The organism is Marinobacter sp. MBR-105 (genome assembly GCF_053628895.1).
Window position 1 is genome coordinate 173,015 of record NZ_JBRJHG010000004.1, and the last position, 91,897, is coordinate 264,911.

At 58.4% G+C, this 91,897-nt stretch carries 87 protein-coding genes, 1 tRNA gene, 2 rRNA genes, 1 other RNA gene and 1 pseudogene (1 of these 92 only partly in view); 20 read left to right on the top strand and 72 right to left on the bottom strand.

What is annotated here, in order from left to right:
• The 8 genes from alr to rnr form a co-directional block, all read right to left on the bottom strand.
• A protein-coding gene (gene alr, locus ACSSVV_RS06790) for an alanine racemase (RefSeq protein ID WP_454105768.1) crosses the window boundary here: on the bottom strand, positions 1-435 show its beginning. It extends 639 nt beyond the left edge of the window; only the first 435 of its 1,074 coding nucleotides appear in the window; its start codon is at positions 433-435; its stop codon lies beyond the left edge, outside the window.
• Entirely contained in the window at positions 435-1,841 is a 1,407-nt protein-coding gene (dnaB, locus tag ACSSVV_RS06795) for a replicative DNA helicase (protein WP_023011458.1), read from the bottom strand. The genes alr and dnaB overlap by 1 nt, the downstream gene beginning before the upstream one ends.
• A 149-nt stretch (positions 1,842-1,990) precedes the next feature.
• Complete coding sequence (gene rplI, locus ACSSVV_RS06800; protein ID WP_011785846.1) at positions 1,991-2,437, bottom strand: 50S ribosomal protein L9; 447 nt, start codon at positions 2,435-2,437, stop codon at positions 1,991-1,993.
• Positions 2,438-2,457: 20 nt separating this feature from the next.
• A complete protein-coding gene (locus tag ACSSVV_RS06805; RefSeq protein ID WP_023011457.1) occupies positions 2,458-3,321 on the bottom strand; it encodes a hypothetical protein in 864 nt (287 codons plus the stop codon).
• A gap of 25 nt (positions 3,322-3,346) precedes the next feature.
• On the bottom strand, positions 3,347-3,577 hold the full coding sequence (gene rpsR, locus ACSSVV_RS06810) for a 30S ribosomal protein S18 (RefSeq protein ID WP_011785848.1): 231 nt from the start codon (positions 3,575-3,577) through the stop codon (positions 3,347-3,349).
• A gap of 24 nt (positions 3,578-3,601) precedes the next feature.
• On the bottom strand, positions 3,602-4,015 hold the full coding sequence (rpsF, locus tag ACSSVV_RS06815; protein ID WP_011785849.1) for a 30S ribosomal protein S6: 414 nt from the start codon (positions 4,013-4,015) through the stop codon (positions 3,602-3,604).
• 245 nt (positions 4,016-4,260) lie between these two features.
• The gene (gene rlmB / locus ACSSVV_RS06820; RefSeq protein WP_023011456.1) at positions 4,261-4,998 is read right to left on the bottom strand and encodes a 23S rRNA (guanosine(2251)-2'-O)-methyltransferase RlmB; all 738 of its coding nucleotides are present in this window, start codon (positions 4,996-4,998) and stop codon (positions 4,261-4,263) included.
• A gap of 25 nt (positions 4,999-5,023) precedes the next feature.
• Complete coding sequence (rnr, locus tag ACSSVV_RS06825; protein ID WP_011785851.1) at positions 5,024-7,471, bottom strand: ribonuclease R; 2,448 nt, start codon at positions 7,469-7,471, stop codon at positions 5,024-5,026.
• 273 nt (positions 7,472-7,744) lie between these two features.
• On the opposite strand from rnr, the gene ACSSVV_RS06830 reads away from it, so the two are divergent.
• A tRNA-Leu gene (locus ACSSVV_RS06830) sits at positions 7,745-7,831 on the top strand.
• 149 nt (positions 7,832-7,980) lie between these two features.
• Here ACSSVV_RS06830 and ACSSVV_RS06835 read toward each other — a convergent pair.
• The 4 genes from ACSSVV_RS06835 to mpl form a co-directional block, all read right to left on the bottom strand.
• Positions 7,981-9,915 carry a hypothetical protein gene (locus ACSSVV_RS06835; RefSeq protein ID WP_031211455.1) on the bottom strand — a complete coding sequence of 645 codons (1,935 nt, stop codon included), beginning with the start codon at positions 9,913-9,915 and terminating at the stop codon, positions 7,981-7,983.
• 146 nt (positions 9,916-10,061) lie between these two features.
• Positions 10,062-11,201, bottom strand: coding sequence for an acyl-CoA dehydrogenase family protein (locus ACSSVV_RS06840; RefSeq protein ID WP_454105769.1), 1,140 nt, complete (start codon positions 11,199-11,201; stop codon positions 10,062-10,064).
• Positions 11,202-11,323: 122 nt separating this feature from the next.
• Positions 11,324-11,947 (bottom strand): flavin prenyltransferase UbiX, encoded by a 624-nt coding sequence (locus ACSSVV_RS06845; RefSeq protein WP_014420676.1) that lies wholly within the window; start codon positions 11,945-11,947, stop codon positions 11,324-11,326.
• Entirely contained in the window at positions 11,940-13,334 is a 1,395-nt protein-coding gene (gene mpl / locus ACSSVV_RS06850) for a UDP-N-acetylmuramate:L-alanyl-gamma-D-glutamyl-meso-diaminopimelate ligase (protein WP_454105770.1), read from the bottom strand. Before mpl ends, ACSSVV_RS06845 begins: the two co-directional genes overlap by 8 nt.
• 144 nt (positions 13,335-13,478) lie before the next feature.
• Here mpl and ACSSVV_RS06855 point away from each other — a divergent pair, with 144 nt between their 5' ends.
• Complete coding sequence (locus ACSSVV_RS06855; protein WP_011785862.1) at positions 13,479-14,741, top strand: 6-phosphofructokinase; 1,263 nt, start codon at positions 13,479-13,481, stop codon at positions 14,739-14,741.
• Between the two features lie 72 nt (positions 14,742-14,813).
• On the opposite strand, the gene ACSSVV_RS06860 is transcribed toward ACSSVV_RS06855, so the two are convergent.
• Together ACSSVV_RS06860 and ACSSVV_RS06865 are read right to left on the bottom strand one after the other, a co-directional pair.
• Positions 14,814-15,068 carry a GrxA family glutaredoxin gene (locus ACSSVV_RS06860; RefSeq protein WP_011785863.1) on the bottom strand — a complete coding sequence of 85 codons (255 nt, stop codon included), beginning with the start codon at positions 15,066-15,068 and terminating at the stop codon, positions 14,814-14,816.
• 154 nt (positions 15,069-15,222) lie between these two features.
• Positions 15,223-17,349 carry a methyl-accepting chemotaxis protein gene (locus ACSSVV_RS06865; RefSeq protein ID WP_454105771.1) on the bottom strand — a complete coding sequence of 709 codons (2,127 nt, stop codon included), beginning with the start codon at positions 17,347-17,349 and terminating at the stop codon, positions 15,223-15,225.
• Between the two features lie 58 nt (positions 17,350-17,407).
• Between ACSSVV_RS06865 and ACSSVV_RS06870 the strand changes: the two genes are divergently transcribed.
• Positions 17,408-17,833: a YqaA family protein gene (locus ACSSVV_RS06870; protein WP_014420673.1), complete on the top strand. Its 426-nt coding sequence runs from the start codon at positions 17,408-17,410 to the stop codon at positions 17,831-17,833.
• Here the strand turns inward: ACSSVV_RS06870 and ACSSVV_RS06875 are convergent.
• Complete coding sequence (locus ACSSVV_RS06875; RefSeq protein ID WP_014420672.1) at positions 17,830-19,236, bottom strand: ABC1 kinase family protein; 1,407 nt, start codon at positions 19,234-19,236, stop codon at positions 17,830-17,832. The two genes, ACSSVV_RS06870 and ACSSVV_RS06875, sit on opposite strands and share 4 nt — an antisense overlap.
• Positions 19,237-19,489: 253 nt before the next feature.
• Between ACSSVV_RS06875 and ACSSVV_RS06880 the strand changes: the two genes are divergently transcribed.
• On the top strand, positions 19,490-20,584 hold the full coding sequence (locus ACSSVV_RS06880; protein ID WP_454105772.1) for a GGDEF domain-containing protein: 1,095 nt from the start codon (positions 19,490-19,492) through the stop codon (positions 20,582-20,584).
• Here ACSSVV_RS06880 and lipB read toward each other — a convergent pair.
• The 10 genes from lipB to ACSSVV_RS06930 all read right to left on the bottom strand — a co-directional run bounded on the left by lipB (position 20,572) and on the right by ACSSVV_RS06930 (position 29,620).
• Complete coding sequence (lipB, locus tag ACSSVV_RS06885) at positions 20,572-21,210, bottom strand: lipoyl(octanoyl) transferase LipB (protein WP_011785867.1); 639 nt, start codon at positions 21,208-21,210, stop codon at positions 20,572-20,574. The two genes, ACSSVV_RS06880 and lipB, sit on opposite strands and share 13 nt — an antisense overlap.
• Before the next feature lie 2 nt (positions 21,211-21,212).
• Positions 21,213-21,491 (bottom strand): HP0495 family protein, encoded by a 279-nt coding sequence (locus ACSSVV_RS06890; RefSeq protein WP_370228928.1) that lies wholly within the window; start codon positions 21,489-21,491, stop codon positions 21,213-21,215.
• Positions 21,492-21,523: 32 nt separating this feature from the next.
• On the bottom strand, positions 21,524-22,687 hold the full coding sequence (locus tag ACSSVV_RS06895; protein WP_023008893.1) for a D-alanyl-D-alanine carboxypeptidase family protein: 1,164 nt from the start codon (positions 22,685-22,687) through the stop codon (positions 21,524-21,526).
• A 57-nt stretch (positions 22,688-22,744) separates the two neighbouring features.
• The gene (locus ACSSVV_RS06900) at positions 22,745-23,632 is read right to left on the bottom strand and encodes a septal ring lytic transglycosylase RlpA family protein (RefSeq protein WP_014420666.1); all 888 of its coding nucleotides are present in this window, start codon (positions 23,630-23,632) and stop codon (positions 22,745-22,747) included.
• 110 nt (positions 23,633-23,742) lie between these two features.
• Positions 23,743-24,885, bottom strand: a complete 1,143-nt coding sequence (gene rodA, locus ACSSVV_RS06905; protein ID WP_023008894.1) for a rod shape-determining protein RodA — start codon at positions 24,883-24,885, stop codon at positions 23,743-23,745.
• A complete protein-coding gene (gene mrdA, locus ACSSVV_RS06910) occupies positions 24,885-26,783 on the bottom strand; it encodes a penicillin-binding protein 2 (RefSeq protein ID WP_454105773.1) in 1,899 nt (632 codons plus the stop codon). Before mrdA ends, rodA begins: the two co-directional genes overlap by 1 nt.
• Before the next feature lie 8 nt (positions 26,784-26,791).
• Positions 26,792-27,262: a 23S rRNA (pseudouridine(1915)-N(3))-methyltransferase RlmH gene (gene rlmH / locus ACSSVV_RS06915; protein ID WP_011785873.1), complete on the bottom strand. Its 471-nt coding sequence runs from the start codon at positions 27,260-27,262 to the stop codon at positions 26,792-26,794.
• Positions 27,263-27,264: 2 nt separating this feature from the next.
• Complete coding sequence (rsfS, locus tag ACSSVV_RS06920; RefSeq protein ID WP_011785874.1) at positions 27,265-27,615, bottom strand: ribosome silencing factor; 351 nt, start codon at positions 27,613-27,615, stop codon at positions 27,265-27,267.
• 93 nt (positions 27,616-27,708) lie between these two features.
• Positions 27,709-28,359, bottom strand: coding sequence for a nicotinate-nucleotide adenylyltransferase (nadD, locus tag ACSSVV_RS06925; protein WP_022991968.1), 651 nt, complete (start codon positions 28,357-28,359; stop codon positions 27,709-27,711).
• A gap of 4 nt (positions 28,360-28,363) precedes the next feature.
• On the bottom strand, positions 28,364-29,620 hold the full coding sequence (locus ACSSVV_RS06930; RefSeq protein WP_022991969.1) for a glutamate-5-semialdehyde dehydrogenase: 1,257 nt from the start codon (positions 29,618-29,620) through the stop codon (positions 28,364-28,366).
• 136 nt (positions 29,621-29,756) lie between these two features.
• On the opposite strand from ACSSVV_RS06930, the gene ACSSVV_RS06935 reads away from it, so the two are divergent.
• The 3 genes from ACSSVV_RS06935 to ACSSVV_RS06945 are packed head-to-tail and all read left to right on the top strand — an operon-like array spanning position 29,757 to position 33,222.
• Positions 29,757-30,779 carry a GGDEF domain-containing protein gene (locus ACSSVV_RS06935; protein WP_022991970.1) on the top strand — a complete coding sequence of 341 codons (1,023 nt, stop codon included), beginning with the start codon at positions 29,757-29,759 and terminating at the stop codon, positions 30,777-30,779.
• Positions 30,776-31,774, top strand: a complete 999-nt coding sequence (locus ACSSVV_RS06940) for a GGDEF domain-containing protein (RefSeq protein ID WP_023011448.1) — start codon at positions 30,776-30,778, stop codon at positions 31,772-31,774. Before ACSSVV_RS06935 ends, ACSSVV_RS06940 begins: the two co-directional genes overlap by 4 nt.
• Positions 31,771-33,222: a bifunctional DedA family/phosphatase PAP2 family protein gene (locus tag ACSSVV_RS06945; RefSeq protein ID WP_023011447.1), complete on the top strand. Its 1,452-nt coding sequence runs from the start codon at positions 31,771-31,773 to the stop codon at positions 33,220-33,222. Before ACSSVV_RS06940 ends, ACSSVV_RS06945 begins: the two co-directional genes overlap by 4 nt.
• A gap of 3 nt (positions 33,223-33,225) precedes the next feature.
• On the opposite strand, the gene ACSSVV_RS06950 is transcribed toward ACSSVV_RS06945, so the two are convergent.
• Both ACSSVV_RS06950 and ACSSVV_RS06955 read right to left on the bottom strand, forming a co-directional pair.
• Complete coding sequence (locus ACSSVV_RS06950) at positions 33,226-33,807, bottom strand: LON peptidase substrate-binding domain-containing protein (protein ID WP_023011446.1); 582 nt, start codon at positions 33,805-33,807, stop codon at positions 33,226-33,228.
• Between the two features lie 44 nt (positions 33,808-33,851).
• Positions 33,852-35,105, bottom strand: a complete 1,254-nt coding sequence (locus tag ACSSVV_RS06955) for an HDOD domain-containing protein (RefSeq protein WP_014420656.1) — start codon at positions 35,103-35,105, stop codon at positions 33,852-33,854.
• 153 nt (positions 35,106-35,258) lie between these two features.
• Here ACSSVV_RS06955 and ilvD point away from each other — a divergent pair, with 153 nt between their 5' ends.
• Complete coding sequence (ilvD, locus tag ACSSVV_RS06960; RefSeq protein ID WP_454105774.1) at positions 35,259-37,094, top strand: dihydroxy-acid dehydratase; 1,836 nt, start codon at positions 35,259-35,261, stop codon at positions 37,092-37,094.
• Positions 37,095-37,160: 66 nt separating this feature from the next.
• On the opposite strand, the gene ACSSVV_RS06965 is transcribed toward ilvD, so the two are convergent.
• Positions 37,161-37,571, bottom strand: coding sequence for a peptidoglycan-binding domain-containing protein (locus ACSSVV_RS06965; protein WP_011785883.1), 411 nt, complete (start codon positions 37,569-37,571; stop codon positions 37,161-37,163).
• A 107-nt stretch (positions 37,572-37,678) separates the two neighbouring features.
• Complete coding sequence (locus ACSSVV_RS06970) at positions 37,679-38,770, bottom strand: AI-2E family transporter (RefSeq protein WP_011785884.1); 1,092 nt, start codon at positions 38,768-38,770, stop codon at positions 37,679-37,681.
• Positions 38,771-38,900: 130 nt separating this feature from the next.
• Here ACSSVV_RS06970 and ACSSVV_RS06975 point away from each other — a divergent pair, with 130 nt between their 5' ends.
• From ACSSVV_RS06975 to ACSSVV_RS06985, 3 genes are all read left to right on the top strand, one after another.
• Positions 38,901-39,251 carry a hypothetical protein gene (locus ACSSVV_RS06975; RefSeq protein WP_011785885.1) on the top strand — a complete coding sequence of 117 codons (351 nt, stop codon included), beginning with the start codon at positions 38,901-38,903 and terminating at the stop codon, positions 39,249-39,251.
• Positions 39,252-39,349: 98 nt separating this feature from the next.
• Positions 39,350-39,598 (top strand): hypothetical protein, encoded by a 249-nt coding sequence (locus ACSSVV_RS06980; protein ID WP_011785886.1) that lies wholly within the window; start codon positions 39,350-39,352, stop codon positions 39,596-39,598.
• 122 nt (positions 39,599-39,720) lie between these two features.
• Positions 39,721-40,620 carry a haloalkane dehalogenase gene (locus ACSSVV_RS06985; protein ID WP_011785887.1) on the top strand — a complete coding sequence of 300 codons (900 nt, stop codon included), beginning with the start codon at positions 39,721-39,723 and terminating at the stop codon, positions 40,618-40,620.
• Between the two features lie 18 nt (positions 40,621-40,638).
• Here the strand turns inward: ACSSVV_RS06985 and ACSSVV_RS06990 are convergent, their stop codons facing one another.
• The gene (locus tag ACSSVV_RS06990; RefSeq protein ID WP_023011443.1) at positions 40,639-41,427 is read right to left on the bottom strand and encodes an acyl-CoA thioesterase; all 789 of its coding nucleotides are present in this window, start codon (positions 41,425-41,427) and stop codon (positions 40,639-40,641) included.
• Between the two features lie 198 nt (positions 41,428-41,625).
• Here ACSSVV_RS06990 and ACSSVV_RS06995 point away from each other — a divergent pair, with 198 nt between their 5' ends.
• Positions 41,626-43,152 (top strand): DEAD/DEAH box helicase, encoded by a 1,527-nt coding sequence (locus ACSSVV_RS06995; protein WP_022991977.1) that lies wholly within the window; start codon positions 41,626-41,628, stop codon positions 43,150-43,152.
• A gap of 19 nt (positions 43,153-43,171) precedes the next feature.
• On the opposite strand, the gene ACSSVV_RS07000 is transcribed toward ACSSVV_RS06995, so the two are convergent.
• The 4 genes from ACSSVV_RS07000 to ACSSVV_RS07015 are packed head-to-tail and all read right to left on the bottom strand — an operon-like array spanning position 43,172 to position 46,134.
• Positions 43,172-43,687: a dihydrofolate reductase gene (locus ACSSVV_RS07000; protein WP_014420650.1), complete on the bottom strand. Its 516-nt coding sequence runs from the start codon at positions 43,685-43,687 to the stop codon at positions 43,172-43,174.
• 14 nt (positions 43,688-43,701) lie between these two features.
• Positions 43,702-44,541: a thymidylate synthase gene (locus tag ACSSVV_RS07005; RefSeq protein ID WP_022991978.1), complete on the bottom strand. Its 840-nt coding sequence runs from the start codon at positions 44,539-44,541 to the stop codon at positions 43,702-43,704.
• Complete coding sequence (lgt, locus tag ACSSVV_RS07010; RefSeq protein ID WP_011785892.1) at positions 44,538-45,326, bottom strand: prolipoprotein diacylglyceryl transferase; 789 nt, start codon at positions 45,324-45,326, stop codon at positions 44,538-44,540. The genes ACSSVV_RS07005 and lgt overlap by 4 nt, the downstream gene beginning before the upstream one ends.
• Positions 45,327-45,336: 10 nt before the next feature.
• A complete protein-coding gene (locus tag ACSSVV_RS07015; protein ID WP_023011441.1) occupies positions 45,337-46,134 on the bottom strand; it encodes a sulfite exporter TauE/SafE family protein in 798 nt (265 codons plus the stop codon).
• A gap of 92 nt (positions 46,135-46,226) precedes the next feature.
• Here ACSSVV_RS07015 and ACSSVV_RS07020 point away from each other — a divergent pair, with 92 nt between their 5' ends.
• The 4 genes from ACSSVV_RS07020 (at position 46,227) to dxs (ending at position 50,264) form a co-directional block, all read left to right on the top strand.
• Complete coding sequence (locus ACSSVV_RS07020; RefSeq protein ID WP_014420647.1) at positions 46,227-47,000, top strand: NRDE family protein; 774 nt, start codon at positions 46,227-46,229, stop codon at positions 46,998-47,000.
• A gap of 58 nt (positions 47,001-47,058) precedes the next feature.
• On the top strand, positions 47,059-47,316 hold the full coding sequence (locus tag ACSSVV_RS07025; RefSeq protein ID WP_011785895.1) for an exodeoxyribonuclease VII small subunit: 258 nt from the start codon (positions 47,059-47,061) through the stop codon (positions 47,314-47,316).
• On the top strand, positions 47,316-48,212 hold the full coding sequence (gene ispA / locus ACSSVV_RS07030; protein WP_011785896.1) for a (2E,6E)-farnesyl diphosphate synthase: 897 nt from the start codon (positions 47,316-47,318) through the stop codon (positions 48,210-48,212). Before ACSSVV_RS07025 ends, ispA begins: the two co-directional genes overlap by 1 nt.
• Before the next feature lie 120 nt (positions 48,213-48,332).
• Positions 48,333-50,264 (top strand): 1-deoxy-D-xylulose-5-phosphate synthase, encoded by a 1,932-nt coding sequence (dxs, locus tag ACSSVV_RS07035; protein WP_369612310.1) that lies wholly within the window; start codon positions 48,333-48,335, stop codon positions 50,262-50,264.
• Between the two features lie 43 nt (positions 50,265-50,307).
• Here the strand turns inward: dxs and ribA are convergent, their stop codons facing one another.
• The 6 genes from ribA to ACSSVV_RS07065 form a co-directional block, all read right to left on the bottom strand.
• On the bottom strand, positions 50,308-50,919 hold the full coding sequence (ribA, locus tag ACSSVV_RS07040; protein ID WP_014420644.1) for a GTP cyclohydrolase II: 612 nt from the start codon (positions 50,917-50,919) through the stop codon (positions 50,308-50,310).
• 132 nt (positions 50,920-51,051) lie between these two features.
• Entirely contained in the window at positions 51,052-51,534 is a 483-nt protein-coding gene (gene moaC, locus ACSSVV_RS07045; RefSeq protein WP_011785899.1) for a cyclic pyranopterin monophosphate synthase MoaC, read from the bottom strand.
• 87 nt (positions 51,535-51,621) lie between these two features.
• Entirely contained in the window at positions 51,622-52,611 is a 990-nt protein-coding gene (locus tag ACSSVV_RS07050; protein ID WP_011785900.1) for a Nudix family hydrolase, read from the bottom strand.
• Positions 52,592-53,809, bottom strand: a complete 1,218-nt coding sequence (argJ, locus tag ACSSVV_RS07055; protein WP_011785901.1) for a bifunctional glutamate N-acetyltransferase/amino-acid acetyltransferase ArgJ — start codon at positions 53,807-53,809, stop codon at positions 52,592-52,594. The genes ACSSVV_RS07050 and argJ overlap by 20 nt, the downstream gene beginning before the upstream one ends.
• A gap of 101 nt (positions 53,810-53,910) precedes the next feature.
• Entirely contained in the window at positions 53,911-56,649 is a 2,739-nt protein-coding gene (gene secA / locus ACSSVV_RS07060; protein WP_011785902.1) for a preprotein translocase subunit SecA, read from the bottom strand.
• Between the two features lie 89 nt (positions 56,650-56,738).
• On the bottom strand, positions 56,739-57,677 hold the full coding sequence (locus tag ACSSVV_RS07065) for a M23 family metallopeptidase (protein WP_014420640.1): 939 nt from the start codon (positions 57,675-57,677) through the stop codon (positions 56,739-56,741).
• 231 nt (positions 57,678-57,908) lie between these two features.
• Between ACSSVV_RS07065 and ACSSVV_RS07070 the strand changes: the two genes are divergently transcribed.
• Positions 57,909-58,358, top strand: a complete 450-nt coding sequence (locus tag ACSSVV_RS07070; protein ID WP_011785904.1) for a DUF721 domain-containing protein — start codon at positions 57,909-57,911, stop codon at positions 58,356-58,358.
• Between the two features lie 11 nt (positions 58,359-58,369).
• On the opposite strand, the gene lpxC is transcribed toward ACSSVV_RS07070, so the two are convergent.
• The 18 genes and pseudogenes from lpxC to rsmI form a co-directional block, all read right to left on the bottom strand.
• Positions 58,370-59,284, bottom strand: coding sequence for a UDP-3-O-acyl-N-acetylglucosamine deacetylase (gene lpxC / locus ACSSVV_RS07075; protein WP_011785905.1), 915 nt, complete (start codon positions 59,282-59,284; stop codon positions 58,370-58,372).
• 378 nt (positions 59,285-59,662) lie between these two features.
• Positions 59,663-60,652 (bottom strand): annotated as a pseudogene (gene ftsZ, locus ACSSVV_RS07080) (cell division protein FtsZ); the annotation flags it as partial.
• Positions 60,653-60,752: 100 nt separating this feature from the next.
• Positions 60,753-61,988: a cell division protein FtsA gene (ftsA, locus tag ACSSVV_RS07085; protein WP_011785907.1), complete on the bottom strand. Its 1,236-nt coding sequence runs from the start codon at positions 61,986-61,988 to the stop codon at positions 60,753-60,755.
• Positions 61,989-62,024: 36 nt separating this feature from the next.
• A complete protein-coding gene (locus ACSSVV_RS07090) occupies positions 62,025-62,864 on the bottom strand; it encodes a cell division protein FtsQ/DivIB (protein WP_011785908.1) in 840 nt (279 codons plus the stop codon).
• Entirely contained in the window at positions 62,857-63,834 is a 978-nt protein-coding gene (locus tag ACSSVV_RS07095; RefSeq protein ID WP_454105775.1) for a D-alanine--D-alanine ligase, read from the bottom strand. The genes ACSSVV_RS07090 and ACSSVV_RS07095 overlap by 8 nt, the downstream gene beginning before the upstream one ends.
• Positions 63,827-65,272, bottom strand: coding sequence for a UDP-N-acetylmuramate--L-alanine ligase (gene murC, locus ACSSVV_RS07100; protein ID WP_011785910.1), 1,446 nt, complete (start codon positions 65,270-65,272; stop codon positions 63,827-63,829). Before murC ends, ACSSVV_RS07095 begins: the two co-directional genes overlap by 8 nt.
• Positions 65,265-66,356, bottom strand: a complete 1,092-nt coding sequence (gene murG / locus ACSSVV_RS07105; protein WP_011785911.1) for an undecaprenyldiphospho-muramoylpentapeptide beta-N-acetylglucosaminyltransferase — start codon at positions 66,354-66,356, stop codon at positions 65,265-65,267. The genes murC and murG overlap by 8 nt, the downstream gene beginning before the upstream one ends.
• A complete protein-coding gene (ftsW, locus tag ACSSVV_RS07110) occupies positions 66,349-67,548 on the bottom strand; it encodes a putative lipid II flippase FtsW (RefSeq protein ID WP_011785912.1) in 1,200 nt (399 codons plus the stop codon). Before ftsW ends, murG begins: the two co-directional genes overlap by 8 nt.
• Positions 67,548-68,888 (bottom strand): UDP-N-acetylmuramoyl-L-alanine--D-glutamate ligase, encoded by a 1,341-nt coding sequence (gene murD / locus ACSSVV_RS07115; RefSeq protein WP_011785913.1) that lies wholly within the window; start codon positions 68,886-68,888, stop codon positions 67,548-67,550. Before murD ends, ftsW begins: the two co-directional genes overlap by 1 nt.
• 15 nt (positions 68,889-68,903) lie before the next feature.
• Positions 68,904-69,989 carry a phospho-N-acetylmuramoyl-pentapeptide-transferase gene (gene mraY / locus ACSSVV_RS07120; RefSeq protein WP_011785914.1) on the bottom strand — a complete coding sequence of 362 codons (1,086 nt, stop codon included), beginning with the start codon at positions 69,987-69,989 and terminating at the stop codon, positions 68,904-68,906.
• Positions 69,974-71,371: a UDP-N-acetylmuramoyl-tripeptide--D-alanyl-D-alanine ligase gene (locus ACSSVV_RS07125; RefSeq protein ID WP_141067992.1), complete on the bottom strand. Its 1,398-nt coding sequence runs from the start codon at positions 71,369-71,371 to the stop codon at positions 69,974-69,976. Before ACSSVV_RS07125 ends, mraY begins: the two co-directional genes overlap by 16 nt.
• Positions 71,368-72,852 carry a UDP-N-acetylmuramoyl-L-alanyl-D-glutamate--2,6-diaminopimelate ligase gene (locus ACSSVV_RS07130; protein WP_454105776.1) on the bottom strand — a complete coding sequence of 495 codons (1,485 nt, stop codon included), beginning with the start codon at positions 72,850-72,852 and terminating at the stop codon, positions 71,368-71,370. The genes ACSSVV_RS07125 and ACSSVV_RS07130 overlap by 4 nt, the downstream gene beginning before the upstream one ends.
• Positions 72,853-72,855: 3 nt before the next feature.
• Positions 72,856-74,598, bottom strand: coding sequence for a peptidoglycan D,D-transpeptidase FtsI family protein (locus ACSSVV_RS07135; protein ID WP_023008922.1), 1,743 nt, complete (start codon positions 74,596-74,598; stop codon positions 72,856-72,858).
• A 30-nt stretch (positions 74,599-74,628) separates the two neighbouring features.
• A complete protein-coding gene (ftsL, locus tag ACSSVV_RS07140) occupies positions 74,629-75,033 on the bottom strand; it encodes a cell division protein FtsL (RefSeq protein WP_014420629.1) in 405 nt (134 codons plus the stop codon).
• 26 nt (positions 75,034-75,059) lie between these two features.
• Positions 75,060-76,019, bottom strand: coding sequence for a 16S rRNA (cytosine(1402)-N(4))-methyltransferase RsmH (gene rsmH / locus ACSSVV_RS07145; RefSeq protein ID WP_011785919.1), 960 nt, complete (start codon positions 76,017-76,019; stop codon positions 75,060-75,062).
• The gene (gene mraZ, locus ACSSVV_RS07150; RefSeq protein WP_011785920.1) at positions 76,016-76,468 is read right to left on the bottom strand and encodes a division/cell wall cluster transcriptional repressor MraZ; all 453 of its coding nucleotides are present in this window, start codon (positions 76,466-76,468) and stop codon (positions 76,016-76,018) included. Before mraZ ends, rsmH begins: the two co-directional genes overlap by 4 nt.
• A gap of 310 nt (positions 76,469-76,778) precedes the next feature.
• Positions 76,779-77,129: RNase P RNA component class A (gene rnpB, locus ACSSVV_RS07155), an RNA gene on the bottom strand.
• Between the two features lie 38 nt (positions 77,130-77,167).
• Positions 77,168-78,031, bottom strand: coding sequence for a 16S rRNA (cytidine(1402)-2'-O)-methyltransferase (gene rsmI / locus ACSSVV_RS07160; RefSeq protein ID WP_454105777.1), 864 nt, complete (start codon positions 78,029-78,031; stop codon positions 77,168-77,170).
• Positions 78,032-78,175: 144 nt separating this feature from the next.
• On the opposite strand from rsmI, the gene ACSSVV_RS07165 reads away from it, so the two are divergent.
• The 3 genes from ACSSVV_RS07165 to ACSSVV_RS07175 are packed head-to-tail and all read left to right on the top strand — an operon-like array spanning position 78,176 to position 81,007.
• Complete coding sequence (locus ACSSVV_RS07165) at positions 78,176-80,029, top strand: penicillin-binding protein activator (protein WP_011785922.1); 1,854 nt, start codon at positions 78,176-78,178, stop codon at positions 80,027-80,029.
• A 6-nt stretch (positions 80,030-80,035) separates the two neighbouring features.
• Positions 80,036-80,407, top strand: coding sequence for a YraN family protein (locus ACSSVV_RS07170; RefSeq protein WP_454105778.1), 372 nt, complete (start codon positions 80,036-80,038; stop codon positions 80,405-80,407).
• 9 nt (positions 80,408-80,416) lie between these two features.
• A complete protein-coding gene (locus tag ACSSVV_RS07175) occupies positions 80,417-81,007 on the top strand; it encodes a D-sedoheptulose-7-phosphate isomerase (RefSeq protein WP_011785924.1) in 591 nt (196 codons plus the stop codon).
• Positions 81,008-81,036: 29 nt separating this feature from the next.
• Here the strand turns inward: ACSSVV_RS07175 and ACSSVV_RS07180 are convergent, their stop codons facing one another.
• The 14 genes from ACSSVV_RS07180 to ACSSVV_RS07245 all read right to left on the bottom strand — a co-directional run.
• Positions 81,037-81,441 (bottom strand): ClpXP protease specificity-enhancing factor, encoded by a 405-nt coding sequence (locus tag ACSSVV_RS07180; protein ID WP_206769525.1) that lies wholly within the window; start codon positions 81,439-81,441, stop codon positions 81,037-81,039.
• Positions 81,442-81,498: 57 nt separating this feature from the next.
• On the bottom strand, positions 81,499-82,128 hold the full coding sequence (locus ACSSVV_RS07185; RefSeq protein WP_011785926.1) for a glutathione S-transferase N-terminal domain-containing protein: 630 nt from the start codon (positions 82,126-82,128) through the stop codon (positions 81,499-81,501).
• A gap of 104 nt (positions 82,129-82,232) precedes the next feature.
• A complete protein-coding gene (locus ACSSVV_RS07190) occupies positions 82,233-82,988 on the bottom strand; it encodes a cytochrome c1 (RefSeq protein WP_454105779.1) in 756 nt (251 codons plus the stop codon).
• Positions 82,988-84,220, bottom strand: a complete 1,233-nt coding sequence (locus ACSSVV_RS07195; protein ID WP_014420622.1) for a cytochrome b — start codon at positions 84,218-84,220, stop codon at positions 82,988-82,990. The genes ACSSVV_RS07190 and ACSSVV_RS07195 overlap by 1 nt, the downstream gene beginning before the upstream one ends.
• Complete coding sequence (gene petA, locus ACSSVV_RS07200; RefSeq protein WP_014420621.1) at positions 84,220-84,813, bottom strand: ubiquinol-cytochrome c reductase iron-sulfur subunit; 594 nt, start codon at positions 84,811-84,813, stop codon at positions 84,220-84,222. The genes ACSSVV_RS07195 and petA overlap by 1 nt, the downstream gene beginning before the upstream one ends.
• A 238-nt stretch (positions 84,814-85,051) precedes the next feature.
• Positions 85,052-85,444, bottom strand: a complete 393-nt coding sequence (gene rpsI, locus ACSSVV_RS07205; protein WP_011785930.1) for a 30S ribosomal protein S9 — start codon at positions 85,442-85,444, stop codon at positions 85,052-85,054.
• A gap of 12 nt (positions 85,445-85,456) precedes the next feature.
• Positions 85,457-85,885 carry a 50S ribosomal protein L13 gene (gene rplM, locus ACSSVV_RS07210; protein WP_011785931.1) on the bottom strand — a complete coding sequence of 143 codons (429 nt, stop codon included), beginning with the start codon at positions 85,883-85,885 and terminating at the stop codon, positions 85,457-85,459.
• A gap of 202 nt (positions 85,886-86,087) precedes the next feature.
• A complete protein-coding gene (locus tag ACSSVV_RS07215) occupies positions 86,088-86,879 on the bottom strand; it encodes a TatD family hydrolase (RefSeq protein WP_454105780.1) in 792 nt (263 codons plus the stop codon).
• Positions 86,880-86,902: 23 nt separating this feature from the next.
• Positions 86,903-88,483: a peptide chain release factor 3 gene (gene prfC / locus ACSSVV_RS07220; protein WP_014420619.1), complete on the bottom strand. Its 1,581-nt coding sequence runs from the start codon at positions 88,481-88,483 to the stop codon at positions 86,903-86,905.
• Between the two features lie 61 nt (positions 88,484-88,544).
• Positions 88,545-89,027, bottom strand: coding sequence for a ribosomal protein S18-alanine N-acetyltransferase (gene rimI / locus ACSSVV_RS07225; RefSeq protein ID WP_454105781.1), 483 nt, complete (start codon positions 89,025-89,027; stop codon positions 88,545-88,547).
• On the bottom strand, positions 89,024-89,842 hold the full coding sequence (locus ACSSVV_RS07230) for a hypothetical protein (RefSeq protein ID WP_454105782.1): 819 nt from the start codon (positions 89,840-89,842) through the stop codon (positions 89,024-89,026). The genes rimI and ACSSVV_RS07230 overlap by 4 nt, the downstream gene beginning before the upstream one ends.
• A gap of 30 nt (positions 89,843-89,872) precedes the next feature.
• A complete protein-coding gene (locus ACSSVV_RS07235; protein ID WP_011785936.1) occupies positions 89,873-91,423 on the bottom strand; it encodes a 2-isopropylmalate synthase in 1,551 nt (516 codons plus the stop codon).
• 116 nt (positions 91,424-91,539) lie between these two features.
• Positions 91,540-91,654 (bottom strand): 5S ribosomal RNA (gene rrf, locus ACSSVV_RS07240).
• An 83-nt stretch (positions 91,655-91,737) separates the two neighbouring features.
• A 23S ribosomal RNA gene (locus ACSSVV_RS07245) occupies positions 91,738-91,897 on the bottom strand; the annotation flags it as partial.

Sequence of the window (91,897 nt, forward strand, 5' to 3'; positions counted from 1 at the left end):
TTCCTCAAGCCCGGCCATCACCTCCGGCAGCTCTTCGGGCCGGAAGCCCAGACGGTTCATACCAGTATTGACCTTGATCCAGAATCTGGGAGAACGCCCCGCACCGAGCCACGATAACTGTTGCTGACAGTGGAGCACCGGTTCAAAACCCGACCGCTCACATTCGGCCAGATCATCCTTTTGATGGGTGCCCTGCAGCAGCACCACGCTGTGCCGATGGCCGGCACCGCGAATGGCTATGGCTTCCTCGATACAGGCCACCGCAAACCGGCTGGTCTCCGGAGCCAGAGCATCAGCAACCGAGCGAATGCCATGGCCATAGCCATCGGCTTTGACCACCGCCATGGCATAGGCGGTTCCGGCCAGTTCCCGGGCCCGGCGGAAATTGTGTTTCAGGGCGTCAAGATCAATGCGGGCAACGGTGGGGCGTGGCATTAATAATCCCCACCGTAATCGCTGTAATCGCCGTGCGCCAGGTCTTCGAATTTGGTGTATTTACCGATGAACGCGAGACGGATGGTACCGATCGGGCCATTCCGCTGCTTACCGATGATGATCTCGGCAATGCCTTTATCCGGCGTATCTTCGTTGTAGACCTCGTCCCGGTATACGAACATGATCACGTCGGCATCCTGCTCGATCGCACCGGATTCCCGCAGGTCCGAGTTGACCGGGCGTTTGTTGGGTCGCTGCTCCAGACTCCGGTTCAACTGGGACAGCGCCACAACCGGGCAGCCCAGCTCTTTGGCAATACCCTTGAGTGAGCGTGAGATTTCGGAAATCTCGGCAGTACGGCCTTCGGTGTTACCCGGCACCCGCATCAACTGCAGATAGTCGACCATGATCAGGCCAATCTTGCCGCCGTTCTCCCGGGCCACCCGACGGGCCCTGGAGCGCATTTCGGTCGGGCTCAGCCCCGGAGTGTCATCGATATAAAGCGGCTTATCCTTCAACAGACTGACGGCAGAGGTAAGCCGGGGCCAGTCATCCTCTTCCAGCTTGCCGCCCCTCACTTTGGTCTGATCAATGCGACCAAGCGACGACAGCATACGCATGGCCAGCGCATCTGCGGGCATCTCCATACTGAACACCAGTATCGGGGTGCCGGTGCTGATCAGGGCGTTCTCAACAATGTTCATGGCAAAGGTGGTCTTACCCATAGAGGGCCGCCCCGCCACAATGATCAAGTCGGCCGGCTGCATACCGGAGGTCTGGTCGTCCAGATCCCGGAATCCGGTGGTCAAACCGGTCGTCTGCTCGCCAGACTCAAACAGCTCTTCAATGCGGCTGAGTGTGGTGGCCAGAATGGGGTTAATGGCCTTGGGGCCAGAGCCCTCTTTGGTACGCGCCTCGGCAATCTGGAACACACTGCGCTCGGCTTCGTCCAGGATATCGTTACTTTTCCGCCCCTGCGGGTTGAAGGCGGAATCGGAGATCTTGCCGGACACCTCCACCAACTGCCGCAGAATGGAGCGTTCACGAACAATGTCAGCATAGGCCCGAATGTTGGCGGCGCCGGGTGTTTTCTCGGCCAGTTCAGCCAGATAAGACAGGCCACCGGCATCCTCGATATCGCCGGTCCGTTCCAGAAACTCGGCCAGGGTAACCACATCCAGCGGCTCACTCTCGCTGGCCAGGCGCTCCACGGCGCCGAAAATCAGGCGATGGTCCTGCCGGTAAAAATCAGCCGCTGAAATAATTTCGGCGATCTCGTCAAACCGACGGTTGTCCAGCATCAGGCCGCCGAGCACCGCCTGTTCAGCCTCGACCGAATGCGGCGGGACCTTGATGCGACTGGTTTCCGGATCAATAGAAGCAGGTTTCAGAGTGGGATTGGCCATAGACACCGACATCAGGGAAATGAACAAACGAGATGACAAGAATACCAGAAAGCAACGGGCCCGAAACCGTCTCCGGCTCGGGCCCGTTTTTCAGCACAGAAACCTGCGGCTTCAGTGCTGGTTGAATCGACCTGTCACTGGGCTACCGATTACTCGGCAACAACCGCCAGCTTGATGGTCACTTCAACGTCTGTGTGCAGCTGCAGTTCGATGTCGTACTCGCCAGTCACCCGGATCGGGCCTTCCGGCAGACGAACTTCGCTCTTCTCGACTTCAGTACCACCGGTAGACACTGCGTCGGCAATGTCACGAACACCGATAGAACCGAACAGCTTGCCTTCTTCACCGGCCTTGGAGGTGATGGTGAAGGAAGCGCCTTCCAGAGCTTCGGCACGGGCCTGGGCAGCAGCCAGCTTCTCAGCAGCAGCTTTTTCCAGCTCAGCGCGACGCTCTTCAAACGCCTTTACGTTTGCTTCCGTAGCAGGAACGGCCTTGCCGTACGGCAGCAGGAAATTACGACCGTAACCGGCCTTAACCTTTACCTTGTCACCCAGGGAGCCAAGGTTTGCGACTTTCTCGAGCAGAATAACTTCCATCTCGTTAACCTCTTCGTGCTTTATTCAGCCGGACCGGCGGGTATACGCCCCCGGATATCCAGCCAGCTATCCACAAAAGCCAGAACCACTAACAGCATCAACAGATTGGGACCCAGCAGAACCAGAGCAACGTAAAACATTGCCAGCCAGTTTCCGCTCCACTGCTTTCGAGCAAACACACCGTGCACCAGAGCCAACCCGGCCAGAACCAGCGGGGTGCCCGCAGCCCAGGCCAGCAGTATGGCATTCAGCCCAAGAATCGGGCCGACCACCATGGTGATGGCGCACACTACGGCTACCGCCGGCGATAACCTGAGGCCATGGAATTCCTTGCGGAATCCACCGGGGTTATACAACCCCGCCTGCCACGACCTTGCCAGCATCGTCATACCGATGGCGGTGGCAAAGTAGGTACCGGCCATGCTGGCGTTCATGGTGTCCCGGATAACCTGTTCCAGTTCACCACCCAGCGCACGGGCCATTTCAGTGTTGTACTGCTCGTAAACCTCGACACCAGCCTGAACCAGATCGTTCAGCAGCGCCGGATACATCATAGGCAACATCAGCCCGGTCAGTATCGCCAGAAAGGCACCGGACAACAGCGCTCTTTCCCAGGACAACGTCGTCCGGATAATGGATGCCATCAGCATCACCTGCAGCAGCACCGCCAGCGCCGTGGGATCCTGGCCGTAAACGGCCCACCCGATCGCCGGAATCAAAGCCCAGAGGCCAATATTGAGCCCCTGGCGAATGCCCAGTCGAAGAACGACCAGGCCAGTTACCGCTGCGCCAATCCAGAACAGTAAGGGTACTGCGGTGGTAACCGCTGCAACCCCGCCAGCCTGCAGGGGACCGCGCATTACATACTGTGCCAGTGCACGCATGGTCCCGGGTCCTGTCCGTTAAAACTTAGTGGTCGTGACCGTCCGTATACGGCAGCAGTGCCAGGTAGCGGGCACGCTTGATAGCGGTAGCCAGCTGACGCTGATAACGTGCTTTGGTGCCGGTGATGCGGCTGGGCACGATTTTGCCGGTTTCAGTGATGTAGCCTTTCAGGGTGTCCAGATCCTTGTAATCGATCTCTTTAACACCTTCTGCCGTGAAGCGGCAGAACTTACGACGTCTGAAAAAACGAGCCATAACGTAACTCCTAACTCCGGTTAATTACTCTTCTTCGTCCTGGGATGCGCTCTGACGCTCTTCAGAGTCAGCTGAACGACGTGGACGATCGTCTCCGCCGGAACGACGGTCCTCACGGGACTCAGCGGCTTTCATCGGAGACAGGTCGGTAACGGCCTCGTCGCGACGCAGAATCAGGTCACGGATGATGGCGTCGTTAAACCGGAAGTTGTGAGTCAGCTCGTCCATCGCGGCCTGTGAACATTCGATGTTCATCAGCACGTAGTGAGCCTTGTGGATCTTGTTGATCGGGTAAGCCAGGTGACGACGGCCCCAATCTTCCAGGCGATGTACCTTGCCGCCATCTTCAGTGATGACGCTGGTATAACGCTCGATCATCGCGGGCACCTGCTCGCTCTGATCCGGATGTACCATGAAAACGATTTCGTAGTGACGCATGAGTTCTCCCTACGGTTTAAACAGCTTTCTTCTCCTGCTGGCCATACCAGTGGTTGTGGCCGGAGCGTGAAAGCAAGGAGGTGACAGCAATTGCTGCCGGTTTCTTTTTTGCTTTATCAATAAGGCTTTACAAGAAAGGCTTGATCAAAAGCGAAGCTCCTTATTGCCATGAAACAGGCAATAAAAAACCACCCCTTGAAAAAGGGGTGACGTATTCTAGGCCCGCAGGCCTGTTTGTGCAAGGTTTAACCGAGGCGCTGGCGCAGCGCCTCGTAAAGACAGACACCGGTCGCCACAGACACATTCAGACTGTCGACGTGGCCGAGCATCGGGATGTTGATCAACTGGTCACAATGTTCACGGGTCAGCCGGCGCATACCTTTACCTTCGGCGCCCATCACCAGAGCAACCGGCCCCTTGAAATCAGCCTGATACAAGGTGGCATCCGCCTCACCGGCCGTACCAATCAACCACACGCCCTGGTCCTTCAACTCCCGAAGGAAACGGGCGAGATTGGTCACCCGGACAAACGGTACCGTTTCTGCCGCCCCACAGGCGACCTTTCGGGCAACCGGTGTCAACGAGGCAGATTTATCCTTGGGCACAATCACGGCCTGCACTCCCGCCGCATCGGCGGTACGCATGCACGCACCCAGATTATGGGGATCCGTCACGCCATCCAGCACCAGAAGGAATGGCGACTTGTCGCTGGCGGCCAACTGGGCAAGAAGATCATCCTCGGTCCACTCCCGGCTTTCCGCAACGGCAGCAACAACACCCTGGTGGACACCCGACACCCGCTCATCCAACTCTTTCCGGTGCACCACTTTCCAGGGCACCCCCAGACCGTCAAGGGCATCGGTAACCGACTTCACCCGCTTGTCCTGACGACCGGTCTGAATCCAGACCCTTTGCAACCGCTCCGGCTCTCTTTTCAGCACGGCATCTACGGCATGCCAGCCGAATACATATTCCTGAGACACTGACAATCAATTCCTGCGTAACGTGTTATTTGCGACTCTTGCGCTTACGGCCCGAGCCTGACGGTTTACCTTTGGCCGATTTGGACCGGGCCTCCCGGGCAGCCTCTGCTGCCAGCTTTTCCTTGGCGCTGGCCGGCTTACCGGTTTTTCGCCCTTTACCGGAGCGATCACCCTTGCCCTTGCCCCGCGGCTCGCGCTTGGACACTTCCAGCGCATCGCGGTCTGCCTTCCGGCGCCTGGGGGTACTTACCAGCTCAAGATCGATTTTGCGGTCTTCCAGATCGACACGCACCACGCGGACACGCACTTCGTCACCCAGACGGAAGCTGACCGCCGTGCGCTCACCAATCAGACGATGCTTGACGGCATCGTGATGGAAGTAGTCACCACTGAGCGTGGAGACGTGTACCAGACCTTCGATGTAGATATCGGACAACTCAACAAAGAAGCCAAACGGCACCACCGCGCCGATAATGCCATCGTACTCCTCGCCCACGTGATCGCGCAGGAACTCGCACTTGAGCCAGGCCATGACATCCCGTGTGGCATCGTCGGCCCGGCGTTCGGTCATGGAGCAATGCTCACCCAACTGCTCCATACGGGCATAATCGTAGGGATACTCAGCCAATTCGGGATCGTGCACCTTCGGGGACACCAGATCTTTGGTTGCCTCGGGATTATGGATCCGGGACTTGATGGCCCGATGCACAATCAGGTCCGGGTAACGTCGAATTGGCGACGTGAAGTGGGTATAACTGGCGAAGCCAAGACCAAAATGCCCGGCTTCCTCAGGACTGTACACAGCCTGGCTCAGAGAGCGCAGCATCACCATCTGGATGACATTGGCATCCGGGCGGTCGGCCACCTGACCCAGCAAGGCCTGGTAATCTGCCGATGACGGCTTGTCGCCGCCGCCCAGCTGCAATCCCAGCTCACCCAGGAACAGGCGCAGATTGCTCAGACGCTCTTCCGAAGGCCCGTCGTGCACCCGGTAAAGCGCCGGAATCTTGTGCTTCTTGAGGAAGCGGGCCGTCGCCACATTGGCGCACAGCATGCACTCTTCGACAATCTTGTGGGCATCGTTCCGGTGCACCGGAACAATTTCCTCAATCTTGCGCTGGGCATCGAAAACAATCTTGGTTTCCGTGGTCTCGAAATCAATGGCCCCACGCTCGGTGCGAGCCTTTCGCAACAACTTGTAGAGGTCATACAGGTTGTGCAGATGCGGCAGCAGATCCGCATAGTGGGCGCTGAGTTTGTAGCCCTGCTCCGTATCCGGATGCTCCAGCATGGCACTGACCTTGTTGTAGGTCAGCCGGGCATGGCTGCGCATTACGGCCTGATAGAAGGTGTAGCCGCTGATGTTACCGGCGGCACTGATGGTCATGTCGGCCACCATGCACAGACGGTCGACATCCGGGTTCAGGGAACACAGGCCATTGGAGAGCTTCTCCGGCAGCATGGGCACCACGTGGTCCGGAAAATACACCGAGTTACCGCGCTGAATGGCCTCTTCATCCAGTGGCGACCCCGGGCGGACATAATGGGAGACATCAGCGATGGCCACCACCAACCGATAGCCACCACGGGGACGAGGCTCGCAGTAAATGGCATCATCGAAGTCACGAGCGCTCTCGTCGTCGATGGTCACCAGGCGCATGTTGCGGATATCCACCCGGTTTGCCTTGTCTTTCTCTGCCACTTCCGCGGGAATCGAGGCGGCCTGTTCACCGACCGCGGGCGGCCAGCTATGCGGGATTTCGTAGGAACGAATGGCCACATCGATTTCCATTCCCGGCGCCATGTGCTCGCCCAGAATCTCGATAACCTGGCCGGTGGGCTGGGTTCGAATCGTCGGCTGACGAATGATTTCCACCACAACATACTGGCCGTGAACCGCCTTACCCGCCTGCTCATCCGGAACCAGTATCTCGTGATTGATCCGGGCGTTCTCCGGCACCACAAAAGCGATGCCGCTTTCTTTAAAGAACCGACCGACAATCTGGGAAGTACGATGCTCCAGCACTTCCACAATCTTGCCTTCCCGGCGCCCACGATCATCCACCTGATCCACCCGGGCGGCCACCCGGTCACCGTGGAACACCTGGCGCATCTGCCGGGCGGTCAGAAACAGATCGGAGCCACCATCATCGGGGATCAGAAACCCGAAACCATCACGATGTCCAACCACACGCCCGGTGACCAGATCCGCTTCTTCTATCGGCAGAAACGCATCACGGCGGTTACAGATCAACTGTCCATCACGGCACATCGCAATCAGACGACGGCGCAACGCTTCAATCCCTTCCGCGGACGTCTGCCCGAGTTCCTGACACAGGGTCTCGTGCGTGGCCGGCGCGCCCCGCTCTTTCAGATGTTGGAGAATGTACTCCCGACTCTGGATGGGGTTGTCATATTTCTGGGCCTCACGCTGGGCATGAGGGTCACTTTGTTTGTTCTTCCTGGAAACCATTCGGATCCTTTCTGTCTCACCGCAAACCGTGCGGCATCATTCATGTTTGATGCAGTATAACGTTGGGATGGGAATGCTGCCTAACAAGGGCGCCAATATAGGCACAAATACCCTGAAATCGTCAGACTCTGCCGCCGAAACTTTTTTGAAAAAAATGTTTGACAGCACCTGAACGAATCATTAAAGTACGCGCCATCGGTTGAGGGGCAACTCCTCACAACTGGCAGAAACGCTAGGTTTTCAATAAACTATACGCGAATCTGCAAATCACCTGCCGAGGTGGTGAAATTGGTAGACACGCTAGCTTCAGGTGCTAGTGGGGGCAACCCCGTGGAGGTTCAAGTCCTCTCCTCGGCACCATTTTCTTCCCCAGAAAATGGCCTAAGAAATTAAAAATCCCGAAAAAATCAGCAGCATCTGACGTCGAACTCGCCGTATTTACGCCGAGCATTTTGTGCTGTCTGGAAGGACGACAGACAGAACATCCATCGCCCTTTCCGCAAACCGCCTTACTCCGACAGCCTGTCCAACAGATAGTCCGAGAGGCTCTGGTACTCGTACTCCACTGTGGAATACGCCCGGCCCGGCCGGTCGAGAGGACCGTCACCGCAATCGGATGTGGCGACGAAATCGACCAGATACGCCGTCTTGAGCAGGTTCGGACGCTGCATATCCAGCTCTTCGCTGTTCAGTGCGTCGTAAAACAGCTGCCACTGGAACGCCCCGTTCGCAGAATCCACTTCTGGCCTATTTGCGGTCGCCCGATCCAGGAACGGGAACCGGAGCAAGCGGGCAAAAGAGACGCCATTACGCTCATCAATATCGTATTCATAGGCACCAGCCCCGAAAAGATCGGAAGCGGCAACGTCACTGGTAAATGAGAAGGGAAACAGCCGGGTCGCATACTGGCCGTTGCGCTCGGTATCGTTAGGCGCAACACCCTGGGGCGCGCAGGAGGCTCCACCACCTGCAAACTCAACGGCTGCTTCCAGGCCACCGCCCGCGGTCAGCCGATACCCACTGACCAGATCCCGTTGCGACTGCTCGCCATCCAGAATGTCCGCTGGCGAATTGGCCTCCTCTAATGTCAGCACGCGATCATCAGCTCTGCCGGGCACGGATTCCAGCAGAGTCCCGGTCTGCTCATCCCAAACCCAGCTGATGTCACTGATACCATCCAGCTCGGTTCCCCCTGGCGTTACCCCGAGCGTCTGCTCGTGACACGTAGTGACGGTATCGAGACTGGCCGTGCCATTCTCCCACGCAAACTCCAGACGCTCGTGCACGCCCTCCTCGTCGTACCAGACGGCACTTTGGGGCGAAAGGGAGGAAGATGGCAGCCACTGAGTCTTCAGATTGGTCATATAGCCATCGGCCTGAAACAGGCGGGCCATCTCTGGCAACGAGATACCCATGCAGCCCCGGCTGGATACGGCCAGCAGCCTGCCACCTTCACTGTATTCAAAAGACAGCTCAGCCGAGGCACCGAGATCAGAGGTATTGGTAGGCAGTACGTCTGATCGGGTTGGCCGTGCCGAAATCCGCTGACTCACCAGAAGCCTGGGATTGCTTACTTCCACATCAACATCCGGCAGTACCAGCGTATCGGTATCCACATTGCCGTAGTTGCCACCGGACACAGCGGCATCGACAATGGCAATAACCTCATCAACGTTCTGCACCACCGAATAACCAAGCAGGTACACCCCGTCACGCGGTAACAGACTGGCTTCGCTGCCGTCACTGCCATTCCCTGCCAGGTAATCGTTGTAGCCATCAGGAATCTGGCTGGCCATGAACCGCGCCAGCGCCCGGGCATAGGCGTGAGCGCGGTCGTCATTGGCAAGGATATAGTCCTTCCACAGATTGATACCGTCCAGATCCGCAAAGCGGTTATCCGGAATCGGATTTTCAGTATTCCACTGCCCGGCCAGGCTCCGGAAACGGGCCAGCGTAGTCAGGGGGGTAATATTGGTTACGCCGGGGCTGGCTGACATCAAAAACGCCCGGCTGACCGGCTCATCGCCGTAGCTACGCTCCTCCAGTGTCTGGCCGGGAATCGCGAGGGCATAAAGCGGATAATCCCTGGGGTCCAGGTTTGCGCCGATCGATGGCGGAACATCCAGTGCGGAAACGTCCATGGAAAACCGCCCGCCGGGACCGCTCATCACGGTTGGCTCGCCGTCCTCGAGTATGTGGGTATTACCGCTGTCCAGCTCAATCTCCACCGGCCCTGCGGTGTACTGGCCATTGTCGTCAAGATCCAGCCAGACCCGGGCATTGTTGAGGTATCCGTCGATCACACGCCCCTGGTAGGGCGCCCGCTCGCTGTAGGTAACACCATCGAACTCCCGGCCATCAACCGGCAGCTCATCGGATTCATCGCCACAGCCGGCGATCGCAAGTGACAGCAGAGGAACGGTAACACTGATCAGACGTTTCATCGCGGCAACCATTTATCCTTGTTAGAGGTTGTGCCGCTACTTTAGGAGATGTGCCGCCGGGAGACCTTGACAGGCTTGGCAAATTGTAAAGTTTAGTAACGAGCAGGCCCCGGAATGTGCCGGGGCCTGCAAATCGGGGCAATTCGTCAGAACGACCGCGCCACGATTTCTTTCATGATTTCGTTGGTACCGGCGTAGATCCGCTGCACGCGCGAATCGGCCCACGCCCGGGCAATCGGGTACTCCCACATGTAGCCATAGCCACCGTGCAGCTGAACGCATTCGTCCATCACCTTGCATTGAAGGTCGGTGGTGTGCTGCTTGAGCATGGCCGCCGTCGGGATATCCAGCTTCTTGTCGAGGTGCAGCTCCAGGCAGCGGTCTGTAAAGACACGGGCTGCCGTGATTTCGGCTTTCAGCTCGGCCAGCTTGAAACGAGTGTTCTGGAACGCGATGACCGGTTTACCGAAGGCTTTGCGTTCTTTCACGTAATCCAGGGTCCACTGCCAGGCGGCCTCGGCGGCAGCGACGGCGGTCAGGGCCACCTGAAGCCGCTCTGCCGGCAACTCCTGCATCAACTGGAAGAATCCCTGTCCTTCCATGCTGCCCAACAGATTATCTGCCGGAACTTTTACGTCCTGGAAGAACAACTCAGAGGTATCCTGGGCCTTCATGCCCACCTTGTTCAGATTCTGGCCCTTTTCAAAGCCCTCCCAGGCGGTTTCGACCAGCAACAAGCTGGTGCCCTTGGCACCTTCTTTGGGGTCAGTCTTGGCAACAACAATCACCAGATCCGCTAGCTGACCGTTGGTGATAAAGGTTTTTGAGCCATTCAGAATGTAATGGTCACCCTGGCGGATGGCCGTGGTTTTCACGCCCTGAAGATCGGAACCTGCCCCAGGCTCGGTCATGGCGATGGCAGTGATCATTTCACCTGATGCCATTTTGGGAAGATACTTCTGCTTCTGCTCTTCCGAGCCGTAGTTCAGGATATAGGGCGCCACGATATCGGAGTGCAGCCCCCAGCCAATGCCGGACAATCCGGCCTGGGAGATTTCTTCCATGATCACCGCCGAGTAACGGAAATCGGCCCCCACACCGCCGTACTCTTCCGGCAGCATGGGGCATAGGAACCCCAGCTCGCCCGCTTTTTTCCAGAGCTCCCGGCTGACCTGGCCATCCTTTTCCCATTGGTCGTGATACGGAGCGGCTTCCTGTTCCAGGAATTTGCGAACGGAGTCCCGGAAGCCTTCAAGATCGGCATCGAACAGAGTACGTGGAATCATTGCTGAACCTCGGTGAACGGGTTGGTTTATCGTTGTGTTCAGCAAGTCTGTGGCGGGGCGGGGTTTCGCTCAATGGTGAAAACCATCAATCGCTTTGGCCAAAACCATCGCCCCGGAACGGGTCAGTCGGCTTTCTTCTCGCCCCAGCGGGGTACCAGGGTCTGCGGAAAATCCAGGTGGTCGAGAATCCGGGCAACCATGAAATCGACCAGATCATCCACCGACTGCGGGTTGTGATAGAACCCGGGGCTCGCCGGCATCATCACCGCACCCATGCGGGTAAGCCTGAGCATGTTTTCCAGGTGCACCTCAGAATAGGGCGTCTCCCGTAACACCAGAATCAGCTTGCGGCGCTCCTTCAGGGCCACATCGCCGGCGCGCTCGATCAGGTTATTGCTGGCCCCGGTCGCCAGGGCCGAGAGCGTACCAGTGCTGCAGGGGCATATCACCAGCGGCGCCTTCTCGCCGGAACCGGAAGCCGGTGGAGAAAACCACTCCTCCCGGCCAAAGACCTGCACCTGACCGGGCTGCGCACCGGCGAAGTCCGACAAGGCCTCTGCCATGGCAGGCGTAGAACCCGGCAGCCGAAAATCGGTTTCAGTCGCGATCACCACCTGGGCCGCCTTACTGATCATCACGTTCACACGGCAACCGTTGGCTACCAGGCACTGCAACAGACGAAGCCCGTACTGGGCTCCCGACGCGCCGGTAAACGCCAGATTAACAACCGGTGATTGTTCAGCCACGACGCTTCTCCAGTTCCGCCACCAGTTTCCGATGAATGCCGCCAAAACCGCCATTACTCATGATTACGATATGACAGGTCTCTGGCAGTCCCTCCAGGGCCTTCTCAATCAGCTCCTCCACCGACGCCTCCACCCTGTGATGATCCAGCTCACCATGTTCCGCCTGCCAGCTCCCCACCAGTTCCGGCAACCAGTCCATATCACTGAGATTACCCCAAAGCACCCGATCTGCCCGTGCGGCACTCGGGATCAGCGTCTGCTTGTGCACACCCTGCTTCATGGTATTGGAGCGGGGTTCGATAATGGCCAGGATTGGCTCATCTCCCACCCGATTGCGCAATCCCTCCAGGGTAGACGCAATCGCGGTTGGATGATGGGCAAAGTCGTCGTATACGCGCACACCGCCGATTTCGCCCACCAGCTCCATTCTGCGCTTCACTCCAGAGAACCGGCACAACGCCGCCACCGCATGGTCAGGCGTAACGCCCACATGACGGGCAGCGGCAATCGCCGACAGGGCATTACGCACATTGTGCAAACCGGTCAGCCCCCATTTCAGGATCGCAACCGGCTGCTCATGGTGGATAACCATGAAGCGGCTGCCATCCTCAGCCAGAAGCTCAGCCCGCCAGTCCGCCGTGCGGCTGATCTCGCTGCCGATGGCGGTATCCTGCACCGGGCTCCAGCACCCCATCTCCAGGGCATTATCCAGATGCCGATCCCGAGCCGGACGAACGATCAGGCCTTGGGATGGCACAGTGCGCACCAGATGATGAAACTGGCGTTCAATGGCTTCGACATTATCGAAAATGTCCGCGTGATCGAATTCCAGGTTGTTGAGAATCAGGGTATTGGGTCGGTAATGTATAAACTTGGAGCGCTTGTCAAAGAACGCGCTGTCGTACTCATCCGCCTCGATCACAAAGAAATCACTGCTGCCCAGCCGGGCAGACACCGGAAAGTCCTGGGGCACACCGCCTATAAGGTAACCGGCATCAAAGCCGGCCTGGTCGAGAATCCACAGCAACATGGCCGTTGTGGTGGTTTTGCCATGGGTACCGGCTACGGCCATCACCCAACGGTGGCGCAGGACCTCCCGGGCAAGCCATTCAGGGCCAGACATATAATCAATGCGCCGGTTGAGCACTGCTTCCACTTCCGGGTTACCCCGGGACATGGCATTTCCGATCAGCACCAGATCCGGTTTCGGCTCCAGGTTCTCGGGCCGGTAACCTTCTGTCAACGCAATGCCCTGGGCCTCCAGCTGAGTACTCATGGGAGGGTAAACGCCCTGGTCCGAACCGGTCACCTTATGCCCCAGCTCCCGGGCGATCACCGCCAGACTGCCCATGAACGTGCCGCAAATGCCCAGAATATGTATATGCATTAAGGTTGTGCCTCCGGTTTGAAACCTGCCAAGCCTCTACCATACTTTCTGCGCGGTCAAGAGCCGGCATATGCTCATGAAAAACCGCGGTGTTTGGCGTATCATCTGCGCCATCGTTGAACCAGCAGGAGGCTTCAGCCCGAGATGGCTATCAAGAACGCATTTTATGCCCAGTCTGGCGGGGTCACCGCCGTTATCAATGCCAGTGCTTGCGGTGTTATCCAGACCGCACGCAAACATCCGGACCAGATCGGCAAGGTCTATGCCGGCCGCAACGGCATCATCGGTGCTTTGAAAGAAGAGCTGATTGATACCAGTCTGGAATCTGACGACGCCATCCAGGCCCTCATCCACACGCCCGGCGGGGCTTTTGGTTCCTGCCGCTACAAGCTCAAGAACATTTCCGAGAACCAGCGCGAATACGAGCGCCTGATTGAAGTGTTCCGGGCCCACGACATCGGTTACTTCTTCTACAACGGCGGCGGCGATTCCCAGGATACCGCCTATAAGGTCTCCCAACTGGCCGATCGTATGGGTTACCCGATCACCTGCATTGGCGTGCCCAAAACGGTCGACAACGACCTTCCCTTCACCGACTGCTGTCCCGGCTTTGGTTCCGTGGCCAAGTACATTGCCACATCCACCCTCGAAGCCAGCCTGGATATCAAATCCATGTGTGAAACCTCCACCAAGGTCTTCATTCTGGAAGTGATGGGTCGCCACGCCGGCTGGATTGCTGCCGCTGGCGGACTGGCCGGACAGAGCGAAGGCGAGCCGCCTCACGTCATCCTGTTCCCGGAAATTCCCTTCAACCGGGAGAAATTCCTGGAGCGAGTAGATCAGTGCGTGAGGGATTACGGTTACTGCGTGGTGGTGGCGTCTGAAGGCGCCCAATACGAAGACGGCCGCTTCGTTGCCGATGCCGGCGCCAAGGATGCCTTCGGCCACACCCAGCTTGGTGGTGTTGCCCCGGCCCTGGCCAATATGGTGAAACAGGCCCTGGGCCACAAATACCACTGGGCAGTGGCAGACTATCTGCAGCGTGCAGCCAGGCACATTGCCTCGGCCACTGATGTGGAGCAGGCTTACGCGGTTGGCAAGGCTGCGGTGGAAATGGCCCTGGCAGGCAAACAGGCTCTGATGCCCACCATCGTGCGGGATCAGGCCAAGCCTTATCGCTGGTCAATCGGCGAGGCCAACCTCAGCGAGGTCGCCAACCAGGAAAAGAAAATGCCGATCCATTACATCACAGACAACGGCTTTGGCATCACTCAGGATTGCCGGGATTACCTGCAGCCGCTGATCGCCGGCGAAAGCTTCCCGCCGTTTGACGACGGTCTGCCCAGGGTGGCCAAGCTGAAGAACCAGCTGGTGGAGAAGAAACTGAGGACCGAGTTCGAACTCTGATCCTGCCCTGCAGCCCTACAAAAAAGCCCGGCCAAAATTGCCGGGCTTTTTTACGCTACAAACGGCTGCGACCTAACTGGCCGTTTGCGCCTCATGGCGGCGCACATACGCCGAGAAATCGTCGAAACCACCCACATACTCGGAACCCACCAGAATCTGGGGCACCGTGTAGACCGGATGGCCGATACGGTCGGCAATGTCCTGTTTGCTCATGCCTTTCTCGATCATGTCCACCCACACGTAGGGGATGTTTCTGGATTCACACAGGTCCCTTGCACGAACGCAAAAACCACAGCTTGAACGGCCATAAATCGTGACCTGCTCCATACATACCTCCTGACTCAAAGGGTAGCGAGTGGCTGGCACTCTTCGCATCTATAATGTCGCAATGATGGCATGACGAGCACCAATTGAAAATTGATCCTCGCCATGATCGTGATAGTAGCTGACGATACCGATATCGCCCGAGGAAGGGCCAGCCTCAGGTTTTCAGGCGGCCCAGTTCGCGGTCGAGCACCTGGACCTGGCCATCGAGTGCATCGCCACTCTGCCGGACCCGTTGCGCCAATTCCCGCAGGTCGTTGGCCGCATCGCCAATGTGGGTCAGGTTCCGGTTAATTTCCTCGCTCACCGAGCTCTGCTCCTCAGCGGCGGTGGCCACCTGGGTCACATGCTCAACAATCGTGGCAATACGCTCAACCACTGTGGCCAGCGAGTGACTGGCTTCCCGGGTACCCTCTACCGCGCTGGTGGCCCGCTCGACACCGGTTCCAATGACCGTTACCGCACCGTCCACGTCTCCTTTCAGGCGCTCGATCATGCCACTGATTTCATCCGTAGATTCGCGGGTTCGGGACGCCAGTGTGCGCACTTCATCGGCCACCACCGCAAAGCCACGCCCCTGCTCTCCGGCCCGGGCAGCCTCGATAGCCGCATTCAGTGCCAGCAGATTGGTCTGCTCGGCAATGCCACGGATCACTTCCAGAATCCGGTTAATTTCCTCACTGCGCTGGGCCACGTGACCAATAGCCGAGCTGGCCTGATCCATATCGCCGGCCAGTGCATCCACGCCCCGCAACGCCGTACCCAGAGTATCCTGGGTAAATTTAATGCCATCCCGCGCAGCCCGGGCATTATCCGCTGCCTCGCCAGCAAAGCCGGCCACTTCCCCGGCCGCCGCCGACATTTCATTCATGGCGGTCACCACACTGTCGATATCCTGGTGCTGGCGGGCTGTCTGTTCATCGGTATCCCGTGCAATGGCGCCCACATCCGAGGCCTGCCCCCGCACTTGGGCATTCACGTCTTTGAGGTCGTTGATCATTTCCCTCAGGCGGGCCAGGAAGGCATTAAAGCCGCCAGCAAGGTCAATCAGCTCGGCATGAGTGTCAATATCCAGTTCACGGGTAAGATCGCCCTCGGCACTGGCCAGATTGCGCATGCGCTTCCGGATTTCGTCCAGCGGCCGGGTAACCGAACGCACCAGCAACACCAATACGGCAATCGCAAGCACGACCACCACAATGCCCACCACGGTTTGGCGGGTGGCCGTGCTGGTTACTTCGTCTGACAGCAACGCCGTTATTTCATTCACACTGGCCAGGGCGATATCGCGCGGCAATTCAATCAACAGCGACCATTCAGCGCCCGGTAACGCGACCTTGACGGGATACGACACGGCGAGAATCTCACCGTTGTCGAAGCTGCCACCGTTGCGGTGCAACGCCGTAAATTCGCCAGCCAGATCCGGCAGTGCTTCCCGCAGTGGCCGGCCCAGATGCTCCTGATAATGACTGGAAGCAGCAATCAGGCCTTTCTCGCTCAATAATGTGACCCGTGACTGGCCGTCAAAGAGTTCCTCGCTGACACCGGCAATGGTCGACTGCAGCGTCGACAGGTTGATGTCGGAACCGACCACCCCGGCAAACTCGCCGTCACTGATCACCGGCACCACCAGGCTGGTCATCAGCTCGGAGTAGCCCTCTTCAATCTCATACTCATAGGGCTCCATCAGGCAGGGCTTTAGAGAATCGCGGGAACACAGATACCATTCGGCTTCACGGATCCCGAACTCATTGCGTTTGTCCAGGTATTTGGTGGCAGGGTCTTCGGTTCTGCTGAACACCACATTGCCGGCCGGGTCCCGATAGTAGTAGATCTCAAGGGTACCCTCATCACTGCTGTGTTCTTCCACGCCGCCGGTAAAGTAAATGTCCTGGCCGTCGTAACCATCCGGCTCAAACTGGGCGTAAATCGAACTCAGATGCTTCTGTTCCTCGAGCACAGCCCCAATGTTTTCCTGAAGGTCGCGCCGGCTGATCCTTCCGGAGCTGTCCGCTTCGATATTTCGGGTAATCAGGCTGCGAACCACTTCAGGCGTCTGGTAGGCGGTTTCGAATACCCCGGTCACCAGCTCACCGTATTTCCCTGCGGTCGCACTAAGCTGATCCATTACAATACGTTGCACCGTGCCCCGGGTTTCCCGGGTCAGCCGCTCCTCCATGGAACCGAGGGAGAGCTGGGCGGTGATAACAATACTCACACCCATGGTTAGCAGCAGTGCAATCACCAGGGCGTAGAGTTTTACGCGCAGAGAGAGTTGTTTCATGTACATCGAAACCTTTTTCTGTGAGGCTTAACCAACATCCTAGAGCATGGAGGCGTTTTTGGCCTACCTGACCCTGTTCCTGACATCTTTTGCCGCGGCAACGCTGCTGCCCGCGTATTCGGAAATACTGCTCGGCACCCTGGTCAGCCAGAATTATCCCCTGTTCTGGTTGTGGTTCTGGGCAACCATGGGAAATACTCTGGGGTCAGTGGTTAATGGGCTTATCGGCCGGCAAGTGGATCGCTTTAAGCACAAACGCTGGTTTCCCGTCAGTGAACTTCAACTACACAAGGCACGAAACCGGTTCAATCGATATGGTCAGTGGTCGCTCCTGCTGGGCTGGTTGCCCATTGGCGGCGATGCACTGACTCTGGTGGGCGGCATTATGCGAGTCCCCTGGCTGAATTTTATTGTTCTGGTGGGGATTGGTAAGGGACTGCGCTATGCCTTCGTCATCTGGGTGGTGCTGACCGCGTCTGGCTAGGCAGCACCGCTCCCATAGAGGTATTTTCTCAACAAGTCCTCGCCGTTGAACTCGGAGTGCAACACCGCAATGAACGTGTAAACCCCGATTAGTTTTCGATTGAGGAACACGAATTCCTTGGGGGGTACACGAAAATAGCGGCTGATGGCAGACCTGGCGGCCTGCTTGGCCACTCTCGAGGGCAAATCGCTCTGTTTCCAGCGGTACTGGCCATGGCTGTTGACGGCATAATCCGGCCACTGACTGCGATCCTTCGCCAGGGGTTCCAGTACTGACATACAGACCTTGCCAAACTTGTCCAGCACCTCCGCCGGCCAGTCCCGGCTCATGAATCTGAGCTTGATTCCGCCCTCAACAACCTGCTCCAGATCTTCCTCATAGGAAGCCCTGATCATCTGGATGACCGGCTTCAGAAAGTCAGACGAGTAACTCTGCACGGCGCCAAAATCCAGCAGGACAATCCGGTCAGTTTCCGAATCACCACCCTGTTCGCCCGCAATACGAATCCGGTAGTTGCCGAAATTCGGGTCGGTCTGGATCTCACCCCATTCAAATAGTTCCCGGAAAAATAATTCCAGGGCTGCCTGGCCCAGGGCACTGCGTCGCTCCAGTGGCAATTCACGAACCGCCACTGAACTGACCGAATGGCCGTGCTCATAGGTCGAGGCAATAATATGATCCGTTGAAAATTCTGCCAGCACTCTTGGCACCACAAAGCGTGGATCATGGCTAAGCATCTGGCGGAACTTTTCGGTGGTACGGGCCTCCAGCCGGTAATCCACCTCCCGGTGCATCATTTCCCGGACTTCTTCCAGCCAGTCGTTGAATTCAGGGCCGAAGCTGACCAGCCGCGCCACTTTCAGCAGATGAGCCACAGCGTTCAGATCACTGTCGACGGCATCGGCAACACCCGGGTATTGCACTTTGAGCACAAGCTCCAACCCGTCGCTACGGCGTACCGCACGATGAACCTGGCCAAGTGAGGCAGCTCCTATAGGCTCCGGGTCAATATCGAGTTCAGAAAGCCGGCTCTCCCCCAGTTCGGCTTTGAGCACCCGCTCAATGGCCGGCCACTCCAGAGAGGTGGTCTGGTCTTCCAGAGTGTGCAGCGCCTCAGTCACTTCTTCGGGGAGAAAATGCTCGCCGTACAGCGCCATGACCTGGCCGATCTTGACCACACTGCCCTTGAGCCGGCCAAGTTCGTCCACCAGAAACCGGGCCTGACTGGAGAGCATTGCCCGATGCCGCTGTTCCCGGGTTTCCTTGTTGCTGAACCAGTTAGTCGCCATATGGGACGCCATGCGCGTGCCTGCGAACAGTCCGGCTCTGGTCAGCGACAACCTGCGCTCAAAGCTGCCGGTCTTGATACGGGAGACGGATTTTCCGGGTCGGCTGGAAGACATGAAAGACCTGTTTCTGTCAGGAAATGTGAATGCCTGCAATATATCTGACCATTATACGGATCTGGGCGCGCGACTACCTAACCCAGTCGTCGCGCCGGCACTGCCCCTGCAGCCAATGTGTATAAACTTCGACCAATTTAAAAGAGTTCGTGACATCGGTTACGTTTTGACACAGTCACAGATCACAAAGCGGTCTAGTATTGGTTGACAGGGTTTCTGTGATATTTATCAACTACAACAACACCACCCACACATGAATCAGCCCGCTTCAAGAACGCCAGACGCCGAGCTGTCGCAGTTTCGCGTTAAAGGCGAGATACCGGTACCGGCCCTGATCAACGGCCTCACCTGTGCGGCAGTGCCGTTGCTTGTGTTTTTCGCCTGGCGCTCGTCCGGCCACGGCGACCCGTTGACTTCACGGCTGCTGCTGGCCTTCGCCGCCCTTCTGGCCATTAATGCGATCGTCTTTCTGAGCCTGGGCCACAAAACCCTCCAGCGCCGGGCATTCATTACCCTGATTATCGCTCTGTTTACCTACCTGGCCATCCAGGCGGTTGAAGACGGCTCGGCCATCATGTGGCTGTTCGCCTATCCCCCCATAATCTTCTACATCAGTGAAGCCAGAGTAGGCATACTGACCTGTGTGGGCGGATGGCTGGCCGTATTATTCCTGTTCAGCCCGTTGGGGGATATGGTTTTTGACTCGCCCTACAGTACCAGCTTCCGGCTTTCCATGATCATCGTGCTGGCTTTCGAAATGGCCACTTGCTACATCCTCGATCAGAGCCGGCGGCGGAGCAAGCTAGGCTTGATCCGGCTGGCCGCAGAATTCGAGTACGCCGCCAAGCACGACGCACTCACCAGCCTGGCCAATCGCCGCGAAGGTTTGGAACAACTGGAAACAGAGTATCAGCGCTACCTGCGTAACGGTCGCAGCTTCTCGGTTCTGCTGATGGATATCGACCTGTTCAAGAATGTGAACGACAGCTACGGTCACCAGGCGGGCGACGACATGATCGTGTTGGTTGCCCGCACCTTGACCGACCAGAGCCGCAAAGTGGACACCATTGCCCGCTGGGGCGGAGAAGAATTTCTGGTACTACTCCCCGAAACCGCCCTGACCGAAGCCGCTGCCACGGCGGAGCGGATTCGCTCTGCCGTGGCGAGCCAGGCCATCGACTGCGCGGGCAAGCGAGTGACCGCCACCATCAGTATCGGCGTGGCCTGTATACAGGGCTCAGAGTCGATTGATCGCCTGCTACAACGGGCCGATGAGGCGCTGTATCAGGCCAAGACGCTGGGGAGAAATCGCGTGTGTCAGGCTACTGAGGCGCTTCACCAGCCCTGACGTTGCTCCACCTGACTGTGGCCAAGACCTTCGACCAGCTCGCTCACCAGCCGGCGCTCCAGGTCATAGACCGAGGCTCCGGCCTCAAAATCACTGACTTGGCACATGGACATGCCCGCGTAGCCACAAGGGTTGATTCGGGAGAAGGGTTCCATGTCCATGTTCACATTCAGAGCCAGGCCATGGAAGGAGCAGCCCCGGCGGACCCTCAAACCCAAGGACGCAATCTTGGCGCCGTTCACATAGACACCCGGCGCATCTGACCGCGGTGCTGCTTCTATGCCGCCTTGGGCCAGGGTACGGACAATCGCCTGCTCAATGGCACTGACCAGGTTACGCACCCCGAGTTTATGCCGGGTCAGATCAATCAGCAGGTAGATCACCAACTGCCCTGGGCCGTGGTAGGTCACCTGGCCACCTCGATCCACCTGAATCACCGGAATGTCTCCTGGCAGAAGGATATGCTCGGCTTTACCCGCCTGCCCCTGGGTAAACACCCGGGGATGCTCCAGGCACCAGAGCTCATCCACGGTGGTCTCGTCCCGGTTGGCGGTGAACGATTTCATCGCTTCCCAGGTTTCCATGTAGGGCTGTTGCCCCAGTGACCGTACGATGAGGTCAGCCACCGTTACAGCACCATGTGAACGCGGCCACTGGCCTTAAGCTCTTCAAAGAGTGCTTTGAGCTGATCTTCACCGGTCGCCACAATTTTCAGCTGAACCGAAGAAAACCGGCCTTTGCTGCTGTCGTTCACCGAGATGTCCGCTTCAGACAGTCCCGGGGCATGCTGCTCAACGACCTCCACCACAAATTCGGTGAAATCGGGCGCGGCATTGCCAATCACCTTGATGACATAGTCACAGGGAAACTCGATTTTTGGTGCTTTCGGCTCAGTCATGCCGCACATTACTCCCGGCTAAGGCAAACAGCGCCTCAACCTCAGTTAAACAGTTGAACAAAAAACAGCTTGATGGCGTCCCAGATGCGCTTGAACAAACCGCCTTCAGGCACTTCGGTAAGTGCCAGCACCGGCTCATCCACCAGGGTTTCACCATCCAGAACCACACGAACGCGGCCCAGCTCATCTCCCACCTTAATGGGCGCTTTTATCACGGAATCAAGGTCGACCACCGATTCCAGTTGCTCGCGGGAGCCACGGGGAATGGTGACATAGATATCCTCCGGCATGCCTACCGACACCTCATCCGCCTGACCGCCCCACACTCTGGACGCCATCAGCTCCTGACCGGCACGGAACAGCCGCTCGGTTTCAAAGTAACGGAAGCCGTAGTTGAGCATTTTCTGCACTTCCTGGGCCCGGGCCTCAGAGCTGCTGGTTCCCATAACCGTAGCAATCAGCCGGGTCTCACCCCGCTTGGCCGATGCCACCAGACAATAACCGGCCTCTTCCGTGTGCCCGGTTTTCAAACCATCAACGCTGTCATCCCGCCATAGCAGGCTGTTTCGGTTGGGCTGACGAATATTGTTGTAGGTGAAGTGCTTCTGCGCATACAGCGGGTAGTTTTCCGGGTAGTCCTGGATAATATGCCGTGCCAGGATCGCAAGATCGTAGGCGGTTGAGAAATGGTCTGCGGAGGGCAGGCCGGTGGCGTTTTCGAAGTGGGTATCTTTCATGCCCAGCAGTTGCGCCTGTTGGTTCATGATGTCCACGAAAGCCCCTTCACTGCCGGCCACAAACTCGGCCAACGCCACAGACGCATCGTTGCCAGACTGGATAATCACACCCTTGAGCAGATCCTCAACGGACACCGAGGTGCCCTCCTGCACGAAGGTTCTGGACCCCTCTGTGCGCCAGGCCTTGACACTGATAGGTACCATATCCGACATGGAGATACGGCCTTCATCCAGCTCGCGCTCGACAATATAGGCCGTCATCATTTTAGTCAGGCTCGCCGGTGGCAAACGCTCATTGCTATTGTGCTCCATGATCACACGACCACTGAGCGGATCCATCAATACCCAGGAGCTACCGGCAATCTGCGGCGGAGACGGGATCAGTACCGCCTGCGCCGAGGCCTGCCCGCTCATCAGCAACAGGGAAAAAACCAGAAACAGTGTTCGAGTTACAGTCTTGAAAGCCATGGATAGTTTCATTCGTCGTCAGATGCTTGTCTTATGTTGGTTCTGAACTCAGTCGGTTCAGTGCGAATCGGTCAGTACAATAGACTGCCGGAACCCTCTTGATTCCAGAAGGTTCTGAGCGTAGCGCGCGTCGCCCTCGCTCTTGAATGGCCCCACCTGAACCCGATGGAACCGGCCATTATCAGTGGTGATCTCCCGGACCCTCACAGGATTATCCAGCACTCCCAGCAGACGCTCGCGCATGGCCTCAGCCGGATCCCGCTGACTGAATGCGCCGAGCTGAACAAACAGCCCCTCACCGGCAGCCAGGTCTGTTGATCCGGAAGCCGGCGAGGCAACCACCGGAGCCTGGCCAGCGGCATCAAACGGCTTGCCAGCCAGAAACATGGCGCCGTCCGGACGCACCGTAATAGCGGCCACTTCGACCCTGGCGGTACCACGGGATTGATAGCCGAGCTTCTTGGCAGCGGCATAGGACAGATCGATCAGCCGATCCCCGTGGAAGGGGCCGCGATCGTTCACACGGACAATCACCGAACGGCCGTTATCGAGATTGGTCACTCGCGCGTAACCCGGAATCCGAAGGGATTTGTGTGCCGCCGACATGGCATACATGTCGAACACCTCACCGTTGGAGGTCTTGTGGCCGTGAAATTTCTCGCCATACCAGCTCGCGGTGCCGCGCTGCACGTAGCCGTCGTTACTGTCCATCACATGATAGCGCTTGCCCCAGACCGTATAGGGCGACTTGTTGCCAGCCGACCGTGGCTGCTCATATCGGGGTGTGGCATCGGCCAGGCCGCTGGCGTCAAAGCTGCCCGAAGGTGCCCGATCCTGCTTAATGGTATAGCGTGACGAGTGGTCAACTTCAGGACTGCTGGCACAGCCGGCCAGCAAGGCAGCTAAAGCCAGTGCGGGAATCCGTTTGTCAGAGACCTTGACCATGTCTGTTCACTACCCCAAAACCTGTGTATTGATACCGCCATTACTGACCAGCAACATTGTAACGGGTTCCCTTGTGTATACACCATTACCGGGCAGCCATCATTACTGGTTCAGGCGGTGATCATCCGACGATGGGTGTGAATCGACATCAGCACGCCGAACGCCGCCATCAGAGTGACACTTGAGGTGCCGCCATAGCTGATCAACGGCAAAGGCACACCGACCACTGGCAACAGGCCGCTCACCATTCCGATGTTGACAAAGATATAGATGAAGAACGTCATGGTCAGTGCTCCGGCCACCAACCGGCTGAAGGAGTCCTGGGCGGTAACCGAAATATAGAGACAACGCAGGATAATCAGGAAGTACACCGTCAACAGCAGCAACATACCGATAAAACCGAACTCCTCTGCCAGCACCGCGACAATAAAGTCAGTGTGGCTTTCCGGCAAAAACTCCAGGTGTGACTGGGTGCCCTGCAACCAGCCCTTGCCCTCCATACCGCCGGAACCGATCGCGGTTTTCGACTGGATAATATTCCAGCCGGCTCCGAGTGGATCGCTCTGGGGGTCCAACAGCGTCAATACCCGCTGCTTCTGGTATTCCCGCATGACGAAGAACCACATCAGGGGGGCAGAAACCGAGACCATGGCGAGGAACGCGGCAATCAACTTCCAGCTGATACCGGCAAAAAACACCACGAAAATGCCGGCCATGCCGACCAGCAGAGAGGTACCGAGATCCGGTTGCTGGATGATCAGGAACATCGGCAGCAAAACGATCACCAGCCCCGTCATCACCCTGGGGAAGGTCGGTGGCAGGTAATAGCGAGACAGATACCAGGCTGCCATCATCGGCACCACCAGCTTCATGAACTCGGAAGGCTGAAACCGGGGCAGGCCAGGCAACGCCAGCCAGCGTTGCGCCCCTTTGGCACCGACACCCACCAGCAACACGGCGACCAGCCCGATCAGCCCCAAGCCGTAGAGCCAGGGCGCCCATCGGCGAAAGACCGCCGGATCCAACTGAGCGAATACGAACATCACCACAAAGGCAACGCCCAGGCGAATACCCTGTGCCTTGACCACATCAATATTCCGGTCAGCCCCACTGTAAAGCACAAAAAGGCCGCCACCGACGAGCAACAACAGAAGCCCCAGGAGAATCGGGTCCAGATGCAACGCTGACCAGATACTGCGATTGCGCCCCAGATCGCTGCCAGTCTGACTGCTCCACAATTTGCTACCGGCCATCAGTTATCTCCCCCGGCCGCTCTGGAATCGCTGATTACAGGTTCCGCCTGCTCCGCCGGAAACTCCTCCAGCCAGGCATCAAACAAGGCGCGGGCAACCGGAGCCGCGGCGCCGCTGCCACTGCCACCATTTTCAACGATAACCGCCACTGCGATCTTGGGGTCATCCGCTGGCGCAAACCCGACAAACAGCGCGTGGTCCCGAAGCCGTTCCCTTATCTGCTCTTCGTCGTACTCCTCATCCTGACCAAGACTGAATACCTGGGCCGTGCCGGTTTTACCGGCCATTCGGTAGCTTGCGCCTCGACCAGCGCTTCGACCCGTCCCCCGGGCACCATGCATCACTTCTTCCATGGTATCGACGACATATTCCCAATCGTCAGGATCCTTCAGTTCAAGCTGTTCATGCGTCTGCTCCGGCAGGAACTCCTCCACTGGACTGTCGCCGTGAACATCCTTAAGCAACCTGGGCTCAACCCAGGCTCCGCGATTGGCAATCAATGCTGTAGCCGTTGCCAGTTGCATGGGCGTTGCCAGCAAAAAACCCTGCCCAATGCTCATGTTGACTGAGTCTCCGGGATACCAGGGTTCATTTCTCACGGCCCTTTTCCAGTCTGCGGTCGGCAACAACCCGGTCAAAGCACCGGACACATCCAGGGTGGCATCCTCACCAAAGCCGAACCGGGCCAGATAGGAAGACATGACATCCACCCCCATATCAACGCCCACTGCGTAAAAGTAAACATCATTGGATCTCGCCATCGAGTACTTCAGATCCACCCAGCCATCACCAGAGCGATTCCAGTTCCGGAAACGCCTCCCGCCCTCACGGAGCTGGAAGTATCCCGGGTCCCAGATTCTACGGTCTTTATCCGTTGCGCCGCTGTCCAGCGCTGCAACAGCCATCATGGGCTTGATGGTCGACGCAGGGGGGTACTGGCCACGGAGCGCCCTGTTAAACAATGGCTTATCGATACTCTGACTCAATTCGCGATAATCATCGACACTGATACCGGTCACAAATTTATTGGCATCAAAACCGGGCACACTGGCAAGCGCCAGAATCCCGCCGGTCTTGGGCTCGATAGCAATGATCGCACCTCGCCTGCCCTCCATCAGCTCATGCGCCCGACGCTGGAGCCGCAAATCAAGATGGAGCTGGAGGTCTTCGCCCGGAACAGGATTTACTCGCTCAAGCACCCGCAAGATCCGGCCACGGGCGTTGGTTTCTACATGCTGGTAGCCCACCTGACCGTGAAGCGCCTCCTCGTAGAAACGCTCAATCCCGGATTTGCCGATGTAGTTGGTCCCCGCGTAATTGACCGGATCGATACGCTGAAGTTCGTCGCGATTGATACGGCCGACAAACCCCAGGGCATGGGCGGTCAGCTCGCTATGGGGATAGTAGCGAACCAGTTCGGCCTCAACTTCCACCCCCGGAAACTGATGCCGGTGCACTGCCATGCGGGCAATTTCGGCTTCGTCGAGATCGTAACTCAGGGGGATCGCCTGGAACGGACGCCGCGGCTCCCGCAGTCGGCGCTCGAACCGTTCCAGATCTTCATCGGCAATACTCAGAATGTCGCTCAGGCGCGCCAGGGTTGCATCCATGTCGCCAACGCGCTCCGGCACCACCGTCAGGCTGAATACCGGGCGATTCTCCGCCAGCAAAATGTTATTCCGGTCGTACACCAAACCTCGGGGTGGCGGTACCGACTGTACCTGAACCCGGTTTTTGTCAGACAGTGTGGTATATATCTCGTGCTCAACGATCTGTAACTGGTACATCCGCGCCAGCAACCCGGTCATCAGCACCAGGACGAATACCAGCATCACCATGGCCCGGCGCTGGAACAGCCGGCGCTCCGCTGCGGTATTTTTCAGTTCGCCCCAGACCATGTCTGTTCCTAGGCCCGGTGGTAAGGGTGGTTACGGGTGATGGTCCAGGCCCGGTAGAGTTGCTCAGCCAAGAGGATTCTCACCAGAGGGTGGGGCAAGGTAAGAGGCGAAAGTGACCATTGCTGATCCGCCCGCTGTCGACAGGCATCCGCCAGGCCGTCGGGGCCGCCGACCAGAAAAGCGACATCCCGGCCGTCCTGTTGCCAGTTTTCCAGCTGTGAGGCGAGTTTTTCCGTTGACCAGGGGCGCCCACCCACCTCCAGAGCCACCACGCGGTCACGGGTGCCTGCCGCAGACAGGATAGCGTCGCTTTCCCGCTGCATCAGTCGGGAGATGTCGGGATTTTTGCCCCGGTGGGCCATGGGGATTTCAGTCAGTTCAAGGGGCAACTCGGGCGGCATCCGGCGAGCGTAGTCGTTGTACCCCGCACTGACCCAGTCGGGCATTTTCTGCCCCACACAGATCAGACGCAGGCGCATGACTACTCGCTGCCCGCAGCACCGAGATCCGGAGCATCACGCCAGAAGCGCTCCAGATCGTAGAACTCCCGGGTAGCAGGCATCATCACGTGAACAACCACGTCACCCAGATCAACCAGGATCCAGTCACTGCCGCCTTCACCTTCAACATTGGATGCACGTACACCCTGCTCTTTGGCCTCGATCACCACCGAATCCGCGAGGGATTTTACATGTCGGTTGGAGGTACCGGATGCCAGAACCATAAAATCGGTCACGCTGGTGCGGTCGCGAACATCAATCACACTGATGTCCTGAGCCTTGATATTTTCCAGTGCGTTAACGACCAGATCTTTCAGTTGTTCAGCCTGCATAATTACCCTGTAGTACGGGTACTGGCCGGTATGGCCACCCGATCAATGATATTCAGACGCGATTGTAGCATCAAAGACGCCTGTGAATAACTCCTATTGGCCTTCAACGGGCCGGGCACCGTAGAGCCCCCAGGCGCGGATGCTCCGGCAGACGTCATCCGGGGTGAGGTAGCGTGGCGACCGGCCCGCCGCGATACGCCGTCGAATACCAGTGGCGGAAATGTCCAGCAACGGCGGCGCCAGCTCCAGTACCAGGCCCGCCGGCCGCGAATGCAGCTCCGAAGCTGAACCCACACAGCGCTCTGCTACCAGCTGCGCTGCCTCGCTGCCCACCGGCAGTTCCGAGCCGGGGCGGCGCACCACCACGATATGGGCAAGCCCGGGGATCTCCTGCCACTCGCGCCAGCGGTCAAACGATGAGAAAGCGTCGGTACCAACCACCATCACCAGAGGACAATCCGGCCCCAGCTCGGCCCGAAGCTGGCGCAATGTATCGGCGGTGTATGAGGCTCCGCCCCGGTGCACCTCCTGCTCGTCCAGCGCCAGCGCGGGTTCGCCGGCGATGGCCTGCCGGATCATCTCCAGACGCTGCGCTGAACTGGCTCCGGTGCTACCCCGATGCGGAGGGATATGGCTGGGCACCAGATGTACCCGGCTCACCTCCAGCGCCTCGGACACTTCCAGTGCCAGCCGGAGGTGACCGTGGTGAATCGGGTCAAAGGTGCCGCCGTAGATCACATGCATGGTGTCAGGTCCGGATATGGCCGTCACCGAACACCACGTACTTCTGTGAGGTAAGCCCTTCCAGACCGACCGGCCCACGGGCATGGATCTTATCGGTGGAAATACCAATCTCAGCGCCCAGGCCATACTCGAAGCCATCGGCAAATCGGGTTGAGGCATTGACCATGACAGAACTGGAATCCACCTCCGTCAGGAACCGACGGGCACGGGTGTAGTTTTCGGTGATAATGCTGTCGGTGTGCTGGGAGCTGTAGCGATTGATATGCTCAATGGCACCATCCAGTCCGTCAACCACCTTCACCGCCAGGATTGGGGCAAGGTATTCCGCGTGCCAGTCTTCCTCGGTAGCTTCGACAATATCTCCTAGAATGGCACAGGTGCGCTGGCACCCCCGCAACTCCACGGTTTTGCTTCGGAACTGTTCCGCCAGCAGCGGCAACAAGTCCTCCGCCACCTCGTCATCAACCAGCAGGGTTTCCATGGTATTGCAGGTCCCGTAACGCTGGGTTTTGGCATTAACCGCTACCTGCAGCGCCTTCTCCGGGTCGGCATGGCTGTCGATGTAAACATGACACACACCATCCAGATGCTTGATTACCGGCACACGGGCGTCCCGACTGATGCGCTCGATCAGGCCCTTACCGCCGCGGGGAACAATTACATCCACGAACTGAGGCATGGTGATCAGCTCACCCACAGCGGCCCTGTCGGTGGTGCTGACCACCTGGACTGCAGTTTCCGGCAACCCCGCCTCGCTCAGGCCCTGCTTGAGACAACGGGCAATGGCCTGGTTGGAGTGAATCGCCTCGGAGCCGCCGCGCAGAATGGTTGCGTTGCCGGATTTCAGGCACAGGCTGGCAGCCTCGACCGTGACATTGGGCCGGGACTCGTAAATGATACCGATCACCCCCAGCGGAACCCGCATCTTGCCTACCTGAATACCCGACGGGCGATACGTCATATCAGTAATCACACCCACAGGGTCCGGCAGCGCAGCCACCTGTCGCAAGCCCTCAATCATGGCATCGATGCGCTGAGAGGTAAGTTCCAGGCGGTCCAGCATGGCACTATCGAGTCCATTTTCCCGGCCACGCTCCAGATCCTTGCTGTTAGCCGTGGCAAGCTCGGATCTGGCGGCGTCCAGGGCGGCGGCGGTGGCCAGAAGTGCCTGATTCCGCACGGCAGTGGAGGACCGGGCGACTTCCCGGGAAGCGGCCCTGGCCTGCTGGCCGAGCTCCGTCATGTAGGCTGCTACATCCATTGATTTACCCTTAATTCTGCAAGCTGATTCCAAAACGGGAGGGTTACTTTACCTTTCCCGTTTCAAGTCCGCACCCCAAACGACTATTATAGCGCTGCACAGGTTCAAATGGATGCGCCAGCAAAGGACAGACTCAATGCCCCAAACCGCCGAAAAATTTCTTCCCGGCAAGTTTTCCCGCAGCGGGTTTATTGCCTTTGGCCTGACCACCGGGCTCTGTCTGTTCATGGGGGAACTGCTGGCGGCAGTAGCAGCTGCAGCTGCGGCTGGCCTTTGCCTTGCGGGCACCCATCAGGGCAAAACACATCAAAATGCCCCCTGGCCACAATTACGGGCATTCTTTCTGACAGCCCTGGTTCTGGCGCTGGTATCGGCCATCTGGCTGGGCCCCTGGCCACTCAGCCACTGGCTCTATGCCCTACCGCTGGTACTGTTTGCCATGGCGCCGGTCTATCTGGCCGCCATTGTTACTGTTATCTTCATTTTCCTGGTGCTGGCCGGCACCCAGTGGGCGATAGCCCTCCCGGACAGGCACCAGATGATGACTGCACTGGTACTGACCACGCTCCTAGGAGCCATTCTGGTGTTCATGCGCGAGTACAAATCCCGGCAGCTTGCGCCCCTGCGCCGTACCGATGAGCTTACCCAGGCAGCCAGCCGGGAATACCTGTCAGCCGACCTGCACAAGGAAATACAACGCAGCGAGCGGGAAGGCACCAACATGTCGGTGATGATGATCGGGCTGGATACTCACCTGAGCGACGTCGATCCGGACGAAGACATTCGTGCGATTCTGCCACGCATCGGCCGCTACCTGCACTCCCAGCTTCGGGATTTCGATACGTACTACCGGGTGGCCGACCTTCAGTTTCTGGTGATTCTCCCCGGCGCCAATACTGCCGAGGCTGCCCGAACAGCAGAACAGGTTCGCCGCGGCCTGTGCACGCTGATGGATTCGCACGGCCTGAAGCTTACGGTCAGTACCGGCGTGGCCGGGCTCAACATCGGCGACGATGCCGACAGCCTGCAACAGAGCGTTGCCAACGCCCTGCGACGGGCCCAACAGCAGGGCGGAAACCGAACCCAGACATACAGTAACCCGGTGCCTCCAGAGGCCAGCTGGCCGGCTGAACCTTCCGACCGGGAGGCAGCGCAATGACCGAGACCCGACTCCGAACCTGGACCCACGCCTTTGGCTACGGCCTGGCGGCGCTGTTCACCGCCGCGCTGGCACTGCAGAACCTGCGTTACGGCTTTTACCAGCTGTTCTATCTGGCCCTGGCCATGACCGCCTTACTGGTTGCCGGCCTGGTCTACACCTGGCTATGCCGTCGCCAGCAGCTTTCCGCACCCGGCCACCTGGTCATTCTCGCCGGCCTTAACAGTGGCCTGGTTGCAGCGGTACTGACAATGGATGCCCCGGGCATCAGCCACTGGGCCATGCCTTTGCTTTCGCTGAACCTGCTGATTCTGCCCCTGCGGCATGGGCTAATGCTCTCAGCGATGCTACTGGTTCCGGTGCTGGTTGTCGCCTGGCTGTCGACACCCATAGACACAGCCCTGATGACGACAGCCGGCCTTATAGCACTTCTGGCAGTGACCGCCCTGTATATCTGGCACTATGACCACATGGCGCAATCGGCCCAGGATCTTGCCATTACCGACCCCGCCACCGGAGCCCATAACGCGCGCTTTCTGGATGAGACACTGCAGAAGGAAATCAGTCGTGCCATTGCCACCGGCCACCCATTGTCGGTGATCAGCCTGAACATCGACCATGCCGACGAAATTCGCGACCTGCACGGTAAGGCCGGCCTGCAAACGCTGCTGCGCGACGTCACAGGCACCCTGTTTGAAATCATCCGGGCCGGGGATTCGCTCTACAGTATCAACGGATCGGAGTTCTTCCTGATCCTGCCGTTTACGCCGGAGGAAGGGGTACGGGTCATTGCAGAGCGCATTCGCAGAATGCTCAGCGAACATGACTGGGCCCAGGTTGGCAAGATCTCGGTCAGCCTCGGCTGCACCACCCGGGGCAACGGCGACACCAGCACCCATTCATTGCGTGACCGCGCCGTCACCGCCATGCTCGAAGCCAGGAAGCGAGGAGCGCATTCTGCCTGGTTCAGCCCGGGAGAGCCCGTCAAGGCATGACCGCGACCTGGCTCACTGACGTTACTTCCTGGGTAGCCGCCAATCCGGGCTGGCTGATTGCCGCCCTGTTCCTGACCGCGCTGATAGAATCGCTGGCGGTTGCCGGCATTATCATACCTGGAGTGGCTTTATTGTTCGCATTTGCCGCGCTTGCCGGCAAGAGCGGCCTGCCCTTGTCCGACGCCCTGCTGTGGGCCGGCCTTGGTGCCGTGGCAGGGGATGCGATCAGCTTCGCCATCGGCCGACTGCTCAAGGGGCGCCTGGATACCGTCTGGCCATTCAGTCGATACCCGGGGCTCATTGCCCGCGGAGAGCGCTTTTTTCGCGCCCACGGGGGAAAGAGCGTGGTCATCGGCCGTTTTGTTGGGCCGATACGCCCGGTCATTCCCCTGATTGCCGGTGCGCTGACCATGTCCTGGCAGCGTTTTCTCACCTTCAATCTGCTATCAGCCACGGGCTGGGCCCTGGTGTATATCCTGCCGGGATTTTTCGTAGGCTCGGCTATGGGCAGCGAGATCAAACCCCCACCCCATTTCTATCTGGTACTTGCGATCAGTGGTGCGGCGCTGGTGGTTGTCTATCTGATTGTTTTGCGGATTCGGCTCGGCGTTGGTGAAGGGAGCTGGCTCTATCAATGGCTGGAATCCCGGATGAGTCAATACGACGCAACACACCGGTTCTGGCGTCTGTACAGCAGCGAGCGGCCGGCTCAGCAGGGGGAATTTCCTCTGCCCTCTCTGCTAATGACGGCCTCCTCGCTCGCATTGTTTCTTGGGCTCGCGCAATTGGTCGGAGTCAGTGATGAGCTGGCCTCTATGAACCAGCAAGTGCTGCAGTGGTTCAGCGCTCTGCGCCAACCCCTGCTGGATTTTCCCATGGTAGCACTCACTTTGCTGGGCGATCCCCCGGTCCTGTTCGCTGCCGCCGTGATTGCCGTTTTGTTGCTGGCGTTCCGGGGCTACTACGCAGCCGCCATTCATATTGCCAGTGCCGCAGCCATCACCGGGATCAGCGTTTGGCTGCTGAAAGCGGGCATCGGCATCAGCCGGCCAGATCAGGTGCTCTCGGCACCAAGCTCCGGCGCGTTCCCCAGCGGGCATACGGCCGGTATGACCGTTCTGGTTACCCTGGCCGCCAGCTTCGTCGCCGGCGAAAACCGCAAACACCAGCGCTGGCAACATTACCTGTTTCTGTCACTACCCTTGCTACCGGTAGCGCTGAGCCGACTGTATCTCGGCGTGCACTGGTTCACGGATGTGCTTGGAGGCCTGTTTCTGGGGCTCGCGATCACCGGTGCGACACGGGCCAGTTACAGCCGATACGACAGGGTGGCGCTGAGCCCGGACAGCTTGACCTGGGCCGCTGGTATCGGCTGGCTGGTTTTCGTGGCCATGTACATGATGGGTAACTGGGAAACAGCCGTGGTGAGTTACGCACCCCAGCTATAATTGTCAGCCGCCCTGCTCCAGCGCTTCCAGCAACTGCTGCAGTCGGTCAAGCCGTTCAAGCGGATCCTGCAATTCCGCCAGCCGCTGTTTTTCCTGCTTATCCAGCGGCAGCAATTCGGTCAGCCTCCAGCCAATATGGCGGGCATCGTCGTAATCCACGTCCATCTCCAGATCCTTGACCACCGGATGCCGGAACAGCGCGCGCAAGACCGAGGGCAACTCGTGGTAACGTTCCGGCACATCGCTCTCAGCCTCGGCAATCAGGCACTCCACATCGCCGACATTGAGGCCATCCTCCTGCTGCCAGCTGCGGACGACGGAAACCTTGCAATCACCCTCAACCGTGATGCCCAGCAGACCATTATCCAGTTGCTGGAAATCGATGATCCGGACATAGGTGCCAATGTCGTAGAACGAAGCCCGGGCTTCGGTCTCGCCGCCTTCCCGCAACAAAACCACCACAAAGCCGCGGTCCTCCTTCAGACAACGGGTAAGCATGTCGATATAGCGGGGCTCAAACAGCTGCAGGGGGATACGCCCCCCGGGCAGGATAATTGAATTTAATGGAAACAGCGGTACGTTCATAAGTTTGTCAGTCACTACCGGCCAGGCTCCTGCTGCGGCTTGGTTTATCGAATAGAAAGAAGTTTCTGCACTTCGTCCACCCGTTCCCGGGCCTCACTCAGCAGTTGCAGGCTTCTGGAAGCATTCAATTCCAGCTCGCCCAGCCGGCGCCATGCCGGCACCTGATCAAAGGCTGGAAGCCCCTCATTCTGGCTGGAGCCAATCATCGAATGCAGTTGGGCAACAATCACCACATCAACCAGTTGGGGCGCAGTTTCCCGGCACTCATGATGCCAGTCTTCCGCATGACGCACCGCCTCCACGAAGGCTTTCGGGAACGCCCAGTTCTCAAGTACCGCACACCCGACATCGGCGCGGAGTTCGTCGATGGCATGGTGCAGGTTTCTGTCATCGGCGAACAGATTGACGTGGTGCTCGGCCTGCACCAGTACAGGAACCACCCCGATATCATGCAGCAACCCCGCCAGTAAGGCTTCCTCAGGATCAATGCGTGTGGCGTGGTCCGCCAGCACCCAGCACAGCGCCGCCACCTCCCGGGAATGGCGCCATAGCTGCTCCATTTCTTTCTGCAATGGCGCCCGACGGGTCTTGAACACCTCGCGCATGGCGAACACCGTCACTAATTGCCGGGTGGTTCGCATGCCCAGACGAACCACGGCCTCACGCACATTGCGGACATCGCTGAAACCGCGATAGAGCGGACTGTTGCAGGAACGTACCAGCTTGGCCGCCATGGCCGGGTCTGCCGACACCGCAGAAGCGACCTCGGTGGCCGACGAGTCCTCCCGGTCCACCACCCGCCGGACTTTCCAGGCCACATCCGGCACACTCGGCAGCTGGACCTGATTGGACCGCAGCTCAGAGTAGAACTCCATCAACAGATGGTGCTCTTCGCTCTGGTCTTCGTCGTGATCGGACGAGTCCATTTCCACCTGGGAAATGGGCGCCGCCCTCAGCATCTGGTTCAGCACTTCCTGCTCGATCACCAGAAACTCGCAGGGTTTGACCGCAGTAACGTCATACATCCGGGGCTGCAGACGGGCTACTGGATTGAGAGCTTTGTCGGTCTCAGCCTCAATGGTCGACTTACGACCATCAACCGATTGCAGCTCCACGGCGCCGGAAATCAGAAAATAATCCAGACCATCCCGAACGCCCCGTTCCATGACCCTCTGCCCTGGTCCGTGGGTTCTGCGCTCAGCCCGGCTGGCCAACAACACAAGCTGATCGTCCGTCAGACGGCCCAAAGGCTGAAAACTTTTAAGACGACGTAATGGCAGGCTTTCCTGGCCACCCATAGGCAGACTCCCCTGAACTGCTGGATAAAAAACGGGCATCACATGTTACGTATTGTAATCACCACTCGGGAAAACAGCCATGCGAGCGGCGTCGAATCTGTTATCCTCTGGTCTTTCACTTTATCCGATAACCTAGGGAGAGAACCGCCTACCATGCCCCAGTATCGTTCCCACACTTCTACCGCCGGCCGCAATATGGCCGGTGCCCGCGCCCTTTGGCGTGCCACCGGCATGAAGAACGAGGACTTCGGCAAACCCATCATCGCCGTTGCCAACTCCTTTACCCAGTTTGTGCCCGGGCACGTTCACCTGAAAGACCTGGGCCAGCTGGTTTGCCGCGAGATCGAAGCGGCCGGCGGTGTTGCCAAAGAGTTCAACACCATTGCTGTGGATGATGGTATCGCCATGGGGCACGATGGCATGCTTTACTCCCTGCCGTCGCGGGAAATCATCGCCGACTCGGTGGAATACATGGTCAACGCCCACTGCGCCGATGCGCTGGTGTGCATCTCCAATTGCGACAAGATTACCCCGGGTATGCTAATGGCCGCCATGCGCCTGAACATTCCCACCATTTTTGTTTCCGGCGGCCCGATGGAAGCCGGAAAAACCAAGCTATCTGAACACAAGCTCGACCTGGTGGATGCCATGGTCATCGCCGCCGATCCAACGGCGACCGATGAGATGGTCGAGGAATACGAACGCAGCGCTTGCCCCACGTGCGGTTCCTGCTCCGGCATGTTCACCGCCAATTCCATGAACTGCCTGACCGAAGCCATCGGCCTGGCCCTGCCCGGTAACGGCTCTATGCTGGCCACCCACGCCGACCGGGAACAGCTGTTCCTGAAAGCCGGTCGCCAGATTGTGGAGAATGCCAGACGCTATTACGAGCAGAACGATGCCAGCGTTCTGCCGCGCAGCATCGCCTCCGTGGAAGCATTCGAGAACGCCATGACCATGGACATTGCCATGGGCGGCTCCACCAACACCATCCTGCACCTGTTGGCGGCGGCCCAGGAAGGCGGTGTTGAATTCTCCATGGCCGACATCGATCGCTTGTCCCGCAAGGTCCCTCAGCTTTGCAAAGTCGCCCCCAACTCTCCCAAGTACCACATGGAAGACGTGCACCGCGCCGGCGGCATCATGGGTATTCTGGGTGAACTGGAACGCGGCGGCCTGATCAATGTCGACCTGCCCACGACCCACAGCAAAACTATGCGCGAAGCCCTGGAAACCTGGGACATCATGCGCTCACCAACACCCGAAGTGATCGAATTCTACAAAGCTGGCCCCGCTGGTATTCCGACTCAGACGGCATTCAGCCAGAGCACCCGCTGGCCAAGCCTCGACGGTGACCGTGAAGACGGCTGCATTCGCTCCGTGGAACACGCTTATTCTTCAGAAGGCGGTCTGGCCGTACTGTATGGCAATATCGCCCAGGATGGCTGCGTAGTGAAAACCGCAGGCGTTGATGAAAGCATCTACGTCTTCGAGGGCAAGGCCAGGGTCTTCGAAAGCCAGGATTCCGCCGTGGCCGGCATTCTGGGTGACGAGGTCAAGGCCGGTGATGTGATGATCATTCGCTACGAAGGGCCCAAAGGCGGTCCAGGAATGCAGGAAATGCTCTACCCGACCAGCTACCTGAAATCCAAGGGGCTGGGCAAGGACTGTGCACTGCTGACTGACGGCCGGTTCTCCGGCGGCACGTCAGGGCTCTCCATCGGCCATGCTTCGCCGGAAGCTGCTGCCGGTGGCGCGATTGGTCTGATTGAGGATGGCGATACCATTTTGATCGACATCCCCAACCGATCTATCAATGTTCAGGTCAGTAAGGAAGAACTGGCACAGCGACGGGAAGCACGCGACGCCAGGGGCTGGAAACCGGAGCTACCGAGAGACCGGAAGGTATCCGCCGCCCTCAAAGCCTACGCATTGCTGGCCACCAGTGCCGATAAAGGTGCGGTTCGGGATTTGAGCAAGCTGGACTGAGTCTGGACCACAAAAAAGCCCGCTAGGTATTTTCCTGGCGGGCTTTTTTTATCCGGGGCCTGGCGTTTACCAGAGCGACCAGCCACCATCTTCGTCTTCTTCGATGGTGTCATCGGCAGAAGACTCGGTCTCAGCCGGAGCCGATTCCGCGGGTGCCGCCTGCGCAGTTGCGGCCGGTGCAGACTGGCCTGCATCAGCGGCCGCCTGCTGCACGGTGATCAACCCCAGAGCCCGCTCGGTTTCCTCGTTCAGGATACCGGTTGCCTCAAGGCCGTTGTCCTTCTGGAAGCGGGTCAGTTCCGCCCGGGTTTTGTCATCCATGCTCGGGCTGACATTGGTGATGTCGTAACCGGCACCATAAAGCGCGTGCTTGAGCGCGACCACTTCATTGGCCTGGGCAACGGGTGCCAGACCCAGCAGGGCGACCGTTCCGACCGCCAGCGCAGTCCTGCCGATGTGACGGGTGACTGTTTTCATGGTTCTCACCTGATCTACTCCTGGATATCTCTGTGACATCTGCTGTTCTGTTTTTATAGTGTGGCGCCTTCCTCTACGTATCAGCGCTTCCTAGACCATAACATAATTTAATCTTCGCGGGCCGGACCATTCTCGGGATTTGCCGGATCGGCATAGTGATACTGGCCAAATTCACGGATAAAAATGCCCCAGAATGCCATGAAAAGCGCCGCCACCAGCGGCCCCATGACAAAACCATTGATGCCGAACATAACAATGCCGCCCAGGGTGGACAAAAGCACGAGATAGTCCGGCATTTTGGTGTCCCGCCCTACCAGCACAGGCCGGAGCAGGTTATCCGCCAGACCAATCACCACTACCCCATAGGCGGTCAGAATGATGGCCGGCACAATGTCCCCCACGGCAGCCAGATAGATAGCCGCCGGCACCCAGACAATCGCAGCCCCGACGGCTGGCAGCAATGAGACGATGGCCATGACCACCCCCCACAGCAAGGCTCCGGTAATGCCCAGTATCCAGAAAATCATGCCACCGAGCGCTCCCTGAATGATGGCGATCAGCAGGTTACCCTTGACCGTGGCACGGGTGACTTCCGCGAATTTGGCAAACAACAGACGCTCACGCTCATCACCCAGCGGCAAGGCGCGAATCATCAGCTCTATCAGTTTCTGGCCATCACGGATCAGGAAAAAGGCCAGGTAAACCATCAGAGCCAGCCCCAGAAAGAACTGAAAGGTGTTCTGCCCGATGCCCAGGGCCTGCTTGGCCAGAAACTGGCTCCCCCCAAGAAAGGCATTAACGGCGCGGTCCCTCAGATCCGCAAAGTTGATGTCAAACTGGGCCAGAAAGGCCTGGATGGCAGGAAACGACTGGTTAACCTGATCAATGTATTCCCCCGGCCGGATCTCTCCGGCCTGGATCTTCTGGTAGATCCCCATTCCTTCCGCAATCAGCGCCGCGCCCAGTACCAGGACCGGAATCACCACGATCACCATGCACACGAACAGCGTGATCAGCGCGTTCAATGTCGGCCGGTCGCCAAGTCTGCGTACCAGCAACTGCTGCACCGGATGGAAAATAAGAGCAATGGCCACCGCCCAGAAGATCGGGCCAAAGAACGGCTTCATCAACAGAATGAACGCAAGCGACACACCGAGCAGCATCGCCAGAAAAGTCCGTGTTTCAAGTTTTGCGTACATAGTTAAACAATTCCTGTCCAGAACATGCCCATCGGGGCCGATAGGGAAAGCAGACTACCACGATAGCGTGGCCAATGTAGCGGGGTTCGCGTTATAGTGGTTGGTTATCGATCAGCCAACAATACAGGTTATGTGGTTGGAAGCAGACAACTTTACCGTGGAGAGCGCGCTCGAGGCCGCACTGGAATTGCAGAAGGTGCTGGCAGCCCGTACCCATCGTCGCAAGGTGATGGGCCAGGAGGTACTCGTGCCCGGCCAGTTGGGCGAGGCCCTGCACCTGCCCAGAACCATCAGCCGCCTGAGTGGCAAGCAGCAACGGTTGCGAGATCGTGGCCTGGAGGATTTCCAGGAGCTCTGGCCCACGCTGTCTGAATACACTCGCCAACGGGTTCTGGACGGACTCGGCTGGTACGACCCCAAGCAACTCGACTGGGACGACAAGCGCTCCAATCGCCGGCCATTGGTCGATCCTGACGCCTGATACGTATAAATGCGGAAGCCGAAGTGTGGGTCTCAGGCCCGGGCAGACTTTGAAATGTCACACTTCGCCCTTACTGTGAACTGATCAGGAGGATAACTATGACAGACAACAACCATTACACTGCCATCCTGGCCCAGGGGAGCGCCGTGCCCACCCTGTTGTGCGGGCATTGCCATTCCATTCTCTCTCGTGCCAGAATTTTCCGTAACCAGGGCGACGCCCATCAGGCCATTGAGTGCAACACCATCGGTCTGTGCTCCGCGGACGACTGCGGCGCGGTGAACTGCTGCGACGAGGCTCTGGCCCAGGTGGAAAACCCAGAACGCCTGTTTGACATCGCATCCTGATTCAAACCGGCAACGCTCTGTTACGCAACTCAAACACACAAAATTCCCATCTGATTTATCCTGACCTTCGACGATTGTCGTACCGATAATCACGCAACCACTCAGTCAGGACAGTCGATGGCATGCGTATTCTGAGAACCGACGAAGCCCGCTTCGCAGGCCTCCCGGATTACCCCTTTTCAGCACACTACCTGGATGTCGAGCCAGGCCTGCGGATGCACTATGTAGACGAAGGCCCTGCCCACGCGGCCCCAGTGGTAATGCTTCACGGGGAGCCATCCTGGTCCTATCTCTACCGGCACATGATTCCGCTTGTCGCCGAAGCGGGCCACCGGGTTCTGGCGCCGGATCTGATTGGTTTTGGCAAGTCAGACAAACCCGCCGATGTCAGCAACTACAGTTATGACAGCCACATGAACTGGCTGACCCACTGGCTTGAAACACTGGACCTGACCAACGTCACACTGGTGTGTCAGAACTGGGGCTCACTGTTGGGATTAAGGCTGGCGGCAGAGCATCATCGCCGGTTCAGCCGGATCATTGTCGGCAACGGCATGCTGCCAACGGGGGACAACCGGGTACCGGTCGTGTTCAGACTCTGGAAGGCGTTTGCCAGCCATAGCCCCTGGTTTCCGATAGGCCGGATCGTCCAGCTTGGTACCGAACGGTCCCTCAGCCCGGCCGAAATAGCCGCCTACGAGGCGCCCTTCCCGACACCGGATTACAAAGCCGGTGCCCGGGCGTTCCCGGCCCTGGTGCCAACCTCGCCCAACGACCCGGCCAGCGCCGCCAACCGGGAAGCCTGGCGCGTGCTGGAGAAATGGCGCAAACCGTTTATCACCTGCTTCAGCAGTGGCGACCCGATTACCCGGGGTGGCGACCGTTACATGCAGCGGCGAATCCCCGGGGCCTTCGGCCAGCCCCATATCACACTCAACGGCGGACACTTCCTGCAGGAAGATTCCCCCCGACAGTTTGCCCGGGTCATTCTGGACGCGCTCAAAGCCGAGATGGCGGCCTGATAGCCAGGCCCGCCTCACTCAGCCGAATACCGTAACCGTTTGCCGGCTCAGGGCCACCAGTTCACCGGCCGGAGTCCAGATGCCGGCATGGGTATGACCATATCCGGCACCGGCCTGGTCGATGGTTGCGCGATATAGCAGCCAGTCATCCGGCTTCATGACCGGCCTGGGATGGACGATCTCCAGCGCCCAGCTCAGGGAACTGGCTGGCGCCGGCCCTTTGAGATGCGGCAACAGCGCCGGTGGCCAGGCATCAACCAGAGCAACAATGTGGGCGTCGGTCATAGTCTCCGGGGCTTCCCGGAACTTCATCCAGCCCCCCATTTCGCGCCCGCCCTTACCGGAGAATGGCATATGGCCAAACGCCCAGCGCATTTCGATATGACGGGTAAACTCCGGCGTCACTTTCGGGATATACGGAAGTGACTGACATTGCTCTACCGGCACCGCTTCCGGCGCCGATGTCGGCGCCACTCGGACAGCAGACTCACGGTCTCCCCCGAAACTGGCCAGACAGACAAGGCGGGGCTCGCCATTCTGAAGGATCCGTCCCTGGACCTGGGATACTGCCTTGCCTTCACGCAGGACTTCGGCCTCAACACGGGCCGGCACATCCGGCTCTACGGGGCCGACAAAAGACACCTGAAGAGCCCGCATGGCGCGATCATCCGCCACTTTTGATGCCATCACCTCAAACACCAGGGCCGCGACCAGGCCGCCGAACGTGGCACGTCCCTGGCCCCAGTCTGACGGTATCACCACTTCGCAGTTATTCCGGACATCACCGAGAAGGTCATCGAACGTCATTTGTTTTAGATCCTGTTCATTAGCCTGCAAACCGGTAAGACTGCACCACTTGTCGAAGCCTGACAATAGGCCGGCCCCGGCAACTACCTATCGATTGCCTGGCAATAGTCGTATAAAAACCACCCCAAACAGACTATAATGCGCCAAAATCATGCATTGCCTTTGCAGTGCGATACCCTCCGAATACCGAGTACATTCATGTCAGAATTGTCTTTTGCCGAACTGGGGCTGGATCCAGCAGTACTGGAAGCCGTCTCCGCCGTTGGCTATGAAACCCCGTCGCCCATCCAGGCGCAATCCATCCCTGCTCTGCTGGCCGGCAACCACCTGTTGGGCGTCGCCCAGACAGGCACCGGCAAGACCGCAGCCTTCGCCCTGCCATTGCTGAGCCGGATTGATGCTAACGTGGCCGAGCCACAGATTCTGGTGCTGGCCCCTACCCGGGAGCTGGCGATTCAGGTCGCGGAAGCGTTCACCACCTACGCCAGCAAGTTCCGCAATTTTCATGTTCTGCCAATTTACGGTGGCCAGGATTTCTCACCACAGATTCGCGGCCTCAAGCGTGGCGCCCAGGTTATTGTGGGCACACCTGGCCGCATGCTCGACCATCTGCGCAAGGGCACCCTGAAGCTGGACGGCCTGAAGGCACTGGTACTGGACGAAGCCGACGAAATGCTGCGCATGGGCTTCATTGATGACGTGGAAGCCATCCTGGCGAAGACGCCGGACACCTGCCAGCGCGCGCTCTTCTCGGCCACCATGCCGCCACAGATCAAGAAAGTGGCCCAGACTTACCTGAAAAACGCTACCGAAGTAAGAATCGAGAGCGAAACCCGCACGGTTGAACGCATCGCTCAGTTTGTGCTGCCGGTCTACGCCGAGCGCAAGCTGGATGCGCTGACCCGCATTCTGGAAGTTGAGCCTTTTGACGCCTCGATCATTTTCGTGCGCACCAAGGCCGAAACCACCATGCTGGCAGAAAAACTGTCCGCACGCGGCCACGCTGTGGCGCCCCTGAGCGGCGACCTGAACCAACGCCAACGCGAACAGACCGTTGAAGACCTCAAGCGTGGCAAGAAAGACATCATCATTGCCACCGACGTCGCCGCCCGTGGTCTGGACGTGCCCCGGATTACTCACGTTATCAACTACGACGTGCCCTACGACACCGAGGCGTACATCCACCGGGTTGGCCGTACTGGCCGTGCCGGCCGTACCGGCAAGGCTATCCTGCTGGTGACTCCGCGTGAGCGCAGCTGGCTGCGCACTCTGGAGCGGGCCACCAACTCCCCGATGGAACCTTACCAGTTGCCGTCACCTGCCGCCCTGCAGAAAATGCGGGTAGAGCAGTTTGAGGCGCAACTGCTGGGCTTCACCGACGATCCTCGCGCTGCCAAGGCCATCGCCCTGCTGGATGAGATCGCCGAGCGTAACGATATGGACATGGCCGCCATCGCCGGCGCCATGGCTTGCCTGCTGGAAGCTTCCCAGCCAGACTCTCTGCCGCTGGAACAGCCGGAAGCACTGCCGGAGATTTCCGCCGCGCCCCGCCGGGACCGTAAAGGCCCGCCACCAGGCAAAGGCGGTTTCCGCAAAGGCGGCCCTGGCAAGAAGTTCAGCAAGGATGGCAAACCCGGCTTCCGCAAGAGCGGGCCGAAAGGTGGCAAGCCCGCCGGCAAGGGCGGCAAACCTGCAGGAAAAGGCCCCAAGCGCGCGCCGCGCTGAGGCCTGATTGGCTAGCCGGTCATTCTGACCGGCTACGCTGGTAGACGACAAAGCTGTAGTCGTAAGGATTGTTGTCAGACGCAGAAAAATCTTCGCGCCCGATCTCTTCCCACTCGTCCCAGTTCACTTCCGGAAAGAAGGCATCTCCGTCCACCTCTGCGTGCACCTGGGTGATGTATATCCGGTCAACCATTGGCAGCGCTTCGGCATAGATCTGGCCTCCGCCAATAATCATCACTTCATCACCACCTTCCAGCTCCGCCTGGGCTTCGGCTTTCACCAACGCTTCGTTCAGCGACGCTGCGGCAACGGTTCCGGCTGGCGCCTGCCATTCCGGATTTCTGGAAATCACCACGTTCATCCGCCCGGGCAAAGGCCGGCCGATGGAGTCCCAGGTCTTTCTACCCATGATAATGGGCTTGCCCATGGTGGCCTGCTTGAAGTAGCGCAGATCACCTGGCAGATACCAGGGCAGCTTGTTATTCCGGCCGATCACCCGGTTTCGGGCCATAGCTACGATGAGGGCCTTGCGCATAACGGGTTCCTTGCTCAAATTGCTATAGGGGCTTTGATCACGGGGGACGGGTCGTAACCTTCGAACTCGAAATCTTCCAGCTCGTAGCCAAAGATGGATTCCGGTTTACGTTTGATGACCAGCTTCGGCAACGCACGGGGCTCACGCCGGAGCTGTTCGAATACGATGTCGTCCGTCAGGTGATTCCGGTACAAGTGGCAATCACCAAACGTGTGCACAAACTCCCCCACATCCAGATCACACTGCTGCGCAATCATATGGGTCAGCAAGGCATAGGACGCAATATTGAAGGGCACCCCCAGGAACAGGTCGGCGCTGCGCTGATAGAGCTGGCAAGACAACTTGCCGTCGGCGACATAGAACTGAAACAGACAGTGGCAAGGCGCCAGGGCCATACGCCCCTCCCGCACGTTATCCTGCGGACTGATGGACTCGTCCGGCAGCTCGGCCGGATTCCAGGCGGAGACGATCAGGCGCCGGGAGTTGGGCTTGGTGCGAATCTGCTCGATCACCTCGCTGATCTGGTCAATCACGCGGCCGTCGTGGCATTGCCAGCTGCGCCACTGCTTGCCGTAGATCGGACCGAGATCGCCGTTTTCCAGTGCCCACTCATTCCAGATGCTGACTTTGCGTTCTGTCAGCCAGGTGTTGTCGGTGGAACCCTTGAGGAACCACAATAGTTCATAAATGATGCTGCGCAGGTGGACCTTCTTGGTCGTCACCAGCGGGAAACCGTCCTGCAGATTGAAACGCATCTGGCGGCCGAACACCGAGCGGGTGCCCACGCCGGTGCGATCACCTTTGTCGAATCCGTTATCGACGACATCCTGCATCAGATCGAGATAGGCTTTCATTGGACGTTTCTCCGATAAGCAAGGAACATCAGGGCGGCGCCGGCGGCAATCATCGGTGCAGAGAGCACCTGCCCCATCGTCAGCCAGTCAAAGGCCAGGTAACCCAACTGTGGATCTGGCTGGCGAACGAACTCCACCAGGAAACGGAAGATGCCATAGCACACCAGAAACAGGCCGGACACTGCCATTTTCGGGCGGGGCCTTGAGGAGAACCACCAGAGAATCACGAACAGGAGTACGCCTTCCAGCGCGAACTGATATAACTGCGACGGGTGCCTGGCAAGGCTGTCTGGCGCCTGCGGAAAGACCATGCCCCAGGCTACGTCTGTCGGTTTTCCCCAGAGTTCGCCGTTTATGAAATTTCCGATTCGCCCGGCACCCAGCCCAACCGGAACCAAGGGCGCGACAAAATCGGCAATTTTCCAGAACCCGGCTCCGGTTTTTCGGCCATACCACCACATGGCCAGCATTACCCCCAGCAACCCGCCATGGAAAGACATACCGCCTTCCCAGACCCGGAGCAACCAGAGCGGGTCCGCTATAAAGGCATCGAAGTTGTAAAACACTACATAGCCAAAGCGGCCACCGAGGATCACACCCAGGGCCATATAGAACAGCAGATCACCCACCTGCTCTTCCTGCAGTGGCGACCAGGGCTTGCGGGACCGAAGACGGCCCAGCCACCAGCCGGCGGCAAACCCGACCAGATAGGTCAGGCCATACCAGTGGATTTTCAACGGCCCAAGGGCGATCGCCACCGGGTCAAACTGTGGATGTTGCAGCATGAATGCTCTCTCAGCTCAGAAGAAACCGTAAACCAACCAGAACCAGCATAATGGCAAAGATGCGCTTGAGCAGACGCCCATCCAGACGATGGGCCAGCCCGGCGCCGATTCGTGCAAAGAACACACTGGTGGCAACCACACCCACCAACGCCGGCAGGTAGATAAAACCAAGACTCAGCTCGGGCAGATGGGGATCCTGCCAGCCGGTCCAGATATTGGCCAGGGCGCCCGCAATTGCAATCGGGAAGCCGCAGGCCGCCGAAGTCGCCACCGCCTGCTGCATTTTGACGTTGCACCAGCTTAAATAGGGCACGGTCAGGGTGCCGCCACCAATACCGAAGATAGCCGACGCCCAGCCAATGATGCCGCCGGCAGCACCCAGCCCGGTGGTGCCCGGAACGTCCCGCCCCGGCTTCGGATTGACCTCGAGGATCATCTTCAGTGCCACCAGAATGACAAACACCCCGATAATGGTTTCCAGCACCGGGCCGCTCAGCATGGCCGCGGTCCAGGCACCAAGCACGGCACCGACCACAATACCAACGGTCATGGGGCGAAACAGATCCCAGCGCACCGCGCCATGCTGGTGGTGGGTGCGGATGGAACTGATGGAGGTGAACACAATGGTGGCCAACGACGTACCCACCGCAAGATGGGCGGCAATCTCCGGGCTGATGCCCTGTAGCCCGAAACTGAAGATCAGCACGGGCACAATCACCAGTCCGCCACCAATGCCAAACAGACCGGCCATGGTGCCCGCCAGTGCGCCCAATAAAAGATACAGTATGATGATGCCTATCATGCTCATGGTTACAGACCACCCCGGCTCAGATCAGGCTGGTATGATACGCAGGAATGCCAGCAACTTCAGCCCACGCATCCAAGGAATTCCGTTCACCCATGTGCCTAATTGCTTTTGCCATCGGCCAGAACCCCCGCTTTCCCCTGGTGGTTGCTGCCAACCGGGATGAATTCTTCCGCCGTCCCACGGCCGCCATGGACTGGTGGCAGGCCGACAGCGGTCAGCATCTGCTGGCCGGGAGAGACCTGGCTTCTGGCGGCACCTGGCTGGCCATCAGCGCGAACGGTCAGGTTGCCGCTGTCACCAATGTGCGGGAGGGTAGCCCGGAAACCGGTCGCTCCAGCCGCGGCGAGCTGCCCGTTCGTGCCCTGGCTGAACCCGCCAGCGTATTGGGCGCTGCTCTGAACAGCGAACCCGATCGGTACGCCGGATTTAACCTGGTGTCTCTGACAGAACGCGGCGGCTGGTATTACAGCAACCGCGACGCGCACCCGGGGCGCCAACTCTTCCGAGGCAGCTTTGGTCTTAGCAATCATCTTTTACAGACACCCTGGCCGAAACTGCTGCGCCTGAGAAAGGCCTTTGCCACCGTGGTTGAAGCTGCGAGCCACCGTACCGAGGACTTGCACAACCAACTCCTGCCTTTGCTTCAGGACACCAGCCCGGCGCCCGACGCCATGCTTCCCGATACTGGCGTAGGCATTGAGACCGAACGATTTCTATCGTCACCGTTCATTGTCGGCAGTGACTACGGCACACGGGCCACTACCATCGTCACACTGGACGCACAGGGCGAAGTCAGGGTGACAGAACAATCCTGGGGACCCAATGCCCAGGCCCTGGAAAAACGGCAATTCAGCTGGCAGCGATAGCAAACCGACTCTGTTATAATCCGCGCAATTTCCGAAACACCCGACCGGAGGTCGCCCCATGGCCGGCGAGAACACCAGCAGCGCTTCCATAGCCGACTTTGAGAAATCCCTGAACGAACTGGAACAACTGGTTCGTGACCTGGAACAGGGCGAACTGTCCCTGGAACAATCACTGGCGGCTTTCGAGCGCGGCGTCAAGCTGACACGGGAGTGCCAGAGTGCCCTGAAATCCGCCGAACAGCGGGTCGAGCAGCTGGTGCAGAACAGTGACGGCACACTGGAAACCCGGCCTTTCTCAGCAGACGACGAGCAGTGATGGACCATCGCATCCGCCAGGCGGAGGCCTATCTGGACCAGTGCCGCCACCAGGTTGATCGGGAGCTGGACCGCTGCCTTGCCCGCAACGCCACCTCAGAACGGCTCCAGGAAACCATGCGTTACAGCGTTCTGGGCGGCGGCAAACGAGTGCGCCCGGCTCTGTGCATGGCTGCCGCCCGAGCCATGGGCAGCGACGAAAGCACGGCCCTGGCGCCAGCCTGCGCCCTGGAACTGATTCACGCCTATTCCCTGGTCCACGATGACTTACCGGCCATGGACGATGACGATCTCCGCAGGGGCCGACCGACCGCTCACATTGCCTTTGACGAAGCTTCGGCCATTCTGGCCGGAGATGCACTGCAAACACTGGCGTTTGCGTTGCTGTCCGATGCGCCGGCGTTGTCAGATCGACAACGCGTGACCATGATCTCGGAGCTGGCCCGGGCCAGCGGTCATCAAGGCATGGTTGGCGGTCAGGCCATTGATCTGGAATCCGTGGGGCAACAGCTGAGCGTGGCGCAACTGGAAACCATGCACCGGCACAAAACCGGCGCCCTGATCGAAGCCAGTGTTCGCCTGGGCGCACTAACCTCTGAAACCGTGACCGAGTGCCAGTTGAGCAACCTGACGGATTACGCCAGCGCACTGGGGCTCGCGTTTCAGGTGCAGGACGATCTTCTGGATATTGAGGGCGACACCGAGGTCATCGGAAAACGCCAGGGCTCTGATGCCGCCAGGGCAAAACCCACGTATCCGGCATTACTGGGTATCGAGGGAGCTCGCCAGCACCTGGCCCGACTCCTTGATGAAGCTCTGAGCGCACTGGAGAGCTTCGACTCGGAAGCCGACACCCTGAGGGCCATGGCTGACTACGTAGTGGCACGCAGCCACTGAACCATTTCAAGGCCAAGCATCACCATTTTGTAACAACTGGCCCGGGATGTATGAAACCGGGCCGCCTGTTCCCTTATAATGCCAGCCATAGAACCCACATTCCGATAAAGACCCGAGCTGATGCAGGACACATACATTTTCAGGGAAATCCCGTCGCAGCGACCCAATACGCCGTTGCTCGACCGGATAGACGTGCCATCCCAGCTGCGTGAACTGCCAGCTGAGGACTTGCCCCGGCTGGCCAGGGAATTGCGAGCGTTCTTGCTGTGGTCAGTGGGCCAGACCGGTGGTCATTTCGGCGCTGGCCTTGGCGTGCTCGAACTGACGGTGGCCCTGCACTACGTTTTCAATACCCCCGAAGACCGGCTGGTATGGGACGTCGGCCACCAGGCCTATCCCCACAAGATTCTGACCGGTCGCAAGGAACAAATGGGCAGCATTCGCCGTAAAGGAGGCCTGGCCGGCTTCCCGAAACGGGCAGAGAGCGAGTACGACACCTTCGGCGTAGGTCATTCGAGCACATCCATCAGCGCGGCACTGGGCATGGCAATCGCCGCCCGGATGCAGAACACCGGCCGCAAGAGCATTGCCGTTATCGGGGATGGTGCCATGACCGCGGGTATGGCCTTTGAAGCCCTGAATCATGCCGGACACCTTCATGCCGACATGCTGGTGGTGCTGAACGACAACGACATGTCGATTTCACGCAACGTCGGCGGGCTTTCCAACTATTTCGCCAAGCTGCTCTCCAGCCGTACCTACAATCAGGTGCGCGACAGCAGCAAGAAGGTGCTCAAAGGCACTCCTCACCTGATGGCCCTGGCAAAGAAAACCGAAGAGCATTTCAAGGGTATGATTGCGCCCGGCACGCTGTTTGAGGAGCTGGGGTTCAACTATATTGGCCCCATCGACGGCCACGACCTGCCCTTGCTGGTGGAAACCCTGGAGAACATCCGTGAGCTGGAAGGCCCGCAGTTCCTGCACGTGGTCACAACCAAAGGCAAAGGTTTTGCCCCTGCCGAAGCGGACCCGATTGGCTACCATGCCATCAACAAGATTGAACCGGTGCCCGCCAGCAAGCCGGAACCGGTGAAGCCGAAACCGGCCAGCCCTAAATACGCCAACGTCTTCGGGCAGTGGCTATGCGATGCCGCCGAACAGGACAGCCGGGTAGCCGGAATTACCCCCGCCATGTGCGAGGGTTCAGACCTGCTGGCCTTTTCAGAGCGTTTCCCGGATCGCTATTTTGATGTCGCCATTGCCGAGCAGCATGCGGTCACCCTGGCGGCGGGTCTGGCTTGCGATGGTGCCAAGCCGGTCGTGGCCATTTACTCAACATTTCTGCAGCGAGCCTATGACCAGTTGGTACACGATGTCGCCATCCAGAACCTGGACGTCCTGTTTGCCATTGATCGTGCGGGCCTGGTCGGCGAAGACGGCCCCACCCACGCTGGCGCCTTCGACATCAGCTATCTACGCTGCATTCCCAACATGCTGGTGATGACGCCGTCGGACGAAAACGAAACCCGACAGCTACTGCACACCGGCCTTGAATACAGCGGCCCGGCTGCCGTTCGCTACCCCCGGGGCACCGGACCTGGGGCCGAAATCCAGCAGCAACTCACCCCACTGCCCATCGGCAAGGGCCGGCGCGTACGCGACGGTAGCAGTATTGCCATCCTTAATTTCGGCACTCTGTTGGCGCCGGGACTGGAGGCAGCAGAAGCCTTGGGCGCCACGGTCGCCGACATGCGCTTCGTCAAGCCTCTGGATGAGGCCCTGGTACTGGAACTGGCGGAAACCCACGACCTGCTGGTCACCCTGGAAGAAAACGTTATTGCCGGTGGCGCGGGCAGCGCGGTGACGGAATTCCTGAATGCCCGCCAGGTTTCCATGCCGGTATTACAACTGGGACTGCCGGACGCGTTCGTTGAGCACGGTCAGCACAAGGAATTACTGCGGGACTGCGGGCTGGATGCAGACGGTATTCGTCGCAGCATTGCCCGTCGAATGGAGCAGCTCGGATACCCGACAGTGGTGGCGGCTAAATAACTCGGGAACGAAGGCGGATCAGCACTGATCCGCCAGAGATCCATCAGACCGGGTCGTCGTCCTGGTGGGTTTCCAGCCAGTGGCCCAGTTTGCTCTGTTTGGTGTTCAGGTAGTGCTCGTTGTGCGGGTTGCGGCCCACATGCAAAGGCACGCGCTCGGCAATGTTGATGCCGTAAGATTCCAGCGCCTTCACCTTGCGCGGGTTGTTGGTCATCAAGCGCAGGCTTTTGATGCCCAGGTGCTCAAGCATGTCTTTGCACATGCTGTAATCCCGGAGATCTGCGCCAAAGCCCAGACGCTCATTCGCTTCCACGGTGTCGGCGCCCTGGTCCTGCAGACGGTAGGCCCGGATCTTGTTCAGCAATCCGATACCGCGGCCTTCCTGACGCAAGTACATCAGAATACCCCGACCCTCCCGGGCGATACTGCGCAACGCTTCTTCCAGCTGATAACCACAGTCACAACGCATGCTGTACAGGGCATCGCCCGTCAGACACTCTGAGTGGGTTCGTGCCAGCAGTGGTTCTGCGCTATCAATGTCCCCCAACGTCAGCGCCACATGCTCCTTCCCGGTGTCCGGCTCCTCAAAGCCGTGCATATCAAACACACCAAAGGGGGTGGGCAAACGGCAGGTTTCAATGTAACGAACAGCCACTGTGTTTCCTCGTGGTTCGGACAAATTGGGCGGGCATTCTATCATGCGGCTGCTTGCCTGGCGTAGTGTCGACACAGTTCCCCTCCGGATTATGCAGTACCCGAAAGGTTACGGTCGCCGCCAGGCTTCAGATCATTGCTCCCGGGCCTGCCAGTGGCCGGAGCGGCCGCCTTTCTTTTCCAGCAGACGCAGATTATCGATCACCATACCTTTGTCGACCGCCTTACACATATCGTAAATGGTCAGGGCGGCCACACTCGCGGCCGTCAGCGCTTCCATTTCAACACCGGTCTGACCGGCCAGTTTGCACCGGGTCTCGATCGCCACAGAGGCGCCATCATCGCCAGCCCTCAGTTCGACTTTCACGGAGGTCAGGTTAAGCGCATGGCACAGGGGAATCAGGTCGTGGGTTCGTTTCGCAGCCATGATGCCTGCTATCCTGGCCGTCGCCAGCACATCCCCCTTGGGGTGCTCACCTTCCAGGATCATTCTCAGGGTTTCCGGAGCCATCCGGACACAGGCCTCGGCTCTGGCCTCGCGTTCCGTCACCGCTTTGTCGGTGACATCCACCATTCGGGCTTCGCCCTTGTCATCCAGATGGGTCAGTTTTGTCACAGAAAACTCCGATTGATCTGTTGAAGAGGTTACTTTGGCATGGCCCGGGCCTGGTTGGAATCCGTAATCGCCCCGGGCCACAGATGGCTACCACCAGAAACCGATACCAGCCACGCCCTGGCCACCAAGCGCGCGGGCCCGGGACTGGTGCTCAGGTCCGAGACCTCCGATACCGTAAACCGGCACATTTGCCGTTGCGGCCAACGCCTGAAAAGCAGCCCACCCGATTCCGGGCTGCCCCGGATGGCTGGGCGTCTCCAGCACATTACCCAGGACCACGTAATCCGCCCCCAGACGCTCTGCATAGCGCAATTGCTCAGCACTATGGCAAGACACACCCAACCAGTAATCGTCGCTGACAGGGCGTTCTGAATGCAGCTGCGCCTCGCACCAGGGCAGGTGAACGCCCTGGACATCTGGAACGGCCCGACACAGGTCTGCCGCCCCATGCAGAATCAACCCGACGCCCCTTTCCCGGCACCCGCCCAGAGCCGCTGCGGCCAGCTCAAGGTACGCAGCCCCGGAGAGGGTCGGAGCGCGAAGCACCACCAGTGAATCCGGCTGCCCCCGGTCGAGAGCGGCACCGAGTCTGGCCAGGCCTGCCGGCGCATCCTCAATTGTTCCGGTAACCGCCAGCCGATGGGGCAATCGCAGCGCTCTGATGATGGGCCGGTTAGCGGCAGGAAACTCTTCGTCCTTGAGCGCCTCAGGAGCCAGCCAGCTGACCGGCTGACCTTCTTTACCCTCTGGCTCGCCCTGAGCCGAGTGGCTTGACCAGACATCAAGAAACACACACTTGTCGCCGTAGTCGTGACGTATGCCAATCACCGGCTCCAGGCTGTCCTCAGTCAGAACCAGCCCGGTCTCTTCGGCGATTTCCCGACACAATGCCTGCTGGACGGTTTCTCCGGGCTCGACCTTACCACCCGGAAACTCCAGCAAACCGCCCTGATGGGCTGTGTCCGGGCGCCTTGCAATCAGGACACGACCATCGCGAACGATCACGCCCACCGCTACATGAACAGTCTTACGGTTAGCCGAAAGACCCTCGACAGACTCAGGTACGGTATTCGGCATTGATGGTCACGTAATCATGGGAAAAATCACAGGTCCAGACCGTTTCCCGGACATTGCCCCGCTTCAGGTCAATAGCAATGGTGATCTCTTCCTGATCCATCACCGCCTGGCCCCGAGCCTCGGAGTAGTCGTCGGCACGGCCACCGTTGCGCACCAGGCAGACATCGCCCAGGTAAATTTCAAGGGCATTGAGGTCCAGATTCTCCACACCGGCACGACCAACGGCCGCCAGGATACGCCCCCAGTTCGGGTCTGAAGCGAACAGGGCGGTTTTCACCAGCGGGGAGTGCGCCACGGTATAGGCTACATCAAGCGCTTCTTGCTGGCTGGCTGCGCCGCTGACATCAATGGTGACGAATTTGGTAGCCCCCTCGCCATCCCGGACAATGGCGTGGGCCAGTTCCAGGTACACGTCCTGCAAGGCCGCCCGCAGTTCCGGCAGCAGCGGGCTGTCGGCGGTAATCTCAGGCCCGCCATACTGGCCACTGGCCATCAGCATGCAGGCATCGTTGGTGGAGGTGTCGCCGTCAATGGTAATGCGGTTGAACGACTTCTCGCCGAGCTCAGAAGCCAGCGTTTGCAGTACCTCCGGCGCAAGACGGGCATCGGTAGCGATGAAGCCGAGCATGGTGGCCATGTTGGGGCGAATCATGCCCGCGCCCTTGCTGATTCCGGAAATGGTCACCCGATGGCCATCCAGATCCAGCTGCCGAGACGCGCCTTTAGGGCGGGTATCGGTGGTCATGATGCCGGATGCCGCCTCTGCCCAGCGGTCTTCCCGGGTGTCGGCCAGAGCCTCTGGCAGTGCACTGACAATCTTGGCGACCGGCAATGGCTCTCCAATCACCCCGGTAGAGAATGGCAATACCTGGCTGGCAGAAATGCCCGCCTCTTTCGCCAGCGCCTCGCAGCAGGCCGCGGCGTCCGTCAGGCCCCGTTCGCCGGTACCGGCGTTGGCATTGCCGGTGTTGATCAACAGATATCGCGGAGCATCCTGGGACAGGTGGCGGCGACTGAGGACCACTGGGGCCGCACAGAACTGGTTGCGGGTAAAAATACCCGCTACCCGGGTTTCCGGCGCCAGCTCAAACACCACGATGTCTTTTCTGCCGGGCTTTTTGATCCCCGCACTGGCTATGCCCAGCTTGATTCCCGCCACCGGGAAGAAATCGGGTAAGGTTCCTGGACCTACCGCCATGCCTGTCTCCTTGAATTTTCCTGATCTTCAAACGACAGAACCCGCAAGCGCCAGCGCACTGGCGAATTGCGGGTTCTGGTTTCCGGCTACTCGGTGGCTGGTCAGCTCACCTTTCCGCAGCATTGCTTGTATTTTTTGCCAGACCCGCAGGGACAAGGCTCGTTACGACCGACCTTGCGCTCCTGGCGGACAAAGGTCTCCGGGGTTGCCTGCTGGCCCTGCTGGCCATCGTCACCCTCGCCTTCTGCCTGGGCGGCACTGGCCTGCTCGTGACGGAGTTTGGCGCGCGCCATTTCCCGCTCCAGCTCTTCCTTGCGTCGACGTTCGATTTCCGCCATTTCCTCCTGGCTCTGAACCCGCACATGGCACAAAACCCGGGTAACGTCACGCTTCATGGTATCGAGCATGGTTTCGAACAGGTTAAACGCCTCGCGCTTGTATTCCTGCTTCGGGTTCTTCTGAGCGTAGCCACGCAGATGGATACCCCGGCGCAGGTGATCCATGTTGGACAAATGCTCCTTCCACAGGGTATCCAGCACCTGCAGGAACACCTGCTTCTCAAACTTGCGCATGGCTTCGGAACCGGCCACTTCTTCCTTGGCCTTGTACTCAGCCACAATGGCGTCGAGAATCTTCTGGCGAAGATTGTCTTCATACAGTTTATTGTCGTCCTTCAGCCACTGCTGGATGGGCAGCTCAATCGCCATCTCGGACTGCAACTGAGCCTCCAGCCCCTGCACATCCCACTGTTCGGGCATGCTTTGCGGCGGAATAAACTCACTGACCACCGAATCCACCACGTCTTCACGGATGGTATCGATCATCTCGGAAATATCGTTGGACGCCATCACCTCGTTGCGCTGCTCGTAAATGACCGTACGCTGATCGTTGGCGACATCGTCGTATTCAAGCAGCGTTTTACGCATATCGAAGTTGCGGCCTTCGACCTTGCGCTGCGACTTTTCAATGGCATTGGTGACCATCCGGTGCTCGATGGCTTCACCTTTCTTCATGCCCATGGCCTGCATCAGATTCTTCACGCGCTCCGGCGCAAAGATCCGCATCAGGTTGTCCTCCAGCGAGAGGAAGAATCGGGAAGAGCCCGGATCCCCCTGACGACCGGCACGACCCCGGAGCTGGTTATCAATCCGGCGGGACTCGTGGCGCTCGGTACCGATGATGTGCAAGCCACCGGCGTCCAGTACCTGGTTGTGGCGCTCAGTCCACTCCGCCTTCATGCGAGCCACTTCCTCTTCCGAGGGATTATCCAGGGCCGCAACTTCGTACTCCCAGTTGCCACCGAGGACAATATCGGTACCCCGACCCGCCATATTGGTGGCGATGGTAACCGCACCCGGGCGCCCTGCCTGGGCAATAATCAGGGCTTCGGATTCGTGCTGTTTGGCGTTCAGGATCTTGTGGTCAATGCGCGCCTTCTTCAGCAGCATGGACAGAAGTTCGGAGGCTTCGATGGACGCGGTGCCCACCAGAATGGGCCGCCCTTCTGCGGTCACATCCTTGATTTCGTCGATGATAGCGTGGAACTTCTCTTCCTGGGTCAGGTACACCAGGTCGTTGTAATCAATCCGCTGAATAGGCTTGTTCGGCGGAATAACCACCACGTCCAGACCGTAAATCTGGCGGAATTCGAAAGCTTCGGTATCGGCGGTACCGGTCATACCGGCCAGCTTGTCATAGAGACGGAAATAGTTCTGGAAGGTAGTCGACGCCAGCGTCTGACTTTCGGCCTGAATCTTGAGACCTTCTTTTGCTTCAATCGCCTGATGCAGACCTTCGCTCCACCGGCGACCAGGCATGGTCCGGCCAGTGTGTTCATCTACGATCACCACCTGACCGCCCTGGACAATGTAATCCACGTCTTTCTGGAACAGGTGATGGGCGCGAAGCGCCGAGTGCACATGGTGCAGCAGGCTCAGGTTGGCAGCCGAATACAGGCTTTCGCCCTCCTTCAGCAGGCCCTGACCAAGCAGCAGATCTTCAACCTTCTCATGACCGGATTCGGTCAGTTCAACCTGACGGGATTTCTCATCAATGGTGAAGTCACCGGAGGATTCACCTTCCTCGCTCACCTCACCTTTCTCAAGACTCGGCACCAGAGCATTGACGGCCTGATACAGTTTGGAAGAATCCTCAGCGGCACCGGAAATAATGAGCGGGGTACGGGCCTCGTCGATCAGGATGGAATCGACTTCATCGACAATGGCAAAGTTAAGACCGCGCTGAACCTTGTCCTCAATGCTGAAGGCCATGTTGTCGCGCAGATAGTCGAAACCGAACTCGTTATTGGTGCCATAGGTGATATCCGCCTGATAGGCGGCACGCTTTTCTTCCGGCGGCTGGCCCGACGCCACCACTCCCACCTGCATGCCGAGGAAACGGTAAAGTTTGCCCATCCACTCGGCGTCACGGCGAGCCAGGTAATCGTTCACGGTTACCACGTGCACGCCTTTACCGGGAAGCGCATTCAGGTAGACCGCGGCGGTAGCCACCAGAGTTTTCCCTTCACCGGTCTTCATTTCGGCGATTCGACCTTCATGCAGGGTCATGCCCCCGATGAGCTGGACATCGTAGTGGCGCATGCCCATCACCCGGCGGCTGGCCTCCCGCACTGTGGCAAACACTTCAGGCAGCAGGCTGTCCAGCGCTTCACCTTCATCAAGTCTGCGCCGGAACTCAGCAGTCTTGCCTTGCAACTCGGTGTCAGACAATGCGCCAAACTGTTCCTCAAGTTCATTGATACGCGTAACTACTTTGCGCATCCTCTTGATTTCTCTGGCGTTCTTACTGCCGAACATCTTGGTTGCAAGCTTTGTGAACATAGACCACTGCTTCTTCAGTTAAACGGAGGAAGCCGGCATTCTAACCTTATTTGGCGACAGGACAAAAGGCGGGGTTCACGGGAATGGAATCAGCGGCTTGCGCGCTGGATGTATTTCACGGGATTTTCGGATTTACCATTGCGGATAACTTCAAAATGCACATGGGGGCCGGTGGACCGGCCGGTGCTGCCCATCAGTGCAACAACCTGGCTTTTCTGCACCACATCCCCAACCTTAACCTTGATGGCCTTGGCGTGGGCATACCGGGTAACCAGGCCGTCGCCATGGTCGATTTCAACCAGATTTCCGTAGCCATAACGCTCGTCGGCCCAGGTTACAACACCAGCCGCCACGGCAATAATGTCGCTGCCTTCCTTGCCCGCCAGATCAACACCGGCATGCCAGGTACGTTTTCCGGTAAAAGGATCCGAGCGGTATCCGTATTTGGACGAGAGCCAGCCCCAGGTGATCGGCCGCCCCTGCACATAGAGCTCATCTTCCAGCTTTTTGCGGGAAGCGACTTTATCGAGCAGGCGCAGTTGCTTTTCACGATCGTTGATCTGCTGTTCCAGCTGATTGATCATGTCCGTCAGCTCGGGAGCCGTGTAGGAATCCCCGGGTAGCGCATCTTCTTCGGGGCCACCAACCGCTGCCGGCTTGTCAAAATTGAATTCATCGCTGGCGACCATGCCGGTTTCCACGAATCGCTGGCCGAGCGCATCCAGGCGCAGCAGACGACCCTGAATCTGGCCCAGCCGAAGGGTCAGCGCATCAATCTGCTGCTGCACGTTCTCACGAACCCGGGCGACTTCGTCCTTCTGATCTTGCAGCCTTTCTTTCCAGCCCGCCACAAGCTCAGACTCGGTGGGTTGCCGAGCTTCAAACTGACTGATCGCCACCTGATAGCCAGCCCATCCGGCTGCCGCCAGCGTGGCCAACACCAGAAAGACCAGGCCACACAACAGCGGCCCATTCAGCGGTATTGCCCTGGACTGACCGTGACGTTTGCCTACGAAAATTACGTTCATATCGTCTTTCGGTTTCATTGTTGAGCCGCAACCGTATCCCTGTAGTGCTGCGACCCGGAAATATTCCGAGCGGGTCTGCTATCCTTGGCAACAACTACGTACTGAATAATCGCAGCGCCCGGTAGACTCTCTCACTCGTGACAATGTAAAACGAGAGTAACAATGGCGCTACGCACAAAGCGTGCCGAAGTGTAACCAATCGTAAACAGGCTCGTCGAGAAAAAAGCGACCATGACGGAAAAAAATGATCAAAAAATGATCTTTGGCAAAGGGTCGGCTGGCAACAATACGCTCAAAGAGCTGATGTCCAAAGCCGAACTGCACCTGCAGGCCGAACAACTGGTACTCGCGGCCATTCCCGCAGAACTGTCCGAGGGTACCCGATTCGTCAGCTGTCGGGAGGGGGAACTGGTGCTGTCTACTGATAATGCAAGCAAAGCCACGCGACTGCGCTTCCGCCAGCACGAGATCATGTCGGCACTGAGGGAGAATGAACTGTTCCGCTACGTCTGGAAGGTCAGAATCAAGGTCAGCCCACCCAGATTCGCCAGCCGACGCAAACCGGTAAAAGAGCCGCTCAGCAAAGAAAATGCCCGGCTCCTCCAGGAGGAAGCCGGGCACACGAAGGATAAAGCTCTACGCGAGGTTCTCGAAAAACTCGCCAGCCACGTCCGGGATTAAGGCTTCCCGCCTTAACCCGCCGCCAGCACAGGTTTCATATAAGAGATAGGCGCAGTGGCTTCATCATCGAAGGTCACTACTTCCCATGCATCTTCTTCTGCCCTGAGCTTGCGCAGCAGCTTGTTGTTCAGGTCGTGACCTGATTTGATACCACGGAACTCACCAATCAGGCTGTTGCCCAGCAGATAGAGATCGCCGATGGCATCCAGTACCTTGTGCTTGACGAACTCGTCATCGTAGCGGAGACCGTCCTCATTGAGGATCTTGTAGTCGTCCACCACAATCGCATTATCCACGCTGCCACCCAGTGCCAGGTTCATCGCTCGCAACTTTTCGATATCACGCATGAACCCGAAGGTTCTGGCGCGGGACACTTCCTTCACAAAGGAGGTGCTGGAAAAGTCCACGGTCGCTGTCTGGGCACGGCCCTTGAAGACCGGGTGATCAAAATCAATCCCGAAGCTCACCTTGAAGCCTTCGAACGGCAGGAAGGTGGCTTTTTTGTCGCCCTCTTCCACAGTGACTTCGCGCTTGATGCGGATAAAACGCTTGGCCGCTTCCTGCTCGGAGATACCGGCAGACTGAAGCAGGAACACGAACGGCCCGGCAGAGCCATCCATGATCGGCACTTCTGCAGCGCTGAGCTCGACAAAACAGTTGTCGATGCCGAGACCAGCCATGGCGGAGAGCAGATGCTCTACCGTCGCCACACGGACACCGTCTTTTACCAGCGTCGTGGACAGCATGGTCTCACCCACATTCTCCGCACAGGCACGGATTTCGACCATCGGGTCGAGGTCCGTGCGGCGGAAGATGATCCCCGTGTCGACGGGTGCTGGCTTCAGGGTCAGGTATACCTTTTCCCCGGAATGCAGGCCAACACCGGTCGCGCGGATGGTGTTTTTGAGTGTCCGTTGTCTGATCATCGGTTCATTATTCCGTCACAAAAAGTCGATATTCTGAGCAAAAAACTGCCCGGAGAATATCAGAATTCAAGACTGAGTACCATTTAACCAACATGACTTTACTTAACCTTTGCAATAGTCATGAGCTATGGCGCATCAGCTCAACTTAGGCGGAAGCTTATGCTTTCTGATTCACAGTAAAGCCAGCCCTGCCACGGTTGAAACAGATTATCAATCAGCCTGCCGGCGAAGGAATGCGGGAATATCGAGATAGTCCACGCCCTGTTCTTCGCTTTCTTTGCTCTGATCCAGCGCCACATTACCCTGGGCAACCGCACGACGACGCAACACGGCCGGGCGATCCAGCTGGTTGTAATCGGTCTTGCCATCGAGGGTACGGGTGTTGTCCACCACCTTGGTCGGCTTCTCGCGCTCGCCACCCAGGCCAGTCGCCACAACAGTAACCTTGAGCTCGTCGGTCATTTCCGGATCGATCACGGTACCGACCACCACAGTGGCTGAATCGGACGCGAATTCGCGCACAATGTCGCCCACTTCGGAGAACTCGCCCAGATTCAGGTCCATACCAGCGGTGATATTGACCAGAATACCCTTGGCACCCTGCAGGTTGATATCTTCGAGCAGCGGGCTGCGAACCGCGGCTTCTGCGGCTTCACGGGCACGATTCTCGCCGGTGGCGCGACCGGTACCCATCATCGCCATGCCCATCTCGGACATAACCGTTTTCACGTCGGCAAAGTCGACGTTGATCATACCGTTGCGGGTAATCAGGTCAGCAATGCCCTGAACCGCACCCAGCAACACATCATTGGCGGAGGCAAAGGCATCCAGCAGGCTGGTTTTCTTGCCCATGACTGCCAACAGCTTTTCATTGGGAATGGTAATCAGGGAGTCAACGCTCTCTTCCAGTTCTTTCAGACCGGCTTCAGCCACACTCATGCGCTTGCCGCCTTCAAACTGGAACGGCTTGGTAACCACCGCAACCGTCAGGATACCCAGCTCACGGGCAACTTCAGCAACCACGGGGGCTGCTCCGGTACCGGTACCGCCACCCATGCCGGCGGTGATGAACACCATATCGGAGCCGCTCAGAGCTTCAGCAATACGGTCGCGATCTTCCAGTGCAGACTGGCGACCGACTTCCGGATTGGCACCCGCACCCAGGCCCTTGGTGATGTTGCCACCCAGCTGAATAATCTGACGTGCGTCCAGGTCCTTCAGGGCCTGGGCATCTGTGTTGGCGCAGATAAATTCAACGCCTTCCACGTCGCTGTTGAGCATGTGACGAACGGCGTTGCCACCGCCACCGCCAACACCGACGACCTTGATAACTGCGTTCTGCTGAACATTATCAACGAGTTCAAACATTTCCCCTACTCCTTCGTGCTGTGTCCGGCCTTTCCAGGCCGGTTGCTTCAATCGTTGTGTTTTTTTCGAGAGACCTTCGTGTACTGCAACCGGAACACCGTCAGAAATGACCGGTGAACCAGGCTTTCATGCGCTCAACCAGCGAGGGAGCCTCCTCCCCCTTGAGCACCGGCGCCCGGCCAAGATCCATTTGCCGGAAGCCATGGATCAACAATCCGACGCCAGTGGCGTATATCGGGTTGTTGACCACTTCCGTCATACCGGAAACCGCCTGCGGACAGGCCAGTCTTACCGGCATGTGGAAGATTTCTTCAGCCAGCTCCACCACCCCTTCCATGGTGGACGAGCCGCCTGTAATCACGATGCCTGCCGGGATCAGATCCTCGAACCCGGACCGGCGCAACTCAGACTGCACCAGCGTGAACAGCTCCTCATAGCGGGGCTCAACGACCTCCGCCAGAGCCTGACGCGAAAGATCCCGCGGAGCCCGGTCTCCCACGCTGGGAACCTTGATGGTTTCTTCCGCACCCGCCAGTTGGGTCAGGGCGCAGGCGTACTTGATCTTGATTTCCTCGGCATTCTGGGTGGGCGTGCGCAACGCCATGGCAATGTCGTTGGTCACCTGGTCACCGGCGATCGGGATGACGGCGGTATGGCGAATTGCCCCGCCCGTGAACACGGCAATGTCGGTTGTACCACCACCGATATCCACCACACAGACGCCCAATTCCTTTTCATCCTCGGTCAGGATGGCGTGGCTGGAAGCCAGTTGTTCCAGAATGATGTCGTCCACTTCCAGCCCGCAGCGTTTGACACACTTCTCGATGTTCTGGGCCGCATTCACGGCACAGGTCACCAGGTGAACTTTGGCCTCCAGCCGCACACCGGACATCCCCATCGGTTCCTTGATACCTTCCTGGTTATCGATGACGAACTCCTGAGGCAGGATGTGCAGGATTTTCTGGTCCGCCGGAATCGCCACCGCCTGGGCAGCGTCAATCACCCGGTCAATATCCGCCTGGGTGACTTCCCGGTCCCGGATCGCCACGATGCCGTGGGAATTGAGGCTCTTGATGTGGCTGCCAGCAATACCGGCGTACACCGAATGAATGCGACAACCCGCCATCAGTTCGGCCTCTTCAACCGCGCGCTGAATGGCCTGTACCGTGGTTTCAATGTTCACCACAACACCGCGTTTGAGCCCCCGGGACGGGTGTGAACCGATACCGACCACTTCGATGGTTCCATCCATCTTGCGCTTGCCGACTATCGCCACCACCTTGGAGGTTCCAATATCCAGGCCGACAATCATGTTTTCCGTTTCAACCGATGACATGTGTTTCACCAAACCCCAGGTTCGTAGTAATCGTTATCAGGATTTCGGAGCAGCCTGAGCCACGTCCGTCTTCCACTGCACCGCCACCCCGTTCGAGTAGCGGACATCTATCCGGCTGACCTCATCAACCCGCGAGGCCAGACGGTTCTCATAAACGGTGATAAAGCGTTCAAACCGTTGTTCTACCTGATCTCGCCCCAGCACCACTTCGATGCCATTGCTGAGAGTCAGGGTCCAGGCGCCACGTTGCTCCAGCGCCAGTCCGGCAAAACCCAGGCCATATCCCACCAACTGCTCGCTCATGGTCCGGGCCATACCGATCACGTCCCTGACCCGCTCATCCGGCCCAGCCAGACGGGGCAGCTTTCCGGCCACCTCCGGATTCGGTGGCGAGAACAGTTCGCCTGAACGGCTCACCAGTCGACCATCGGTCCAGTAGGCCAGTGGCTTCTTTTCCCGAATATCGATTTCAAGACGGCCTGGCCAGACTCGCTTTATCGCTGCCGACGCCACCCAGGGGCGCCGTTCCAGTTCAGCCTTGATGTCAGCCAGATCGGTGGCGAAATAGCTTTTGCCAATCCAGGCGCCGGCCGCTCGCTCAATAGCCGTCTGGCTGTCGCCAACAAATTCGCCCCGCACATCCACCGCCAGTATCTGCTGATCCATGGCGGTCAGCATCCGGTCCGTTGCCCAGGGCACCATGGCGGCCAGAAGTACCACCGTTGCGCCCAGGCCGACCTGCAACCAGGGTACGGCCGACAGCACAGCTTTCAACACACCAAACCGGTCCCGCTCAGGCCCGACAGAGGTTGCCCCCCGGCGGCGTGGCGGTTCGGGCGGTACCGCCCGGCTCCGGATCAGCAACGTCTCAAGCATCGATGCCCTCCGCCAGCGTGTCCCTGAGAATTCGCACCACCAGTTCTTCAAAACTGATGCCGGCCGCCTTTGCGGCCATCGGCACCAGGCTGTGGTCCGTCATACCGGGAACCGTGTTAACCTCAAGCAACCAGAACTCACCGGCCCGATCCTGCATGATGTCGACCCGTCCCCAGGTGCGACAGCCCAGCACCCGGAAGGCATCCAGGGCCAGATGCTGCAATCTCAATTCGTCATCGGGCGCCAGACCACAGGGAATACGGTACCGGGTATCGTCCGCCAGGTACTTGGCGTCATAGTCGTAAAAGGCGTGATCGGTGCTCAGGCCAATCGCCGGTAACGCTTTGTCCTGTAGCAGGCTGACGGTAAACTCCGGCCCTTCGATCCACTGCTCTACCAGCACCAGATCATCCAGCCGGGCTGCCGCCTCATAGGCTTCAGCCAGCTCTGCCGCGCTGCTCACTTTACGGATACCGATACTCGAACCTTCGTGGGCCGGTTTCACACTAAGGGGCGCCCCCAGTGCCGTCGCAATGCCCTCAGCCTCGCCCACTGACGTCATGGCGCGAAATGCCGGCGTAGGCAGCCCGCAACCCTCGAACACATACTTGGTCCGCAATTTGTCCATGGCCAGTGCCGATGCCAGCACCTCACTGCCGGTATAGGGAATGCCAGCCTGCCCAAGGATCGCCTGCAGGGTGCCGTCCTCACCGCCGCGGCCATGGAGGGCAATAAACACACGATCGAAGTCGGGTTCGTCCACGGTACGCAGCAGGCAGCCCTGAATGTCCCGGCCAACCGCATCGATACCCGCCGACTGCAGCGCGGCCAGCACGGCTTTGCCACTTTTCAGGGATACTTCCCGCTCGGCGGAATCGCCCCCCATGAACACAGCCACGCGCCCCAGCGCCCGAACCAGTTCGGGGTGAGCCTGATACGGCTGAATGTCGTTGTGGGTCAGATCACTCACTTGCCTTGACTCCTGCTGCTGCCAGCCTTGCCGCTACACCACCGATATCGCCAGCCCCCTGGGTGATCAACAGATCGCCATCCTGCAGCACATTGGCCAGCAGACTCTCGATTTCACGATTATCTTCAACAAACACGGGCTCTACCTTGCCCCGCTGCCGGATGCTCCGGCACAGAGCCCGCCCGTCCGCTCCCGGAATCGCCGGCTCACCCGCGGAATACACATCCATCAGCAACAGCCCATCCACTTCGGACAATACCCGCACGAAATCCTCGTAAAGGTCCCGGGTGCGGGTGTATCGGTGTGGCTGATACAGCATCACGATCCGGCGCTGGGGCCAGGCTTCGCGGGCAGCGCGGATGACGGCCTCCACCTCGGTAGGATGGTGGCCGTAGTCGTCCACCAGCGTCGCTGCTGCTTTCGGGGTCCGGTACTCGCCGTACACCTGGAACCGTCGACCAACACCGGCAAATCCGGCCAGCCCGCGGCAGATGGCCTGGTCATCCACCCCTTCATCGGTCGCCACGGCAATCGTTGCCAGGGCGTTCAGGACGTTGTGGCGACCCGGCATTTTCAGTTCCACCTGGAGATCCGGCCGACCACCAGGGCGACGCACCAGGAACCGGGTTTTCAGACCATCGGAGGTAATGTTCTCCGCCCGGTAATCAGCATCAGGATTGTCGATGCCATAAGTGATAATGGCCCGGGATATGCGCGGAATGATTTCCTGAACGTAATCGTCGTCCACGCACATCACCGCAACACCGTAAAACGGCAGGTTGTGCAGGAAGTCCACGAAGGTCTGCTTGAGCTTTTCGACATCCCCACCGTAGGTGTCCATGTGGTCAGCTTCAATGTTGGTGACCACGGAGATAACCGGTGTCAGATGCAGGAACGACGCATCGCTTTCGTCGGCTTCTGCCACCAGGTAACGGGAACCACCCAACTGGGCATTGGTTCCGGCGCTGTTGAGTTTGCCACCGATCACAAAGGTGGGGTCCAGTCCGGCCTCTCCCAACACGGAGGCAATCAGGCTGGTGGTTGTGGTTTTGCCGTGGGTACCGGCCACAGCGATACCATGGCGATAGCGCATGATCTCCGCCAGCATCTCGGCCCGGGGTACAATCGGTACCCGCCGTTCACGGGCAGAGACCACTTCCGGGTTGTCGCCGGCAACGGCCGAAGACACTACCACCACGTCGGCCTGATCGGTGTTTTCGGCGCGATGACCGATGTACACATCGACATCCATTGCCCGCAGGCGCGCAGTAACAGCACTGTCCCGGATATCAGAGCCAGATACGTCATAGCCCTGGTTCTTCAGGACTTCGGCGATACCGCTCATCCCGGCACCACCGATCCCGACAAAATGGATGCGGCGGATTCGGCGCATTTCCGGCACCTGATAGACCAGTGGCGGATTGGTTGCATCAGCCATTGGCGGCCTCCAGACAGTAATTCACGACTCTCTCCGTTGCATCAGGGCGGGCCAGCGAGCGGGCGGCCTTCGCCATGGTCAGAATTCGTTTTCGATCTGTTGCCAGATCCTTCAGGGTTTCCGCCAGCACCTCCGGGGTCAGCCTGGGCTGTGGAACCAGGATGGCCGCCCCGGCTTTCACCATGTGCTGGCCATTACGGGTCTGGTGGTCATCGACCGCGTGGGGGAATGGCACCAAAATCGCGCCAATTCCGGCCGCACAGAGTTCAGACACCGTCAGCGCACCGGCACGACAGATCACTAGATCAGCCCAGCCGTAGGCCTCCGCCATATCGCGGATAAAGGGCTCAACGCTGGCGTTTACTCCAGCTTCTTCGTATGCCGCCTGGGCTGCCTCGAGGTTTTTCTCGCCACACTGGTGCCGCACGTCCGGGCGATCTGCCTCCGGCATCAGTGCCAGCGCCTGCGGCAGTTGCTGATTGAACACCTGGGCTCCCAGACTGCCACCAACAACCAACACCCGGAGCTTGCCGCTACGGCCCGCCAACCGTTGTTCGGGCTCGTCCATCGACGCCACTTCGCCCCGCACCGGATTGCCGGTACAGCGGGTAACCGTCTGGTCACCGAAACTGCCAGGGAACGCTTCCAGCACGGTTTCGGAAAAACGTGTGAGCCAACGATTAGTCATTCCAGCGATGGCGTTCTGTTCATGAATCACCAGCGGCTTGCGCATCAGCCAGGCGGCAATACCACCCGGCCCGGTGACAAAACCGCCCATGCCCACCACGCAGTCGGGGCGGATCCGGCGCAAATGGGTGTAGGCTTCGCCCAAGGCGCGCATTAATCTGAATGGCGCCAGCAACAGCGCCAGCTTGCCTTTACCGCGCAGGCCGGAAATGTGAATGAGCGACAGCGGAATGTCGGTGTCTCCAATCAGACGCTCTTCCATGCCGCCGCTGGCCCCGAGCCAGTGCACCTCGTGTCCCCGTTGCTGCAACGCGCGGGCTGTGGCCAATGCAGGAAACACGTGGCCTCCGGTACCACCGGCCATCATCAGGAAGCGACGGCGAGGTGAATCAGTCATACACCGCTCCTCCTTTGGTCCGGTTGCCCTTTGTTTCCGATGCCACCCTGGCCCTGTCCTGACGCTCCAGCTCTACCCGGGCGATAACCGCGATACCAATGCAGGTAACCATCAGGCTGGAGCCGCCATAACTGACCAGTGGCAGGGTCAAGCCTTTGGTTGGCAACAGCCCTGTACTCACTGCCATGTTGATGCCCGCCTGCAACCCGATCAGTAGCGTGATGCCGTAGCTGAAACAGGCGCCGAACGCCATACCGGCTTTCTCCGCACGCCGGGCAATCACCAGGCCACTGACCACCAGCGCGGCAAACAGGCCCAGCACCACCAGTGCTCCGAGCAGACCGAACTCCTCGGCAATAATCGCGTAGATAAAGTCCGTATGGGCCTCTGGCAGGAAGAACAGTTTCTGCACTGAGTTCCCCAGGCCAACGCCCACCCACTCGCCTCGACCAAAGGCAATCAGTGACTGAGTGAGCTGATAACCACTGTCGAACTGGTCTTTCCAGGGGTCGAGATAGCTGATCACCCGCTTCAATCGGTACGGCTGGGTGACCACCAGAATCGTACCCAGCGCCGCCAGTACGCCAATCAATGGCATGAACCGGCTAAGCCTCACGCCACTGAGAAAAATCATGCCGGCCGCCGCCGTCACCAGCACCACCGTTGCGCCGAAGTCGGGCTGGATAACCAGCAACACCGATGCCACGCCCAGAACTCCGAGGGGTTTCAGGAAGCCTGGCCAGGTATGGAGCAGTTCTTCCCGCCGACGGACCACATAACCGGCCAGGTAGGCGATGAGGCAGAGCTTGGCGACTTCAGACACCTGAACATTGAACAGCCCCATGGGAATCCACCGGGTAGAACCATTAACCGTGCGGCCGAGCGGCGTCAGTACCAGCACCAATACCAGAAGGCCAATCCCCAGCAGCAGCCAGCCACTGCGTTCCCACCAGGAGACCGGCACGTTGACAGCAACAAGAGCCGTGGCACAGCCAAGACCGGCAAACAGGATCTGGCGAATAACGTAGTGGTAACTGTTGCCCAACGTGGCGGCCGCCATGTCCATCGACGCTGACGAAATCATCACTACACCGGTCACCAGCAAGGCCACGGAGGTAATAATCAGCACCGGCAGCGGCTGCAACTCACCCGCCATACCCTGATAATGAGGAACGCTGACGCCTGCCTGCATCACAGCCCCTCCACCAAGGTGCGGAACTGTTCTCCGCGATCGTTGTAATCCCGGAACATGTCAAAACTGGCACAGGCCGGAGACAACAGCACCCTATCGCCTGGTTCAGCCGCCTGGCGGGCAAGGCTGACCGCCTCTTGCAGGGATGTTGCGCGATGCTGTGGCACCGACGCACCGACCGCCCGGGAAATCTTGCCGGCATCCCGGCCAATCAGTACCAACGCGCGACAGCATGCGGCCACCGGCTCCGCGAGCGGCTGGAAATCCGCCCCTTTACCATCTCCGCCAGCGATCAGGATCACCTTGCCTGACTCCGGCACCAGGCTTTCAATGGCCGCGACCGTGGCACCAACATTGGTGCCTTTGGAATCGTTGATGTAATCCACGCCATCCAGGTTGCGGACAGATTCACAGCGATGAGGCAGCCCCCGGAAACGGCGAGCGACCTCCAGCATGGGCTCCATGGCCAGGCCGGCCGCGTATCCCAGGGCCAGGGCTGCCATCACGTTGCTGATGTTATGCCGCCCCATCAACTGGAGTTCACTGGCCAGCAACAGATTTTCCAGGCCCCAGGTAATCCAGGTGCCCTCGTCATCGTCCCGGGTACTGAAGGTCTCCGGATTCACGCGGTTGAAGCCGAAACACAGAAACCTCAGGGTATCCCGAGCCATGGGTGTGCTCAGGGCATCGTCCAGGTTGACGATGGCATTTTTGCAGCCACGGTAGATCCGTTGCTTGGCCTGGAAGTACGCCATCTTGTCCGGGTACCTGTCCATGTGATCGTCACTGACATTCAACACAGTGGCCGCCAGCGCCCCGAGTTCTTCGGTGGTCTCCAGCTGAAAGCTCGACAGCTCCAGTACATAGAGATCCGCACCCTGCTCCAGCAAATCCAGCGCGGGCGTACCGATATTGCCGCCCACCTGCACATTGCGGCCCGCTGCCCGTGCCATTTCCCCAACCAGGGTTGTTACTGTGGTTTTGCCGTTAGAGCCGGTGATGGCGATGATCGGCGCATCGGCCGCATCGGCAAACAGATCGATGTCGCCGCGAATCCGGGCGCCCCGAGCCGCCGCACCGGCAATCGCCGGCTCTGCAATACTGATTCCAGGGCTTACCACCAGCTCATTGAAGCCGGCAAACAGAGCCTCATCGAAGTCGCCCAGATAAACCGGGACGTCCGGCCAACCGGCCTTCAGTTCGTCCAGCCCCGGCGGCTGAAGACGACTATCGGCCACGGCAATCTCACGCCCCTGCCCGGACAGGTAACGCACGCAGGAAAGCCCGGTCTTGCCGAGCCCTACGATTAACGTGCGACGATCCGAAACAATGACACTCATAGCCGTAGCAATTTCCTATCGGATTTTCAGACTGGCCAGGCCAATCAGAACAAGAACCACAGTGACAACCCAGAACCGCACGATGACTCGCGGCTCGGGCCAGCCCTTCAATTCAAAATGGTGATGCAGCGGCGCCATCCGGAAAATCCGCCGGCCCGTGAGCCGGAATGAGGCCACCTGCAGAATCACCGAAATGGTTTCCATCACGAACACGCCACCCATGATGAACAGCACAATTTCCTGCCGGACGATGACGGCCACTGTACCCAGGGCTGCCCCCAGCGCGAGGGCACCGACATCGCCCATGAACACCTGAGCCGGGTAGGTGTTGAACCACAGAAACCCAAGCCCCGCGCCCACCAGGGCGCCGCAGAATATGATCAATTCGCCGGTGCCCGGCAAATGTGGAATCAGCAGGTAATTGGCGAACTGCGCGTGGCCCGAGAGGTAAGCAAAGATGGCCAGCGCTCCCGCCACCATGACGGTTGGCATGATGGCCAGACCATCCAGACCGTCCGTCAGGTTTACCGCGTTACTGCTGCCGACAATCACGAAGTAGGTCAGCAGAATGAACAGCACCGGTCCCAGGGTCAGCGAGACATTTTTCAGGAACGGCAAATAAAGCGAGGTTTCCTGGGGCATTGAAGCAGTGACATAAAGCACGATCGCGGCCGTGGCCCCGATCACCGACTGCCAGAAGTATTTCCAGCGTGCCGGCAGGCCCCGGGGGTTGCGTTCCACAACCTTGCGGTAGTCATCCACCCAGCCAATGGCACCGAACAGCAGGGTAACCAGCAACACCACCCAGACATAACGATTGGTCAGATCCGCCCACAGCAAGGTGGAAATGGCGATGGCCACCAGAATCAGGGCGCCGCCCATCGTCGGAGTACCAGCCTTGCTCAGGTGAGTCTGGGGGCCGTCATCACGCACGGCCTGGCCGATCTGGTACTGACTCAGCTTGCGAATCATCACCGGACCGATCACCAGCGAGATCAGCAGCGCCGTAAGAATGCCCAGAATCGCCCGCAGTGTCAGATACTGAAACACCGTCAGCGACGAAAAGTATTGCGATAGTATCTCTGTCAGCCAGAGCAGCATGGGTTCTTCACCTTTTTCTGAATTCCCTCCACCACGCGATCCATGGCGGAACTACGAGAACCTTTCACCAGGACCGTCATAGCACCATTCCGGTCCGCCACAACGGCGCTCACCGCCTGCTCATGACTCGGGAAAAACTCTGTCTCGTCACCAAATCCGGTGCCGTAGCCGTTACCCCCGGCTCCCACCACCATAAGCTTCTCGATTCCTCGGGCACGGGCATGTTCACCCACCTGCCGGTGCAACTCGTGCGCCTCATCGCCCAGCTCTGCCATGGCGCCGAGTACTGCCACCCGGGGCGCCGGGTACGACGCCAGCACATCCAGCGCCGCCTTCATGGATGCCGGATTGGCGTTGTAACTGTCGTCAATCAGGGTCAGATCCGGGGCCGGCTTGAGCACCTGGAGACGCCCCTTCACCGCTTGCACCTGCATGAGCCCGGACTGAACCTGCTGATCCGTCGCTCCCAGTTCCCTGCAGGCCGCGAGAGCCAGCAGAGCATTGGTGATGTTGTGTTCACCGGGCAACCCCAGCACCAGATGACAGCGCCAGCTGTCTGGCCCCAGCACCAGGAATTCAAACCCCTGGTCAGTGGCCATGATCGCCTCCGCGCGGTAATCCGCGGCCGAGTGACCCATCCGGGAAACACCCAGCACCCGCCGTTGGCCCGCACGGGCATGCCACTGATCGAAGGCGGGATCGTCCCGGTTCAGCACGACGGCTCCATCTGCCGGCACGCCATCAATAATCTCGCCTTTGGCCAGAACAATATTCTGGTAACTGCCAAAACCCTCCAGGTGCGCCTGACCTGCATTGGTCAGAATCGCAACCTGCGGCCGGGTAATTGACACCGTGTGGGCAATTTCGCCAAGACCACTGGCCCCCAGCTCGATGGCACCGAACTGGTGATCCGGCGTCAGCCGAAACAGGGTCAGCGGAACACCAATGTGATTATTGAGATTACCTTCAGTCACCAAGGTCGGCCCCATGCCGGCGAGAATAGCCCCGGTCATTTCACGAACCGTGGTTTTGCCACTGCTGCCGGTAATCGCCACCAGCCGGGCCGCGCTTTCGCTGCGATTGCCGCTGGCCAGATCGGCCAATGCCTGAACCGTATCGCTAACGACCAGTTGCGGAATGGCAACATCGGTGATCTCGGTGTCCACTACTGCGGCGACTGCGCCCTGTTTCAGGGCCTGGCCAAGGAATTCATGACCATCAAACCGCTCACCGCGCAGAGCAACAAACAGCTGCCCATCTCCAACCGATCGGGTATCGGTGGAGACGCCATCAAACCAGAGTTCACCCGCATCAGTGCGCGCTCCTGCCAGGGTGGCCTGAAGCCACTCGCGAGCTTCCGCCAGCGAAAAGGCGCGCATCATGCCACACCTCCATTCAGGTTCAATAGATGGCGTACCTGCTCGGCGTCGCTGAACGGCAACTTCTGGCCCCGGATCTCCTGATAGGCTTCATGACCTTTACCTGCAATCAGCACCAGATCATCCTCATTGGCCATACCCAATGCCTCGGCAATTGCCTGAGCGCGGTCGTGAATCACCTGCCAGCGACCAGCCTGAGTGAAACCAGCAGAAATGTCGCTGACAATCCGTTCAGGCTGCTCGGTACGCGGGTTGTCGTCGGTTACGATGACGTAATCCGCCCGCTTTTCCGCTTCTTTCGCCATTTCAGGCCGCTTGCCGGGGTCCCGGTCGCCACCGCAACCGAACACACAGATCAGCCTGCCCCGGGTGTGGGGCCGCAATGCTTCAAGGGCATTGGCCAGGGCATCAGACGTGTGGGCGTAGTCCACCACCACATGTTTGCCGGTTGAGCCGGTGAATCGTTCAAGACGCCCAGGGGGCGGTGACAGCTCCCTGACAATGGACACCGCCCGCTCAACGGGTACGCCAAGCGTCAGTACGGTAGCCAGGGCTGCCAGAACATTGCTGGCATTGAAACTCCCTAACAGGGGGACAGTAAGATCAAACTCGCCCCATTGCCCATCGACCCTGGCACGGAACCCTGAGGCCGTGGGCGTAAATTCCTTCAACCAGAGTTCCATCTGGGCTTCATGCAGACTGTAACGAACGCGGTCACACTGGCCCTCAAGCTGACCGTAAAGCTGCCGGCCAAACGGATCGTCAAAATTGATCACTGAGAAGTGCAGTTCTTCCCGCAGGAACAGCTTGGCCTTGGCCTCACCATAGGCTTCCATGGAACCGTGGTAATCCAGGTGATCACGCGTGAGGTTGGTGAACACCGCACCGGTCATAGTCAGGTTATCAACCCGCCCCTGATCCAGAGCGTGCGACGACACTTCCATTACTGCAGCCCGACCACCCTCATTGCGTATGCGGTTCAATACCCGGTTCACCTGGACCACATCCGGCGTGGTATGCGTGGCCGACTCGATACTGCCCGGCATGCCATAACCCAGGGTACCCAGCAGCCCGCAGGGCGTGCCGGTTTCCCGTAACAACTGGGAGATGTATTGGGTCACCGACGTCTTGCCATTGGTGCCGGTAACCCCGATCACTCTCAGATGGCGCGAGGGATGCTCGAAGAAGCGATCAGCAATTCGGCCCAGACGGGCGCGCAGACCAACCACGGGCACAATTAACGCGCCGTGGCGCTCATGGCACTGCCGCTCCTGCTCGGACTCAAGCAGAATAGCCGTGGCACCGGCGCTGATGGCCTGATCCATATAGTGCTCTGCGGGCGTTCGTGCCCCGGCCAGAGCAATAAAGGCGTCACCGGGCTGCACTTTCCGGCTATCCGTCTTCAGTCCGTGGATAGTGACATCGAAGACCAATGGCACCTCAATAATGCCCTGAAGCAAGGTGCTGATGGATGTGATGCACATGGCTTACCCTCTCCCTCCGGAAGTTACTTGCGAAACGCGTGTTTCACTGACTTCCAGTTCAGGCTTCACATTCAGCAGTCGCAGCGCGTCACCCATCACCCGGGCGAATACCGGCGCGGCAACTTCTCCGCCGTAATATTCTCCGGCCTGCGGCGCATCCACGGCCACAACGGTTACAATTCTGGGGTCATCAATCGGTGCCATACCGGCAAAGATGGCCTTATATTGACTGTCTTCGTACCCGTTCGCTCCCACTAGGTGAACGGTCCCGGTTTTGCCTCCAGCCGCATACAGCCCGGGCTGGGCGCGCTTGCCAGTACCACGGGCAACCGCCTGTTTGAGCATGTCCCGCACGGCCCTTGTCACCTGTTCAGACAGTACACGTTGCCCCTGCGGCCTCTGCTCCTGCCTCATCAGGCTGAGGGGGTAACGAATTCCACCATTGGCAATAACCATATACGCCTGTGCCAGTTGCAAGGCGTTAACGCTCATGCCGTAGCCATAAGACAAGGTGGACTCTTCTACCGGCCGCCATTTCGGGGGGGCCGGCAAAACACCAACGGCTTCCCCAGGGAAGCCGATACCAGTTGCCTGGCCGAGGCCCAGGCGGGCATAGAGGTTTCTCAGAGTATCGCCACCCAGATCCGTTGCGATGTTGCTCACCCCGACGTTGCTGGACTTGACAATAATCTCCGTCAGATCCAGCACCCCGTAATTGCGATGATCCCGAATGGTGAAACGACCAAACCTCCGAAAGCCCGGGGAAGTATCAATGGTGCTGTTAACCGTGTATTCCCCGGACTCCAGAGCGGCCGCTATCGTCAGCGGCTTCATGGTTGAGCCGGGCTCGAACAGATCTGTAATGGCCTTGTTGCGCAGGTTTTCCGCGGCAAGCTGTGACCGGTCATTCGGGTTGTAGGAACCTTGATTGACCATGGCCAGCACCTCACCGGTGTCGACGTCCAGCATCACCAGCGTGCCGCCGCGAGCCTTGTGAGCACCGACCACCGCCTTGAGCTCCCGATAGGCCAGATACTGCAGCCGGAGATCAATACTCAGTTCCAGGTCTTTCCCGGGCCGGGCATCGCGGATAAGCATCAGATCTTTGATCACGCGCCCACGGTTATCCTTGAGCACCCGCTTCTGGCCCGGCTCACCGGTCAACCATTTGTTGTAGGCTAACTCGATACCTTCCTGGCCATGCTCATCGATATCAGTAAACCCGACCACATGAGCGGTGACTTCTCCCGCCGGGTAATAACGACGATATTCCTGCCGGGCATAGATACCACCGACACCTAGAGCCAGCGCTTCACGCGCCATTGAGGGCTGCACTTTGCGGCGCAGGTAGATAAATTCGCGGCCAGCATACTGGCGCAATCGCTCCCGCAGCGCGCCCTCAGACAACCCAAGAATTCGGGCAAGCGCCGCCAGTTGGGGATCTTCGGGATCGGTTTCGGAAGGATTTGCCCACACGGTCTGAACTGGCGTACTGACGGCCAAAGGCTCGCCATGACGATCCGTCACCACGCCTCGATGGGCATCGATAGATTCAACGCGGATGGTTCTGACATCTCCCTGCTTGCGCAGGAAGTCATTATCCACCACATGAAGATCCACCAACCGCCATCCAATGCCGGCCACAACCAGCAGAAAAACGCCCAGCACAGAGCCGAAGCGCCAGGCTTTCAAGCCTGTCACCAGCCTCTGCTTCCAGCTGTTTGTGTGCGTTCCCTGACCGGACACTTCAGTTACCCCGGATGGTTATTGTTGGTTTTAGTTCGCTGCCAGCGGTGACATCAAAGGCACGAGTACAATGTCCTGCCGCCCGGGCACCACCATATTGAAGCGCTCAGCAGCGAGTTTCTCGACCCGCCCGTGAGCGCTCAAAGCACTCTGCTCCAGCAACAGTTGACTCCACTCACGCTGATAAGCATCGCGCTGCTCCTGCAGACCCGACAACGTATTGAACAGCTCGCGGTTCTCATGGGCACTGACCACCACCCCGATGGACGACAGCGTCAGTACCGCCACCAACACCAGAGTAACCAGAACCCGACTTTCCCGTGTTGCATCAAACACCTGACGGGACAAACGAACGGCTGTCGCAACACCCTCGCGAACCCGCTGCTTGTTTATCCTGTTGGTTTTTACTGGTTGCTCAATCGCTACCGCGCCCATGGCGTCGCGCTCCCCTGCGTTTTCGATTAATTCGCTTTACGTTCAAGCACTCGCATAACCGCGCTGCGAGCCCTGACGTTTTCAGTAATTTCCTGCTCATTGGCCTTGCTGGCTTTACCAATCAGCTGAAATCCGGATTCTTCCTGCTCCGCCGTGACCGGTATCCCCTTCGGCAGCTTTGGCCCCCGCGCCAGATCACGCATAAAGCGCTTGACCAGACGATCCTCCAGAGAGTGAAAGCTGATCACCACCAGGCGCCCACCGGGAGCCAGGCGATCAACTGCCGCGGCCAGACCGGCTTCCAGGTCCTCGAGCTCCCGGTTGATAAAAATCCGGATAGCCTGAAAAGCCCGGGTGGCGGGGTGCTTGTGCTTCTCTTTCTTCGGCACGGCCTCCGCAACCAACTCCGCCAGCTGCCGCGTGGTTTCAATCGGCTGCTCCTGACGCCGCTCCACGACAAGACGAGCGATACGGCGAGAAAACCGCTCCTCGCCGTATCGCCAGATCACATCTGCGATTTCCCGCTCATCAGCCTCGGCCAGCCACTGGGCAGCACTCGGCTCCTGCTGCGGGTTCATTCGCATATCCAATGGACCGTCCCGCATGAACGAAAAACCGCGGGAAGCATCATCCAGTTGTGGCGAAGACACCCCAAGATCCATCAACACGCCATCAACCTGTGACCAACCTTGACGTTCAAGCGCAAGATCCAGTTCGGCGAACGAGCCGTGGTACCACTGAAACCGGGAATCCCCAGATGCCAGCTCTCTGGCGACGGCAATAGCTTCCGGGTCTTTATCAATACCCAGGAGCTGACCACCCTGACCGAGCTTGCCGAGAATAAGACGACTATGACCGCCCCGGCCAAACGTGGCGTCGACATAACGGCCGTTTTCATCTGTAACCAGATAGTCGACCGCTGCATCCAGCAGTACCGAGCGATGCTGATAGCCTTCATTGGCCTGATCGTCCTGGCGTGCGGTCATAGCGACAGCGCCTCCATTTCCGGCGGCATTTCCTCGTCGGCTGCGGAGGCATCAAGGTAAGCATTCCAGCTTTCCTCACTCCACAGCTCATACTTCTTGCCAAGCCCGACCAACATCAGCCGTTTTTCAAGATTGGCGTGATTTCTGAGGGTCTGCGGTACCAGAATCCGGCCGGACGCATCTAGCTCCATGAGGGCAGCGTTACCCAGAATGAGGCGCTGCAGACGCTTGGCCGCCTTGTTCATGTTGGGCAGCGCCTCGATTTTCGGGCGCAGCACTTCCCATTCCGGCTCGGGGTAGAGCAACAAGCACTTCTCTTCATCGGCGTTGGCTGTCAATACAATACGGCCACCGCAAAGCTGCGCGAGCTCTTCACGCACCTTTGTCGGGATCGCCAGGCGACCCTTCGCGTCCATATTGATGGCATGACTGCCAAGAAAATTGCTCATTAACGTCTAGTCCGAGGTTTTCATTTCCACAAAATTCCACCAAAAACCACTTTTTCCCACTCCCGCACACTATAGAAACACGCAAATAACAATGCAAGCGCCGCGACAGGCACCACACACAGGAAAGTTCCTTTAACGACAAGAGGTTACAAAGCAGAAACGGAAAGAAGCGTTAAAAAGACGTAAAGAAAAGGATAAAAAACAAATACCTGCAGACACCTTTAGATAGCCAACTTCAGGTTTAAGATTTTTTGGCTATAAAAGGTAACTTGTGAGAAGGATGCGGATCACATCCGAATAATCGGGAAAAGAGGCGAGCTCGCCGATAAGCCGGGTTCTGTCTTGGACAGTCATTCATCTAGGGCCTGCGTCACCACAGGCCTCAAGCAACCTACCCGAATCCAGCGCGGGCCACGCCATTGGATTCCTATTTGGTCTTGCTCCAGGTGGGGTTTACCATCGCCGTGGACTGTTGCCAGCCACGCGGTGCGCTCTTACCGCACCATTTCAACCTTACCGGCGCCCGAAAGCGCTTAGGCGGTATACTTTCTGTTGCACTTTCCGTCGGCTCACGCCGCCCAGGCGTTACCTGGCACCTTGCCCTGCGGAGCCCGGACTTTCCTCCCCCGGATCAACCGGCGGCGACTGTCTGGCGAGCTCGGCGCTGACAATACCCGCGTGCGGGCAGGCATGCAAGGCTTAATCGCCCTTTAGCTGCAGCGCTCGCTGATACAATTCATTTTTTCCGATGCCGCTGATTTCCGCGACGATTTTCGCTGCCTTTTTGACCGGCATCTCTGCAACAAGCAGCTTTAACAGCTTATCGGCATCCAGATCGAGCGACGAACCGGCCACGACATCGTTACCCCGGACCATCACCACGAATTCGCCCCGACTGCCATGCGGGTCGGCCTCCAACTCCGCCAACACCTCTTTAACCGTCCCACTGTAGAAAGTTTCAAAGGTTTTGGTCAGCTCTCGACCGAGCACACACTCCCGGCCATCGCCAAACTCATCAACCAGATCCTGCATCAGGTCCAGAATTCGATGGGGGGATTCGTAGAACACCAGAGTGGCAGTCTGTTCACGCAATTCCGCGAGCGCTGAACGTCTACCCGCCCGTTTAGCCGGCAAAAAACCTGCGAAAAGAAAACGATCCGTCGGTAAACCTGCCGCCGACAATGCCGCAACCAGTGCACACGGACCGGGGATAGGGGAAACCGGAAAGCCCGCCTTTCTGGCTTCACGTACCAGGATGTACCCGGGATCGGAGATCAACGGGGTGCCGGCATCGGAAATCAGCGCCACTTGCTGCCCTTCAGCAAGGGCAGAGAGGATTCTGCCAACGCGATCCCTCTCATTATGATCGTGTAGCGCCAGCAAGGGCTTGCTCAGGCCCAGGTGCTGTAACAGGCGCGAGCTGTGACGGGTATCCTCCGCAGCGACCAGATCCGCCGCAGCGAGCACCTGCCGGGCACGATCAGAAAGATCGGCCAGATTACCGATGGGCGTGGCAACAATTGAAAGCCGGCCACCGACAACGCTTGCTACAGAACTGGACATAATAAACTCCACTGAAGTGAACCGCGGCGCCGCCATTTCCGGCCCATGACTGTCCCGTCATGTGAAATACGCCGGGAGCTGGTAAACTTGCCAGCTAAAACGCGGCACCACAAGCCCAACGATTCAGAGAGTACCGAGCCCGCCATGACAAATCGCTTCCGTCACAGCCCAATTCTGGCCCTGATCACCCTCGTTCTGTTCTATCTGGGCGGCTGCGCCACCGTCAATCTCGATGAACATATGGCACAAAGCCCGGAGCAGGCACTGTCACTGGCCAGCGATGAACGTGATCCGGTGGTTGGCCAACGCTATCTATTAAGGGTGGCCAGCCGATTCCAGGATCAAGGCCGCCACGAAGATGCCCGAGTCATTCTCCAGGCCCCTGCTCTGGAAAATGCTCCGGAGGACATCGCCAGACAACGCTTACTATTGTCCATGGCCAGTGCCAGCGAGTTACAGGACGGCCAATGGGCTGAGCAACTCGCCACAGATAGCACCCCAGAAAGCTTTCTTGCCTACCCCGCGGAGTTAATGTCCCGGGCAGCCATGCTGCAGGCCCGGACCTATGAGCTGGCCGGACAACCTTTGGACGGGGCACTGACGTTGATCCTGCTCAGTCAGACCGACTCCAGCACTTCCCCGCAGGAGGTGCATAATCGCATTTGGCAATTGCTCAAGCCCATCAATCGCTCAACCCTGCAATCCGCCTCCAACAACGCTCTCGGATTCGAGGTTCAAGGCTGGCTTGAGCTCGCCCTGCGCCTACGCACCAAAGGGGCCAGCCTGGATGATCAGGGGCGTCTGATCCGGCAATGGCAGAATAACTGGCCGGGACACCCCGCAGCACAGGTACTCCCCATGGATCTCGCCCTGCTGGCTGAACTAGCAGCAAGCCGGCCGGAGAAACTGGCATTGGCGGTTCCACTTCAAGGTGCCCTCGCCAGTGCCGGCAAAGCGATTCGCGACGGTTTCCTGGCCGCCTATTATCAGGATGAAACCACTGACCGCAGCAAAACCGATATTCGGGTCATCGACACCTCCACCGGCTCTTTTTCCGAGCTCTACGAGGAACTCTCCAATAACGACATTGATTTGATTGTTGGCCCACTGGACAAGGAAGCACTGTCCCAGCTCGCTAACATGAACACGCTGCCGGTTCCGGCACTGGGCCTGAACTACCTTGGCCCGGATGCCCGCATTCCGGACGGCCTTTATCAGTTCGGGCTATCTGCCGAAGATGAGGCACGACAGATCGCCGACAGGCTCGATGCCGAGAACATCGAGCAGGTTCTCGTACTGATTCCCCACGGCGAATGGGGAGACCGGGTTGAAACCGCCCTGCAAACGAGGATGGACCAGCTCGGGTTGCGAGCGCTCGACGTCGAGCGCTTTTTCCCGGAAGACAACCTGCGCTCAGTGACAGCTGACCTGCTGGGCATTACCGCCTCCCGCCAGCGCGCCATTCAGGTGGAGCGAACAATTGGCCTGAATGTGGAATTTGAACCCCGCCGCCGCCAGGATGCCGAGGGCATCGTGCTGGTTGCCGCACCCACGGTTGCCCGCCAGTTCAAGCCACTGTTCGCCTTCTATTATGGCGGCGATCTGCCGGTATACTCACCTTCCATCGTGTACGAGGGTACGCCGAATCCGGGCCGGGACCGAGATATTGACCGAGTTTTCTTTACGGACATCCCCTGGGTATTGGCCGAGACGAATCCCCTGCGGGAAGAATCACGCCAGTATCTGAGTGGCACCACCGGGCAACTGGGGCGCCTTTTCGCCATGGGCGCCGACGCCTGGCAACTGAGCAAGCGCTTGCCACTTCTACGCCAGGTTGAAGATGCCGCCATTGAAGGACAAACCGGCATTCTGACCATGGATCCTGACGGCAGCATTCATCGCGAACAACGCTGGGCACAATTCCAGGGGGGAACACCCAAACTGCTTTCTCCGACCGCTCCCCGGGAAGGTGAACCCGCCCCGACTGCAAACAACTGATAACCGATGGCCAGGGAAGGCTCCAGAAAACTCGGACAGCATTACGAAGGTGTCGCCGCGCGGTATCTGGAAAGCAAAGGCATCCGGATTATTGAGCGGAACGTGCACAATCGTGGCGGCGAGATCGATCTTATTGGAATGGATGCCGAAGCACTGGTGTTCTTTGAAGTTCGCTTCCGCGCTGATGGTGCGCTGGTGGACCCGATAAGCTCGGTGTCCGCGGTGAAGCAGCAACGCTTGGTGCGTGCAGCCTCATTCTACCTGCACCGCCACGGACTCTGGGACCGGGTCAGCCGGATCGATGTTATCGGCATCACACCAGGCCAGTCCAGCAAGTACCGTATACAATGGATCAAAAACGCAATTCAGGCAGACTGACCAGAAACCATGACCGACACCGAACAGAGAATCAACCAGTGGTTCGCCAGCCATATGGAGCACACAGCGCAGGCGGCAAGCACCGCTGGTCCCGCCATTGAGCAGGTAGCGCAGGCATTTGTTGACGCCCTGCTCCAGGATGGCAAGATCATCACCTGCGCCAATGGCAACGCCAATGTACTGGCCCAGTATTTCTGCACGGCATTGTTGTCCCGCTTTGACCAGGACCGCCCGGCCCTACCGGCAATCAACCTTGGGGCAGACGCCACCACCTATTCCGCTATCTGCCGTGACAATCGATTCAACGACACCTTCTCCCGTCAGGTCAGAGCCATAGGCAAACCCGGCGACCTTCTGTTTGTGATCGTGGATGATGGCCACAAGGCAAACCTGATCCAGGCCATCCAAGCGGCCCACGACCGGGAAATGAGGATTGTGGTACTGAGCGCCAGGGAAAAATCCGACATCACCTCCCTGATGCACCCTGAAGACCATGAAATCGCACTTAACGATTTGCCGCCAAGCGAGGCCACGCCCTTGCTGCTGGTCATCATCAACGCCTTCTGCGACCTGATTGACCACAAGCTTTTCGGAGGCTAATAAAAAAGCCGGCATCGCCGGCTTTTTTATTACTTGACCACTTTCAGGGTTGGCCTGCCATTCGGGCGGTCTTCCGCTCGCCGTGACGACTTGGGCTCACCTCCACCCTCCGGATCGGGAGAGCCTGGCTCACTGCCAAACACCATGCCCTCGCCGTTCTCCTTGGCATAGATGGCCATAACCGCTTGCAACGGTATGAAAACCTGCATCGGCACACCACCGAAACGAGCACTGAATTCCAGCGCACCATTGCCAATCACCAGTCCGCGCACGGCGCCGGGGCTGATATTGAGCACAATCTGGCCGTTGGCAACGTGCTCGGTAGGCACCTGAACACCCTGAATGCCGGCATCCACCACGATATACGGGGTACAGTCGTTATCTAGGATCCATTCGTTCAACGCACGGACCAGATAGGGACGACTGGATGTCATGGCGATAGTCATGTCAGACACTGCTTAACTCCTGCCCTGAAATACGGGCGCTGACAATCAGCTGCGAATATCTTCTTCCAGATCCGAAAGGCTTGCCTTGAAGCCTTCTCTGGCAAAGATGCTCTCCATGTACTTCTGCAAAGGCTTGGCCTGCTTTTCATTCAGCTCAATACCCAGAGCCGGCAAACGCCACAGGATCGGCGCAATACAACAGTCCACGATGGTGAACTCTTCCGACAGGAAGAACGGCATTTCGGCAAACAAAGGTGCCGTGGCCAGAAGGCTTTCCTTGAGTTCCTTGCGAGCGGCATCGCTGGCCTTGGCCCCCGGCTGCGCCAGGATCTGATCAACCAGTCCGCACCAGTCTTTCTGGATCCGGTGAATCATCAGGCGGCTATTAGCCCGGGCAACGGGGTAAACCGGCAGCAGCGGCGGATGAGGAAAACGCTCATCCAGATACTCCATCATGATGTTGGGCTCGTACAGAACCAGGTCCCGATCTACCAGGGTTGGCAGGGCGTTGTACGGATTCATATCCGCCAGTTCCGCCGGCGGGTTGTCCGGATCCACATCCACGATATCAACAGTGACACCTTTCTCTGCCAGGACAATACGCACCCGATGACTGTAGTGGCTTGCGGGATCCGAGAAAAAAGTCATTGATGACCGCTTGGTCACAACGCCCATATAGCTACCTCACGATTCTAAAAATCGAAACAATGCAAAACGCAAAAATCCAGCGAGCCTTAAAGACTCGCTGGAATCAAGGACACGGGATTATACCCTAAATCTTAGTGTACGTCTTTCCAGTACTCGCGGTTGAGCAGGTACGCGAAGACAAAGAAGATCGCCACAAAGATCAGCACGAAGATACCGAGACGCTCGCGCTCCACCTTGACCGGATCACCCATGTAGGACATGAAATTGGTCAGATCCCACATGGCCCGATCAAACTCCGCACCGGACATTGAGCCTTCGATTGCGTAATCCGGGCAAGCGTCTGCGTTATTGACGTTACCACTCAACGGCTCGACAGATGCCCCGACACCAATGTTCGGCTTGACGGCGCACAGGCCTTGCATCTCGACCAGAACGTGAGGCATACCAACGTTATCGAACACCACGTTGTTTACGCCCAGTGGCCGGGAATCGTCCTTGTAGAAGCCCCGCAGGTATGAATATACCCAGGACTCACCACGCAGACGGGTTTCCAGCGTAAGATCGGGTGGCGGCGCACCGAACCAGCCGGCCGCCATATCCTTGTTCATGGAGTTCTTCATGAGCTCACCGATCTTGGCACCAGTAAAGATCAGGTTTTCCTCGTAAAGCTCGACAGGGATCTCCAGATCATCCGAAACACGCTTGTAGCGAGCATACTCCATGGAGTGACACCCCATGCAGTAGTTGGTAAACAAGGCAGCACCGCGCTGCAGCGACGCCTTGTCCGTATGATCCGGCTCCATATGATCAAGAGGAACCGCGGCACCAGCCGCCAGGCCAAGCGCTGGCAGGAGTGCGATGAAAAGACCAACAATCAGCTTTTTCATTATCCTGTCACCCTCTCTGGAACTGGCTTGGTGTTCTCCATGCGCGTGTAGAACGGCATCAGAATGAAGTAGAGGAAGTACAACACTGTCAGAATCTGAGCGACAGTCGTGCGACCTTCTGTTGCGGGAACCAGTCCAAGGTAGCCAAGGATTACGAAGCTCACCGCAAAGATTGCCAGGGCAATCTTGCTCAACCAGCCCTTGTAGCGGATTGAGCGGACAGGACTTCTGTCAAGCCACGGCAACACGAACAGAATCGCAATCGCACCACCCATGACCACAACACCCCAGAACTTCGCCGGCAGCCCCATAAAGTCTACCGTCACCGCCCGCAACATCGCGTAAAACGGCGTGAAGTACCAGACAGGCGCAATGTGCGCTGGCGTCTTCAGGGCGTTGGCCGGTTCAAAGTTCGGCTTTTCCAGGAACAGACCGCCCATCTCCGGGAAGAAGAAGACAACGATGAAGAAGATGAAGAAAAACACACCCACGCCCAGCAGATCGTGAACGGTGTAATACGGGTGGAACGGAATACCGTCTTTCGGAATACCGTTTTCATCCTTGTTCTTCTTGATGTCGATGCCGTCGGGGTTGTTAGAACCCACTTCGTGCAGCGCCAGGATGTGAAGAACAACCAGACCCAGCAGAACGATTGGCAGAGCAACCACGTGCAGGGCAAAGAAACGGTTCAGCGTGATACCGGAGATCAGATAGTCACCGCGAATCCACAGAGACAGATCTTCACCGATGACCGGAATCGCACCAAACAGGTTAACGATTACCTGGGCACCCCAGTATGACATCTGGCCCCAGGGCAGCAGGTAGCCCATGAAGGCTTCTGCCATCAGCACCAGGTAGATCAGCATACCGAAAATCCAGATCAATTCCCGCGGCTTCTGATAGGAACCGTACATGAGACCACGGAACATGTGCAGATACACCACAACGAAGAACGCAGATGCGCCGGTCGAGTGCAGGTATCGCAGCAGCCAACCCCACTCCACATCACGCATGATGTATTCCACCGAGGCAAACGCCCCCTCGGCAGACGGGTTGTAGCTCATAGTCAGCCAGATACCGGTCACTAGCTGGTTGACCAGCACCAGCATTGCCAGTGAACCGAAGAAATACCAGACGTTAAAGTTCTTCGGCGCGTAATACTTGGCCAGGTGCTTGTTCCAGGCCTCAACGATTGGCAGACGCTCGTCTACCCAGTTAATCAGCTTTTGCATCACGCGGCCTCCGGATCAAGACCAATGGTCATGGTCACATCATCGTCAAACCGGTACGGCGGAACCTCAAGGTTCAGCGGCGCGGGTTGAGCCTCATAAACCCGACCGGCCATGTCATAGCGGGAACCGTGACACGGGCAGAACAACCCACCAAGCCAGTTTTCACCCAGATCAGCCGGCGCAACCTCTGGCCGGTAGGAGGGCACGCAGCCCAGATGGGTACAGAGCCCCACATAGACACCGAACTCTGGCTTGATCGCGCGCAAGGGCCCCTGGATATACGAAGGCTGCTGAGGCGCCTCCGACATCGGGTCCTTCACTGCGTCATTAAGCTTCTCGATATTCGCCAGCATTTCTTCCGTTCTGCGGATAATCCAAACAGGCTTACCTCGCCACTCAACGGTGATTTGCTGACCCGGTTCGATTTTGCTGATATTGACGGTTACCGGTGCACCGGCCGCTTCCGCTTTCGCACTGGGGTTCCAGGACGCTACGAAAGGAACGGCTGCACCGACGACGCCGACACCACCTACCACGGACGTAGCACCGATCAGAAACCGGCGCCGGCCTTGGCTCACGTCGCCATTACTCATTATGGTTTTCTCCCATCAGGCGAGGCACAGACGCGGAAAAACCGGCACTGCGCTTCGAAAAGGACTTCACAACCCAAAAATATAAGCGCTGAAATGGTAATGAAATTACCCCCCGCTTACAAGCCGGAAAGGTCGGCAGGCGAGCCTATCCCTGCGCCAGATCAAAAATATTTCCGGAGTACAGATATAAAAAAACCCGGCCACAAGACCGGGTTTTTCCAAATCGACTGAACGTCGATTAACGCTTGGAGTACTGCGGACGCTTACGCGCTTTGCGCAGACCCACTTTCTTACGCTCAACCTTACGGGCATCACGGGTTACGTAACCCGCTTTGCGCAGTGCCGGACGCAGAGTTTCGTCGTAGTCCATCAGAGCGCGAGTCAGACCGTGGCGAATGGCGCCAGCCTGGCCACTGATGCCGCCACCCTTTACGGTAATGGCGATATCGAAACGATCTTCGGATTCGGCAACCACCAGCGGCTGACGAACAATCATGCGCAGGGTTTCACGACCGAAGAAATCTTCGATAGTGCGACCGTTGATGGAGATGTTACCGCTACCCGGCTTGATAAAGACGCGAGCCGTGGATGATTTGCGGCGACCAGTACCGTAATTTTGTGCTACAGACATATTCGCCTTCCGTTAGATGTCGAGTTCTTTGGGCTGCTGGGCGGCATGAGCATGCTCAGCGCCTGCGTACACTTTCAGCTTCTTGAACATGGCGCGGCCAAGCGGGCCCTTCGGAAGCATGCCTTTTACGGCCTTCTGAATGACTTGCTCGGGAGCCTTGTCAACCAGCTTCTCGAAATTGATGGATTTGATTCCACCCGGAAAGCCGGTATGGCTGTAATACATTTTAGCCGATGCCTTTTTGCCGGTAACCTTCACCTGGCTGGCATTGATAACAATGATGTAGTCGCCAGTGTCCACGTGAGGGGTATACTCAGGCTTATGCTTGCCCCGCAGACGAAGGGCGATTTCGGTTGACAGACGACCCAGCGTCTTGCCGGCTGCGTCTACAACGTACCAGTCACGTTTTACTGTTTCTGGTTTCGCACTCAGAGTCTTCATTGATTCCGCCTTGAACGCTATATAAGAAACGTTAAAAACCACCACCGGTACATGCAAGGCATCCGGAGGAGGTTCATACCTGTATGTTGCGCTGCCATCATTCGGGGCTGAGATAATGACATCGCCTTGAAAAGCCAGGGCGCGAAGTATACTCGAACCCCTGGTGAATGCCAACCCCGACCTATGCTGTTTCGTTAATCCCCTATGGGCGTGGAACCAGAGTTAGCGGATCTTTCCGGTAGAGCTTCGCGGTGTTGGCCAACAGTATTTCAGCCAGCGACTCCCGGGGCTCACTCCGCAGTTCCGCCAGGGCCTCAAAAATCTCCGGCAAGTGGATAGGCGAGTTCTGCCCTTTTGCCACTCCGGCCGGCGCCATATCCGGCGCATCGGTTTCCAGAACCAGCGCATCCGCCGGTAACCGGGCAATGGTATCCCGGGTTTTCCGGGCCCGATCGTGGGTAATCACGCCACCCACGCCAATGTAACAACCCAGATCAACCAGCTTTTGCGCCTGCTGATAACTGCCCGAGAAGCCGTGAACCAATGCCCGCCCGTTCCATCCGGCGCGTTTCAGACTACTGTACACCAGATCATGGCTCTTGACGGAGTGAATCACCAGCGCCAGACCGAGCCGCTGGGCAATATCAATCTGGGCCTCGAACCAGGGTTCCTGCTCAGACAGATCGCCTTTGAGGGCATCCAGACCACACTCTCCAAGGCCAACACAGGCCTGGGGCGCGGAAGACAGCAACCTTTCAAGCTCGGCCAGATCGTCAGCGCCGTGCTCCTGAATAAACCAGGGGTGAATCCCCAGACAGTACCAGAGACCCTTCTCTGCATCTGCCATGCTCGCCACACGCTGCCAGTCCTGCCGCCGGACCCCCGGAATCGCGATCGCGCAAACTCCAAGGCTGGCCGCCTGCGCCAACACCGTCTCCCGATGCCCGTCAAAAAACGGGAAATCAAAATGGCAATGGGCGTCTACCAACTGCATGGCGGCCTCCTCCCGGAAGCGAATCAGTGCTCCCGGGTCTTGTGGAACTGGATATCCGGATAACGCTCCTGAGCAAGATTCAGGTTCACCATGGTCGGCGCGATGTACGCAAGGCGATCTGCGCCATCCAGTGCGACGTTGTCCTGATTCTTACGCTGGAATTCGTCCAGTTTACGCTCATCGGAACAGGTTACCCAACGGGCAGTTGCCACGTTGATGGGCTCGTAAACCGCTTCCACCTTGTATTCACTTTTCAGGCGGGCGACAACTACATCAAACTGCAGCACACCCACCGCCCCGACGATCAGATCGTTGTTCTTCAGCGGACGGAAGACCTGAACTGCACCCTCCTCGGAAAGCTGGATCAGGCCCTTCTGTAATTGCTTGGCTTTCAGCGGATCTTTCAATCGAATGCGCCGGAACAGCTCAGGGGCGAAGTTCGGGATACCGGTAAACTTCATGTCCTCGCCCGCCGTAAAGGTATCACCCAACTGAATGGTGCCGTGGTTATGCAGGCCAATGATGTCACCTGCAAAAGCTTCTTCCGCATGCTCACGGTCACCAGCCATGAACGTGAGCGCATCGGAGAACCGAACATCTTTACCGATACGGACGTGCCGGGCCTTCATGCCTTGATTGTAGCTACCTGACACGATCCTCAGGAAAGCGATACGGTCCCGGTGCTGTGGATCCATGTTTGCCTGAATCTTGAAGACAAAGCCGGAAAAGCCATCCTCGGTCGGGGTCACCTGGCGCACATCCGTGGCCCGGGGCTGAGGAGCCGGCGCCCAATCCACCAGACCATCAAGCATGTGATCAACACCGAAGTTGCCAAGCGCTGTTCCGAAAAACACCGGGGTCAGCTCACCAGCCAGGAAAGCCTCCTGGTCAAATTCGTGGGAAGCCCCTTTGACCAACTCGATCTCATCACGAAGATCGGAAGCGTAATTGCCGATGGCGTCATCCAGCTCCGGGTTGTCCAGACCTTTGACTACACGTTTTTCCTGAATGGTATGCCCCTGGCCTGACTGATAGAGAATCACTTCATCCCGCAGCAGGTGGTAAACACCCTTGAACCCCTTGCCCATACCAATGGGCCAGGTAATCGGCGCACAGGCAATCTTCAGTACGTCTTCCACTTCGTCCATCAACTCGATGGGGTCCCTGGTATCCCGGTCCAGCTTGTTCATAAAGGTAAGGATCGGGGTGTCACGCAGGCGGGTCACCTCCATCAGCTTGATAGTGCGCTCCTCGACCCCTTTGGCACTGTCAATCACCATCAGGCAGGAGTCGACGGCGGTCAGTGTCCGGTAGGTATCCTCGGAGAAGTCTTCGTGACCCGGTGTATCCAGCAGGTTGACCAGCTTTCCACCATAGGGAAATTGCATCACCGACGTGGTGACGGAAATACCCCGTTCTTTTTCCATCTCCATCCAGTCAGACTTGGCGTGCTGTCCGGATTTTTTGCCCTTGACGGTTCCCGCCTTCTGCAGGGCCTGGCCGAACAACAGCACCTTCTCTGTAATGGTGGTCTTACCGGCATCCGGGTGCGAGATGATCGCAAAGGTGCGGCGCTTGGCCACTTCCTGGGAAAGGTTAGGCATAAACTCTGGTGACCTGAATCGAGATGGATGAAAGCCGAGCATTATACGGCCTATACCGTCCTCAGGTGAACCGCAGCGCCATGACCAGCGCATCTTCCCGTCCAGCACCATCGGGATAATAGCCGGCCCTTCTGCCGATTTCAGAGAAACCCTCACTCAGATAGAGCTGGGTGGCGGCATCATTGCTAACCCGCACTTCAAGAATCAGTTGTTCCATGCCATCCGACACCGCGACAGCGATCAGATGCCGTAGTAACCAGCGCCCGACACCCTGACCACGCACACGGGGACTGACGCAGATATTCAGCAGATGGGCTTCGTCGACCATATAGGCCACAACCGCATAGCCAATCAGCTCATCGCCACGCTCAGCGGCCCAGAGCCTGTAATTCGGCTTAAAACAGTCAAGAAAAGTCGATTTCGGCCACGGATCGGAGTGTCCCTGACACTCCAGCTCCATGACCGACGTCAGGTCAGCCTCGACCAGAGGGCGTACCCGGACATCCTGGTTGTGCACGTCGAGAAAAGGCTGTGATGCTTTCATCGGCCAGGTACGAGAACCCGAATCGATTGCCAGAGCAGTCGCTTCTGGGAGGGGTCTGATGCCAGTGATGCGAGCGTGCCGGAAAACGCAATCTCCGGCACCCGCCCCAGGCCACGCTCGATCAACCGTGCCTGAGTTTCGTCGCCAAGCCCCAGCGTTATTAGCGTTTCTGTCGGGGCGTCGCCAGCAAAAGCAGAGGCTATGACTGAGACAAGATCGCTTTCACTGTTGAGCGTCACTTTCAGGTTATTGAACAAGGGCCAGCGCACTACTCTGCATTGAGACACCCCGGTCTCTCCAATGCTTCGCAATATGTTACGAGCCAGATTTTCCTGCAAGGCAAAACTGGCGTCCTCTGCAATATGGCACAAGAGCATGACCCGGGAGCCTTTCCAGGCAGTCAGACACACCCGGTGCACGGGCTCCGGCCGTTGCACTTCTACTGGTTCCGAGGCCGGCAGGGAAGCCTCTGGCTCCGTTTCTGGAGTTTCAGACCGAGGCTCGGTGGCCGGTGGAGCTTTCACTGGGTCCGCGGCCTGTTGCCCAGCGCTGTCCGCCTTCTGCGCCGATTCAGACTTGTTGCCCATCAGGCTCTGGAGCTGAGCAATGCGCTCCCGCCCCTGGTCCCCTGACAGCGGCTCAGATTTACGCCCAACCTGAGGCACCCTCGACGCGGGCTGGAATTGCGGCTCGTCCTCCACTCCGAAATCAAAGTCGGGGCTTGGCGCCGCGCCAGGCAAACTCTCGCGGGCATACCACATCCGAATGCCTGCCGCCGCCAGATAGAACTGCCGCTCCGCCTCATTCCCTATCACGAATCCCTCCATGGCAATCCTTCGGGCGCTTTATACATCAGCCACCTGGGGATGCTGGCGAATACCGCCACTGGAAATCAGGTTCAGAGCCTCAATATATGCCTTGGCCGACGCAATAATGATGTCGGTATCCGATCCAACGCCGTTCACAATACGGCCGCCCCGCTCGAGACGAACGGTGACTTCCCCCTGAGCATCAGTGCCGCTGGTAATATTGTTGACCGAGTACAGCTGCAGGTTACACCCGGAATCCACCAGAGATTCAATGGCCTTGAAAGTTGCGTCTACAGGACCGCTGCCCTCAGCCTCTACCGTGTGTTCCTTACCGTCCACGGTCATGGTCAGATGCGCCTTGGGCACAACGCCGGTTTCAGAACAGACCTGCATGCAGACCAGACCGAAGCGGCCTTCTTCTTCCTTTTGCTTGGTATCGCTGGCAATCGCCTGCAGATCCTCATCAAAGATCTCATGTTTGAGGTCGGCCAGCGCCTTGAAGCGCGTGAAAGCCTCATTCAGCTCCCCTTCGGTTTCAAACTGGATACCGAGCTCCAGCAGTCTCGTACGGAAGGCATTGCGGCCGGAATGCTTACCTAAAACCAGGCTATTGGTATGCCAGCCTACGTCCTGTGCCCGCATGATCTCGTAGGTTTCGCGATGTTTGAGCACGCCATCCTGATGGATGCCGGACTCATGGGCAAAAGCATTGGCACCGACGATCGCCTTGTTGGGTTGAACAGGAAACCCGGTAATGGTGGACACCAGACGTGATGCCGGGACGATATGCTGGGTGTCTATGCGGGTATCAATATTGAAGAGATCCTGGCGGGTACGAACCGCCATGACTATTTCTTCCAGCGCTGCGTTACCTGCCCGTTCGCCCAGACCATTGATAGTACATTCGACCTGACGGGCACCGTGGGTAACCGCAGCCAGCGAGTTGGCTACCGCAAGCCCCAGGTCGTTATGGCAATGGACTGAAAAAACAGCCTTGTCGGCATTCGGGATACGGTTCAGTAACTGACGGATGGTCTCACCAAACTGTTCAGGAATGGCATAGCCCACGGTATCAGGGATGTTGATGGTACGGGCGCCGGCATCGATAGCGGCTTCAATGATGCGACAAAGAAAATCCAGCTCTGACCGCCCGGCGTCTTCACAGGAGAACTCGACGTCATCAACGTGGCTACGCGCCCGCTTGACAGCGCGCACGGCTTGCTCGACCACCTCATCTGGCTCCATCTGAAGTTTATGCTTCATATGGATGGGCGAGGTGGCAATAAAGGTATGGATACGGGAGCGCTCGGCAGGGCGGATCGCTTCAGCGGCCCTGTCGATATCCTTGTCCAACGCACGAGCCAGACTGCAGACAGTGGATTCTTTGATGTTCTCGGCAATAGCCTTGACTGCATCAAAGTCGCCCTGGCTGGCAATGGCAAACCCCGCCTCGATAACGTCTACGCGAAGCTTCTCGAGCGCCTTGGCAATGCGGAGTTTTTCCGCCTTGTTCATGGTGGCGCCCGGACTTTGCTCGCCATCACGCAGAGTGGTATCAAAAATGACCAGGTGTTCACTAGCGGCCATTGCTGGGCTCCCATCAGAAACGTTGCTTTGATTTTCGGTGAAGTATATCACTTCTCCGGAACCAGAAATAAAAAACCCCCGGCAGCGAAGCTGTCGGGGGTTTTTAGGCATTAGGCGCCTGACGATGACCTACTCTCACATGGGCAACGCCACACTACCATCGGCGCAGGTCTGTTTCACTTCTGAGTTCGGGATGGGATCAGGTGGTTCCAGACCGCTATGGTCGTCAGGCAAAACGGTTGATCACTGGGGGACGAGAAGGAACTGAGTGATGTTGATTTCGTTGCGTCATCCGCAATTGTCTTGGGTGTTATATAGTCAAGCCGCACGAGCAATTAGTACCGGTTAGCTCAACGCCTCGCAGCGCTTACACACCCGGCCTATCAACGTCCTGGTCTTGAACGGCTCTTCAGGAGGCTCGAGGCCTCGGGGAGATCTCATCTTGGAAGGGGCTTCCCGCTTAGATGCTTTCAG

Excerpts from the sequence above, each read along its gene's own strand:
- dnaB (WP_023011458.1), bottom strand. The coding sequence starts at position 1,841 with ATGGCCAATCCCACTCTGAAACCTGCTTCTATTGATCCGGAAACCAGT.
- rplI (WP_011785846.1), bottom strand. The coding sequence starts at position 2,437 with ATGGAAGTTATTCTGCTCGAGAAAGTCGCAAACCTTGGCTCCCTGGGT.
- ACSSVV_RS06805 (WP_023011457.1), bottom strand. The coding sequence starts at position 3,321 with ATGCGTGCACTGGCACAGTATGTAATGCGCGGTCCCCTGCAGGCTGGC.
- rpsR (WP_011785848.1), bottom strand. The coding sequence starts at position 3,577 with ATGGCTCGTTTTTTCAGACGTCGTAAGTTCTGCCGCTTCACGGCAGAA.
- rpsF (WP_011785849.1), bottom strand. The coding sequence starts at position 4,015 with ATGCGTCACTACGAAATCGTTTTCATGGTACATCCGGATCAGAGCGAG.
- rnr (WP_011785851.1), bottom strand. The coding sequence starts at position 7,471 with ATGGTTTCCAGGAAGAACAAACAAAGTGACCCTCATGCCCAGCGTGAG.
- ACSSVV_RS06835 (WP_031211455.1), bottom strand. The coding sequence starts at position 9,915 with ATGAAACGTCTGATCAGTGTTACCGTTCCTCTGCTGTCACTTGCGATC.
- ACSSVV_RS06840 (WP_454105769.1), bottom strand. The coding sequence starts at position 11,201 with ATGATTCCACGTACTCTGTTCGATGCCGATCTTGAAGGCTTCCGGGAC.
- mpl (WP_454105770.1), bottom strand. The coding sequence starts at position 13,334 with ATGCATATACATATTCTGGGCATTTGCGGCACGTTCATGGGCAGTCTG.
- ACSSVV_RS06855 (WP_011785862.1), top strand. The coding sequence starts at position 13,479 with ATGGCTATCAAGAACGCATTTTATGCCCAGTCTGGCGGGGTCACCGCC.
- ACSSVV_RS06860 (WP_011785863.1), bottom strand. The coding sequence starts at position 15,068 with ATGGAGCAGGTCACGATTTATGGCCGTTCAAGCTGTGGTTTTTGCGTT.
- ACSSVV_RS06865 (WP_454105771.1), bottom strand. The coding sequence starts at position 17,349 with ATGAAACAACTCTCTCTGCGCGTAAAACTCTACGCCCTGGTGATTGCA.
- ACSSVV_RS06875 (WP_014420672.1), bottom strand. The coding sequence starts at position 19,236 with ATGTCTTCCAGCCGACCCGGAAAATCCGTCTCCCGTATCAAGACCGGC.
- ACSSVV_RS06880 (WP_454105772.1), top strand. The coding sequence starts at position 19,490 with ATGAATCAGCCCGCTTCAAGAACGCCAGACGCCGAGCTGTCGCAGTTT.
- ACSSVV_RS06890 (WP_370228928.1), bottom strand. The coding sequence starts at position 21,491 with ATGTGCGGCATGACTGAGCCGAAAGCACCAAAAATCGAGTTTCCCTGT.
- ACSSVV_RS06895 (WP_023008893.1), bottom strand. The coding sequence starts at position 22,687 with ATGGCTTTCAAGACTGTAACTCGAACACTGTTTCTGGTTTTTTCCCTG.
- ACSSVV_RS06900 (WP_014420666.1), bottom strand. The coding sequence starts at position 23,632 with ATGGTCAAGGTCTCTGACAAACGGATTCCCGCACTGGCTTTAGCTGCC.
- rodA (WP_023008894.1), bottom strand. The coding sequence starts at position 24,885 with ATGGCCGGTAGCAAATTGTGGAGCAGTCAGACTGGCAGCGATCTGGGG.
- mrdA (WP_454105773.1), bottom strand. The coding sequence starts at position 26,783 with ATGGTCTGGGGCGAACTGAAAAATACCGCAGCGGAGCGCCGGCTGTTC.
- rlmH (WP_011785873.1), bottom strand. The coding sequence starts at position 27,262 with ATGCGCCTGCGTCTGATCTGTGTGGGGCAGAAAATGCCCGACTGGGTC.
- rsfS (WP_011785874.1), bottom strand. The coding sequence starts at position 27,615 with ATGCAGGCTGAACAACTGAAAGATCTGGTCGTTAACGCACTGGAAAAT.
- nadD (WP_022991968.1), bottom strand. The coding sequence starts at position 28,359 with ATGCATGTGATCTACGGCGGCACCTTTGACCCGATTCACCACGGTCAC.
- ACSSVV_RS06930 (WP_022991969.1), bottom strand. The coding sequence starts at position 29,620 with ATGGATGTAGCAGCCTACATGACGGAGCTCGGCCAGCAGGCCAGGGCC.
- ACSSVV_RS06935 (WP_022991970.1), top strand. The coding sequence starts at position 29,757 with ATGCCCCAAACCGCCGAAAAATTTCTTCCCGGCAAGTTTTCCCGCAGC.
- ACSSVV_RS06940 (WP_023011448.1), top strand. The coding sequence starts at position 30,776 with ATGACCGAGACCCGACTCCGAACCTGGACCCACGCCTTTGGCTACGGC.
- ACSSVV_RS06945 (WP_023011447.1), top strand. The coding sequence starts at position 31,771 with ATGACCGCGACCTGGCTCACTGACGTTACTTCCTGGGTAGCCGCCAAT.
- ACSSVV_RS06950 (WP_023011446.1), bottom strand. The coding sequence starts at position 33,807 with ATGAACGTACCGCTGTTTCCATTAAATTCAATTATCCTGCCCGGGGGG.
- ACSSVV_RS06955 (WP_014420656.1), bottom strand. The coding sequence starts at position 35,105 with ATGGGTGGCCAGGAAAGCCTGCCATTACGTCGTCTTAAAAGTTTTCAG.
- ilvD (WP_454105774.1), top strand. The coding sequence starts at position 35,259 with ATGCCCCAGTATCGTTCCCACACTTCTACCGCCGGCCGCAATATGGCC.
- ACSSVV_RS06965 (WP_011785883.1), bottom strand. The coding sequence starts at position 37,571 with ATGAAAACAGTCACCCGTCACATCGGCAGGACTGCGCTGGCGGTCGGA.
- ACSSVV_RS06970 (WP_011785884.1), bottom strand. The coding sequence starts at position 38,770 with ATGTACGCAAAACTTGAAACACGGACTTTTCTGGCGATGCTGCTCGGT.
- ACSSVV_RS06975 (WP_011785885.1), top strand. The coding sequence starts at position 38,901 with ATGTGGTTGGAAGCAGACAACTTTACCGTGGAGAGCGCGCTCGAGGCC.
- ACSSVV_RS06980 (WP_011785886.1), top strand. The coding sequence starts at position 39,350 with ATGACAGACAACAACCATTACACTGCCATCCTGGCCCAGGGGAGCGCC.
- ACSSVV_RS06985 (WP_011785887.1), top strand. The coding sequence starts at position 39,721 with ATGCGTATTCTGAGAACCGACGAAGCCCGCTTCGCAGGCCTCCCGGAT.
- ACSSVV_RS06990 (WP_023011443.1), bottom strand. The coding sequence starts at position 41,427 with ATGACGTTCGATGACCTTCTCGGTGATGTCCGGAATAACTGCGAAGTG.
- ACSSVV_RS06995 (WP_022991977.1), top strand. The coding sequence starts at position 41,626 with ATGTCAGAATTGTCTTTTGCCGAACTGGGGCTGGATCCAGCAGTACTG.
- ACSSVV_RS07000 (WP_014420650.1), bottom strand. The coding sequence starts at position 43,687 with ATGCGCAAGGCCCTCATCGTAGCTATGGCCCGAAACCGGGTGATCGGC.
- ACSSVV_RS07005 (WP_022991978.1), bottom strand. The coding sequence starts at position 44,541 with ATGAAAGCCTATCTCGATCTGATGCAGGATGTCGTCGATAACGGATTC.
- lgt (WP_011785892.1), bottom strand. The coding sequence starts at position 45,326 with ATGCTGCAACATCCACAGTTTGACCCGGTGGCGATCGCCCTTGGGCCG.
- ACSSVV_RS07015 (WP_023011441.1), bottom strand. The coding sequence starts at position 46,134 with ATGAGCATGATAGGCATCATCATACTGTATCTTTTATTGGGCGCACTG.
- ACSSVV_RS07020 (WP_014420647.1), top strand. The coding sequence starts at position 46,227 with ATGTGCCTAATTGCTTTTGCCATCGGCCAGAACCCCCGCTTTCCCCTG.
- ACSSVV_RS07025 (WP_011785895.1), top strand. The coding sequence starts at position 47,059 with ATGGCCGGCGAGAACACCAGCAGCGCTTCCATAGCCGACTTTGAGAAA.
- ispA (WP_011785896.1), top strand. The coding sequence starts at position 47,316 with ATGGACCATCGCATCCGCCAGGCGGAGGCCTATCTGGACCAGTGCCGC.
- dxs (WP_369612310.1), top strand. The coding sequence starts at position 48,333 with ATGCAGGACACATACATTTTCAGGGAAATCCCGTCGCAGCGACCCAAT.
- ACSSVV_RS07050 (WP_011785900.1), bottom strand. The coding sequence starts at position 52,611 with ATGCCGAATACCGTACCTGAGTCTGTCGAGGGTCTTTCGGCTAACCGT.
- argJ (WP_011785901.1), bottom strand. The coding sequence starts at position 53,809 with ATGGCGGTAGGTCCAGGAACCTTACCCGATTTCTTCCCGGTGGCGGGA.
- secA (WP_011785902.1), bottom strand. The coding sequence starts at position 56,649 with ATGTTCACAAAGCTTGCAACCAAGATGTTCGGCAGTAAGAACGCCAGA.
- ACSSVV_RS07065 (WP_014420640.1), bottom strand. The coding sequence starts at position 57,677 with ATGAACGTAATTTTCGTAGGCAAACGTCACGGTCAGTCCAGGGCAATA.
- ACSSVV_RS07070 (WP_011785904.1), top strand. The coding sequence starts at position 57,909 with ATGACGGAAAAAAATGATCAAAAAATGATCTTTGGCAAAGGGTCGGCT.
- lpxC (WP_011785905.1), bottom strand. The coding sequence starts at position 59,284 with ATGATCAGACAACGGACACTCAAAAACACCATCCGCGCGACCGGTGTT.
- ftsA (WP_011785907.1), bottom strand. The coding sequence starts at position 61,988 with ATGTCATCGGTTGAAACGGAAAACATGATTGTCGGCCTGGATATTGGA.
- ACSSVV_RS07090 (WP_011785908.1), bottom strand. The coding sequence starts at position 62,864 with ATGCTTGAGACGTTGCTGATCCGGAGCCGGGCGGTACCGCCCGAACCG.
- murC (WP_011785910.1), bottom strand. The coding sequence starts at position 65,272 with ATGGCTGATGCAACCAATCCGCCACTGGTCTATCAGGTGCCGGAAATG.
- murG (WP_011785911.1), bottom strand. The coding sequence starts at position 66,356 with ATGACTGATTCACCTCGCCGTCGCTTCCTGATGATGGCCGGTGGTACC.
- ftsW (WP_011785912.1), bottom strand. The coding sequence starts at position 67,548 with ATGCAGGCAGGCGTCAGCGTTCCTCATTATCAGGGTATGGCGGGTGAG.
- murD (WP_011785913.1), bottom strand. The coding sequence starts at position 68,888 with ATGAGTGTCATTGTTTCGGATCGTCGCACGTTAATCGTAGGGCTCGGC.
- mraY (WP_011785914.1), bottom strand. The coding sequence starts at position 69,989 with ATGCTGCTCTGGCTGACAGAGATACTATCGCAATACTTTTCGTCGCTG.
- ACSSVV_RS07125 (WP_141067992.1), bottom strand. The coding sequence starts at position 71,371 with ATGATGCGCGCCTTTTCGCTGGCGGAAGCTCGCGAGTGGCTTCAGGCC.
- ACSSVV_RS07130 (WP_454105776.1), bottom strand. The coding sequence starts at position 72,852 with ATGTGCATCACATCCATCAGCACCTTGCTTCAGGGCATTATTGAGGTG.
- ftsL (WP_014420629.1), bottom strand. The coding sequence starts at position 75,033 with ATGGGCGCGGTAGCGATTGAGCAACCAGTAAAAACCAACAGGATAAAC.
- rsmH (WP_011785919.1), bottom strand. The coding sequence starts at position 76,019 with ATGACCGCACGCCAGGACGATCAGGCCAATGAAGGCTATCAGCATCGC.
- mraZ (WP_011785920.1), bottom strand. The coding sequence starts at position 76,468 with ATGAGCAATTTTCTTGGCAGTCATGCCATCAATATGGACGCGAAGGGT.
- rsmI (WP_454105777.1), bottom strand. The coding sequence starts at position 78,031 with ATGTCCAGTTCTGTAGCAAGCGTTGTCGGTGGCCGGCTTTCAATTGTT.
- ACSSVV_RS07165 (WP_011785922.1), top strand. The coding sequence starts at position 78,176 with ATGACAAATCGCTTCCGTCACAGCCCAATTCTGGCCCTGATCACCCTC.
- ACSSVV_RS07170 (WP_454105778.1), top strand. The coding sequence starts at position 80,036 with ATGGCCAGGGAAGGCTCCAGAAAACTCGGACAGCATTACGAAGGTGTC.
- ACSSVV_RS07175 (WP_011785924.1), top strand. The coding sequence starts at position 80,417 with ATGACCGACACCGAACAGAGAATCAACCAGTGGTTCGCCAGCCATATG.
- ACSSVV_RS07180 (WP_206769525.1), bottom strand. The coding sequence starts at position 81,441 with ATGACATCCAGTCGTCCCTATCTGGTCCGTGCGTTGAACGAATGGATC.
- ACSSVV_RS07185 (WP_011785926.1), bottom strand. The coding sequence starts at position 82,128 with ATGGGCGTTGTGACCAAGCGGTCATCAATGACTTTTTTCTCGGATCCC.
- ACSSVV_RS07190 (WP_454105779.1), bottom strand. The coding sequence starts at position 82,988 with ATGAAAAAGCTGATTGTTGGTCTTTTCATCGCACTCCTGCCAGCGCTT.
- ACSSVV_RS07195 (WP_014420622.1), bottom strand. The coding sequence starts at position 84,220 with ATGCAAAAGCTGATTAACTGGGTAGACGAGCGTCTGCCAATCGTTGAG.
- petA (WP_014420621.1), bottom strand. The coding sequence starts at position 84,813 with ATGAGTAATGGCGACGTGAGCCAAGGCCGGCGCCGGTTTCTGATCGGT.
- rpsI (WP_011785930.1), bottom strand. The coding sequence starts at position 85,444 with ATGTCTGTAGCACAAAATTACGGTACTGGTCGCCGCAAATCATCCACG.
- rplM (WP_011785931.1), bottom strand. The coding sequence starts at position 85,885 with ATGAAGACTCTGAGTGCGAAACCAGAAACAGTAAAACGTGACTGGTAC.
- ACSSVV_RS07215 (WP_454105780.1), bottom strand. The coding sequence starts at position 86,879 with ATGCAGTTGGTAGACGCCCATTGCCATTTTGATTTCCCGTTTTTTGAC.
- prfC (WP_014420619.1), bottom strand. The coding sequence starts at position 88,483 with ATGCCTAACCTTTCCCAGGAAGTGGCCAAGCGCCGCACCTTTGCGATC.
- rimI (WP_454105781.1), bottom strand. The coding sequence starts at position 89,027 with ATGAAAGCATCACAGCCTTTTCTCGACGTGCACAACCAGGATGTCCGG.
- ACSSVV_RS07235 (WP_011785936.1), bottom strand. The coding sequence starts at position 91,423 with ATGGCCGCTAGTGAACACCTGGTCATTTTTGATACCACTCTGCGTGAT.